65 protein-coding genes, 1 tRNA gene and 2 pseudogenes are annotated in these 83187 nt (G+C 55.6%); 29 read left to right on the top strand and 39 right to left on the bottom strand.

The features are described from left to right. Positions 1–126: 126 nt before the first annotated feature. Positions 127–203, top strand: a tRNA-Met gene (locus ACCC84_RS21230). A gap of 103 nt (positions 204–306) precedes the next feature. Here the strand turns inward: ACCC84_RS21230 and amiC are convergent. Then, positions 307–1563, bottom strand: coding sequence for an N-acetylmuramoyl-L-alanine amidase AmiC (gene amiC, locus ACCC84_RS21225; RefSeq protein WP_004959176.1), 1257 nt, complete (start codon positions 1561–1563; stop codon positions 307–309). A 230-nt stretch (positions 1564–1793) separates the two neighbouring features. On the opposite strand from amiC, the gene argA reads away from it, so the two are divergent. Then, positions 1794–3119 carry an amino-acid N-acetyltransferase gene (argA, locus tag ACCC84_RS21220; RefSeq protein WP_039992588.1) on the top strand — a complete coding sequence of 442 codons (1326 nt, stop codon included), beginning with the start codon at positions 1794–1796 and terminating at the stop codon, positions 3117–3119. Between the two features lie 13 nt (positions 3120–3132). Here argA and recD read toward each other — a convergent pair whose 3' ends face one another. From recD to rppH, 12 genes are all read right to left on the bottom strand, one after another. Beyond that, positions 3133–5007 (bottom strand): exodeoxyribonuclease V subunit alpha, encoded by a 1875-nt coding sequence (gene recD / locus ACCC84_RS21215; protein ID WP_273870865.1) that lies wholly within the window; start codon positions 5005–5007, stop codon positions 3133–3135. Continuing rightward, the gene (gene recB, locus ACCC84_RS21210) at positions 5004–8564 is read right to left on the bottom strand and encodes an exodeoxyribonuclease V subunit beta (protein ID WP_004959173.1); all 3561 of its coding nucleotides are present in this window, start codon (positions 8562–8564) and stop codon (positions 5004–5006) included. The genes recD and recB overlap by 4 nt, the downstream gene beginning before the upstream one ends. Further along, positions 8561–11449: a pitrilysin gene (gene ptrA, locus ACCC84_RS21205; RefSeq protein ID WP_004959172.1), complete on the bottom strand. Its 2889-nt coding sequence runs from the start codon at positions 11447–11449 to the stop codon at positions 8561–8563. The genes recB and ptrA overlap by 4 nt, the downstream gene beginning before the upstream one ends. A 180-nt stretch (positions 11450–11629) precedes the next feature. After that, the gene (gene recC / locus ACCC84_RS21200; protein WP_371902249.1) at positions 11630–15001 is read right to left on the bottom strand and encodes an exodeoxyribonuclease V subunit gamma; all 3372 of its coding nucleotides are present in this window, start codon (positions 14999–15001) and stop codon (positions 11630–11632) included. A 65-nt stretch (positions 15002–15066) separates the two neighbouring features. Next, positions 15067–15498, bottom strand: a complete 432-nt coding sequence (locus ACCC84_RS21195) for a prepilin-type N-terminal cleavage/methylation domain-containing protein (protein WP_004959169.1) — start codon at positions 15496–15498, stop codon at positions 15067–15069. After that, positions 15488–15928 carry a YgdB family protein gene (locus ACCC84_RS21190; protein WP_004959168.1) on the bottom strand — a complete coding sequence of 147 codons (441 nt, stop codon included), beginning with the start codon at positions 15926–15928 and terminating at the stop codon, positions 15488–15490. Before ACCC84_RS21190 ends, ACCC84_RS21195 begins: the two co-directional genes overlap by 11 nt. Next, the gene (locus ACCC84_RS21185; protein WP_039991802.1) at positions 15925–16500 is read right to left on the bottom strand and encodes a prepilin peptidase-dependent protein; all 576 of its coding nucleotides are present in this window, start codon (positions 16498–16500) and stop codon (positions 15925–15927) included. The genes ACCC84_RS21190 and ACCC84_RS21185 overlap by 4 nt, the downstream gene beginning before the upstream one ends. Beyond that, positions 16494–16994 carry a prepilin peptidase-dependent protein gene (locus ACCC84_RS21180; RefSeq protein ID WP_198773911.1) on the bottom strand — a complete coding sequence of 167 codons (501 nt, stop codon included), beginning with the start codon at positions 16992–16994 and terminating at the stop codon, positions 16494–16496. The genes ACCC84_RS21185 and ACCC84_RS21180 overlap by 7 nt, the downstream gene beginning before the upstream one ends. A 198-nt stretch (positions 16995–17192) precedes the next feature. After that, positions 17193–17987, bottom strand: a complete 795-nt coding sequence (gene thyA, locus ACCC84_RS21175) for a thymidylate synthase (protein WP_004959165.1) — start codon at positions 17985–17987, stop codon at positions 17193–17195. 6 nt (positions 17988–17993) lie between these two features. Beyond that, positions 17994–18866 (bottom strand): prolipoprotein diacylglyceryl transferase, encoded by an 873-nt coding sequence (gene lgt, locus ACCC84_RS21170; RefSeq protein WP_004959164.1) that lies wholly within the window; start codon positions 18864–18866, stop codon positions 17994–17996. 185 nt (positions 18867–19051) lie between these two features. Beyond that, complete coding sequence (gene ptsP, locus ACCC84_RS21165) at positions 19052–21298, bottom strand: phosphoenolpyruvate--protein phosphotransferase (protein WP_004959163.1); 2247 nt, start codon at positions 21296–21298, stop codon at positions 19052–19054. Between the two features lie 12 nt (positions 21299–21310). Beyond that, on the bottom strand, positions 21311–21838 hold the full coding sequence (gene rppH / locus ACCC84_RS21160) for an RNA pyrophosphohydrolase (protein ID WP_004959157.1): 528 nt from the start codon (positions 21836–21838) through the stop codon (positions 21311–21313). A gap of 695 nt (positions 21839–22533) precedes the next feature. On the opposite strand from rppH, the gene mutH reads away from it, so the two are divergent. From mutH to ACCC84_RS21140, 4 genes are all read left to right on the top strand, one after another. Then, positions 22534–23220, top strand: coding sequence for a DNA mismatch repair endonuclease MutH (gene mutH / locus ACCC84_RS21155; protein WP_088499773.1), 687 nt, complete (start codon positions 22534–22536; stop codon positions 23218–23220). Between the two features lie 91 nt (positions 23221–23311). Continuing rightward, the gene (locus ACCC84_RS21150; RefSeq protein WP_004959150.1) at positions 23312–24028 is read left to right on the top strand and encodes a TerC family protein; all 717 of its coding nucleotides are present in this window, start codon (positions 23312–23314) and stop codon (positions 24026–24028) included. 143 nt (positions 24029–24171) lie between these two features. Further along, the gene (locus ACCC84_RS21145; protein ID WP_004959143.1) at positions 24172–24390 is read left to right on the top strand and encodes a YgdI/YgdR family lipoprotein; all 219 of its coding nucleotides are present in this window, start codon (positions 24172–24174) and stop codon (positions 24388–24390) included. A 202-nt stretch (positions 24391–24592) separates the two neighbouring features. Further along, positions 24593–25633, top strand: a complete 1041-nt coding sequence (locus ACCC84_RS21140; RefSeq protein WP_039991800.1) for an NADP(H)-dependent aldo-keto reductase — start codon at positions 24593–24595, stop codon at positions 25631–25633. Between the two features lie 30 nt (positions 25634–25663). Here ACCC84_RS21140 and lplT read toward each other — a convergent pair whose 3' ends face one another. From lplT to ACCC84_RS21125, 3 genes are all read right to left on the bottom strand, one after another. Further along, positions 25664–26869, bottom strand: a complete 1206-nt coding sequence (gene lplT, locus ACCC84_RS21135) for a lysophospholipid transporter LplT (protein ID WP_004959138.1) — start codon at positions 26867–26869, stop codon at positions 25664–25666. Then, positions 26869–29022, bottom strand: coding sequence for a bifunctional acyl-ACP--phospholipid O-acyltransferase/long-chain-fatty-acid--ACP ligase (gene aas / locus ACCC84_RS21130; protein ID WP_198773906.1), 2154 nt, complete (start codon positions 29020–29022; stop codon positions 26869–26871). Before aas ends, lplT begins: the two co-directional genes overlap by 1 nt. Positions 29023–29440: 418 nt before the next feature. Then, complete coding sequence (locus ACCC84_RS21125; protein WP_004959136.1) at positions 29441–31717, bottom strand: molybdopterin guanine dinucleotide-containing S/N-oxide reductase; 2277 nt, start codon at positions 31715–31717, stop codon at positions 29441–29443. A gap of 245 nt (positions 31718–31962) precedes the next feature. Here ACCC84_RS21125 and galR point away from each other — a divergent pair, with 245 nt between their 5' ends. Beyond that, positions 31963–32982, top strand: a complete 1020-nt coding sequence (gene galR / locus ACCC84_RS21120; RefSeq protein WP_004959134.1) for an HTH-type transcriptional regulator GalR — start codon at positions 31963–31965, stop codon at positions 32980–32982. 6 nt (positions 32983–32988) lie between these two features. Here galR and ACCC84_RS21115 read toward each other — a convergent pair whose 3' ends face one another. The 4 genes from ACCC84_RS21115 to ACCC84_RS21100 all read right to left on the bottom strand — a co-directional run bounded on the left by ACCC84_RS21115 (position 32989) and on the right by ACCC84_RS21100 (position 36983). Further along, on the bottom strand, positions 32989–33762 hold the full coding sequence (locus ACCC84_RS21115; RefSeq protein WP_371902248.1) for an FCD domain-containing protein: 774 nt from the start codon (positions 33760–33762) through the stop codon (positions 32989–32991). 134 nt (positions 33763–33896) lie between these two features. Further along, positions 33897–34214, bottom strand: a complete 318-nt coding sequence (locus ACCC84_RS21110) for a PTS sugar transporter subunit IIB (RefSeq protein ID WP_039991799.1) — start codon at positions 34212–34214, stop codon at positions 33897–33899. Positions 34215–34224: 10 nt separating this feature from the next. After that, entirely contained in the window at positions 34225–35652 is a 1428-nt protein-coding gene (locus ACCC84_RS21105; RefSeq protein ID WP_198773905.1) for a glycoside hydrolase family 1 protein, read from the bottom strand. Between the two features lie 8 nt (positions 35653–35660). Further along, positions 35661–36983, bottom strand: coding sequence for a PTS sugar transporter subunit IIC (locus tag ACCC84_RS21100; protein WP_004959127.1), 1323 nt, complete (start codon positions 36981–36983; stop codon positions 35661–35663). A gap of 182 nt (positions 36984–37165) precedes the next feature. Between ACCC84_RS21100 and ACCC84_RS21095 the strand changes: the two genes are divergently transcribed. Beyond that, positions 37166–37480, top strand: a complete 315-nt coding sequence (locus ACCC84_RS21095; protein ID WP_039991797.1) for a PTS lactose/cellobiose transporter subunit IIA — start codon at positions 37166–37168, stop codon at positions 37478–37480. Positions 37481–37566: 86 nt separating this feature from the next. Then, positions 37567–38577 (top strand): LacI family DNA-binding transcriptional regulator, encoded by a 1011-nt coding sequence (locus ACCC84_RS21090; protein ID WP_198773903.1) that lies wholly within the window; start codon positions 37567–37569, stop codon positions 38575–38577. A gap of 99 nt (positions 38578–38676) precedes the next feature. Here the strand turns inward: ACCC84_RS21090 and lysA are convergent, their stop codons facing one another. Then, the gene (gene lysA, locus ACCC84_RS21085; RefSeq protein WP_039992585.1) at positions 38677–39933 is read right to left on the bottom strand and encodes a diaminopimelate decarboxylase; all 1257 of its coding nucleotides are present in this window, start codon (positions 39931–39933) and stop codon (positions 38677–38679) included. 132 nt (positions 39934–40065) lie between these two features. Here lysA and ACCC84_RS21080 point away from each other — a divergent pair, with 132 nt between their 5' ends. Continuing rightward, positions 40066–40989 (top strand): LysR family transcriptional regulator, encoded by a 924-nt coding sequence (locus tag ACCC84_RS21080; protein ID WP_039991796.1) that lies wholly within the window; start codon positions 40066–40068, stop codon positions 40987–40989. On the opposite strand, the gene ACCC84_RS21075 is transcribed toward ACCC84_RS21080, so the two are convergent. Both ACCC84_RS21075 and ACCC84_RS21070 read right to left on the bottom strand, forming a co-directional pair. Beyond that, on the bottom strand, positions 40976–42133 hold the full coding sequence (locus tag ACCC84_RS21075; protein ID WP_004959118.1) for an MFS transporter: 1158 nt from the start codon (positions 42131–42133) through the stop codon (positions 40976–40978). The genes ACCC84_RS21080 and ACCC84_RS21075 overlap by 14 nt on opposite strands. A gap of 304 nt (positions 42134–42437) precedes the next feature. Further along, positions 42438–43349, bottom strand: a complete 912-nt coding sequence (locus ACCC84_RS21070; protein WP_004959116.1) for a LysR family transcriptional regulator — start codon at positions 43347–43349, stop codon at positions 42438–42440. A 109-nt stretch (positions 43350–43458) separates the two neighbouring features. On the opposite strand from ACCC84_RS21070, the gene ACCC84_RS21065 reads away from it, so the two are divergent. Further along, positions 43459–44343 (top strand): MBL fold metallo-hydrolase, encoded by an 885-nt coding sequence (locus ACCC84_RS21065; RefSeq protein ID WP_004959114.1) that lies wholly within the window; start codon positions 43459–43461, stop codon positions 44341–44343. A 23-nt stretch (positions 44344–44366) separates the two neighbouring features. Then, positions 44367–45017: a DsbA family protein gene (locus tag ACCC84_RS21060; RefSeq protein ID WP_039992584.1), complete on the top strand. Its 651-nt coding sequence runs from the start codon at positions 44367–44369 to the stop codon at positions 45015–45017. A 38-nt stretch (positions 45018–45055) separates the two neighbouring features. Here ACCC84_RS21060 and ACCC84_RS21055 read toward each other — a convergent pair whose 3' ends face one another. Then, positions 45056–45763, bottom strand: coding sequence for a hypothetical protein (locus ACCC84_RS21055; RefSeq protein ID WP_004959110.1), 708 nt, complete (start codon positions 45761–45763; stop codon positions 45056–45058). Between the two features lie 199 nt (positions 45764–45962). Between ACCC84_RS21055 and ACCC84_RS21050 the strand changes: the two genes are divergently transcribed. Both ACCC84_RS21050 and ACCC84_RS21045 read left to right on the top strand, forming a co-directional pair. After that, positions 45963–47696, top strand: coding sequence for an ABC transporter ATP-binding protein/permease (locus tag ACCC84_RS21050; protein ID WP_004959108.1), 1734 nt, complete (start codon positions 45963–45965; stop codon positions 47694–47696). Positions 47697–47893: 197 nt separating this feature from the next. Further along, on the top strand, positions 47894–49123 hold the full coding sequence (locus ACCC84_RS21045) for a CynX/NimT family MFS transporter (RefSeq protein ID WP_371902247.1): 1230 nt from the start codon (positions 47894–47896) through the stop codon (positions 49121–49123). Here ACCC84_RS21045 and ACCC84_RS21040 read toward each other — a convergent pair. From ACCC84_RS21040 to ACCC84_RS21030, 3 genes and pseudogenes are all read right to left on the bottom strand, one after another. Continuing rightward, entirely contained in the window at positions 49120–49290 is a 171-nt protein-coding gene (locus ACCC84_RS21040; RefSeq protein ID WP_004959106.1) for a YciX family protein, read from the bottom strand. The genes ACCC84_RS21045 and ACCC84_RS21040 overlap by 4 nt on opposite strands. 12 nt (positions 49291–49302) lie before the next feature. Then, positions 49303–49425, bottom strand: a pseudogene (locus ACCC84_RS21035) (YmiA family putative membrane protein); the annotation flags it as partial. A 365-nt stretch (positions 49426–49790) separates the two neighbouring features. Continuing rightward, positions 49791–51443: a multidrug ABC transporter permease/ATP-binding protein gene (locus tag ACCC84_RS21030; RefSeq protein WP_371902246.1), complete on the bottom strand. Its 1653-nt coding sequence runs from the start codon at positions 51441–51443 to the stop codon at positions 49791–49793. Positions 51444–51643: 200 nt separating this feature from the next. Here ACCC84_RS21030 and ACCC84_RS21025 point away from each other — a divergent pair, with 200 nt between their 5' ends. The 3 genes from ACCC84_RS21025 (at position 51644) to lldD (ending at position 55656) form a co-directional block, all read left to right on the top strand. Beyond that, on the top strand, positions 51644–52564 hold the full coding sequence (locus ACCC84_RS21025) for a LysR family transcriptional regulator (protein ID WP_004959103.1): 921 nt from the start codon (positions 51644–51646) through the stop codon (positions 52562–52564). A gap of 333 nt (positions 52565–52897) precedes the next feature. Next, positions 52898–54478, top strand: coding sequence for an L-lactate permease (locus tag ACCC84_RS21020; protein WP_039991792.1), 1581 nt, complete (start codon positions 52898–52900; stop codon positions 54476–54478). Between the two features lie 38 nt (positions 54479–54516). Further along, entirely contained in the window at positions 54517–55656 is a 1140-nt protein-coding gene (gene lldD, locus ACCC84_RS21015) for an FMN-dependent L-lactate dehydrogenase LldD (protein WP_004959099.1), read from the top strand. A gap of 32 nt (positions 55657–55688) precedes the next feature. Here lldD and actS read toward each other — a convergent pair whose 3' ends face one another. The 3 genes from actS to ACCC84_RS21000 form a co-directional block, all read right to left on the bottom strand. After that, on the bottom strand, positions 55689–56468 hold the full coding sequence (actS, locus tag ACCC84_RS21010) for an amidase activator ActS (RefSeq protein WP_004959097.1): 780 nt from the start codon (positions 56466–56468) through the stop codon (positions 55689–55691). A gap of 71 nt (positions 56469–56539) precedes the next feature. Next, positions 56540–56884, bottom strand: coding sequence for a helix-turn-helix domain-containing protein (locus tag ACCC84_RS21005; RefSeq protein ID WP_039991788.1), 345 nt, complete (start codon positions 56882–56884; stop codon positions 56540–56542). 196 nt (positions 56885–57080) lie between these two features. Continuing rightward, complete coding sequence (locus tag ACCC84_RS21000) at positions 57081–58571, bottom strand: YadA-like family protein (protein ID WP_371902244.1); 1491 nt, start codon at positions 58569–58571, stop codon at positions 57081–57083. 600 nt (positions 58572–59171) lie between these two features. Here ACCC84_RS21000 and fimA point away from each other — a divergent pair. The 11 genes from fimA (at position 59172) to ACCC84_RS20945 (ending at position 70947) form a co-directional block, all read left to right on the top strand. Beyond that, complete coding sequence (gene fimA, locus ACCC84_RS20995; RefSeq protein ID WP_004959089.1) at positions 59172–59729, top strand: type 1 fimbrial major subunit FimA; 558 nt, start codon at positions 59172–59174, stop codon at positions 59727–59729. A 55-nt stretch (positions 59730–59784) separates the two neighbouring features. Continuing rightward, positions 59785–60327, top strand: a complete 543-nt coding sequence (locus tag ACCC84_RS20990) for a fimbrial protein (protein WP_227745701.1) — start codon at positions 59785–59787, stop codon at positions 60325–60327. Positions 60328–60353: 26 nt separating this feature from the next. After that, on the top strand, positions 60354–61058 hold the full coding sequence (locus ACCC84_RS20985) for a fimbria/pilus periplasmic chaperone (RefSeq protein ID WP_273870793.1): 705 nt from the start codon (positions 60354–60356) through the stop codon (positions 61056–61058). A gap of 81 nt (positions 61059–61139) precedes the next feature. After that, a complete protein-coding gene (locus tag ACCC84_RS20980; RefSeq protein ID WP_371902243.1) occupies positions 61140–63785 on the top strand; it encodes a fimbrial biogenesis usher protein in 2646 nt (881 codons plus the stop codon). Further along, a complete protein-coding gene (locus ACCC84_RS20975; RefSeq protein ID WP_198773896.1) occupies positions 63785–64786 on the top strand; it encodes a fimbrial protein in 1002 nt (333 codons plus the stop codon). Before ACCC84_RS20980 ends, ACCC84_RS20975 begins: the two co-directional genes overlap by 1 nt. 10 nt (positions 64787–64796) lie before the next feature. Next, positions 64797–65312 (top strand): fimbrial protein, encoded by a 516-nt coding sequence (locus ACCC84_RS20970; RefSeq protein WP_088499775.1) that lies wholly within the window; start codon positions 64797–64799, stop codon positions 65310–65312. Positions 65313–65542: 230 nt separating this feature from the next. After that, a complete protein-coding gene (locus ACCC84_RS20965) occupies positions 65543–66547 on the top strand; it encodes a fimbrial protein (RefSeq protein WP_371902242.1) in 1005 nt (334 codons plus the stop codon). A gap of 879 nt (positions 66548–67426) precedes the next feature. Next, on the top strand, positions 67427–68143 hold the full coding sequence (locus tag ACCC84_RS20960) for a winged helix-turn-helix domain-containing protein (RefSeq protein ID WP_371902241.1): 717 nt from the start codon (positions 67427–67429) through the stop codon (positions 68141–68143). After that, positions 68140–68613, top strand: coding sequence for a hypothetical protein (locus ACCC84_RS20955; RefSeq protein WP_371902240.1), 474 nt, complete (start codon positions 68140–68142; stop codon positions 68611–68613). The genes ACCC84_RS20960 and ACCC84_RS20955 overlap by 4 nt, the downstream gene beginning before the upstream one ends. A gap of 990 nt (positions 68614–69603) precedes the next feature. Beyond that, positions 69604–70002: a winged helix-turn-helix domain-containing protein gene (locus ACCC84_RS20950; protein ID WP_371902239.1), complete on the top strand. Its 399-nt coding sequence runs from the start codon at positions 69604–69606 to the stop codon at positions 70000–70002. 375 nt (positions 70003–70377) lie between these two features. Further along, positions 70378–70947, top strand: a complete 570-nt coding sequence (locus tag ACCC84_RS20945; protein ID WP_371902238.1) for a helix-turn-helix transcriptional regulator — start codon at positions 70378–70380, stop codon at positions 70945–70947. A 749-nt stretch (positions 70948–71696) separates the two neighbouring features. Here the strand turns inward: ACCC84_RS20945 and ACCC84_RS20940 are convergent. The 7 genes from ACCC84_RS20940 to ACCC84_RS20910 form a co-directional block, all read right to left on the bottom strand. After that, positions 71697–72569: a DMT family transporter gene (locus ACCC84_RS20940; protein ID WP_371902237.1), complete on the bottom strand. Its 873-nt coding sequence runs from the start codon at positions 72567–72569 to the stop codon at positions 71697–71699. A 64-nt stretch (positions 72570–72633) separates the two neighbouring features. Further along, positions 72634–73182 carry a hypothetical protein gene (locus ACCC84_RS20935; protein WP_371902236.1) on the bottom strand — a complete coding sequence of 183 codons (549 nt, stop codon included), beginning with the start codon at positions 73180–73182 and terminating at the stop codon, positions 72634–72636. Positions 73183–74397: 1215 nt separating this feature from the next. Beyond that, positions 74398–74754: an RNA-dependent RNA polymerase family protein gene (locus tag ACCC84_RS20930; protein ID WP_371902235.1), complete on the bottom strand. Its 357-nt coding sequence runs from the start codon at positions 74752–74754 to the stop codon at positions 74398–74400. A 148-nt stretch (positions 74755–74902) separates the two neighbouring features. After that, on the bottom strand, positions 74903–75463 hold the full coding sequence (locus ACCC84_RS20925) for a fimbrial protein (RefSeq protein WP_371902234.1): 561 nt from the start codon (positions 75461–75463) through the stop codon (positions 74903–74905). Positions 75464–75533: 70 nt separating this feature from the next. Beyond that, positions 75534–78221: a fimbria/pilus outer membrane usher protein gene (locus ACCC84_RS20920; RefSeq protein ID WP_371902233.1), complete on the bottom strand. Its 2688-nt coding sequence runs from the start codon at positions 78219–78221 to the stop codon at positions 75534–75536. Positions 78222–78280: 59 nt separating this feature from the next. After that, entirely contained in the window at positions 78281–78991 is a 711-nt protein-coding gene (locus ACCC84_RS20915) for a fimbria/pilus periplasmic chaperone (protein WP_371902232.1), read from the bottom strand. A gap of 208 nt (positions 78992–79199) precedes the next feature. Further along, complete coding sequence (locus ACCC84_RS20910) at positions 79200–79673, bottom strand: winged helix-turn-helix domain-containing protein (protein WP_371902231.1); 474 nt, start codon at positions 79671–79673, stop codon at positions 79200–79202. A 763-nt stretch (positions 79674–80436) separates the two neighbouring features. On the opposite strand from ACCC84_RS20910, the pseudogene ACCC84_RS20905 reads away from it, so the two are divergent. Then, a pseudogene (locus ACCC84_RS20905) lies at positions 80437–80741 on the top strand (IS3 family transposase); the annotation flags it as partial. 270 nt (positions 80742–81011) lie between these two features. Here ACCC84_RS20905 and ACCC84_RS20900 read toward each other — a convergent pair. Both ACCC84_RS20900 and ACCC84_RS20895 read right to left on the bottom strand, forming a co-directional pair. Continuing rightward, positions 81012–81563, bottom strand: coding sequence for a hypothetical protein (locus ACCC84_RS20900; RefSeq protein ID WP_371902230.1), 552 nt, complete (start codon positions 81561–81563; stop codon positions 81012–81014). Between the two features lie 256 nt (positions 81564–81819). Further along, complete coding sequence (locus tag ACCC84_RS20895) at positions 81820–82362, bottom strand: P-loop NTPase family protein (RefSeq protein ID WP_371902229.1); 543 nt, start codon at positions 82360–82362, stop codon at positions 81820–81822. Between the last annotated feature and the right edge of the window lie 825 nt (positions 82363–83187).

Here is an 83187-nt window from a genome sequence, read left to right as displayed (position 1 = left end):
CGGGGTGGAGCAGCCTGGTAGCTCGTCGGGCTCATAACCCGAAGGTCGTCGGTTCAAATCCGGCCCCCGCAACCAACTGATATCATACCGTGATATCCATGCCAGACAGTAATGCATCAAGACGGACGCGGGGTGGAGCAGCCTGGTAGCTCGTCGGGCTCATAACCCGAAGGTCGTCGGTTCAAATCCGGCCCCCGCAACCAATTTGATGACCATAATCAAGCACCTTAACGGGTGTTTTTTTATGTCTGGAATTCCCCTCCCCAGGCGTTAATCACGCCGGACCACGCAGCCCGGCGCGCGCACTCAACGCCTGGCCAGCGCACCACCGTTGGCAAAGTAAGCCTTGATACCCGCCAGAATCGACTCGGCCACCTGCTGTTGAAAACGGCTGGTTCGCAACTTGCGTTCTTCTTCAACGTTGCTGATAAAAGCCGTCTCGACCAGAATCGACGGGATGTCCGGCGCCTTTAATACCGCAAAACCGGCCTGATCGACTCGGTTCTTGTGCAGCCGGTTGATTTTCCCCATGCGGTTCAGCACTTCTTTGCCAAACTTCAGGCTGTCGTTAATGGTCGCGGTTTGCAGCAAATCGAACATGGTGTGGTCGAGATAGCGGTCGCCGCTTTTGCTGACGCCGCCAATTTGATCTGATTCGTTCTGCGTCTGCGCCAGAAACTTCGCTGCGGCGCTGGTCGCCCCTTTGGTCGACAACGCAAACACCGAGGAGCCGCGGGCGGCCCGGCTGGTAAACGCATCGGCATGAATGGAAACGAACAGATCGGCGCGTTGCTTGCGTGCTTTGGCCACCCTCACCTTCAGCGGGATAAACACGTCTTCATTACGCGTCATAAACACTTTCATGTTGGGTTCACGCTTGATCATGGTGCTTAAACGGCGGGCAATTTGCAGCACGATGTCTTTCTCGCGCGTTTTGTATTTGCCGATAGCGCCGGGATCCTCACCGCCGTGGCCCGGATCGAGCATAATGACAATTGGCCGATCGCGCCCGGCCTTGCCGGCCTGCGGCGCCTGAGTTGGTGCCGGCAACGTCCGTTCCAAATCCCCTTTATTGTAATCTTCCAGCAATGCCAATAGCGGATCATACTCTTCGCCGGACGACGATTTGGACGGATACAAGTCCAGCACCAGTCGGTTACGGTATTCCGCCACCGGCGACAGGGTAAACATGTGCGGGCTGACGCTTCGCTTTAATTCCAGCACCAGGCGCACGGTATTCTTGTCAAACTGGCCGACGCGTGCCTGTTTCAGATAAGGATCGGCAGTCTGTACCTGGCCGGCGATGCCCTTGAGGATACTATTGAGATGCACGCCTTCGATATCCACCACGATACGATCGGGGTTGGTCAAGGCAAACTGCTTGTACTTCAGTTCCTCGTTGGATTCGAGCGTCACGCGGGTATAGGTAGAGGAAGGCCAGACGCGCACCGCAATCACGTGCGACGAGGCGGCAAAACCGACGCGGCTCACGCTCAGCAACCAGGTTGCGGCAACCCCCTGCAACAGACGACGGCGACCCAGATTGTGATTAGCGTTTGACATGCGGCTCCAGCAAAAAAATCAGCTTAAAAAAGCACCATAAAGTGAGAATGGCAAAAACTTTAACGAATCCATCCAGCGCTGTCACCAGAAAATCCTTTTATGTTTTGTCAATTTATTAACGATTTAGCGGTGTTAGCGCCAAAAAACCAATAAATTCCCACTTGCCATCAGCGCAAAAAAAGAATAAAAATACAAAAATACCGTATAAATATGCAAAAAGAGGTTTGACCGTGAAGGAACGTAGTACAGAGCTGGTTCAAGGATTCCGTCACTCAGTCCCTTATATCAATGCTCACCGCGGCAAGACTTTTGTGGTCATGCTGGGGGGAGAAGCCATTGAGCATGAGAATTTCTCCAACATCGTCAACGATATCGGCCTATTGCATAGTCTGGGCATCCGGCTGGTGGTGGTCTACGGCGCGCGGCCGCAGATTGACGGCAACCTGGCGTTGCATAACCTGGAGCCAATTTATCATAAGCATACTCGCGTCACCGATGCGCCGACGCTGGAGCTGGTCAAACAGGCCGCCGGTTTGTTGCAACTGGACATCACTGCCCGGCTGTCGATGAGTCTGAACAACACGCCGCTGCAAGGCGCACATATCAACGTGGTCAGCGGTAACTTTATCATTGCCCAACCGCTTGGCATCGATGACGGCGTGGATTATTGCCACAGCGGCCGCATTCGCCGCATTGACGAAGAGGCGATCCATCGCCAGCTCGACAGCAACGCCATCGTGCTGATCGGCCCGGTTGCCGTTTCCGTTACCGGTGAAAGCTTTAATCTAACGTCGGAAGAGGTTGCCACCCAGTTGGCGATCAAGCTCAAGGCGGAAAAAATGATTGGCTTCTGCTCGTCCCAAGGGGTTAACGACGAGGAAGGCAATATCATTTCCGAACTGTTCCCCAATGACGCACAAAAGCGTATTGAGGAGCTGGAACAGAGCGGTGATTACCATTCGGGCACCGTACGTTTCCTGCGCGGCGCGGTGAAAGCCTGCCGCAGCGGCGTACGGCGCAGCCACCTGATCAGCTATCAGGAAGACGGCGCGTTAGTGCAAGAGCTGTTCTCACGTGATGGTATCGGTACACAGATCGTGATGGAAAGCGCCGAACAGGTGCGGCGCGCCACCATCAACGATATTGGCGGTATTCTCGAGCTGATTCGCCCGCTGGAACAGCAAGGCATTCTGGTGCGCCGCTCGCGTGAGCAACTGGAAATGGAAATCGACAAGTTCACCATCATCGAACGCGATAACCTGACCATCGCCTGTGCCGCGCTATACCCATTCCCGGATGAGAAAATCGGTGAAATGGCCTGCGTGGCTGTGCATCCGGACTACCGCAGTTCATCGCGCGGCGAAATGCTGCTGCAAAGAGTGGAAACGCAGGCGCGCCAGATGGGGCTGAAAAAACTGTTCGTACTGACCACGCGCAGCATTCACTGGTTCCAGGAGCGGGGTTTCACTCCGGCGGACGTCGAGGTGCTGCCAATGCAGAAACAGGCGCTGTATAACTACCAGCGCCGTTCGAAGATCCTACTGGCCGACCTATAGCCCACCACCGACCTTAGCCCAGCGGTGTCTCACTGGGCTGAGCTACCATCACCAACCGCTCCGCCAGCCCGCTGCGCCGCTGGGTTGGCGTGCGGATGGCGCTGTTGAGCACCTTTTCACTTGCATACAGCGACAGCTGCCGACGCGCGCGGGTAATGGCGGTATACACCAGTTCACGCGTCAACACCGGCAGAAAGTGGTTGGGCAGTACCAGCACCGTATGGTCAAACTCTGAACCCTGAGACTTGTGCACCGTCATGGCAAAGGCGGTTTCATGAGCCGGCAAACGACTGGGTTGTACCGATTTGATATTGCCGTCCGGCAATTGGAAATGCACACGCAGTTCGCCGTTTTCCCCCGGCAGCGCAATGCCGATATCACCGTTAAACAGCCCCAACGCACTGTCGTTACGGCCAATCATCACCGGTCGACCACGATACCAGCGCCCGGCGGAAGCCAGGTTGCGACGAATCAGCCCCGCACGTTGCAACCCGCTTTCAATCCGCTCGTTCAGTCCGGCAACGCCAAAGGGTCCTTCCCGCAGCGCGCACAGCACCTGGAAGCGGCCAAATGCCGCCAGGATCTCGACCGCCGGCGCTCCGGCGGCGACCCGCTGGAGATAGTCGCGATAACCGGCCACACAGGCATCCAGCAACGCCTGATAATCCTCGGTTTCCACCAGCGGATAACCGGCAACGTCGCTAAAACTGCCGTTGAGCGCGGCCCAGGCTCGTTTGTTGTCGCCGGCATTCACCGCCATCGCCAGTTGACCAATGCCGGAATCGGCATCAAAACGGTAACTCTTGCGCAGCAAACACAGGCTATCGCGTACCGCTGCGTCACCCTGCGCGCTCTGACCACTCAATGCACAGCCCGTCAATTGTGCCAATTGTGCAGCGCGAGCGTCGCTATAGCCTTGCTCGGCAAAACGGCAGATATCTCCCAGCACCGCGCCTGCTTCCACCGAGGCCAGTTGATCGCGATCGCCAAGAAAAATCACCCTGGCGTGCGGCGGCAAGGCGGCGATCAGACGCGCCATCATCGGCAGATCGACCATCGACGCCTCATCCACCACCAACACGTCGAGATGCAGCGGATTGCCACGATGATAGCGCATGCGTTGGCTGTTCGGCTGTGCGCCCAGCAGGCGGTGCAGCGTTGCTGCTTCGGTGGGGAATAACGCCCGCTGTTCAGGGCTGAGCGGCAATTGTCGGCTGGCGCTGCCCAGTGACTCGGTCAGTCGCGCTGCCGCCTTGCCGGTTGGTGCTGCCAGTTGAATGCGCAAACGCGCGCCTTCGGCCAACTGCACCAATGCGGCCAGCAGTTTGGCCACGGTGGTGGTTTTACCGGTGCCCGGCCCGCCGGATATCACCGCGATGCGCCGGGTCGCGGCCACCGCCGCGGCAATTTTCTGCCAGTCCGGCGTGTCCGTTGCTGTACCGAACAGCTGGTCGAGGATCGCGCGCAGACGCTGAGTTTCGATAACCTGCGGTATGCTATCGCTGCTGATAAATGCCGCTACCTGGCCTTCACTTTGCCACATGCGCTGTAAATACAACCGCTGTTTTTGCAGCACCAGCGGCGTTGGCAGACTGCCGTCACTGACCGCCGGCGAGCTCAACAACCGTTGCCGCCAGTCATCCAGATCGGGCTGTCCTGCTGCCTGCCACACCGCCTGTGCCAATGCTGGTTGCCGCCCGTCGAACAGGTTCTCCGGCATCAGCTGTTGCAACAGCAGACAGACGTGCCCCGCACCGGCTTCCGCGCTGAGGCAAGCGGCGGCCAGCAGCATATCCGGTCGATCCGGCGGCGCTACCACCCGTGCGAACTGCACGTCCAGCGGGCGCAGTACGCCAAGCGTTGCCGCTTGCTGCAATAAATCGATCATTGCTCGGCCTCCGTTGCACGGGATACGCCGCTGAACAGCCGATCCATTCCCATGACCAGTTCACCGTCCGGACGGCAGGAAAAGATGCCGTTGCCAGGGTGTTCGGCAGCGACGCCGCGCAAAAACAGATAAATCACGCCACCAAAATGGCGCTGATAATCGTAATCCGCCAGACGGTGCCGCAGGTAACGGTGCAATGCCAGCGTGTAGAGCTGATATTGCAGGTCGTAGCGATGTTCGGCCATCGCCTGCGCCATTGCCGGCTGGGTATAGGCGCTGCTGTCCTCTCCCAACCAGTTGGACTTATAGTCCAGCAGGTAATACTTCCCCTGCCAGCAGAATACCAAATCGATAAAGCCCTTCAGCATGCCCTGCACCTGCTGAAAGTCCAGTGCAGGACAGCGGGCAGACAGCGGATCGTAACGTTTGGTCAGCGCATCCAGCGCATCGGCGCGCAGCAGGTCACCTATCGGCAGGTAGAACTGCAGCTCAGCCTGTTTGGCCTGCGGCGCCAGCATCGCCAGCGATACCCCGCTGTCGTTGAGCCGGGTGTGCAGCAAGACCTGCATCCAGTCCTGCAACACCGGCAGCCAATGGTCGTCATAGCCGTGCAAACGCAACTGCTCCAGCAGCCAGTCGGCGTCCAGCGGTTGGCTGAAATCCAGCGTTTCGAACAGGCTGTGCAAGAAGGTTCCGGGTGCCGCGCCGCGAGGAAAAGTATGCGGAGTAAGCGCCGGCTCACCGTCTGCGGCTTGCTCGCCGGCGGCATCCACATCCAGCCGCGGCAGCAGATCCTGGGTGATTCCCGCCGCCCCATGCTGTTGCAGACCGGTATAACTGGTGACCCGCCAGTAATCCTGTACCTGGCGGGTAAAGCGGCGGGCGGTCAGTTCGGCCGCTGCCTCGGCTTGCGCTTGCCACGGTTGCGGATCAGGCTCGTCCACCGGCGACAGCGCGACGCCGTCGCCGGTCAACTGTTGCAAACGTTGCTGCAGATAGCTGGCATCGCCGGCTTGCCCGGCCTGCACCAGATAGCCCAGTGCACTGCGGTGCAAATCGGTGTCGCCCTGCTTCTTGCGCGTCCCCTGAATCAGCGGGGCAATGCCAATGCTGCAGTGATAGACCGAACGGGTCAGTGCGACGTACAGCAGGCGCAGATCTTCCGCCAACCGCTCTTCTTCGGCCCAGGCGAGGCTTTCTTCATTGGCATTAAGATCGAGCAATGCCTTGAAATTATTGCGATCGTGATACAGCACCTGTTGCTGCTGGCGGAAATTGCCGACAAACGGCAGCCAGACCAGCGGATATTCCAGCCCCTTGGACTTATGGATAGTGATCACCTGCACCAGGTGGCGATCGCTTTCCAGACGCAACTGTTGATTGTCCGACTGGCGGTTAGGCTGGGCAATCTGCTGCGCCAGCCAGCGCACCAGCGCATGTTCGCTGTCGAGCTGCGCGGAGGTTTCCTGCAACAGTTCACCCAGATGCATCACATCGGTCAGACGACGCTCGCCGCCGGGACTGGCCAGCAGGTTCTCCGCCAGATGACGGCGCGTCATGACTTCACGCAGCATCGGCAGTACGCCGCGCCGCTGCCAGTGGCTGCGATAGCCGTCAAATTCATTGACCAATAGATCCCAGGCACGTTCGTCATGGTTCAGCGCGTCCAGCGTCGGCGCGTCCAGCCCCAATAACCCGGTCGCCATCGCGCTACGCAGCGTACGTTCCTGTTCAGGCGCCAATACCGCCTGCAAAAGCCACAGCAAATCCTTGGCCTCCGGCGTGTCAAAGACGCTGTCGCGGTTGGAAAGATACACCGACGGGATGGCCAATTGGCTCAGGGCATCGCGCACCAGCGCGGCTTCGGCGCGGCTGCGTACCAGAATGGTGATATCCGACGCCTGCACTGCACGGCGCTGTGCACCGTTAAGCAACCAGGCTTCACCGCGCTGGCCGGCGCTCAGCCAGTCACGGATCTGCGCCGCACACCAGCGCGCCATCATCTGTTGGTAATCACTTACTCCCACACCTTCGCCCTGCTGTAACCAAAAATGCAGCGCCGGCTGTACGGTCGCCTGGAGTTCGAACCCCAACCCCTGATTTTTAGCGGCAGCGGCCACGGCAACAAACGGGATCTGGCCAAACAGGAACGGCTGTCCAACCTGCGAAAACAGCTTATTGACGCTGTCTACCATGGCCGGAGACGAACGCCAGTTAGTCTCTAGCGTATAGTGGGCGCTTACCTCTGAGCGAGCACGCATATAGGTGAAAATATCCGCCCCGCGGAAGGCATAAATGGCCTGTTTGGGATCGCCGATCAGCAACAGACCACACTGTTCGCGTCCGACGTACAGCTTTTGGAAAATGCGATACTGCTGCGGATCGGTATCCTGAAACTCATCGATCATCGCCACCGGAAAGCGCTGACGAATCGCCTGCGCCAGCTGTTCCCCACCGGCGCTTTGTAACGCCGCATCCAGGCGACCAAGCAGGTCGTCAAAACCCAGTTCAGCGCGTTGACGCTTTTCCTGTTGGATTGAGGTGCGGATTTCGCTCAGCGCGCGCGCCATGATCAGATCACGCAGCGTCAGCGGTTGGTCAAACAGGCTATCGATGGCCACAAACAGCGGGTGTCGCGGTGGCTCGCCTTTTTTGGTTTTTTCCAGTAGCGTCGATTGGCGGAACTTTTCCAGCTCTTTCGGCAGTTGATAATCCTGGGTGGCCAATGCGCTCCATTCGCCAACCTTGCCCAGCCAGTTAGGTAAATGCTTACTGCTGTAGCTGCGTTTATCAACGCCGGAAGCGCTAATCAGCGCTTCCAAATCCGGCGCGGCCGCTTGCCATTGCGCTTTTATCTGCTCAATACGCGCCACGATTTGCTCGTGACGCATCAACACCGTTTCATCGTCTTTAGGCGGTTGTCGCAGGGTGGGCGCTTCGCCGTGCAGATAGCCGGCCAGATCGGCCAGTAACGCCTCCGGTCCACTCCATTCCTGACTGACCGCGCGGGCTACCGCCAGCGGCAACGGATAGCATTGCCGCCGCCAAAAGTCGGCGCAGGCCTGACGGCGCAGCGGCAGCTCATCCTGAATCAGCGTTTGTTCAAACAGAATCCCGGACTCGAAGGCATTGTGTGCCAGCATCCGCTGGCAGAAACCGTGAATGGTAAAGATCGCCGCCTCGTCCATCTGCCGCTCCGCCGCCAGCAACTGCGCCGCGGCGTCGGCCAGATCGTCGATTTCCGCCATCAGAGCGGAAAACAGCGGATCGGTGCACTGTTCCCGGCCGCGTACGCAGGCAATGCGCAGACCGTGGATATTGCTGCGTATCCGGCTGCGCAGCTCTTCGGTCGCCGCTTCGGTAAAGGTCACCACCAGGATTTCCTCTACCGTCAGCGGCCGCGGGAAAGCCGCCTGCTTGCCCAACCCCAGCAACAGGCGCAGATATAACGCGCCGATGGTGAAGGTTTTCCCGGTCCCTGCCGACGCTTCAATCAGTCGTTCGCCAAACAGCGGCAACGTCAGCGGATCGAGCCTCTGCGGGGTGCTGGTTGTCATGGCGTCGCGACCTTACGCGGCAGCGTTTGCTGGAGCGCCGACGCATTCGGCATCGACTGCCAGCCCTGCGGCGCCGCATAATCGGCTTTATCCTGACTGCTGCCGCTGACCTGCGACAACACCGCCAGGCCGTTCGGCTCAATCACCGCCTGGTGGAAAAAGTCCGCCAGTTTGGCCGGCGTCAGCTGCTGTACCTGGGCGATCAATTTCTCGCGGGTGTCAAAGGCAAAGTTACCGCGATCAAAATCATTGCTAAAGCGGCTGGCCTCTTCGCTCAAGGTCTGCGGACGCTGCTTCAGTTCGTTAATCAGCGCCTGCTGATACTGGGCGAAGTCGGCCTCACTCATGTCGCGCAGGCGCTGCTCGGCCTTCGGATAGAAGTCCTGATAACGCTGATACAGGTAAGCCGGCTGTTTGCTGTTGCTTTGCAGCAGGAAGCCCAGCCCCCACTGCCGCCCCACCGACATTGGGAAGGCGAATACCGCATACCCCAACTGTTCCTGGGTACGCAACTGGCTATAGAACCATGGCTGGATAATCTGTCCGAGCAATGAGCTGTAAGCCATGCCGGTGACCTCTTGATAGCCGGTCGGTACATACACCGCCGCCAGCGCCGAATCGGTGCTGCTGCCCGGACGTTGCAGGCTGGCCAACTGCCGCTTGGCAATTTGCACGTCTTCGCCGTGCCACCAGGTCTCGCCGCTACAGCCCAAACGCTGTTTCAGCGAGGAAGCCAGCGTATCCACCTGCTGCTTGCTCATGTTGCCGACCACCAGCAGTTCAGGTGTCGCTTCAGCCAGCAACGCGTTGCGGTAGGTCAGCACGTCTTGCAGCGTCAGGGTCTGCAACAGGTTGCGGCGTTCGCTGCGCTCGCTGTACGGCACGCGAGAAAGCATCTGCACCGGTTGCATCGCCAGCTCAAACGCCTTGCCCTTTTCCGCGGCGTCCAGCTGTTCCAGATACCAGGACTTGGCCTGTTGCAGCTGGTCTTCGGTCGGTGTAAAGCTCGAATAACCTTCAATCAGGGTAGTCAGCAGCTGTGGCAACCGCTGGGTAAAGCCGTTGGCATTAAACAACAGGCCATTGTCCGGCGAGGTAGAGAAGCTCAAGCCCCCCACCGACGCCTGATAGCTCAGTTGGTCGAGGGCAATGCCCGCCAGGTAGTCAGTCAGCGAGAACAACACCTGATTGCGAGCGGAATCCATGGTTTTGGCGTTGCGGAACGCCACGGTGACATCGGCTTTCGGCTCATCGGCAAAATAACGGCTCGGCATATACAGCACACGCAGCCCCGGCTGATTGACCACCAGTTCGGGCTTGGTGAACGCATGCGAGGGTTGGTTGAGCGTGAAATCATCCGGGATATACGGATTCAGCGCGGGCAATGACAGGCTGATCCCCTGCCCCAACTGCTGCCATTGCTCAAACCGCGCGGCGTCGATTTTATTGACCTGATAAGGCGCGTTAACGAAATACGCCATTTTATCGTGAGGTTCATTCGGGCTGATAAACCAGATGCGCGCGTTTTGCGGCGTCATTTCCTCCAGTCGCTGCGCTATGGCTTGCGGATCGTATCGATCTGCCAGATAAGGCGCATCCAGCGTATGCTCAACCGGCACGCGCAACATGGTATCCACCAGCCATTCGATATAGTCCATATCGCGAGTAATCGACGGGTAGCGGAAATCCAGATTCAGCACGTGCGAGATTTCGTCGAAGTAGCTTTTTTTGACGCCTTCACTGCGCAGCATTTTCAAATAATTGAAGATAGCCGCCACCACCTCGTCACGCTGGGCCAACCCTTTGTCGGTGAGTGACACGCTGATGGAAAACACGCCGCCATTGCGATCGACCATCGGATCGGCGCCGGCATTGATGGCGTCTGCCAACCCCTGTTTCTGCAACCAGTCTGACAGCGTGTTTTGGCTGCGGTTGCCGATCAGATAACTGATGTAGGTATCGGTCTTGCTGCGGAACGCCGCACTGTTGTTATCAATGCGGAACTCGACCTTCAGCTGTTTGCGCGGTTGGGCAGGCACGTAATGAATAATGATACCCTGCTGCTGTTTGGTGACCGCCGGAACGGTAATCGGCGCAACGCTGGCATTATGGTTAGGTACGCGGCCAAAGGTTTTTGCCGCCAGCGTGGCCAACTGTGGCAACGGCTGATTGCTGTACAGCACGCCCATCATCAGATTGGCGGAATAGTAGCGCTGGTAGAACGCCGTCAGTTCATCGTGCAGTTTGCTGCCGGGTTTATCCTTGAGCGTATCCAGATTGCCGCCGGAAAAGCGTGCGCTCGGGTGCGCCGGATTTAGCGTTTCCGCGCCGACCTGTGCCATGCGCATACCGTCGCGTGAACGCGCCATGGTTAATTCGGCATTCACCGCATTGCGCTCTTTGTCGGCATTGCCGGGATCGAGCAACGGCTCGGCAATGGCATCCGCCATGCGGTCAACCGCCGGTTCGAGCGCATCGTTTTCCACTTCCAGGTAAAAAGCGGTACGGTACGACGCGGTACTGGCGTTGTGGCTGCCGCCATGCTTCTTGAGAAATTCGGACAGGTTTTCCGGTTCCGGGTAACGCTTGGAGCCCATCAGAACCATATGTTCCAGATAATGTGCCAGACCAAGCTGGCTGTCGGGATCTTCCAGCGACCCTACCGGCAACGCCAACGCAGCCAACGACTTCGGCGCCTGCGGATCGGAAACCAGCAGCACCGTCATGCCGTTATCCAGTTTGATCGCCTGGTAATGGCGCGGATCGTGATCGCTCTTGTGGATTTTCTCCGCCAGCGGTTGCCATCCCTGTGCGGCCCAGCTTAACGGTGCCCAAAATAGTACTACCAACATCAACCCGCTGAGGCGGGCCAATCGTCTGCGCATATCCAAAATAAACCCCTATTCAGGCGCGGTTTCGCCACATCCCTGACGACCCCGCCGCTCATCAAAAAACAGCAAAGCTATATGCCGATATCTTATGTAAGACCGGAAACAACCCTGAAGGTTGAATATAAACCAGTTTATTTTTACCATCTCCCGACAACCAGTACCACCCGGTGACGATCACCCTATATTATGGCGAGCCACCGGCAGCAGGTAACGCTCTGTTTCCGCCACAATTTGTGCCAGCGTGGCGTTGTCCAACTGACGGAATACCCGCTGAATATACGGATCCTCCCCCTCGCCGGGAATGCGCTGATCGCCCTGCCATGCCAGCAGCAGTTTGGCCCGCGCCTTGGCCTGCGCCTCCTCGCCCCAATCAATCTGCTGTGAGTCCTGCTGATAGCACTGGCTTAACCACGCCCAGCCGCTTTTGTTCAGCAGCATCAGCGGTTCACACAGCCCGCGCTGATAACCGGCGATCAGCTCGGCAAGCTGGGCTCGCGCAGCCTCTGGCGGCAATGCGGCAAAACGCCAGACGGCGTTCTTGCGCCCGAACATCCGGCTTTCACCCTCGCCGCCGGCACAGCAATAGGCCAGATGTTCCAGCCACAGCAAGATACCGTCGACCGCAGACAGCGTCGCTGGCCGCCAACGCAGCAGACCGTCGTGCTGCACCTGATGCAGCCAGCCGCCAAGGCGCACGCCGGCGATGTCGAGATCCAGCTCCAGGCTACTGCTTTCCCGCCTTTCTTCGCGTACCTGCGCTGCCAGTTCGCTCATTTCCTCTTGCTGTTTTTGCCAGTAGATCTCGCCAAACGGGCCGTACGGCAAACCGCCGGAAGCGCGTATCCGCTGATACAGCCGCGTCGCATCCTGGTCTTCAATCAGCGCGTTCAGCAGCTGATTGTTGAATTGATAGCGGCTGAGGTTGTCCAGCGTAAACGGTTCCTCATCCGCCAGTTCGGTTTCTTCCAGAATGAAGTTGACCCCCAGGCGCAGTTGGAAGAAGGCGCGGATCGGATGGCGATAGAAACGCAGCAGATCGTCAAGTGATAGCTGCGTCTGCGGTTCTAGCGGCAGCGGCTGATTGAACACCGGGTGCGCTTCACCGCGCCGGTCGGCAGCCGGTAGCCATTCGGCAGCGTAGCTCTGCGCTTCGGCCTCCGGCAGAAAGTTCTCTACGGCGAACGGCATGCGGGCATGCCAGCGCAGCAAATGCTCACCGACCCGCTGCGCGCTGCCGTCGGCGTCCAGGTGCTCATCGCCCGGTAAACAATAGCTTTGTTGCAGATACTCCAGCAACTCGGTCACCAGCACCGAGGGATAACGCTCGCTATTATCCTGAATCGACCGGCCGATAAAGCTGATATACAACTGCTGCTGCGCCGACAGGATGGCCTCAAGGAACAGGTAGCGGTCATCGTCGCGCCGGCTGCGATCGCCACGCTTGACCTGTTGAGCCATCAGGTCAAAGCCCAGCGGTGGCAGGGTGCGCGGGTAAACGCCGTCGTTCATGCCCAGCAGGCATACTACCTTGAACGGAATGGAGCGCATCGGCATCAAGGTGCAGAAATTGATTTGCCCAGCCAGAAAACGCTGGCTGATACGCTCCTGGTCGAGCCGTGCTGCCAGCTCGTCTCGCAACAGCGTCAGGGGTACCGCGTCGGGGTAACGCGCCCCCTGGCCGAACTCGATCACCTGCTGCCACTGCTGTTCGATCAGCGCCAGTATCACTTCCGTGTCGGCATCGGCGGCAAAAAAACTGTCCAACAATCGGCGGCATAGCGGCAGCCACTCCGCCAGCGTACGTGCTTCGCCCAACCGTTGCCGCCAGTCGGCAAGCTGCGCCAACAGCTCCGCCAGTTGTCCGGCCAGCTCCGCCGCCAACCCGCTCGACTCGTCATACGGCAAGACGCCTTGCCAGTCGCCGATATTGCTGTCCATCGCATAACCGAGCAGCATGCGCGTGATGCCGAACTGCCAGGTGTGCTGGCCGGTGGCCGGCAGCGCCAGTTGACGCACGTTGTCATCGTCCAGCCCCCAGCGTACACCGGATTCGCTGACCCAGCGACGCAACAGACGCAGCCCCTCTTCATCGATGGCGAAGCGCGCCGCCAGCGCCGGAACCTCCAGCAACGCCAGCACCTGTTCAGCAGAAAAACGACTCTGCGGCAGATCCAGCAGTGAAATAAACGCCTGCAAGGCAGGGTGAGCCTGTCGTGCTTTCCGGTCGGAAATGGCGAACGGCAAATAGCGCTCCGGCGGCGCATTACCGAATACCGCCTGAATGTACGGCGTATAGCTGTCGATGTCGGCCACCATCACGATGATGTCACGCGGCGTCATCTGCGGATCCTCCGCCAGCATCGCCAGCAGTCTGTCGTGCAGCACCTCCACCTCGCGTTGTGGACTATGGCAGGCGTGCAGGCTGATGGAGCGATCGGCGGGATCGAGCGTACGCTTGTTGTCGCTGCGCTCCAGCGTTTGCGCCGTGGTGCCGATAATTGCGTGATCCTCCAGCTCCAGCATGTCATGCTGAATGGCATGCAGCAGGTTGTCCGGCGCAATATCCACAAAGGCGTCAACCTCCTGCAACGACGCCATCTGCGCCAGCAGGTACAAATGGTCGCGCCCCAGCTTGCCCCAGGAGGCCAGCAGCGGGTTGCTCAAGCGCTGTTCACCGTCGGCGTCAAACAGCTGTGCGGCCTGCTCCGGCTGGCGGAATAGCCCCTGTTCGCGCGCCTGCTGGTGATGGCGGCGTTTACGGCTTTGCAGCCGCGCCAGGAACGCATAATCCTGAATATCGCCCCAGTAGTAACGGCACGGGTTGGTGAACATAAGATGAATATCGATATGTTTGCCCAACGCCTGCAACGCCTCAAGGTAGATCGGCGGCAGCGCCGAAATGCCGCAGATAAACACCCGTGGTGGCAAGCCCGGCGGGCAGGTTTGTGCCTGTTCCAGGGTGCTGATGAAACGCCGGTACAGATTGGCTCGGTGCCACTCCGGCTGCCCAAGCTGCCGGGTGTACTCCACCAGGCGTGCCCATAACGGCGCCTGCCATTGCTGCGCCTCTGACAGGGCGTCGATACGCTCGCCGCGTTGCCAGCTTTCCAGCCACTGCGGCCGATACACCAGATATTGGTCAAACAGATCGGCCACTCGCCCGGCCAACTGATGGATTTTGCGCTTGTCGTCGTCGTCGGACAGATAATGCTGTAACGACACAAACTCCGGCTCGGTCAGCATATCCGGCAGCAGCCACATCAGTTTCCAGGTCATGGCGTCTTTACTGAAGGCGCTCTCCTGCGGGATACCGGGCAATACGCGGGTGAACATTTCCCAGATAAACGATGCCGGCAACGGGAAGGCGATATTGGCGGCAATACCGAACTGTTCGGCCAGTTGCATCTGCAACCACTGCGCCATGCCGGGGCTCTGAACCAGTATGACTTCCGCTTGAAAAGGATCGGCCAACGGTTCTCTGTCGATCAACGCACTGGTCAGCGTCTTCAGCAAATCCAGCTGATTGGAATGGTAAACCGTGAACATGAGACTCCTTTAAACCCGTCATACTGTAAAAAATAGCGCGGCTCTGACGCCACGCTGGCGCCGCGTCACTGTTTCACGCCCGCGTGGCGCAACGGTACCGTCGCTGGCTGCCCCGATCGGTGACCACCGCTGCCGCCAGGCAAATCGCCGTCGCAATACCAGCGGCCAAGCTGGATCCGCTGTCGTTGCGGGGTTTGTATCGTGACCGTCAGCCGATGGCAAGCGCCATCTTCGCCACTGTGCTGTAGTTCACGTCGCCAGCCGGGGGCAAGCGTCTCCACCCCCTCAAGGCCGGCGGCATCACGCTCCAACTGTTGATGCGCCAATGCCCAGGCCTGGCGAGATTGCCATTGGCGCTGAAATCCCTGTAACAATACCTGATGGTACTGCAACAGGCCGAGTAACGACACCGAGAACAACAGCGCGGCAATTAACACCTCAGGCAGGCTGAAGCCGCGTTGAGGCGCCGCATCGGCCGCTATCGACTCAGTCCGCACAGTCGGCCTCGTTTCTTTCCGGGCAGAAATCCAGGCGCCCGCCGACTACCGCGGCCAGTTTGCCCTGGTCGTCTGGCGTCGCCAACTGGTAGAGCCAAAGCGGCCGATCGCCAGCCAGCGTTCCCCGGCCGCGCAGCAGCACGATCCCGGCCCGAGCCGACATTCTGCCGCAGACCTGCAACTCAGCCATATGACGCAGACAATGCCAGCGTTGCACGTTCAGCCGAGCGACCGGCCATGGCTGCACCAGGCCCCAATTCAGCGCCGACGACGCCTGATTATACGCCACCAGATAACGCTGCTGATCGGCCGCCAGCAACAGAGCGTTGTCCAGTTGCCGCTGCTGGGCAGTTAACAGCATCAGCCCCATCGCCAGCAGCAGCATCACCGCAGCCAACGCACTGCCGCCCCGCTGCCGCTGCGAGTTCATCGTAACACCAGGCTGACGGTAACGGTCAGCGTACGCTGGATATGCGGCCGCGCCGTTGCATGCCCTGTCAGCGACAGGTGTACCGCCTGGCGGCGATGCCGGCCGGGCAGCATGTCGATCCTGAAGCTGTCGATATGAATTTGCTGATGATCGAGCAACCGTTCCCAACCGCCGCCATGGCAGTGACTCACGCCGCGTTGGCGCTCCAACGCCCCCTGGCGCAGCCGATAGGCAAATTGTTCGGCTTCGCTGCCGCCCCTTTCCCAACGGCCATTGCGGTTCAGATCGTAACGGACGATCACACAGCTGGCGTTTGCTTCCCCCCGGTGCTGGCCAATGAGTAGCGGTTGGCCGTGACAATCACCGGCACAGAACCCGGTGCGACGAAGATCTTTTTCAATGCCGAATGCCAGCTGGCGCAGCGCCAGTTCCAGGCGATAATAGTGGCCAAGAGTCACGCTCTGCTGACGCAAAAGCGGATACGTTTTGGCAGCCGCCAACGCAACCAGACTGCCGAAAACCATCGCCAGCAGCGCTTCGGGCAAGCTAAAACCTTGCGAGGACGCTAACATCGGCCGATCCCGCCAAGCGCCGCCTCGACGCTGCATAACCGCAGCCGTCCTTGCGCCGATAGCACCACCCGCAGGCTGCCAACAGCGTTGCTCAATTGGATATGCCCGGCCTGGGCGCTGTTGCGCAGGCCGTAAAAACCGATCTCCTTGCGGGTATAATCGCTCAACAGCACGTCTGCAGACGGTGTCAGAAATACCCAACCTTCGGCCGTGTCACAGGTCAGCGGTTCGCTACCACTGCCGACGCACCAATGCTCCCCCGGTTTGAACCACAGCAGCGCGGCACGATTGCGCCAGTTGGCGTCAGCCTGCAGGCGAGTGAGAAACGCCAGCAGTTGCAGCGCGGAATGTTCCAACCGTAACGCCTGCCGGTGCTGCTGCCAGTGGCCGACACCCCAACCGCTCAGCAATGCGGCCAGGGCGATCACCACCAGCAGCTCTATCAGCGTCATGCCGCGCTGGCGGTGGGCGTGACGAATGCATCTGTTTTTCATGGCGGCGAGTGTAACGCGCAGAAAAAAAGTGAACAGCGGACGGTGTGAAGGCTGGAAAACGTTACGCAATTTATTGATGCACAGGCTGAAACTGCCCATCAAAATACGAGGCGCTGCGCAAAATAATCTATTGCGACGCCGCGACGGGCGAAAAAAAGGCGCAAACAAGTTGCGCCTGGAGAGTTGCTTGATTGACGGTCAGATGGCGACCGGTGCCTTGATGGCAGGATGCGGATCGTAACCTTCGATTTCGAAGTCATCGAAACGGTAATCAAACAGCGACGCCGGTTTGCGCTTGATTACCAGCTTCGGCAATGGCCGTGGCTCACGGGTCAACTGCAACGCCGTCTGTTCCATATGGTTGCTATAGAGATGGGTGTCGCCGCCGGTCCAGACGAAGTCACCGACCTGCAGGTCACACTGCTGCGCCATCATATGCACCAGCAGCGCGTAGCTGGCGATATTAAACGGCAGACCGAGGAACACGTCGCACGACCGCTGGTACAGTTGGCAAGACAGCTTGCCGTCGGCCACGTAGAACTGGAAGAACGCATGGCACGGCGCCAGCGCCATCTGCTCCAGTTCGCCGACGTTCCAAGCGGAAACGATGATGCGACGGGAATCCGGGTCTTGTTTCAACTGTTGCAGTACGTTACTCAACTGGTCGATTTGACGCCCATCCGCCGCGCCCCATGCGCGCCACTGCTTGCCATACACCGGGCCAAGATCGCCGTTTTCATCCGCCCATTCGTCCCAGATGGTGACCTTATTGTCACGCAAATAGGCAGTATTGGTATCACCGTTCAGGAACCACAGCAGTTCATGAATGATTGAGCGCAGGTGACATTTTTTGGTGGTCACCAACGGGAAGCCGTCCTGCAAATTGAAACGCATCTGGTGGCCGAAAATGGACAACGTGCCAGTGCCGGTACGATCGGCTTTAGGGGTGCCCTCGGCGAGCACTTTCTTCATCAAATCCAGATACTGTTTCATTTTTCCTCACGAAGTTTGTTGCTGTGGACGACGACGATACGCCCAAATCATCATAATGATACCGGCCAATACCATCGGAATCGACAGGATCTGCCCCATACTGATCACGCCGTCGAACAGGCCGAGCTGCGCGTCCGGCTGGCGGAAGGCTTCGACGATGATGCGAAACGCCCCATAGCCAATCAGGAACAGGCCGGAAACCGCACCCATTGGGCGTGATTTGCGAATAAACAGATTCAGAATGATAAACAGCACTACGCCTTCAAGCAGCAGTTCATACAGCTGCGAAGGGTGACGCGGCAGCACACCGTACTGGTTCAGCAACGGCAGCCATTGCGGATCGGCGGCGGCAATGGCGATGTCTTCATTGCGCGAGCCGGGGAACAGCATCGCCCAAGGCACGTCGGAGGTGACGCGGCCCCACAGTTCGCCGTTGATGAAATTGCCGAGACGCCCGGCCCCCAGACCAAACGGGATCAGCGGCGCGATAAAATCCGATACCTGGAAGAACGTGCGCTTGGTGCGACGTGCAAACCAGAACATCACCAGAATCACGCCCAGCAGGCCGCCGTGGAATGACATGCCGCCATCCCAGACTTTGAACAGGTACAACGGATTATCAAGGAACAACGGCAGATTGTAGAACAGCACATAGCCAACGCGGCCACCGACAAACACCCCGAGGAAACCGGCATACAGCAGGTTTTCCACTTCGTCTTTGGTCCAGCCGCTGCCCGGTTTATTGGCACGGCGGATCGCCAGCCACATGGCAAAGACAAAGCCGACCAGGTACATCAAACCGTACCAGTGCAACGATACCGGGCCGATTGAAAAAATCACCGGATCAAATTTAGGAAACGCCAGATAGCTATTGCTCATCTATCACCACAACATGTCAATTATGTCGATTATTCTTCCCCAGTGGGGGCGGCAGGTGCCAAACGCGGTGCCGGCCAGCTTTCTGGCGGCAGCGCAATGGAGGAAACGCATCATAACATAGGCTTAGCGCTGTCCGGCCTGGCCCGCAGGGAAAAGTTCTGTAAAAAAATCAGTCAGCGCGCGGCTCAGCGCCCGCCACGAATCAGCCCGCCCATGCTGCGCCGCTCCATAAATGCCGCCACCAGATGGCGCACTTCGGTGGTCATCTGGGCATTGAGCACCCGCTGTGACAGGGCTTGCGCCTCTGCCAGTTCGATATGCCGCAGCAGGTATTTGATCCGCGCCACGCTGCGTCCGTTCATGCTGAGATGGCGATACCCCATGCCAACCAACAGCAGCGCGCCCATCGGATCGCCGGCCAGTTCGCCGCACAGCCCCACCTGCAAACCGGCGGCCTCCCCCTGCTCGACGATCATCTTCAGCACCCGCAGCATCGACGGATGCAGGCTGTCATACAGCGACGCCACGCGGGTATTGTTGCGATCGACCGCCAACAGATACTGCGTGAGATCGTTGGTACCAACCGAAATAAAATCAACCCGCCGAGCCAGGAAGGGGATCAGGAAGATCATGGACGGCACTTCAAGCATCACGCCGATCTTCGGCTTGGGAATGGCATATCCCAACACTTCTTCTACCTCGTTGCCGGCACGTTCGATCAACCGTTTCGCCTCGTCGATCTCATCCAGGCTGGTGATCATCGGCAACAGAATGCCCAGGTTGCCGGTACCGGCATTGGCGCGCAGCATCGCGCGCACCTGGATCAGGAATATTTCCGGCTGATCGAGGGTAACGCGGATACCGCGCCAGCCCAGACACGGGTTTTCTTCGCTGATCGGCATGTACGGCAGCTGTTTGTCGGCACCGATATCCAGCGTGCGCAGCGTGACCGGTTTGCTGGGATAAAGCTGCAACATGCCCTGATACTGCGCCACCTGTTCTTCTTCCGACGGAAAGCCGCTTTGCAGCATGAACGGGATTTCGGTGCGATACAGGCCGACACCGTCGACCCGGCCTCCCAGCAGTTGCTCATGTTCCGGGCTTAAACCGGCATTGAGCATCACCTGAATCCGCTCACCGCCTTTCATCTGGGCCGGTTGTTCAACGTCGTCTTCCGCCAGCTTGCTGAGTTCCAGCTCTTCGTTAATCAGCCGCTGATATTCCTGCACCAGCACCGGCTCCGGATCGACCAGCAGTTCACCGCGATAGCCGTCAACAATCAGCAGCCGCTGGTTCAGCAACGACGGCTGAATATCGGCCCCCATCACCGTCGGCACGCCCATTGCGCGTACCAGGATCGCGGCGTGCGAGTTGGCGGCACCGTCGCGCACCACCACGCCGGCCAGACGATCCGGCGGCACTTCCGCCAACAGCGTCGCCGTCAGTTCGTCCGCCACCAGCACAAAGCGAGCCGGCCACTGGGTGGCGCCCTCGGTGGTGTCATCAAGGTGGAACAGCAGCCGCTGGCCGAGCGCGCGCAGATCGCTGGCGCGTTCGCGCATGTAGGTATCCTGCAGGCTGGCAAACTGGGCGGCAAACGCCTCAATCACCTGCTTGACCGCCCACTCCGCCACCGAACCGGCGTCGATTTCGGCAAACAGTTCGCGTTTCAGGCGCGCGTCGTTCAACAGGTGGGAATAAAGATCGAAGATCGCCGCGCTCTCTTTTTGCGAGCTGGCGGCAAAGCGTTTGCTGAATCGGCGGAACTCCGCGCCGGCTTCTTCCAGCGCCTGGGTCAGCCGATCGCGTTCGCTGACGGTATCCAGCGTCGAGGCTCTGAAGACCTGGTCGAGCGACGGCTGGCTGCTGTCCTGCCAGCCTTCGGCCACCGCTACGCCCGGCGACGCCGCCAGGGCGCGGATACGCGTCTGGCGATATTGACCGAAGATGGCGTTGAGTTGCGATTGGGAGAGAATGCCGGCCATCTGCGTGGCCAGCGTAACCATGAAAGACTCTTCGCTTTCATCGAACTGGCGCAGCTCGCGCTGCTGCACCACCAACACGCCCAACAGCTGGCGGCGGTGGATAATCGGCACGCCGAGGAACGAACGGAAACGATCTTCCTTCACCTGCGGCACATATTTGAAACTGGGGTGGCTTTGCGCATCCGCCAGGTTGATCGGTTCTGCCCGCCGACCGACCAGGCCAACCACGCCTTCGTCAAACGCCAGGGCAATGGTACGCCCGCGCGGCTTTTTCAACCCGCGCGTCGCCATCAGGTAATAGCAACGACGATCGTTATCTGCCAGATAGATGGAACACACTTCGGTGTCCATCGCCTGACAGGTTTCATTGACCAAAAGATCCAGCGCATCTGTCAAACTGGCTGCCGCGGCTACCTTCTCAACAATTTCTCGCAAGCGCGTGAGCATAGTCTGCTTAACTTAACCTCTTTTTCGGCGGTAAGCGGGAGCCTGCCGTGGCGCTGTCTGCTCCTGCATCGGCATCACGGTTGCGGCGAATTCTTTCATCACCCGGCGGTACACGTCACGTTTGAACGATACCACCTGACGTACGGGATACCAGAAGCTCACCCAACGCCAGCCGTCAAATTCCGGCGTGCTGCTGCGCTGCATATTAATATCCGCGTCATTGCACATTAGCTGCAACAGAAACCATTTCTGCTTTTGGCCGATACAAACCGGCTTTGTGTCCCAACGCACCAAACGTTTTGGCAATTTATAGCGCAACCAGTTACGGGTTGAAGCCAGGATACGCACATCCTTTTTATTCAACCCCACTTCTTCGAACAGCTCACGATACATGGCCTGTTCCGCGGTTTCGCCAGGGTTAATCCCACCTTGGGGAAACTGCCAGGAGTGCTGACCGTAGCGGCGGGCCCACAGGACCTGCCCCTGACGATTACAGATTACGATACCAACATTCGGGCGGTAGCCATCATCATCGATCACCGGACTACCTCGATAAGCAAAATTCGTAAAGATGCTCTGATTGTTTCACACAAGCTACAGGCGGTAAACCACTGCTTTGCAGCGCTGCGTCTCGGATAACGTTGGGATAACTCACAGATAATGGCAAAGTTATAAACAACGAGCGGGATTTTCGCGGCGATTTATTCACTTTTTCTGTGGATAGGTGTGTGAAGAACTCAAGGGATAAGCCGGTAAAACTTCTTTCAACGCCAAATACGCCCCTGGGTGAATTATTTATTTATTGTTTTAAAACAACCAGGTAAATCGTTATCGTCAGTTATGTACAGGGTGAAAATGTGATCTATGCACGCTTGGGATCTTGCGCTGGTGAAAGATCCACCAAAGATGTTTTTATCCACAGATTATTCGCCTGCGTTACGCACAAATCGGACAAATTCGCAAAAAAACCGCTGAGTCAAGGCTGTAAATCGAACCAGTGATCGGTAAAAATGTGGGTTATCCCATAAATCTGTGGATAAATAGGTGTAAGATCCTGTTCATTGTCGGTGGCTACAGGTGCACAAGCGAAAACAGAAATCGCTTTCTGGCCGCCGGCATCAGAAAAACCCATGTAAAATCATGCTACTATTAACCTTTTCCCCAGGCGGCAGCCCAGGCTGACTACCGAGGGTAAATGCAGTGCATTTTTTAACCACCAAACACAGGCTTGATTTATGGCGCTTTTATCCCCGCTGCTCCCGCCGCCGAAAGATGAACAACAGCTGCTGGCGCGCGCGCAACAGCTTGCCGGCTGTAGCTTTGGCGAACTCGCCTCCCAGGCAAACATCGCCATCCCCAGGGACTTGAAGCGGGACAAGGGTTGGGTTGGCATGCTGTTGGAGCTGTATCTGGGCGCCATGGCCGGCAGCAAGCCGGAACAGGATTTCCCCGAGCTGGGCATTGAATTGAAAACCATCCCGATAGACGCCGCCGGCAAGCCGCTGGAAACCACCTTCGTGTGCGTCGCCCCACTCACCGGCAACAGCGGCGTGACCTGGCACAGCAGCCACGTGCGGCACAAACTGGCGCGGGTATTATGGATCCCGGTAGAAGGTGAACGGCAGATTCCGTTAGCGCATCGGCGCATCGGCTCGCCGCTGCTGTGGAGTCCGAACGCGCAGGAAGAAGAGATGCTGCGCCGCGACTGGGAAGAATTAATGGATCTGATCGTGCTTGGCCACGTTGAGCGCATTACCGCTCGCCACGGCGAGGTGCTGCAACTGCGGCCCAAGGCCGCCAACAGTAAAGCGCTGACCGAAGCCATCGGCGAACAGGGGCAGCCGATCATGACGCTGCCGCGCGGTTTTTATTTGAAAAAAAGCTTTACCGGCGCGCTACTGGCAAGACATTTCTTAATTTAAAGCGCCTTTGTTTAGTTCGCGTTTAACTAATGTCGTAATCTCGATAAGTGCGTATAATTCCCTCTTTGAAATTTTTAAGGTGTGCTGGGCAATGTTTGAGTGGATTGTAGATCCCAATGCGTGGTTGGCGTTAGGTACGCTGACCATCCTGGAGATCATTCTGGGTATCGATAACATCATCTTCCTTTCTCTGGTGGTGGCAAAGCTGCCTAAAGCGCAGCAGAACAAGGCACGTCGGATCGGCTTGGCGGGGGCAATGCTGATGCGGCTGGGGCTGCTGGCCTCCATCGCCTGGGTGATTCGCCTGACCCACCCGCTGTTTACCGTCATGGAACACAGCATTTCAGCCAGGGATCTGATCCTGCTGTTTGGCGGTCTGTTCCTGATCTGGAAGGCCAGCAAGGAGATCCACGAAACCATCGAAGGCTCCGAAGAGCATCACAGCAGCAAGGTGCATGGCTTTTTTGGTGCCATCGTGCAGATCATGCTGCTGGATATCATCTTTAGCCTGGATTCGGTGATTACCGCCGTTGGCCTGTCCGATCATCTGTTTATCATGATGGCGGCGGTGGTGATTGCAGTCGGCGTAATGATGTTCGCCGCGCGGCCGATTGGCGAATTCGTCAATCGTCATCCGTCGGTGAAGATGCTGGCGCTGGCGTTCCTGATCCTGGTCGGCTTCACCCTGATGCTGGAAAGCTTCCAGGTTCATGTGCCAAAGGGTTACATCTACTTCGCCATGTTCTTCTCGATGTCGGTAGAAGCGCTCAACCTGATGCGCGGCAAGAAAGACAAGCCAACCGCCTAACCTTAACGGAGGCGCATCCCTGTGCGCCTCCGGTCAACGAATCCTTTAACTTGCCAAGATAAAGAGTTATCTGAGATAACCTTTACGCATCATTTGCTAATCTTATAACAACGTTCTTTTATGCTTAATTGAGGATCCGCAGGATGAAAAAGTGGGTAATGGCAGTTTGCGCCGTGGTGATGGCCGCCGGATTGGCAGGCTGCTCCAGTGATTACGTGATGGCAACCAAAGACGGCAAGATGATCCTGACCCAGGGGAAACCCGAGATCGATGAAGATACCGGTCTGATCAGCTACCACGATGAAGCCGGCAACAGCCGCCAAATCAATGGCGATCAGGTATCGCAGGTTATCGAGCGTTAATCGTCTCAACGGCTATCGCTGACGTCAGCGCGCGGTAGCCATTCTGTTCCCTCCGCCGCATTTAATCCGCTTTCCCCTTCCGCGCAGCTTGGTTATAGTCGAGCAGAGCGTCCTGACGCTCTCTAGGCGACGAACCTGACGGCAGACTCCTGTTTCACCGGGCATCGCTGCCCGCAGCGCTATCAAGTAAGGAAGATCGTTAATGCAATATCATCGTATTCCCCACAGTTCTTTAGAAGTGAGCGTGCTGGGACTGGGCACCATGACCTTTGGCGAACAGAACAGCGAAGCCGATGCCCACGCGCAACTGGATTATGCGTTAGCCGCAGGCATCAATCTGATCGATACCGCCGAAATGTATCCTGTCCCACCTCGCCCGGAAACCCAGGGGCTGACCGAACGTTACATCGGCAGTTGGATCAAGGCGCGCGGCAACCGCGAAAAAATCGTACTGGCCAGCAAAGTCTCCGGACCGGTGCGCGGCAATGACAGCGGCATCCGACCGCAGCAGGCGCTCGATCGCAAAAACATTCGCGCCGCGCTGGACGCCAGTCTGCAACGTCTGAACACCGATTATCTCGATCTGTACCAGCTTCACTGGCCGCAGCGCAGCACCAACTGTTTCGGCAAGCTGAACTATCAATATACTGACGAGATGGCCAGCGTCACCCTGCTGGAAACGCTGGAAGCGCTGTCCGAACAGGTACGCGCCGGCAAGATCCGCTATATCGGCGTATCCAATGAAACCCCGTACGGCGTGATGCGTTACCTGAGCCTGGCGGAAAAGCACCAGCTACCGCGCATTGTCACCATTCAGAATCCGTACAGCCTGCTGAACCGCAGTTTTGAAGTGGGGCTGGCGGAAATCAGCCAGTTTGAAGGGGTAGAATTACTGGCCTATTCCAGCCTGGCCTTTGGCACACTGACCGGCAAATACCTGAACGGCGCCAAGCCGGCCGGGGCGCGCAATACCCTGTTTAGCCGCTTCACCCGCTATTCGGCGCCGCACACCCAACGGGCGATTGCCGAATACGTGGCGCTGGCGCAGCGACATAATCTGGATCCGGCGCAAATGGCGCTGGCATTTGTGCGCCAACAGCCGTTTGTCGCCAGCACGCTGCTGGGCGCAACCACCCTGGCACAGTTGCAGACCAATATCGACAGCTTCAACCTGACGCTGGACCAAGAGGTGTTACACGGGTTGGAGGAAATTCATACCCGCTTCACCATTCCTGCGCCATAACCACCACGGGCCGGCAATCCCGGCCCGCTATTACCCTGCCCGACCGGCGCGGCGCTGTGACAGCCACAGTGCGGCAATCGCCAGCGCAAATACCACGCCAAACCCGACGCCCACGCCAACCACCGGTACGCCAAGCTTCACCACCAGCGAATACAGGCCCAGCATCAACAGCATGGCGGTATTTTCGCCCAGATTCTGCACCGCAATCGCGTTGCCGGCCCCTACCGAGCGCTTGCCGCGCTCCTGCAGCAGGGCGTTCAGCGGAACCACGAAGAACCCGCCCAGTACGCCAATCAGCATCAGCAAGGCATAGGCGTTAATCATCGCGGTTTGCAGCGCAAACAGCGCCACCACCACGCCAATCAGAATACCGGCCGGCATGCAGCGCCGCACCGTTTCCAGCGTCACAAACCGTGCGGCGACACCGGCGCCGATCACAATCCCTACCGCCACCATGGCGTTGAGCAGCGTCGGCGTCGCGTTGTCGGCGATGCCGAGCGCCACCGGCACCCATAACACCAACAGAAAACGTAACGTCACGCCCGCCCCCCAGAACAGGCTGGTGCCAATCAGCGAAAAGCGCGTTTGTCCGTCGCGCCACAGCGTGACACTGGCGGCAAAGAAACTGCGCGTCATGGCGCGTGGTCGCCAGGAGGCTCCCGGCCGTGCCGCCGCCAGCCGTGGAATATACAGGTTGGCAACCACCGCCGCCGCGTAGACCAGCGCACACACCGCCAGCGCGGCAATAATGTGCCAATCCGCCAGCACGCCGCCGGCCACCGAACCGATGAGGATCGCGGCAATGGTCGACGCTTCCATCAGGCCATTGGCCTTGACCAGCTTCTCACCGCTGGTGATTTCGCCCAGAATGCCGTACTTCGCCGGTGAATACGCCGCAGCTCCCACGCCCACCAGGCTGTAGCCCAGAAACGGATTCAGACCAAAGCAGATCACCAGCGCCCCGGCCAGCTTTAGGCCGTTGGCGAACATCATGACGCGCCCTTTGGCAAAACTGTCGGCAATCTGGCCAACGAACGGCGCCAGAATGATGTAGGTGGCGACGAAGGCCATTTGCAGTATCGGCTGGCTCCAGTCCGGGTAAAGCTGCTGTTTGATCAACGCCAGCGTGGCGAACAGCAAGGCATTGTCGCCGAAGGCCGAGAGGAACTGCGCGCAAATCACGGCGATCATGCCGCGCGACAGCAGGGGGGCATTATCAGTCAACGGCTGATTCATCAGACACTCTCCGGCTGTTCAGCCATTTTACGCAGGGTGACATAGTCAGGTTTGCCGCTGCCCAGCACCGGCAAGGTTTTTATCAGGCGAATGTCACGCGGGACCACCAGCTCCGGGCTGCCCTGTTCACGCGCCACGCGCAGCAAGGCGTCGCGGGTAATGCTGTCATCGGTGGTATACAGCACCAGCGCTTCGCCTTTGCTGCTGTCGCTTTTCACCGTGGCGGCGTGATGCCCCTCCGGGGCGACGCGCAGCGCCAGCTGTTCCACGCTCTCCAGTGAGATCATCTCCCCTGCCAGTTTGGCAAAACGCTTCACCCGACCGCGAATGGTGCAATATCCCTGTTCGTCCAGCGTCACGATGTCACCGGTGTCGTACCAGCCCGGTTGCAGGTTGCCCTGTTGATCCTCGGCGACGGGCGGCTCCAGTTCGCCGGGCCGTTCAACCCGCAGATACCCTTTCATGATGTTCGGCCCACGCAGTTGCAGACGTCCTCCCCGATCGATGCCCGGCACCGGCATCAGCCGCGCCTGCATTTGCGGCATGATGCGGCCCACGGTGCCGACCTTGGTCGCCAGCGGTACGTTAATCGAAACCACCGGCGCACACTCGGTCACGCCATAGCCTTCCAGGATGCGAATGCCGTATTTGTCCTGGTAGATCTGTTTGGTGCTGTCCGCCAGTTTTTCCGCCCCGGCCACCACGTAACGCAGGCGGGCGAAATCATACGGATGGGCGAATCTGGCGTAATTGTTGAGGAAGGTGGCGGTGCCGAACAGTACGGTGCAGTTACGGTCATACACCAGTTCCGGCACCACGCGGTAATGCAGCGGACTGGGATAGAGGAAGATGCGGCTGCCGGTCATCAGCGGAGTAATCAGCCCGACCGTCAGGCCGAATGAATGGAACAGCGGCAACGATGACATAAAGCGATCGCGCGGCGTAAAGTCGGCGATGGTACGGATCTGCTCGACGTTGGCCAGCAGGCTGGCATGAGAATGCACTACCCCTTTCGGGTTGCCTTCCGAACCGGAGGTAAACAGAATCAGCGCCGCATCGTCCGGCCGTTGCGGCAGCATGGCACGTCTCGGCTGCAGTAAATGACGCAGGATCCACAGTTTGTCGGCCAGGGTGACGGTATCTTTCAGGTCTTCCAGATATACCCAGTTGGCGTCCGGCACCTGCTCCGGCAAATGGGTCAGCTTGCCCTTCTCCAGAAACTGGCGCGAAGTGACGATAGTGCGGATGGTGGCCGCCGTCATCGCACTCCTCAAGCCATTGGCGCCGGCGGTATAGTTGAGCAGCGCCGGGATACGATCCCCTAGCGACGCACCGAAAATGGCGGCGGCGGTAATGGTGGCGTTAGGCAGCAGCATGCCGACATGTTCGCCCTGGGCGGTGAAACGTTGCAGGATCCGACTGACACCCAACGATTTTTTAAGCAACGTGCGATAGCTGTCTTCCTTGAAATTGATGTCTTCAATACAGGGTTTGGCCATACCGTAACGCTCGGTTGCCGACAGCAGCGCCTCAAACAGGGTCTGCGGTTTGCGGCTATCCATGCGCGCCTTCATCATGATTTGATGCAGGCGGTCACCGGCCAGCATGCGCCGCTCGCGGGCACGCGGCGCCTCCGGCATCGGCAGAGTGGTCGGCGGCAGAATGCTGATGGTCACCTGCGGAAAGGCGCGGATCCGAAATACCCCTTTCATGCGGCCAAACGGGCTGAATTCCGGGCCGTCGATGCGCACCGGCACCACCGTGGCGCCGGACTTGGCGGCAATAAACCCGGCGCCTTCGTAAATCTTCATCAGCGAGCCGGTCACGGTTATACGCCCTTCCGGGAACACCACGATCGGTCGCCCTTTTTGCACTTCGCGCACCAGATGCTTGATCGCCATCGGCTTGGTGGGATCAAGAAAAACGAAGTCGATGTACGGCTTCAGCCAACGCATAAACCAGCGTTCCGAGACGCTGGAATACACCGCGAATACCGGTTTGATCGGTAAAAACAGCGCCAGCAGCACGCCATCGATAAAAGAGACGTGGTTGGGGGTGATCAGCAGTTTCTGCTGATCAAAATGGCGGGCATCGCCCTCGACGCGCACGCGATAAAGCAGGCGAAACACCGTGCGCAATACAGACATGATCATACCGCTCTCCCATGGGCTTGCCGGCGATGCAATCAGCGCGGTGGCGGATAACCGCCCCAAAAAACCGGGCGCTAACTGCTTGTAGGGAAAGGATACTATATGGCAGGCAAAAAAAAACCTACGCATCCGCGTAGGTTGGTGCAATTGAAAATGGCTTCAACATACAGAGTATGTCGATTTCTCACCAATCAATACCTCTGGGACTGCCTACTTTAGAGATGCCCGCTGTAAGAAACTACCGTTGAATCGAAAGAGTTTTGCTCTAAATGCAACCAGCTGTAAATTTCCGCGTTCGTCAGTAATAACTCAATGAAACGTCAACGATCTCGCGGAAAAACGTAGCAAAAAATGCGTATTCGGCCGCGCGGAAAACGCGCCCGTTGAGCAGCAAAAATCGGCGTAAGGCCGTTTTTTGCCGTCAAGCTGCGCCGTTCGGCAATACCGCACTGACCTCCACCAGGCAACTCATGGCATTCGGCCCCTGGGTCAACGGCGAGGTGCCGATATCCAGCGTCAGCACGTTGGGATTGCCGGCCTGTTCGACGGCATGCCGCTGCGCGCCAAAGCCCGGATCGAACCAGGCGCCGGTGGCCATCAGCACCACGCCGGGCGTCACGCCATCGGTGATGCTGACGCCGGCCAGGCAGCCGCCGCGCGCATTGCTGACCAGCACCTGCGCGCCGTCGTCAATGTCGCGCGTCTCGGCATCGGTCGGGTGCATATACAGCGTCTCACGGCCGGCGGTTTTATTGGCCTGTACCTGCGGCGCCGGATCCATCTGGCTGTGCAGCCGATCGGCCGGCTGGATCGAGATCAAATGCAGTGGCCACTGCTGCGCCTGCGGCGCCCCCAGCCATTCAACCGGCGGCTGCCACTGCGGATGCGGGGCAAAATCCTGGTAGCCATAGCCGGCGATTTTTTCGCTGAACAGTTCGATCTTCCCGCTTGGCGTTTGCAGCGGGTGGCCGTGCGGATCGTCGCGGAACTGGTCAAAGAAGACGAAGTCCCGTTCCGGTGCCGGCAATTCGACATAACCTTGCTGCCAGAACGTTTCGAACGCCGGCCATGCCACACCGGTGCCCGCCTGCGCCAAACCACACTGACGGTAAATATGCTCAATCCACTGGCGTTCGCTGCGGTTTTCGGTGAACGACTGGCGATACCCCAGCCGTTCGGCCAGATCGGCGAAAATGTCAAAATCGTTGCGCGCCTGGTGCTGTGGCGCGATCGCCTGATGCATCGCCAATACGTAACGATCGCGCGACGAACCACCAATGTCGTTACGCTCCAGCGAACTGGTGACCGGTAGCACGATATCGGCCATTTTCGCCGCCGGTGTCCACCAGATGTCCTGCACGATCACCGTGTCCGGCTTTTGCCAGCCCTCCATCAGTCGGTTCAGCTGCTGATGGTGATGGAACGGATTGCCGCCGGCCCAATGCACCAGATGAATATCCGGATAGTGCCGCGTTTCGCCCTGGAACTGGTACGCTTCGCCGGGTTGCAGCAGCATGTCGCAAATGCGCGCCACCGGGATCGCCAGATTGGCCGGGTTACTGCCTACCGGCATGGTTGGCCCGGGGGTATCAACCCGCGGGTTGCCAACGCCGTTCATTGAACCGTGGCCGAACGAAAAACCACCGCCCGGCAGCCCGACCTGCCCCAGCATCGCCGACAGGGCAATCATCATCCAGTACGGCTGTTCGCCACGGTGTGCGCGTTGCACCGAATAGGAACAGGTGATGAAACTGCGCACGCCAATCAGTTGCTGTGCCAAACCGGCAATGCGCTCCGCCGGAATGCCGGTGATGGCGCTGGCCCACTGCGGGGTTTTCGCTACGCCATCGGTTACGCCGCGCAAATAGTCCGCCAATTGGGGGTAACCCACGCAATGACTGGCAAGGAAGGCTTCATCCTGCGCGCCATGTCGCTGGATCTCATAGCCCAGCGCCAGCATCAGCGCGACGTCGGTATTGGGGCGGATCGGGATCCATTCGGCATTGACGAAGGCCGGGCAATCGTCGCGCATTGGGCTGATGTTGATCACCGGCGTGCCCTTGCGCACCAGTTTTTCCAGCCACGGTTTCAACGCATGCTCCGCCGCCCCACCGGAGGACACCTGAGCGTTTTTCAGCGCCAGTCCGCCAAACGCCAGGAAGATATCGCAATGTTCCACCACGCTCGGCCAGCTGGTCACCCGCCCGGTCAGTGGCGTAAAGGTGCCGATGACGTACGGCAGGAAGAACTGCGCCGCGCCCCAGCTGTAGTTACCCAACTGATCGACACCGCCGCCGCCGGAAAAGTAGAAGCGGCGCACCAGTGAACGCGCGTGATGCAGGCGCCCGGCGGAAGACCAGCCGTAAGACCCGGTGAACAGGCCAGAGGGGCCGTAGCGGTCGCGCACACGACGATTTTCTTCCGCCACCAGATCCAGCGCCAGCTCCCAGTCTACCTCGACGAAATCCTCGCGGCCGCGCAGGGTGCGGTCGCTGCCCTCGCGTTTTTGCAACCAGGAGCGGCGCACCGCCGGTTTGCGAATGCGTTTGTCCGAATAGGTCATCGGCACAATGGAATCGAGCATCGGCGACGGATCGGGATCGCCGGCAAACGGTTCGCAGCGGATCAGCCGGCCGTCTTCAACCACGGCGGTATACGCCCCCCAGTGTGCGAGTTGCGGATAACGTTTAATAGACATGACGTTCTCAAACAAAAAATGGAATGGGCAAAAATACCATTGCCGGCGGGGACAGCCAAAGTACAAATCGCTCTATTACCTTCGCATCACGGCCTAAGCGCAGCGCTGCGCCACCGCCAAATGAGGATAACGTGCCAATATCTGCCAACGCCGCCACAGTTACGCAGTCGGCGACTTGCAGCCGAACGGTTTTTCCGCAAAACTGGGGAATGTAAGCGATTACCCCAGGATAAGTTGAAGCATATATGGCTACCATAAAGGATGTTGCCAGGCTGGCGGGCGTTTCCGTTGCCACGGTATCTCGCGTGATCAATAACTCGCCGAAGGCCAGCGATGGTTCGCGCAGCGCAGTGCTGGCGGCGATGGAGCAATTACAGTATCACCCCAACGCCAACGCCCGCGCGCTGGCGCAACAATCCACCGAAACCGTCGGACTGATCGTCTCCGACGTCTCCGATCCGTTCTTCGGCGCCATGGTGAAAGCCGTTGAGCAAGTGGCCTACACCACCCATAACTTTCTGCTGATTGGCAACGGTTACCACGACGCCGAAAAAGAGCGTCAGGCGATAGAGCAGCTGGTGCGCCACCGCTGTGCAGCACTGGTGGTACACGCCAAAAAACTGACCGATATGGAGCTGAGCGTCTGGATGCAGCAAATCCCCGGTATGGTGCTGATCAACCGCACGCTGCCCGGTTATGAAACCCGCTGCGTGGCGTTGGACGATCGTTACGGCGCCTGGCTGGCGACCCGCCATCTGATCCAGCAGGGGCACCAGCGCATTGCCATCATCTGTTCCACCCACCAGATTTCCGACGCCACCGATCGCCTGCAGGGCTATCTGGACGCGTTGCAGGAACACGGTATTGCGGTGGATGAAAAGCTGATTGCCTACGGCGAACCGGACGAAATTGGCGGCGAGCAGGCGATGACCGAACTGCTGGGGCGTGGCAAGAGCTTCAGCGCGGTGACCTGCTATAACGATCCGGTGGCCGCCGGGGCGCTGTCGGTGCTGAGCGATAACAGCATCGACGTGCCGGGGCAGATATCGTTGATTGGCTTTGATGATGTACTGATTTCGCGCTATCTGCGACCGCGCCTGACCACCGTGCGCTACCCGGTGGTGGCAATGGCAACCCAGGCGGCAGAACTGGCGCTGGCGCTGGCCAACGGCCAGCCGCTGCCGGAAATCACCAATATGTTCAGCCCGACGCTGGTGCGGCGCCATTCGGTCGCCAGCATCAACAATGCGCTCGACCAGGGGTAGTTCGCCCTACACCAGCTTGCCCTGGAAGATCGGCACCGACTCAAACAGATAGCCGTCGAATTCCGGGGCATCGACGTCAGACAGCTCCATCAGCGTGCCTTTGATGTTTTCCATGTGCTGCCACATCGCCTGATACGATCCCATCACGTCGCGACGGCGCAGCGCCGCCAGAATGTTCTGGTGATCCGCCAGCCACTTCAGCCGATAGCCCTTGGTAGCAATGCGGCTGTGCAACTGCTGCCACAGCGGGCTGGCATCCCGCCGCTGCCAGAGGCTTTTTACCGTATCCAGCAGCATCTGATTCTGGGTTGCACCGGCGATCAGCAGATGGAACATCTTGTCATTGTCGCCGCTTTCGTCATTGGCAATGATGGCGCGTTGTTCCTGTTCCAGCGTACGCCGCAAATTTTCGATGTCGGCCTTGGTGGCCATTTTGGCGGCAAACGCCGCGATATTGCTTTCCAGCAGTTGGCGCGCCTGGAGCATTTCAAACGGCCCGACCTCGCTGTGCAACAGCGAATCGTCATCTTCCGCCGCGTCGTTCGGCATGCGGATCACGTAGACGCCCGAGCTCTGGCGAATATCCACCGTACCTTCCAGTTCTAGCATCAGCAGCGCTTCGCGCACAATAGTTCGGCTGACACCGTAGGTTTCGGCGATGTTGCGCTCGGGCGGGAGACGCGTGCCGATAGCGAAATGGCCCTGCTGAATTTTTTGCCGAAGGTCCCGTCCAATCTCCTGATACTGCTTTTTTTCCTGCGGAATCACGACTTTGTTCACCGTTTCACCCTGAAAGACGCCTGGCCCATGCCATACCTTGCATACAAGAGGTATCTAGCCCGAAAAGTCCGCTCCCGACGGCATGCACTGGCGGATGATGGGCTCACCCGCCAGCCGTTGGGACGACAACCGGGCTAGTCTACCAAACCCAGCGCCTGATCGAGTACTTTTGCGCCGTTTAACGTGCCGTATGCCACAGAATCGATCACCGCGATCGGGATCTGGTAGTGGTCAGTCAGCTTTTTGTTTTCCGTCAGCTTGAAGCGCACCTGCGGCCCCAGCAGCACCGCAAGGATATCGTTGCCGTAACTTTGCAGCTCATCTCGCAGATTCTGTTCGGGGATGGCGTAGATCTGTAATTCCAGCCCGCGCGCCGCCGCCTCTTTTTCCATTTTGGTCACCACCAGCGAGGTGGACATGCCCGCCGAGCAGGCCAGAACGATTCGTTTCATCAGCAATTCCTTATTTGTTTTCATCGTCAAGCGTCAGGGTCAGTCGCCGGCTGTCGCTCAGTGCGCGGAACCAGTGCGCCGACTTTTTTGGCCGCCGGTTACGCTGGTTGTCCAGATCGATCTCAATCAGGCCGTAGCGGTTCTTGAAGGCGTTCATCGGCGACACGTTGTCGGTAAACGCCCACAGCATATAGCCCCGGCAGTTCACCCCGGCCTCTACCGCTTTCAGCGTCCAATAGAGATGTTCGCCAATGAATTCGATGCGGTAGTCGTCCTGGATTTCGCCGTCGGCATTTTTAAACTGCGCTTCGTTCTCAATGCCCATACCGTTCTCCGCGACAAACCAGGCAATGTTGCCGTACTCGTCGCGCATGCGCAGGCCCATGTCGTAAACGATTTTCGGCAGGATTTCCCAACCGCGCGATTTGTTCATCCGCCGCCCCGGCAGTTCAAAATGCTCGTAGTACATCGCCGGGTGGAACGGCGTTGCGCTGTGCCATTGGCGGCTCGGCGCCTTGACGCGGTGCGGGTAATACAGGTTGATACCCACTTCGTCGACGGTGTTGTCGCGGATCAGCGCCATGTCCTCCGGCGTCCAGGCAAAATGCACCCCATGCTGGTTCAGCAGCGTCAGCAGTTCCGCCGGGTATTCTCCCTTGATCGCCGGATCGAGAAACACCCGGTTATAGAACAGATCGTAAAGCTCGGCGGCACGCCGGTCGTGCGGCGCACTGGAGCGCGGATAGGTCACTTCCGGGTTGAGGATCACCCCGATGCTGCCGGCACAGCCCATCTGGCGGAACAACTGCACCACCGAAGCGGTCGCCAGATTTTTATGGTGGTTCCACTGCATCCATTTGCCGGTGTTCTGCTCGTACGGCCAGCGGATGGCGTCAAGGTATACCCGCGTCTGCACCACCACCGGCTCGTTGAAGGTGAACCAGCGCGTCACCTTGTCGCCGAAGCGCTCAAATACCCGACGCGCATACAGTACGAACAGTTCCACCACCCGCCTGGAGTTCCAGCCTTGGTATTTTTCCAGCAGGTAACCCGGCAGCTCGTAGTGCTCCAGACACAGCATCGGCTCGACGCCCTGGCGTTTCATTTCGTCCAGCAAGGCGTCGATATAGGCAGCGTACTCCTCATCCACCACCCCTTGCTCATAATCGGTAAGGAAACGCGACCAGTTGATCGACGTACGGTAATGGCTGACGCCGCTTTGCTTCATCAACGCCACGTCTTCACGGTAGCGATTGATAAAGTCGGTGGCGACCGACGGGCCGTAGCCGTTATGCCAAACGTGGCGATCGTGCCGATACCACAAATCCAGGTAAGAATCCTGCCCCGGTTTTTTGCCGCTCCAGCCCTCGGTCTGCCAGGCGGAAGCCGCCGCGCCGAGGATAAAATCGCTGGGTATTTCGAGTGAAACCTGACTCATTGCGCACCTCATGCATTCTGTATAACGGGTTGTTCAGCCTGCTCGGCGCGGCGCGCCGCCACTTTGACAAACGGCAGGTAAATCAGCGTGGCGACCACGATGCAGATCAACTGGGTGACCACCGCCCCCATCGATCCGGCGGTCGACAGCCAGGCATTGATGATCGGCGGCGTGGTCCACGGCACCATCACCACCGCCTTGCCGGCGAAACCGATGCTGGTGGCGAAATAGCCGATGGTGCCGGTGACCAGCGGCGTGATGATGAACGGGATCGCCAGGATCGGGTTGAGCATGATCGGCATCCCGAAGATCACCGGTTCATTGATGTTGAAGAAGCTCGGCCCAAGCGACAGCTTGCTGATTTCCCGCATCTCCTTGCGCTTGGTGGCGATCATCACCGCAAACAGCAACCCCAGCGTGATGCCGGATCCGCCGATGCTCATATACACATCCCAGAACGGCATGGTGATGATGTTGGGGATCTCCTTGCCCTGCTCGAAGGCGGTCATGTTGACCATGATCGCCCCCAGCAACAGCGGCTCGCGGATCGGTTTCACCATCTGGTTACCATGAATGCCAATCACCCAGAACAGCTGCGCCACGAACATCAGGATCAGAATGCCAGGCAGGCTTTGCACCACCGTTTCCAGCGGCTGCTGCACCACCTGATACACCGCGTCATACAGGTAAATGCCGGTGACGCGGTGGAAGACAAAGCCAAAGGTGGCGATCGCCACTACGGTGATGATCGCCGGGATCAGCGCCGAAAACGACGCAGAGACGTTCGGCGGCACGCTTTCCGGCATTTTGATTTTCAGCCGGTCGAGGGTTTCCAGTCTGGAATAGACCTCTACCGACAAAATGGCGATAAACATGCCGAGGAACAGGCTGCGGGTATCCGAAAACTGCTTCGCCAGTACGTCTTTCACCACCTGCATCTGGTTGTTGACCATCAGTTCAACGGTGGTCGGCGTGACCGCGATAAAACAGATCACCGCCAGCAGGCCGGGGAACAGCGATCGCGATCCGTTAATCTTGCCCAGCTCGATACCGATCAGAAATACCGCGCCAATGTTGAGAAAGCTCAGCGTGGCGTAGTTGATGCTGCTCATGATCGGCTTGAAATCCGCCAGGAACGAGAACATGGCGAAGCTGGCCAGGCCGTTCTTGGGATCCATCACCATATTGGAGATCAGCACCGAAAACGCGCCGACGATAATCACCGGCATCAGCGTGATGAACGACGCCTTGATGGCCATGATGTATCTGTAACTGTTGAACTTGTTGGCGAAGGCTCCCAGAGAGTCTATTAGCCGGTCCCGAAATGACATGACACCACCCCTTGTTGTGTTGTGCTGGCTCAGATGACCGATTCGCGTACCGCTGTTTCGCGATTTGGCATACCAAAAATAAGCCAAGTGGATTATTTTTCTGTGATCACACTCTCACAAGGGGATATTGGGATTCCAATATGATGAAAAAAGCCAATTTTGGCATACCAATAGGAACTATCATGACGATCGATCTGGAACAAACGGTAATGGAACTGTTGATCAACGCTGGCGAAGCGCGATCCCACGCGATGTCGGCCATTCAGGCGGCTCGGCAGCGTCAGTGGGCACAGGCGCAGGAGGCGTTGACCGCCTCGCAGGCCGCCGCGCGCGAAGCGCACAAGGTACAAACCCAATTGATTGGTCTGGATGAAGGCGTGGGCAAGATCCCGGTAAACCTGATCATGGTTCATGCACAGGATCATCTGATGACCGCCATGCTGTGTCACGATCTGGCGCAGGAGATCGTATTGCTGCGTCAGGAGGTGTTCGCCTAGCGATCGCCCGCTGTCCTTGGCCAGCCCCTATGCTAGACTGCCACTACTTTCCACAGCGGACGTTTGCATTACGAGGTTAGCCACAGATGATCACCATGTTGGATGTTTCCATTCGCGCAGGGGTGTCGAAAGCAACGGTATCCCGCGTTTTAAATGGCACCGGCCAGGTGAAAAAGAGCACCCGCGACGCGGTGTTCAAGGCGATGGACGAACTGGGCTACCGACCCAACTTTCTTGCCCAGTCGCTGGCGAACAAAAGCTCCAATAGCATTGGCCTGGTGGTGTCCAATTTCGATGGCCCCTACTTTGGCCGCCTGCTGCGCCAGGCCGCCAAACTGATTGAGGCCAGCGGCAAGCATCTGATCGTTACCGACGGCCACGACACGCCGGAGGACGAGCTGCAGGCGGTACAACTGCTGGCGGATCGCCGCTGTGACGCCATTATCCTCTACACCCGCTTTATGGATGAAGCCGCCTTGATGGCGCTGCTCGACAGCCTGCCGGTGCCGATGATGGTGATTAACCGGGATTTGCCGCAGGCGCGGGAACGTTGCGTGTTCTTCGAACAGCAGCAGGCGGCGTTCAAGGCAGTGGATTATCTGATTGGCCAGGGGCATCGTGAAATAGCCTGTATTACCGGCCCGATCGCCACGCCAACCGCCCAGTCACGGCTGGCGGGCTATCGCCAGGCGCTGCAACAGCATCAGATAGCCTTTGACGACGCCCGCGTGGCCTACGGCGACAGCAGCGTGGCTGGGGGGTATCGCGGCTGTCGCGACCTGCTGGCAGGCGCTGCCGCCTTTAGCGCGCTGTTCGCCAGCAATGACGATATGGCCATCGGCGCCATGAAGGCGCTCAGCCAGGCCGGTAAACGTCTGCCGCACGATGTATCACTGTTCGGTTTTGACGACGAACCAAGCGCAGCCTATCTGCAACCGGCGCTGTCTACCGTCTATCTGCCGATCGATGCGATGATAGAAGCCGCCATCGGCCAGGCGCTACGCCTGATTAACGGCGATCCCCTGTTGGCATTGCAGCCATTCACCGGTGAACTGAAGCTGCGTGAATCGGTGATAGCCGGTCCGTACGCCAAATAATCCCCCTCTGCCGGCGCGCTGCCGTTGGCAATAAAAAAACCCCGGCGGCTGCGGCTGCAACCCCGGGGTTTATTCGTCGCAATGCGCTATGACGTTGCGTTACACCCGTTCCAGCGCGATCAGCTCGTCGATGGTCTGACGGCGGCGGATAAGCCGCGCCTCGCCGTTTTCAAACAGCACTTCCGGCAGCAGCGGGCGGCTGTTGTAGTTGGAAGACATCGAGGAGCCGTAAGCGCCGGTGTCATGGAACACCAGATAATCCCCCACCTGCACCGCCGGCAGCGCACGGGTTTCCACCCCACCGCCGGCCTGCTGGGTAAAGACGTCGCCGGATTCGCACAGCGGACCGGCAATCACCGTATCGCGCAGCGGCTGTCCTGCGGTATCGCGGCCGTCGGCCGGCAGTAATGAAATATGGTGATAACTGCCGTACATCGCCGGACGCATCAAATCGTTGAAGCCAGCGTCAACCAGCACAAAGTGACGGCTACCCATATCCTTCACCGCACGCACTTCTGCCACCAGTACGCCAGCCTCCGCCATCAGGAAGCGGCCCGGTTCGATCTCCAGCGCCACCGGGTGACCCAGGTGCGCGGCAATACGTTGCCGAGCGCGGTCCCACAGGCCAAAATAGTGTTCAGTATCAATGGCCTCTTCGCCGTGTTGATACGGGATAGACAGACCGCCACCGGCCGAAATGGCAGCAATATCCTGCCCCAGATCGATCACCTGCTGTACCATGGCGTCACACACCCGCTCCAGGTGCTGATAATCCACGCCGGAACCGATATGCATGTGTACGCCCAACAGCGTCAGGCCGTAGCGCTGAATTTTTTCCACCGCCTTTGGCAAATCGGCATACCAAATGCCGTGTTTGCTGTTTTCGCCGCCGGTATTGGTCTTCTGGCTATGGCCATGGCCGAAGCCCGGATTAATGCGTAACCACACCGGGTGCCCGGCCGAGCATTGACCCAACTGTTCCAGCATATCGATCGAACCGGCGTTGACCGGGATCTTCAGTTCGCTGACGCGCGCCAGCGTGGCGTGGTCCAGCACATCGGCGGTAAACACTATCTCGTCGCCGCCCGGCTGATAACCGGCCTGCAACGCGCGTTCGACTTCACCCAGCGACACCGAATCAACCTTGACGCCCTGCTGGCGCATCAGGCGCAGGATATGAATGTTAGAACAGGCCTTCTGGGCAAAGCGAATCACGTCAAAATGGCGCAACTGGCTGATGCGCGCACTGATAATTGCGGCATCATAAGCCCAGACCGGGCAGCCGAAACGCGCTGGCAGCGCCAACAGATTGGTGGCATTCAACGCAGTGGAAGTGTCATTCAAGGCGCGTGGCATGGCAGAATTCTCAAAATAAACGTTTTCACTATCATGCCGCAGCGACAATCGGCGGGAAAATATCCGTTTCTCCATAGTCTATTCATTTATGATATACCTGATAACCGACTTTACGCGCTGCCGGAGACTCCCATGCACGCCATAACGCTGCGCCAGATTGAAATCTTCCATGCGGTGATGACCACCGGCAATCTCACCGAAGCCGCGATTTTGCTGAAAACCTCGCAGCCCACCGTCAGTCGTGAACTGGCGCGTTTTGAGAAACTGATACAGCTGCAGCTGTTTGATCGGGTGCGCGGGCGTTTGTCGCCAACGGTGCAGGGGCTGCGGCTGTTCGAAGAAGTTCAGCATTCATACTATGGTCTGGAGCGCATCAAGACCGCGGCCGCCGGCATTCGTCAGTTTCAGCAGGCGCAACTGTCCATCGCCTGTCTGCCGGTGTTTTCCCAGTCGCTGCTGCCCGCGGTGTGCAAACCGTTTATCGACCAGTACCCGGAAGTGAGTTTCAGCGTAATACCGCAGGAATCGCCGCTGCTGGAAGAGTGGCTGTCGGCGCAGCGCCACGACCTGGGATTGACGGAAAATAACCAGACCCCGGCCGGCACCGAGCGCATGACGTTAATGACATTGAACGAGGTTTGCGTGCTGCCCGGAGGGCACCGGCTGCTGGCGAACAGCGTGCTGACGCCGCAGGACTTCGCCGGGGAGAACTTTATCAGTCTGTCGAACACCGACAGCTATCGCCAACTGCTCGACGCGCTGTTCAACGAACAGCGGGTCGAGCGGCGTATGGTGATGGAAACGCACAGCGCGGCTTCGGTGTGCGCCATGGTCAGGGCCGGCGTCGGCATTTCGATCGTCAACCCGCTGACCGCGCTGGATTACGCCGACAGTGGGGTGCACCTGCGGCCGTTCAGCATCGACGTGCCGTTCACCGTCAGCCTGATACGGCCATTGCATCGCCCGTCGTCGGCGCTGGTCAGCGCCTTCGTTACGCATCTGCAACAGCGGGCGGCGTATTTCCCCGCCCGTCTGGCTGCGGTTATCGCGCGCTAGCCTGGCGGCGGGCGCGGCCAAAGGTCACCAGGCACAGCACCAGGCCAACCAGCGCCAGCAGTGCGGCTGCCAGCGGCACCGCCGTCAACCCCAGCCCCTGCGCGATGGTCACGCCGCCAACCCAGGCCCCTAGCGCATTGCCAAGGTTAAACGCGGCAATGTTCAGGGTCGAAATCAGATTCGGCGCTTTCTTGCCGTAGGTCACCACGTTGATCTGCAACGCCGGTACCGCAGCAAATGACACCGCCGCCCACAGGAACAGGGTGATTTCCGCCGGGATCAGCGCACTGCTGGTCCAGCTGAACAACGCGGAAAATAGCGCGATCGCCAGAAATACCCCGGCCAGGGTCACGCCCAGCCGCCAGTCGGCCAGACGACCGCCGAGAATATTACCCAGCGTCAGGCCAACCCCCATCAGCAGCAGCGTCCAGCTAACCCCATGCGGTGAAACGCCGGTCACGTCGGTCAACAGCGGCGCGATGTAGGTGAACAGGGTGAACATCGACGCGGCAAATGCCACCGTCATCATCAGCGACAGCCAGACGCCGGCGCCACGCAACGCCACCAGCTCCTTTTTCAGATCGGTTGGCGCCTCGTCCTTTACCACCGGCAGGTTACGGTACAGCGCCAGCAACGCGGCAACGCCAATCAGTGCCACCGCCCAGAAGGTTGAACGCCAGCCCAGTGCCTGCCCCAGCGCGGTACCCAACGGCACGCCCAGTACGTTGGCCAGCGTCAGACCGGTGAACATCAGCGCCACCGCCGACGCCCGGCGGTTCGGCGCCACCAGGTTGGCCGCCACTACCGCGCCGATGCCAAAGAACGCGCCATGGCACAACGCGGTAATAATGCGCGCCAGCATCAGAAAACCGTAGCTGTAGCCCAGCGCGCACATCAGGTTGCCGACGATAAAGATCGCCATTAACAGCAACAAGGTATTTTTACGTGGCAGACGCGCGGTCAACAGCGCCATGATTGGCGCACCTATCGCCACGCCCAGCGCATAGCCACTGATCAGCCAGCCGGCCGACGGAATGGAGACCTGCAGATCCTGTGCGACCTCAGGCAGCAACCCCATGATAACGAACTCGGTGGTGCCGATGGCGAATGCACTTAATGCCAGTGCGAGCAGAGAAACAGGCATGACTAACGCTCCCAATTAACCACGACCCCGCGCACGCGCGGCCGATAAAAAACGCAAAAAACAGGCGAACCACAGGGTCGCCCGTCATCAGATGAATAGGTGTAGGGAACAGGTAGGGCTAAACGATATAACCTTATAATTATTAAGTATAATTTTCTTATTCCACGCCATAGGAATAGCACGCGTCGCCGGCATAAAACCAGCGTAGCGCCACGCGCGGCGCATAAAAAAACCGCGTTATCCGGCTAAGCGCTTGAATGAGCTAATGATGAAAAATGTGAGGAAATATTACCTTGGGGTGACGTTAGCGGCGCAAGGTCGCCAACCACTGCGCATCGTGGCTGAACCACTCCACCAGAAAGTCCAGCATGGTACGCAGCGTGGCAGGCATTTGCCGACGCGACGTATAAATGCCGTAAATACCCATAGATTGCGGCTGGTAGTCCGGCATCAATTCCACCAGCTCCCCTTTCGCCAGCAGCGGGGCGGCCGAATAGTACGGCTGCAACGAGATCCCGGCGCCTTGCAGCGTGCCGGCCATTAACACCACCGATTCATTGGCGCTCAGGTTGCCGCTCACCGCCACCGCCGACTTCACGCCCTGATGCTCAAAATGCCACAGGCTCTTGCCGAAATAGGAATAGGTCAGGCAGTTGTGTAACGCCAGATCCTGCGGTTGGCGCGGCGTACCGTGCGCGACCAGGTAAGCGGGAGCGGCACAGACCACCGACGCACAGGTGGACAGCGGCCGGGCTATCAGGTTCGGATCCAGCTCGTTGGTGATACGCAGCGCCAGATCGATGCGCTCTTCCACCAGATTGACCGCCCGGTTATTCATTTGCAGATCGACCGCGACCTGCGGATGGCGCTTGAGATACTGGCTAACCGCCCCTACCAGCGCGGTCTGCCCCAGCGATTGCGAACAGGTGATGCGCAGCAACCCGCGCAGCTCATCAGACGACTCCTCCTGCGCCAGATCGATGTCTTGCGCCACCTGCAGCATTTGCCGACAACGTTGCAGCGTGCGCTCACCGGCATCGGTCAGGCTGAGTTTGCGCGTAGTGCGATGCAGCAAGCGCGCACCGGCCCACTGTTCCATCTGCGCCAGATAACGCGTCACCATGGCGCGCGACATACCCAACGCCTCAGCGGCGGCGATCATGCTGCCCCGTTCGACGATGGAGACAAACACTTCGGCGGCGGTAATGCGATCCATAATTCGTCCGATTTATGCAATCAATAATTGCTCATTATCCGGTTTTTCTATCGATTCATGCAACCTACTATCTTTCCATCAGCAAACAACATCGATAGGACACCTGCACATGTTTAAAAAATCATTTATCGCTCTGGCATTCACCGGCGTCGCCGCCGTCAGCACCTACGCCAACGCAGCCGGTTCACTGACCATGGAAGTCTACAACCCGGGCGCAGACAGCGTGTTCCCGGTGTCTTCCGAAATCATCAGCGGCCCGCACCAGGTCGCGCTGATCGACGCCCAGTTCCAGCGCAACGACGCTGAACAGCTGGTCAAGAAGATCAAGGCTACCGGCAAGCAACTGACCACCGTTTACATCAGCCACTCCGATCCGGATTTCTATTTCGGCCTGGAGGTGATTAAAGCTGCGTTCCCGCAGGCCAACATCATCGCCACGCCGGCAACCATCAAAGAAATCAACGCGACAAAAGACGGAAAACTGGCCTATTGGGGGCCGATCCTGAAGCAAAATGCGCCGAAAAGCGTCGTCGTACCGCAGCCGTTGCAGGGCAACAGCTTCACTATTGACGGACAAAAGGTGGAAGTGAAAGGCCTGAATGGCCCAACGCCGGAACGCACCTACGCGTGGATCCCGTCGCTACAGGCAGTGGTCGGCGGCGTGGCGGTGGCCGGTGACAACATTCACCCATGGATTGCCGATAACCAGACGGCAACCTCACGCGCCCATTGGCAGCAAACGCTGGCCAGCATTGAAGCGCTAAAACCACAGGTTGTGGTGCCAGGGCATTTCCTGCCAGGCGCGCCGCAAACGCTGGCTTCCGTCAGCTTTACCCAGCGTTACCTGACCACGCTGGAAACCGAGTTGCCGCAAGCCAAGGATGCAGCCGCACTGATAGCGGCGATGAAAAAGCACTACCCGAACCTGAAGGATGAATCGAGCCTGGAATTGAGCGCCAAGGTGCTGAAAGGCGAAATGAAATGGCCGCAATAAACGCTAACGCATCGAGGTATATGATGAACTCTGCCACCCTGCATTATATTTACGATCCGCTGTGCGGCTGGTGTTATGGCGCCGCACCGCTGCTTAAGGCAGCTCAGAGCCTGCCGGAGCTGAATATCGAGTTGCACGCCGGTGGCATGATGACCGGCGACAACCGCCGGCCGATCGGTGATGAATGGCGCGAGTATGTGATGCCGCACGATCGCCGGATTGCCGAGTTGACCGGCCAGAGCTTTGGCGAAGCCTATTTCAACGGGCTGCTACGTGACAGCACGGCGATGCTGGATTCAACGCCGCCGATCACCGCCATCCTGGCTGCGCAACGGCTGGCCGGACGTGGGCTGGACATGCTGCACCGCATTCAACAGGCGCATTACCAGGAAGGTCGACGCATTGCCGACACGCCGGTATTGGAGTCGCTGGCACGCGAGCTGGGGTTGCCTTCCGCCGCGTTCATCGCCGAAATGCGCTTCAACAGCGGTGCGCCAACCGCCCAGCACATCGCCGACAGCCGGGCGTTACTGGCCAAAGTTCGCGGCCATGGCTTCCCGACGTTTGTGTTGCAAGATAGCGAAGGACACATGCGCCAGTTGCCGGCCAGCAATTACCTGAACAACGTTGCCGGCTGGACGGCAGCGCTGAGCGGCGCAGTCACCTGGGCCTGATGCCGCCGGGGAGACGCTGGCGTCTCCCCGCTGCAGGCTTATTCTACCCGGACAAAGCGCCCCTGCGCCTGCACGTTATGGCCAAACCCGCAGTCGCCCTGGGTATGCAGATCGACGGCATCGGCGCTGAATTTCAGGGTCACATCGCACGCCATACCCACCTCTTCGACCGACTGATGGTAGACCGCCCGGTGGTCGGTAATGCTCAGCAGATCGCTGAACTCGCCCATATTCGGCCCATAGTACAATCCCATGCCCGGCATATAGTAGCCGGCATAGCTGATATGCCAGCGCTTGCCCTGCGGCGCTACGCTGACCTCGCTCCACACGCCACGGCCGGCATACTGCCAATACACGCCAGCCGGGCCGTCAGGCGCCGGTTGCTGCGCCAATCGCGCCTGCAGCAATGCCAGATTATGCTGAGATTTACCGTCGTTCGGTGCCAACGCCAGGTAAGCCCGCGCCTTGAGTAACTGCCCGGCATGGATCCACGCCAATGCCACATTGTTGTAGGCGGTTGCCGTTGCACGCTCGCTTTTGCCGCAAAACTCGCTCCATGCGGCCTGATCGCGGAAGATCTCGGCGGCTTTGACATAATCGCCACGTTGATAGGCGGCAGTGCCCAGTTCGGCATAACCGGACACTTTCCGGCAGTCTGCCTGAATATCCGGCTCATCAATTTGTGCCAGCGCCTGCTCGCTGACCAACGCCCCATAAGCCAGCAACAGGGGATACAACGCCTTCATGCCTTTTCCTTTCCGTCACGCAAACAGCAAACATGCTGATTTGGCGCCAGTATAACCGGATGATCGGCCAGCTTCACCCTTGCCGATTCAGTGATGATATTTCAAAGGGTTAGGCTGGTTAAACCTGCTTACAAGCGCTGTTTGTTTGTTACCGGCCAAGCGCACATGCTGATCGCTGGCTTTTTTGACCAGGAGCAGTATGAACAGTCCCCTCACGCAAAAGCATGCCATCTGGCAACTGATAAAACCGTTTTGGATATCTGAAGAAAAGTGGCGCGCCTGGGCGATGCTGCTGGCCATCGTAGCGCTTTCGCTGGGGCTGGTTTACATCAGCGTGCAGATTAACCAGTGGAATCAGGTGTTTTATGACGCGTTGCAGAACAAGAACTATCCGGTTTTCAAGCAGCAGCTGTGGCGCTTTAGCTATCTGGCGCTGATCTTCATTGTGCTGGCGGTGTACAAGGTCTATCTGACCCAGGGCCTGCAAATGCGCTGGCGGCGCTGGATGACGGAAAAATACATGACCCGCTGGCTGACGCATCAGGCCTATTATCATACCGAGCAACAGCAGTTGATTGACAACCCGGATCAGCGTATTGCCGAAGATCTCAACGTACTGACCCAATACACGCTGTCGCTGTCGCTCGGCCTGCTGTCCAGCCTGGTGACGCTGTGTTCCTTCGTCACCATTCTGTGGCATGTCAGCGGGCCGCTGACCTTCGCCCTGCTCGGCCATAGCGTTACCCTGCCGGGCTACATGCTCTGGTTTGCCTTGTTATACGCGGTGCTCGGCTCGCTGCTGATTGGCTGGGTCGGCAAGCCGCTGGTAATGCTGGGCGTCAATCAGGAGCACTATGAAGCCAACTTTCGTTTCGGGCTGATCCGCATCCGCGAGAATAACGATGCCATCGCCCTCTACCACGGCGAAGCGCACGAAACCCGACAGTTGAGCGGCCGCTTCGAGGCGATTCGCAGTAACTGGTGGTCGATCATGCGCGTCACCCGTCGGCTCAACATCGCCAGTAATTTTTATGCTCAGTTCGCGATCATCTTTCCGCTGTTGGTGGCGGCACCGCGCTATTTTTCCGGCGCCATACAGATGGGCGGCATGATGCAGATTGCTTCGGCCTTCGGCCAGGTGCAGGGGGCACTGTCGTGGTTTATCGACGCCTTTAACGATCTCGCCACCTGGAAAGCCTGCGTCAACCGTCTGGCCGGCTTCAACGCCGCAGTCGATCAGGCACATCACCAGCCGCGCGGCATCGCGTTGCAGCCGCAGGGCACCGAACCGCTGACGCTCACCAACCTCAGCCTGCACCTGCCGAGCGGCCAGCCGCTGATGACCGACGCCAACCTGACGCTGCAACGCGGTGAACGCGTGCTGATCGTCGGCCCTTCCGGCTGCGGAAAATCAACGCTGCTGCGCGCCATTGCCGGTATCTGGCCGTATGGCAACGGTGCCATTTATCGCGATATCAGCCTCAGCACGCTGTTTCTGCCGCAGCGCAGTTACATTCCCATCGGTACGCTACGCGCAGCATTAAGCTATCCGCAGGTGGAAAATGAATACGACGATGCCGCATTGCTGCAAACGCTGCAAAAATGCCGGCTGAGCCATCTGCAGCGCTGGCTGGATACCTCCGCCAACTGGAGTCACCGCCTGTCACCGGGCGAACAACAGCGGCTGGCATTTGCCCGCGCCATTCTCACCCGGCCGGATACGCTATTCCTTGACGAAGCCACCAGCGCGCTGGATGACGAAACCGAACAGTTGATGTATGGCTTATTGCGGGATGAATTGCCCAACGTAACGCTGATAAGCGTGGCCCACCGCAACAGCGTGGCAAAATACCATCAGCACTGCTGGCGATTCAGCCGCCAGGGCGATCGGCCAGCGCGAATGACGCCAAGCCCGCTGCCGAGTTCGGCATAACCCCCTCTGCTACCGGCGTCCGACGGGGCGCGTATCCCGCCGGCGTCATTATCTGCCTGCGCCGCTTGTCAGGCATGGCGTTGTTGCCTACACTGGCGCACAGATATCGGCCACTGGCCGCTACGTAAGCGTTAACGTCAATCAACGCATCACGCCATGCAGAATTGATTGGCTGCATGCCCTGGTGCGAGGATTGTATGCCCCAACCCGTTTCATCTGCCATTTCCACTGCCGCTGCCACGCGCCGTCGGTTACACCGCCCTTTGCTGTTGATCGTTGGCATTATGCTGGTAGCAGCGAACCTGCGTGCGGCACTGACCAGCGTCGGCCCATTGCTGGAACAAATCCAGCAGCAACTGACGCTGTCGGCCACCGCCGCCGGGCTGTTGAACTCATTGCCACTGATACTGTTTGCGCTGCTGTCGCCCGTGACCCCGGCGCTGGCACAGCGTATCGGCATCGAACGCACGCTGGGGCTGGCCTTGCTGATGCTGGTGCTTGGCATTGCACTGCGTTCGCAGCCACCAACCAGTCTGCTGTGGCTTGGCAGCGGGCTGATCGGCGCCGCGATAGCCTTTGCCAACGTGCTGCTGCCAACCCTGGTCAAACGGGATTTCCCGCAGCGCGCAGCAGCCATGATCAGCGCCTATGCCGCGGTGATGTCGCTGGTGGCGGCGATTGCCTCCGGCATGGCGGTACCGCTGGCAGCGCTGAACGATAACGGCTGGCGATTTTCTCTGTTGTGTTGGGGGTTGCCGGCGCTGTTGGCGCTGCTGGTATGGCTACCGCAGTTGCGCAATCGCGCCTTGCCCCAACCGATGCCCCAACAGGCGCCATCCAGGGCGCTATCGCCGTTTCGTTCGCCGTGGGGCAGCGCGCTCGGTTGGCAGGTCGCGCTGTTTATGGGACTGCAGTCGGTCACGTTTTACACCATCATCGGCTGGTTCAGCGCCTTTGCCGCCAGCCATGGCACCTCGGCACAACAGGCCGGTTTCGAACTGTTCATCTACCAGGTGGTGGCCATCGTGGCGAACTTCGTGATGGTGATCATTCTGCCGCGCGCGCGCGACCAGCGGGCTATTGCCCTGGTCAGTTCTTTGCTGATTTTTATCGGCGTCGGAGGGTTATTACTGTTGCCGGCCAGTTCGCTGGTATGGCTGGTATTCGCTGGGCTGGGAGCCGGTAGCTCGCTGGTACTGGCGCTGTCGTTCTTTGGCTTGCGCAGCCAGCATCATCAGCAGGCGGCGTTATTGTCCGGCATGGCCCAGTCCGTCGGCTATTTGCTGGCGGCGGTTGGCCCGACCCTGTTCGGCCTGCTGCACGATCTGACGCAAAGCTGGAACGTGCCGCTCGGCATTCTATTGGGATTAACCCTGCTGCAGATGCTGTTTGGCATCCTGGCTGGCCGCAGTCGGGTTATCGGTTAATCGGGCGCGCGGGCAGGATCCGGCGTCGGGGTTTTGGCGTCGTCATCCTGCCACAGGTCTTCAATAAATGAACGTTGCGCTTCGTTGAGTTGCCACGACGGCGGGATTTTCGCCTTGCCGTTATCCGGCCGCCGTGACTGCTTTTTTGTTTCTGGGTTCTTTTTCATCGTCTTGCTTCCCTAAGTGGTCAAAAACCAGTAGACCGTCAGGCCCACCACGATCCAAAAAACACCGCATCCGATGAAAACGGCCAGCCAGGCTTTCCGCCGCAGCTGGGGATCTTCCTTATAGTCCATACGTTCCCCGCCAACTAATAGATAATAGTAATTATAAACTCATTATTGATCGTTTTAAACGATCGATAATGAGTTTTTTCCTATGGCGAAAGAAAGGAAATTGTACTAAGAAAAATCTTATTAGGCAGTACATAAGTGGGGATATTCGATAACCAGTTAAAAAGAAAGGATAAAATTGTCTTACCTGCTATCACACGCCAAAGAGTTTGCCATTTTTCGGCGACGCAAAAATCAACCGGGCGTTAACAGACAGACAGGTTTATCAATGGCAGAATCAGAATTTTCAGTTGGGGAGTCGACAGGAGCAGCGCGTTCCCTGCGCTGCCGGCATGCCTCGGTGGGTCAGGCGCCGAACCGATGCATTAACGCGTTCAGCCGATTTGCGTGACCGAATCCCGGCTGGCGCGTTCGCGCTCGCTGCCGGTCAATTCGCTCAGTTGCCCGGCGCGCATTTCCAGCAGTCGGTCGGCATGTTCGAAATAGTGATCGTCATGGCTGATGGCAAACACCGTTTTGCCCAACGCCCGCAACTCAGGCAACAGCTCCCGGTAGAAGATACGGCGGAACTGCGGATCCTGATCGGCGGCCCATTCGTCCAGCAACAGGATTTCACGCTGTTCGGCAACCGCCAGCAGCAACGCCAACCGCTTGCGCTGCCCTTGCGATAGCTGCGGATTGGTCACGCGATTACCGTCAAACTCCAGCTTGCTCTTCATGTTCAAGCGTTCCAGCCAGCGCTCGACCAGCGCGGCATCTGGCGCTGCGCCGTTTGGCCCTTGCAAATGCTGGAATTGATGGAAATCGGTGAAAATAGCCGAAAACAGCCGGCGATAGTCGTCACGCTCCTGCGCTTGCTGTAGCTTGCCATCCAGCAGGATTTGCCCGCTGACCGGCTGGTATAGCCCGGTCAGCAGCATCGCCAGCGTCGATTTGCCGCTGCCGTTGCCACCAATCAGAAACACCAGTTCCCCGCGCTGCAACGTCAGGTTAAGCGGGCCGACGGCGAACCCCTGGCGCTGCTCGTTCGAACCGTAGTGGAATACCACATCGCGCAGCTCCAGAGTGTGCCATGGCTTGGCTACCGCGGCGGAAAACGCTTCCTGATAGGCGGCCAGTTTTAGCGACTTGACCTTGTTAAACGCCACTTCCGCGCTGAGCAGGGTGGGGAAAGCGCCAACCGCCTGTAACAGCGGCGTGCGCAGAAACAGCAGGGTCAATGAATAGGTAGCGGCCACGGTGGTATTGGCCCAACCCAGACTGTTGGCCATAAAGAACACCAGACCGATGGCGCCCAGCATCATGATATTCGACCAGTTTACCGCGCTGAGGTGGAAGGTATCCGCCCGGATAATATGGTGACGGTAGTCCACGGCATCCGGCTGATAGGCTTGCTGAAACAGCGCCTTGGCGCGGTCGCGGTTTAATGCCAGCTCTTTGCGCCCGTCAATCGCCGATTGATAATCCTGATATAACCGCTCTTCGGCTTCACGCACCAGAGTCAGATGGCGATACACCCGCGACACCAGCACCCAACTGACGAAAATAGTGACGGCAACCCAAATGGCGGTGACCACCAGCATCTGCGGCGACAGCCAGCCGAGATAGGCCGCGCAGCCGAGCGTCAGGATAATGCCCTGTACCAGTTCCGGCAGGCGGACAAACGCCAGGGTGATATTGCGGATGTCGCTCGACAGGCTGGCCAGCAGCGAGGCGCTGCCCAACTGTTCGATGCGTTCGATATCGGTATCCAGAATACGTTTGATCAGTTGACCACGCAGGCGATAGACAAAATAGTGGCCCAGGGCGGTCAACGCCAGCTGCGATGCCAGCGTCACCACCATCAGCAGCGCCAGCAGGCCGAGGAACTGCGGCAGTATGGTCAGCGGATTGCCCGCCGCCGCCATCAAATTCAGATTAATAAAAGCAATGATGCCAATACCTAACGCGGCACTGGCCATGGTTAATGCCATCACCGCCACAAAAGGCCAGCGATACTGGTGATACACCACCCGCAGCAATTCCATGAATAACCCCTGAACAAAAAAAAGCAATGGCAGGCATTGTAGTCGGCACGAGGGTGATATCAATCAAATATCACCATTCGCCACGGCACCGGGCGACGCCGCGCAGTGGGCCGCAGGCTGCCTGGCAGCGTTAACAGTTTGCTTCCGGCCCGGCAGGCTCTACACTGACGCTTCGTCATGGCCACGGAAAACAGGGCGCTATGTTACCTACCCACGAATATGCCAACGATTTGATTCTGTTTGCGTTAATTGTTGAATGCGGCTCATTTAGCAAGGCGGCGGAAAGCGCCGGTATCACCAGTTCGGTGATCAGCAAACGCATCGGCCGGCTGGAAAAGTCGCTCGGCGCACGCTTGCTGTACCGCACCACCCGCAGCCTGACGCTGACAGAAAACGGCCAGGAGCTTTATCGCCATGCCAGGACCATCAGCAGCCAGATGCAGGAAGCGCTGTACGCGGTCAGCGAAAGGAGCGAGGCGCTGACCGGCACTATCCGCATGTCGGTGCCGACCATTTCCGGCGAATTATTGCTCAGCGAAAGCGTGGCCGAATTCTGCACCCAGCATCCGGATCTGAAGGTGGAAATGCGGCTGGAAAACCGCTTCGTCGATCTGGTCAACGAAGGCATCGATCTGGCGATCCGCACCGGCACCATGCCGGACTCCAGCCTGATTGCCCGGCATATCCTCGACTCCCGTTGGGTGATCGTCTGTTCGCCAAGCTATCTGGAACACCATCCACAACCCACCACCACCGCCGAGCTGCTCAATCACAACTGTCTGACCTATACCTATCAGGAAAGCGGCAGCGCCAACTGGCTGGTCAAACAGCCGACCGGCGACCAGATTGCCGAACTGCAGGTCAACGGCAACCTTTCCGCCAATAATGCGCGGGCGATCCGCAAAGCGGTCATCGGCGGCTACGGCATTGCCATGGTGCCGCGTTGCATGGTGTACGAGGATCTGCAGCAGGGCAAACTGCTGGAAATATTGGCCGGACACTGCGGCAAAGTGCTCGGCGTGTATGCGGTGTACCCGTACACGCGTAATTTGCCGCTGAAAACCCGGTTGCTGATCGAGCACATCATCTGCAGTTATAAAAATATCAGTCATTATTTTTGAGCGACGACAGCGTATTGCGTTCATTCCATGCCGCAGCGCCGGCATGGATTAGGCGATATTTGGATATAATCTATTGAGAATAAACGCCTAATAAATGTGATCACGCGCTTTTATCACACAATATCTTTTTTTACCCCACTGATTTTTAACGTGTTTACCGTTCCCTCTGGTGCCGACCGCTGACGCCGATACGTCTGTTTCCCGTTACTCTACGATTGTTATAAAAATGCGTCATAGAACATCACATTATGTTGTGATTAGAATAACGCGCCGTGGAAATTAACGACTCTGTAACACCTCTCCCCTACAAGAATAATGACCTCTGAGGATGATATGTCCCTGTTTTTCAGTATCGCTCCCATCGTCTTATTGATATGGATGATGACGAAACGTCAAGGCGTGCCCTCTTATCTGGCCCTGCCGCTGACCGCAGCGGTGGTATACGCGGTGCAACTGCTGTGGTTCGGCAGCGCACCGCTCCTGCTGCACGCCAACATCATCAGCGCACTGGTGGCGGTGTTCACGCCAATTACCATTATTGCCGGTGCGATCCTGCTGAATAAACTGATGCAGATCAGCGGTGCTGAAAATGTGATACGCAACTGGCTGGAAAACATCAGCCCCAACCCGGTCGCCCAGTTGATGATCATCGGCTGGGCCTTCGCCTTTATGATTGAAGGCGCCAGCGGATTTGGCACGCCGGCCGCCATTGCCGCCCCGATCCTGGTTGGCCTGGGCTTTAACCCGCTGCGCGTTGCGCTGCTGACGCTGGTAATGAACTCCGTACCGGTCTCGTTCGGTGCGGTAGGCACGCCAACCTGGTTTGGCTTCGCCAATCTGGGCCTGAGTGACGGCAACCTGCTGGACATTGGCCGGCTGAGTGCGTTAATTCATTTTGTCGCCGGATTTATCATTCCGATCCTCGCTCTGCGCTTTATCGTTTCCTGGCAACAGATCCGCCATAACCTGGTGTTTATCCTGCTCAGCATCGTTAGCTGTACCGTGCCCTACCTACTGCTGGCGCAGGTAAATTACGAGTTCCCTGCCTTGCTCGGCGGCGCGATTGGCCTGACGCTGTCGGTGCTGCTGGCGCGTAGCCGTATTGGCCTGAGCAACGAGCCGGCCAACACGCCCGGCGCCGCCATTCCCTTTGGCCAGGTGCTGAAGGCAATGACCCCCACGCTGCTGCTGATCGCCATTTTAATCGTGACCCGCATTCACCAATTGGGGCTGAAGGCGCTGCTCAACAGCACCGCCCCCCTGTGGCAAGGCAGCCTGGGCTGGCTGGGTGAGCTGAGCCTCAGCAAGGCGTTGATCATCAACCTGCAGCAGGTGCTGGGCACCAGCGTCAGCGCCAGTTATAAAACGCTGTACGTGCCGGCGCTGATCCCGTTCCTGCTGGTGGTGCTGATTTCCATTCCACTGTTTCGGCTGAACGCCAGCCAGGTGCGTAATATGTTCGGCGACACCGCCGCACGCATCAGTAAACCGTTTATCGCCCTGCTCGGCGCGCTGATCATGGTCAACATGATGATGCAAGGCGGCGACCGTGCGCCGGTGATTATCATCGGCCAGGCGCTGGCCGACACCACCGGTAGCGGATGGCTGCTGTTTTCGGCATTTCTCGGCGCGCTCGGTTCATTCTTCTCCGGTTCCAATACCGTCTCCAACCTGACGTTCGGCGGCATTCAGCACTCCATCGCCGTCAGCAGCGGTTTGAACGTCAACCTGACGCTGGCGCTGCAATCGGTCGGCGGTGCCATGGGCAATATGGTGTGCCTCAATAACATCATCGCCGTCTGTTCGATTCTCGGCATTAGCAACGCCGAAGGGAAAATCATCAGAAAGACCGTCCTGCCGATGCTGGTTTACGGCGTGATTGCCGCGGCCGTCGGATCGGTGCTGGCTTTCTGAAGGGAACCTAAGTTAACGACAAAAGTAAGGTAGATATCATGATCATCTCCGCTTCAACCGATTACCGGGCCGCAGCACAGGCTAAGCTTCCGCCTTTTCTGTTCCATTACATTGACGGCGGAGCTTACGCGGAACATACCCTGCGGCGTAACACCGCCGATTTGGCCGATATCGCGCTGCGTCAGCGCATATTGAAAAACATGTCCGAGCTAAGCCTGGAAACCACCCTGTTCGGCGAAAAATTGGCGATGCCGGTGATCCTGGCGCCGGTCGGGCTGACCGGCATGTACGCCCGCCGTGGTGAAGTGCAGGCCGCACGCGCCGCCGCCGCCAAAGGCATTCCGTTCACCCTGTCGACCGTTTCAGTGTGCCCTATCGAAGAGGTGGCGCCGGCCATCGATCGGCCCATGTGGTTCCAGCTGTATGTGCTGAAAGACCGTGGCTTTATGCGCAACGCGCTGGAGCGAGCGCAGGCCGCCGGGGTAAAAACCCTGGTATTTACCGTTGATATGCCGGTACCTGGTGCACGCTACCGCGATGCGCACTCCGGCATGAGCGGCCCGAACGCCGCCATGCGCCGCGTATGGCAGGCGATGACCCATCCGCAATGGGCCTGGGATGTCGGCATCCACGGCAAGCCCCACGATCTTGGCAATGTGTCGGCCTATCGCGGTACGCCAACCAATCTGGAAGATTATATCGGCTGGCTGGGCGCCAACTTCGATCCGTCGATTTCCTGGCAGGATTTGGAGTGGATCCGCGAATTCTGGCAGGGGCCAATGATTATCAAAGGTATTCTTGACCCGGAAGATGCCAGAGACGCGGTGCGCTTTGGCGCCGACGGCATTGTAGTGTCCAACCATGGCGGCCGCCAATTGGACGGCGTGTTGTCCACTGCCCGCGCCCTGCCGGCCATTGCCGATGCGGTCAAGGGAGATATCGCCATTTTGACCGACTCCGGCATCCGCAACGGGCTGGACGTGGTGCGCATGATAGCGCTAGGCGCCGATAGCGTGATGCTGGGGCGGGCGTTTGTCTATGCGCTGGCCGCTGCCGGTGAGGCCGGCGTGGCCAACTTGCTGAGCTTGATCGACAAGGAGATGCGTGTGGCGATGACGCTGACCGGGGCCAAAAGCATCGGCGACATTACGCCGGAACTGTTGGTTAAATCAGCGTAAATGCAACAGGCCGGTATTAACCGGCCTGTTGTTTAACATGATGGCGAACTGCCCTGCGGCGGCAGATAGCGCAATGGATCAAGCGCCGTCGCGCGATAGCGGATCTGGAAGTGCAGGCGCACCGAATCGGTACCGCTGCTGCCCATGGTGGCGATTTTCTGCCCGGCCTTTACCTGCTGGCCATTGCGCACCAGGGTGCTGTCGTTATGGGCATAGGCGGTAATAAAGTCCTCGCCGTGCTTGATCATGATCAGGTTGCCATAACCGCGCAACTGGTTACCCACATAGACCACTTTGCCCGTGGCCGACGCGTACACCGCTTGGCCACGGCTGCCGGCGATATCGATGCCCTTGTTACCGCCGTCGGAATTAGAGAACTTGACCAGGATTTTACCCCTGGTCGGCCAGCGCCAGCAGCGCGCGGCACCCGGCGGCGGGGTACTTTTCGCCAATACCGTGCCAGAGGAACGGCCAGCCGATTTGCGGCCAGTGGAGGACGCCGTCGCGCTCGGGGTTACCCTGAGTTTTTGCCCGACCGCCAGGCTATAGGGCGGGCGGATTTTGTTGATGCGCGCCAGATCGCTGACTTCGTTATCCGTGATCCAGGCAATGTAATACAGCGTGTCGCCGCGTTTGACGGTGTAGGTTTTACCGCTATAGCTGCCTTTGGGCAGCTTGTCATAATCGCGATTATAGCTGTTTTTGCCGGAACACCCCGCCAGCAGCAGGCCCAGTGCCAGACACACCGCGATGCGACGCCACCCTACCGTTATGCTTCCTCTGCCCAAAGCCATCCCCAATCTGTTCGACATGCTGATACACCGGTGGCGTATAAAGACCGCCTATCTTAACACCTGTGGCAAGGCAGTCAAAAAGCCGGGGATCAGGGATTATGCCTTTTGGCTTTTCTTACCCAACCCAGCAGCCCACGCTGTTTTTCTGCCGGTGCCGGCGTGCCAAGCCTGGCCTTGATCTCATTGACGGACTGGGTAAGCAGCGCGATATCCTGCTGCATCAGCAGCAGTTTTTCCAGCAGGATGGCCGCACCGTTTGGCGTAAGCGCCTGTGCCGGCAGTTGATAGACGCGCAACAGTTCGCCAGTGTCTATTTTGATGTTGTCGCCCTGACCTTCCGCAATCTGCAGCTTGTTGCTGGCAATATGGCGATAGATGGTACGCCGGGTCACGCCGACCAGCTTTGCCGCTTCCGTGACGCTATGTAGAGCCACGCTCGTCTCCTTATCATGCCATCTGCATAATCGACCAACGGCGGCAGACATCGCCCTGGCCCGGTAAACCGTCAACCGGGCGATACTGCCGCCAGGCGTGACCCCATATCGCGGATCAACGCCCTGGCGGTTAACCGACGGTTGGCCGAGGCGGGTGCCGCGGCCAATCAACGGCCATCAGCGCGGTCGCTGTGCGTCAAAACTGCCAGCCAACGCCGGCGCCCAGGCCATAGTCACCCTGCGTATTGGCGGTACCGCTGAACTTGACCACCATCCCACCCTGGGTGGCGGTAGACAGCCCCATGGCGACGGCGCTTGAATCGTGGAAGGTGCCACCACCGATGCCAAACATCGACGCGCCAGGCGTCATCACCTGCGGGATCTGCGACATGGCGAACGCAGAGGCCACGCCGGCATTCAGGCGTTTGTTCAGGTGATTGATTTTGGCGTCTTGCTGCCCCAAACGAGTATCAAACTGATCCATGCGGCTGCTGAGCTGGCCAATCGAACGGGTGTTGCTTTGCGTTTGCGTATCGACGCGATTCAATTGACCGGCCTGCTGCGTCAATTTACCGTCAAGTTCGCTGGTGGTATTAGTCGTAGCCTCGGCAAATTGATTGAATTTATTGGTGGTATCGGCAATCTGCTGCGTATTGCTGCCGATGTCGCTGCTGTTTTTAGCAATTTTCTGCGCGTTATCATCGACGCCGGCCTGCGCCTTGTCTGCCGTCAGCTGCGCGCCTGCCGCCGCCGTGGTCGCCGTATTCGCCGTGGCTTGCGCCAGATCCGCCGATTTTTGCGCGCCTTCGGTCAGCGTTTTATTGGCCGCGATATCGCTGGCGTTCTGCTGCCCCTGCTGCTGCGCCTTGTCAATTGCCTGCTGATGGATAGCGATATCTGCGCCATTTTTATCGACGCCCGCCTGTGCGTTAGCCGCGGCCGTCGCGGCAGCGTCTGCGCCGGCCTGGGCGTTGACCGCCGCCGTGCCCGCCTGGTCGGCGGCCAATTGCGCCTTGTCCAGCGCCAGTCGCTGGTCGGCAATGGCGCCGGCGTTGACGCCAATAGCGGTTTTGTTGGCATCTATGCCATCTTGCAAGGTTTTGGCAGCGGTATTAAGCTGGCCGACGGTGGCGCCGTCGGTGGCCGCCACGCCATCGGTCATGTTGGTCATTTTGCGGGTAGCGTCCGGTGCACCGATCGATACCGCGTTATCTTCCGTTGCCACCGAACCGACGCCGAGCGCCACGGAATTGACGCCGGAGGCTTTGGATTTGCTGCCAAACGCGCTGGCATTGTCCGCGCTGGCGCTGGCCTCTTCGCCAATCGCCGTCGCCTGCACGCCGCTGGCCGACGCGTAATAACCGGCCGCGGTGGAAAAGTCGCCGCTGGCCTTGGCTTCGTTACCCAAGGCTGCGGATTCGGTGCCGGTTGCCCCGGCGTTCATGCCTACCGCCGTCGATCCCCGCCCCTGCGTGGTGGCGTTAACGCCAAGAGCGGTCTGCCGATCGGTCAACGCGTCCGTCGCCGCACCGGCGCCCACCGCCACCGAATCCGCACCCGGGGCCAGGCCACCGCCGGCCTCATAAGAGCCGGCTCCGGGGGCGGCTAACGCCACCTCGCCAAATAGCGAGCCGGAAATAGCCAGCGCCACCAGCGCCAGTTTGAACTTCGTCGTTTGCTTCGTCATTAATCTATTCCTTGTTATGGTCGACAATCGGGGAAACAGCAGAATCCATCGACAAGGAATATAGGTTTGCCTTAACGCTCAAAGAATAAATTTAATTTAATTTAACTTCTTCCTCCCGCCTCCGTTATATAAAAACCAACAGGCACCGACTTAGTGATAATAAATTAGCATCAAGTTAAAATAAAACCGCAGCGTGATTATCGTCGTTATTATTAATGGAATAAATAACACGAAAATTAGCAACCAGACGGTTTGATTCAGAAAATACAATGGCTACAATTTGCGTAATTCAGCCCCACACCCCGCATTACCTGCGGGTGCGCGTTTCCTGGCAAGGTGACACAATGTCACTAGGATGTCGCAAGATAGGCGATATTTATCGCAACAACTATAGGTAATAAATAAAAATAACGCATAAATCACTAGAGGTTTTTTATATCAGGTTGATTGGTGTTTTATAACGTTACTTAAATCAGAACACACCGTTTAATCACCGTTTAACCTCCCGTCATCATTATTCTTTTGCCGGCCAAACGGCTACTGCCCGTATTTGGATATTTGGCTGCGCAATTCCCATTAAATAATTTAAAAGGAAATTTCATGTACAAGAATTTATCTCGCATATTGATCGGGACTGCACTGCTGACTACCGGCGCCTCGGCACTGGCTGCCACGGCAACCACCTATGGCGGCAATATTCACTTTGTCGGTCGTATCGTCAATGCCGCCTGCGCGGTGAGCGCAGACTCTACCGATCAGACCGTGAACCTTGGCCAGTATCGCACCGCCAAGTTTGCCGCTGCGGGCGACTATTCCGGCAAGGTGCCTTTTACCATCAAGCTGGAGGATTGCGATACCGCAGTGTCGACCAAAGCCTCGGTTGCCTTTAACGGCGCGGCCGACAAAACCGATAACACCGTGCTCGGCGTCAGCAACGCCGGTGGCGGCGCCGCCGGCGTTGCCTCGGGCGTAGGCATCGAAATCCGCGATCATCTGGATAACGTGCTGATCCCGAACGGTGCCAGCTACTCTGCCCCCTTCACCCTGGCCGACGGCAAAAACATTCTGCACTTTACCGCACGCTACAAGGCCACCGCCAAAGCGGTTACCCCAGGTGAAGCCGACGCTGACGCCACCTTTACCATGCAATATCAATAAACATTCCGCTTTGGGATGAACTGCGCACGGAGCCATGACGGTTAAGGAGCCTACATTGCGATATTCAACGATTATCTCTGCCGCGCTGATGCTGTCTTCCGCGGTTGCCCTGGCGGGGAATCGCCATCACGTCATCATTGATGGCGGGCAGGTGAAACTTCGCGGTGCAATTACGGCAGCAGCCTGTTCAGTCAGCACCGGCAGCGAAGCTCAGATTGTCGAAATGGGCGACGTGCGCAGTAACCAGTTCAGCGGGCTGGGCAGCTATTCCCCTCCGGTTGCATTCAGTATCGATCTGACTGGCTGCAACCGGGCTATCTACCACGCGGTGGGCGTCAGTTTCTGGGGCGTGACCGACGGCAAGGATCCTCTGGTGCTGAAAGCCGGCAACGGCGCGCAGGGTGGCCCCGGTATCGGGCTGGCGCTGTTTGACGACCATGGCGATCTGATGGTGCCCAACGCCCCGCCGAGCCGCCTGGCCATGATTAATGACCGGGAGACCAGGCTGCATTTTTCCGCTCGCTATCGCGCAACCTCGCGTCAGGTTACCGGCGGTGAGGCCAATAGCTGGGCGTGGTTCGCTCTTACCTATCAATAAGGCAATCAATCATCAACGAGGTCAGCGTGTTCAACAAAAAATCACTGCGCCAACTGGGGTTAACGTTGTTTTTTTCCACCCTTGCCATCAGCAGCTTTGCCGCGCAGGCCGGTGGCATCGCGCTGGGGGCAACGCGGGTGGTCTATCCGGCAGATGCCAAACAGGCCTCATTGGCCGTGACCAACAGCGACAAGAATCTGCGCTTTTTGATTCAGTCCTGGGTCGAGACAACCAACGGCGAAAAAACCACTGATTTCATCATGACGCCGCCGCTGTTCGTCAGCAAACCGCAGGGGGAAAACACCTTGCGTATCATGTACGTGGGCCAGACGCCGCCGACGGATCGTGAAAGCGTCTACTGGATCAACGTCAAGGCGATCCCGGCGGTCGAACGCGAGGCGGTACAGGGCAAAAACGTGCTGCAACTGGCCGTGTTGTCGCGCATCAAACTGTTTGTGCGCCCTGCGGGGTTGGCGATGTCGCCAGCAGATGCGCCGGCCAAGCTGACGTTCCATAAGCAGGGCAACAAGATAAGCATTAATAATCCAACGCCTTATTATATTACTTTGGTGAATTTTAATATTGGCAATCACAATTTGCCAAATACCATGGCGGCCCCCAAAAGCAATACCGACATTGCCATTCCGGCCGGCGTTAACGGCTCGATAAAATACCAAACAATTAATGACTATGGCGCCAATACGCCCAGTATCAATGGCGTAATGAAATAATAAAAACATTTTCGAGGGACAGGTGTTACAGAGGCTTGTTTGGCTCTCAGGGAACCTGCTGCCTAAAATAAAGGAGTATTTATGCGGTCATTTGCTGTTAGCAAGTGCGCACAGCGATTAAGACAGTGCTGCCTGCCCCATTGCACCTGGTCTTATTTCAGCCCGGCGCTATTTATGGTTGCAATGCTGCCATCAGCCTCTGTCAGCGCGGAGATATTCTTTAACCCGTCGTTCCTGTCAGGCGATCCTACGGCTATCGCCGATTTGTCGCGTTTCGAAAAAGACGAGGGGCAGGCCGCCGGGCAATATCACGTTGAGCTTTATCTTAACGACGATTACGTTGCCACCCGTAATATCAACTTTGTCCCCGTAGACAAAGACGCGCCGGCACATGATGACAGCGGCCTGCTGCCCTGCCTGTCATATAATCAGCTCAGCGCGCTGAACGTTAATATGACCATGCAAAGCAAATTGACCGTATTAAAGCCCGAACAATGCCTGCCGCTGCCAGAGGTCATTGAGGGTGCGCAGTCCGAGTTCGATTTTGAAAAGCAACGGCTGAAGATCAGCATTCCACAGGTGATGCTGGTGAATAACGTGCGTGGTTACATCCCGCCCGACCAGTGGGATAACGGCATCACCGCCGCGCTGCTGACCTATAATTTCAGCGGTGGTAACAGCTGGGGAGCCAGCACCAACAATAGCTATTTTCTTAACCTCAATAGCGGCTTCAACTGGGGCGCGTGGCGGCTGCGCGATAATTCCAGCTGGTCATACAGCAGCGGCGCCGGCCAGCATGCCAACCAGTGGCAGCACATCAACACCTACCTGCAACGGGCCATCATTCCGCTCAAGGGCGAGCTGACGCTGGGCGATCACATCAGCCCCAACGACGTGTTTGACAGCGTCAATTTTCGCGGCGTGCAGCTTGCCTCCGACGATAATATGCTGCCGGACAGCCTGCGCGGATTTGCCCCGACGGTGCACGGCGTGGCCAAGAGCCATGCCAAGGTGACCATCAACCAGAACGGCTATGTCATTTACCAGACCTACGTTTCCCCCGGGGCCTTTGCCATTAGCGATCTCTACCCCACGTCGTCCAGCGGCGACCTGAAGGTCGAGGTGCAGGAGAGCGACGGCAGCATCAGCCGCTTTACCGTGCCCTATTCCGCCGTGCCGGTTTTGCAACGCGAGGGGCGGATAAAGTATGCCGCCACCGCCGGGCAGTACCGCAGCGGCGACGGCAATAAAGGCAAACCGGGGTTTGCCCAGGGTACGCTGATCTGGGGGCTGCCGGCTGGCGTCACGCTGTACGGCGGCAGCCAGCTGTCGAACGACTATGCCGCCTTTGCCTTTGGCGCCGGCAAGAATCTGGGCAGTTGGGGCGCAATGTCGGCGGACGTTACCCAGGCCAACAGCCGCCTGGCGGACGACAGCCGTCACCAGGGGCAGTCGCTGCGCTTCCTTTATGCCAAGTCGCTGAACGAGGCGGGAACCAACTTCCAGTTGCTGGGGTACCGCTATTCGACCGAAGGCTTCTACACGCTGGATGACACCAGTTATCGCCGTATGAGTGGCTATTCGCTCAACACCCAGGATGGCCCGGTCGACGTCAAGCCGACGGCCAATCAGTATTACAACCTCAAATACTCCAAAAAGGGGCGGGTGCAGGTCAATATCACCCAGCAGGTCTGGGACTATGGCTCACTGTTCCTGACCGGCAGCCGACAAACCTATTGGCACACCGACGAGAAAAACGATCTGCTGCAAGCCGGCTACAGCGCCTATTGGAACGACATCAGCTATAGCCTTTCCTACAGCCATAACAAAAGTCCGGGGCTGGCAGAGGCCGATAAGCGCGTGGCGCTCAACCTTTCGCTGCCGCTTGGCAAGTGGCTGTCGGGCGGCGGCGCGGCCAGCGATATCACCCGCTCCTCCAGCACCGCTTATGCCACCTATGCGGCCAACACCGACACCCACGGGCAACTGGCCCAGCAGGCCGGCGTTAGCGGTAGCCTGCTGGCGGGCAAAAACCTGACCTACGGCGTCATGCAGGGGTACAGCAACCGCGGGGGCGGCGGCAACGGCAGCGCCAACCTGAACTACCAGGGAACTTACGGCAACAGCAACCTCAGCTACAGCTACAGCAGCGGCTACCGGCAGGTGAACTATGGCCTGAGCGGCGGGATTACCGCTCACGCCAACGGCGTCACCCTTAGCCAGCCGCTCAGCGATACCAACGTGCTGGTGGCCGCCGCCGGCGCCAAAGCGGTAGCGGTTGAAAATGCCACCGGCGTCAGCACCGACTGGCGCGGCTATGCGGTGATGCCCTACGCCACCACCTATCGCCTGAACCGGGTGGCGCTTGACCCGACCACCCTGCAAGACAATGCCGATCTGGACGATGCGGTGGTGAACGTTATACCGACCAAAGGCGCAGTGGTACGCGCCGAGTTTGCGGCACGCATTGGCGCCAGAGCCTTGATGATGCTGCAGCAGCGCAATGGTAAGGCGGTGCCGTTTGGCGCCACCGTGGCGCAGGAAAACGGCAGCGGTGCCAGCATCGTCGGCGAAAACGGCCAGGTGTATCTGTCTGGCCTGCCGCTAAGCGGCAAGTTGCAGGTGGCGTGGGGCCACGGTGCGGCGGAGCGTTGTGAAGTGTCTTACCAGTTGCCACAGGGCAGCGAACACCAGGCAATAAACTATGCCAAGGCGGGGTGCCAGTGATGTCTGTTTTTTTCAAAGCGATGTGGTTGTTTACGCTGCTTGTCGCAGCTTGCCTGCTGAACCCGGCGCAGGCCGCCTGTTCCGGCTGCAACCAAACCATTAATCTGTCGATCAATAAAACCCTGGGGTTAACCGATAATGCGGTGGGCCATACTGAGCCCAGTACGTCTTTTACCATTTCCGGCGTAAATACCGGATTTTATGGCTTTTTCGGCGGCTATCTGTCGTTTTCTTTCAGCAGAATAGACGGCACCCTGCCCCCTTTTGGCACCAAGCCAAGCGACTGGGTGTATCAACAGGTAGATGATTATTTCGCCGTTGCTATCCGTGCGCGAAGTGCATGTGGAGCTCATTATGTGCCATCTAGTAGCCCTGCAGTTGGCGCCCCGTCATGTAAACCCATGATTCTTGCCAACTTAATTACGCCAACAACCTGGGATTCATCGCTAAAGATTATCCGACCGTTGATCAACGGTACCTACGCCAATAATGTCTTCCTCGGCCGCTGGGGCGCCTGCCCTGGCATCAGTTGCGGCCATCAGGCGATAGTTATCGCCAACCTCTATCTTAACTACAGCATCACGGTGCCGCAGACCTGTGTGATCAACGCCGGGCAGATCGTCACCGTCGACTTCGGCAACGTTTCTACCGGGGCATTTAAAACCGCCGGCGCCAAGGCCAGCGGGGTTAACCCGATAGCGCGCAACCTGGGCATCAAGTGCAATAACATCGACGCCTACGCCAACCTGACCCTGCGCGTGCAGGCCGATAATACCGCCGGCAACGCGCTGGTTTCCAATAACAAGGACGTCGGCTTTGTCATCACCGACGCTAACGACCGGCCGCTGACGCCGAACGACTTTTCCAGCGTGCTGCCGTTCAAGCTGCAAGAGGCCGGCGCCAACGTCACCATCAAGGTGTATCCGGTCAGCATCACCGGAGCAAAACCGGCAGAAGGCCCGGTGACCTCTCGGGGTTATCTGCGCATTGACTTCGCCTGAGGAAACAAACATGAAAAAACAGCTAATCGCCGCGCTGGCGCTGCTCGCCACGCTCCACTGCCGGGCCGATCTGGGGGTGATCAATATTTCGATCACCGCCAATCTGGTTGCCAACACCTGTAGCGTCAGCCTGGCTTCGCAAAACCAGACGGTACAGATGGGCGACTGGGCGGACAAGCAGTTTGCCGTCAACCCGGAGACGCTGGCCAAACCCTTTATCCTGACGCTGGAAGACTGCGACGCCGGGGCCAGAGGCGTCAAGATGACCTTTAACGGCACCGCCAACGGCGCCGACAGTAGCCTGCTGGCGCTAACCGGCGCCGGCTCGGCACAGAACGTCGGGCTGGCCATTCTTGATAAAGACAAAAACCGTATCCCGCTGGGCAAGCCCAGCGGCATTTATCCGCTCAAGGCCGGGCCGGGTAAGCAGAATCTGCAATTTTACGGCCAGTACGTCGCCACCGCGCAGCCGGTCAAGGCCGGTCTGGCCAATGCCGACGCCACATTTTCGCTGGAATATCAGTAATGTAATCGGCTGCAGCAGCGAGAAGCGGCGGCGAACCGCCACGCAGCCAAACGGCAGCGATGCCAGCAGCGTCGGCGAAAACCGCCAGCGCTAGCTGTCTGGCCTGCCGCTAAGCGGCAAGCTGCAGGTGGCGTGCGGCCACGGTGCGGTGGAGCGTTGTGAAGTGTCTTACCGGCTGCCGCAGGGCAGCGAAAGCCAGCAATAAACCATGCCAAGGCAGGAGGCCTGTGATGACCGTTTCTTTCATAGCGATGTGGATGTTTGTGCTGCTTGGCGCAGCTTGCCTGCTGAGCCCGGCGCAGGCCGCCTGTTCCGGCTGCAACCAGACCATTAATCTGTCGATCAATAAAACCCTGGGGTTAACCGATAATGCGGTGGGCCATACTGAGCCCAGTACCACTTTTTCCGTTGGCTATATAGACACCGGCTTTTTTGGCATTTTCTCTCCCGGCTATACATCTATTTCTTTCAGTAAGATAGACGGCACCCTGCCCCCTTTCGGCACCTCGCCAACTGACTGGGTATATCAACCGGTTGATGACTATTTCGCCGTGGCCGTCCGCTTACGGAATTCCTGTGGAGCTGGGTATATACCCTTTAACCGGCAGGCTATACGAATTGATACATGCCAGCCCGGGCTTAACAGCGGTGTGGCTGCGCCAACAACCTGGGATTCCTCGCTAAAGATTATCCGGCCGTTGATCAACGGCACCTACGCCAATAATGTCTTCCTCGGCCGCTGGGGCGCCTGCCCAGGCGCCAGCTGTAGCCATCAAGCCGTGGTAATGGCCAACGTCTACCTTAACTACAGTATCACGGTGCCGCAGACCTGTGTGATCAACGCCGGGCAGATCGTTACCGTCGACTTTGGCAACGTTTCTACCGGGGCATTTAAAACCGCCGGCGCCAAGGCCAGCGGGGTGAATCCGATAGCGCGCAATCTGGGCATCAAGTGTAACAACATCGACGCCTACGCCAATCTGACCCTGCGCGTGCAGGCCGATAATACCGCCGGCAACGCGCTGGTTTCCAATAACAAGGACGTCGGCTTTGTCATCACCGACGCTAACGACCGGCCGCTGACGCCGAATGACTTTTCCAGCGTGCTGCCGTTCAAGCTGCAAGAGGCCGGCGCCAACGTCACCATCAAGGTGTATCCGGTCAGCATCACCGGGGCTAAACCGGCAGAAGGCCCGGTGACCTCTCGGGGTTATCTGCGCATTGACTTCGCCTGAGGAAACAAACATGAAAAAACAGCTAATCGCCGCGCTGGCGCTGCTTACCACACGTCACTGCCGGGCAGGTGCCAGCGCCTGGCCAAGTCAATAGACTCTGCCATTTTGCCGCCGCTAGGCCAGCATTATTATCCAGCCGATTAAGGCTGGGCTGGCCAATACCGACGCCACATTTTTTGGCGTATCCGCAGATAGCACTGCAGGAACAGCATCAAAAGCGCCGCCACAGGGGCTGTAATGCATCAGTAACTGCTGATCATAAATAGATCATGTTCGGGCTCGCAGTCTCATCAATTGTCAGCAAATTGATAACCGTAGTAAAAATTCAGGTTGAGATCCCAATTAGCTGGATTACCAGCTCGCTATAACAATGACTGATAGGTCATTTAGAACAAGACAGATGCATGCTGGATCTATTTAAACATTGTGGCTAATCGATTGTCCCGAAAACTGGGTGACTAAACCATTTCATTTGCCTCGGAATCATGAGGAAAGTCAGCGAATTTACTGTATTACTCGAATCAAGCATCCGCTATACTCGAAGAGATTTCAGCCAGTTACCGTGAAATGATTAGATAAAGCAAAGCCTGAGCCACCACGGAATTGTTGAAGTAACCGTCTCGCCTGCCCATGATAAATGCTTGACAAGAAAACAGAATGGATTGATTGTAATAATCATCTCTTCCTAGCGTCGAGATAAGATAACAATACCCCTTTTGTTAGTGATTAAACAAAAATATGTAACGAGAACGTTTATAAAAATAAGTGATTTTATTATTAATTACAAAAGAATACATAACCATTCAAACATGTAAAAAAGCTTAAGATTATATAAAATAACAATGCTATATTGACCGCCTTTTAGTCGTGGGGTGGGATATGAACTATATCTTTGAAGATATTATCGAATTTAACACCAGAGAGCATTGCCTTATCCATGCTAAAACCAATGATATCATACCGTTAAATATACCAGGAAGTAATCTCCTGGAGTATTTAATTAAAAACAAGGGCTCTGCAATCCCCCGTGATCGTTTACTCGATGATATCTTTAAAAAAAATGAACTGGTAGATAGCAGTAGTAATCTGAGTCAGAACCTATCTATGCTGAGGAAAGGATTCCGTGATTTGGGCATTGAGAAGGACATACTGGTCACCAAGCCAAGAGTAGGCGTCCTACTATCAGATGAAGTGAGACTGGATGTTATCAACGATAACAAGGCCAACGCCAATACAAAAAAAATCAATATAAAAAATAACAAAAAAACCATGCTAGTAGCCTGCTTTATATTTTCGATCATATTACTTTTTTGTTTTTTTGACATTCGCCTTATACGGTTGTTAAGCACGGAAAATGCAAACGAGGTAGTGAATATCGATGGTTGTGAGGTTCATATAATAAACAAAGATAATGACGCAAAAAGTAACGTTGAGAAATTATTAAAAAAGACAGCATTGCTATGTGACAAAAAAGATACTGTTTATTATCTTGACAATGACTCAATTAAAACAAAGTTTGAATCCCTTATACACTGCCGTAGTTCCGAGTCAAATACAAGAGAGTGTCATAGTTACCTTTACAGGAATATAATATGATAAGCAAAAGATGGATTACGATGAGTGTAATCATAACATTATTGATGGTATCTATTTCCCTGCTTGGGCGCACTTTCTATTCTAACTCGCAGACTTTCTCCTGTTCTGGCCAATCAAACATCCAAATCAACGATGGGGAATATATAAAAGCCAATATAAAAATTAACGTTCAAAATAAAAATTTAAGCATGACAATGAAAGGGTTTTACCATCAGAAAGATGGCTCTATGAGTAAAATTTACCGACAAGGCACATATCAGTTTAATCGATTAAATAATGAGCTGTATCAAGCAACGCTCGTCATGATTCAGCCGATCTTTACTGATGAGTCTCCTGAACACCTGAATAACCATATTTTTGGTATCAAGACGAGAGAATCACGTAACTTCAGAATGAAGAAAATCCACGATGGTCTACTGGTATTCGGTTCAGAGTATGCATGGATTTATTCATGCAAAACAGAGGTGTAGCCAGTTCCTGAACGGCCAGCCCTAAAGATTAGGCAATGCTACATAAAGGAGTGTGACATTCCCCCCGGTGTTTCCACTGCGCAGCATGGGACTGCTGGCGATACATGCATGTTATTCAGTATTTTCATTCAGTTTATCCTCGTACATATTGCTCCGCCCGGAGCCATTATCATGCCACCATTCAGATAAATACATTCCGTCACGTTGCCAATCTTGGAGCATATTCGCTTGTACAACCGGTCCGCCTGATTTTAAACAGCGTCACTATGCCGAGTTTGCGTTAACAGTTGCTGGATATCCCCCCCCTTCCTATTATCCTTCCACTAAAATTTTATCCCGGCTCAAAGATGCCAAGATCTTTTGGTCGGTTCGACAAGTTCTCTCCCTCTCCCTCTCCCTCTCCCTCTCCATCAGATTAGGATTATCTGCATGCGATACATTTTCGTAGATATTCCCGAGCCTTTCTCACAATAACTTGAGAAGACTTTACTTTTTTCACCATATCATTTATGTAAAAAAGCTGAAAAATAGCTCAACAAACCTTAAATAAACTAAAAAACAGACAAACAAACTAAATAAACGAAAGGTTGCAGTTTTAGATATAAAAATAACAGCCAAAGAGATAAATTTTAACTCAAGTAAAGATGATAGGAGAACATCTTATATAAGTTATTCACGCGAATCTTTTAAACATTTATTTAACAAAAAGATTAATATTTGGTTTTGGATGTATAAAAGACACTTTCATCTTCATAGGATTATTTTTTTTGAGATGTGAGTTTCCGTGATGATTTTTATCATCACCGTTACATCCATTTAAATAAAACAAAAAAACAAGATTAGATCTTGCTTCACTGGGTTTAGGCATCACTTTAAACTTCATAAATTATTTTTTTAAAGTATGGGTTTAAATAGTATGATTTAGATATATGATAAACAAATAAACGGAACCTCTGGACATCTGAACATGGAGTGATTACGGACATGCATATGAGTAAATTATATGGATATCTTATTGATTCCTCAGTTCTCTATTTACCTTTACAACACCAGGTTATTAGCAATCGTGGCGAGGTATGCCACTTAAGAAAGACCATGGGCGAACTACTTGATTATCTTATGCAGAATGCTGACAAAGGGATTGTTACGGATGACGATATTATCTTTAGTGTATGGGAAAGGAACAATCTGTCCGGCTCCTACAGTCGCCTTTGGCAGGTAATGCGGGGTTTAAAAAGCAAACTGGAAAAGGTTGGTATTCAAAGAGAATTATTTATACGTGCCAGAGGACAAGGGTATTACCTTGTTCCTGCCAGGGTAATTCCACTTTATACCAAAAATAAAACTAACATTAAGGTCCAAAAGAAAAACAGCATAGACATGAGTTAATCCAGCCTTAATTAAATAAAAAATAGGCGATCTGAAATTACCTTTCTATCAAAAAATATTTTTATAGTATATTCAAGAGCAATGTAGCTTACAATACCACAATGGAAATCAACGTACCAGTTATTGTATCAATAAAGTTCATTATATCTCTCTAAATACGGGAAGATTAGAACTGACATCCATGACGAGTGGATAACGTTAGTTATAACGATATTAACATCGCTATATTTATAAATAAGTCATACCATAATAATTGGATGTAGCCCTAAACATTAATAATGCTGCTAACAGGAGATGCCTCATAGATAGCCCGTATATATTTAAATGAGGACTTTAAGTTTGTGAATGCGTTAAACTCGATGGAGGTATAAAGATATGTATATTTTTTCTTCTGATGAATTTCTTACCCTTGGACTGGTTGAATTACAACGCTATTTACCGCTAGCTAAAAAAGATAACATTTGGATCATTGACTCAGGGAAAGATAATCTCTATGTTTTTATGAGCACATCAATAGTTAACATTACATGCCATGATCCATTTACTGCTCTGAATAACAGTCGATATAAGGCGTTCCCACGCAATGCCACTTTGGATCAACTTTATTATTTTCTCTCAAGCGTAGCCAAGGAAAGCGTTTACTGGCCTAAAAAGCATGCCTTAACAGAAATGGAAGAACGGATAATACGGGGTATTCATCACGGAATCAGCTTAATCGATATAGGAAATCAACAAGGCATAAGTAACAAAAGGATTAGCTTTCACAGAAAAAACATACTACGTAAACTAGATATTGATAATATGTCAGTGCTAGTCACTCTGTTGCATGTATGGGCTGAGTTCTGGCGAGTTTTTCAGACACTGGAAAGCAATAAAAGCGGTAAAATAAACACCAAGAAAACTGACGGACTCACGCGCATCCCTTTGATGAAACAGTTCCATTAACATAATGAAACGATGGACTCGAGATGATAATAAGACACATGAGCGTTAAAAATATATAAATAGCACCCTTGGGTTCCGGATAATTTTCCACATATGCTGTTGTAGCAAACAGAAACGGAGAGATACTTCTTACTTAAAATGATGAAATAACGCCACGAAACTGGCTGTTACATATCATATTTTCACCACTTTCACAAATAAAAATACTTATTACGGATATATATCCCTTCTACCTTCTTTGCTAGCACAAGAATAGATATCCCAAGAGCAACGCCCAAAAAAAATATGTCAGCCTACTCAAGATTGCGACCGGCACGGCAGGTAAACCAAAAAAATAATGGTAGTTCAAACCGCAGGCCTGAGATTATAGGTGGCCATAAGTAACCTTTAATCTAGAGCAGCATAGCTTTATCCTCTGATAGTCATTGCTCACGGTAGATGATAACCGGTATGGGTCCTATAAAACCTAATGCACCGATAAATATTAAAATAAGCCGTGACGAAAATAAAGGTAAGAGCAGCAGATATAATTCTATGCGATCTCCTGTCGTTTTTTCTCAGTGGCGACACAAACGCCTGCCTCAGTTCGTGGGAAACGGAAAACAATAACAGACCGTACATCAGCACAACCGGAAGGTGATAAAACCACTTATATATCATTATACTAAATCACCTCCGAGCTCCGTATCAGAGTGCAGAACAACCAGATAAAAGCGCTGCATACTGGTTTTTTCTTTCGCATTTATCGTTCATGATTTTTTATCTGTTTTCAGGAAAATTAGCAGACTCAGCAGGATAATGCCCCCGCCGATAATCGTCGCTACATCGGGATAATGTCCAGTAACGACATATTCCAGCAACAGCGCCAGGCATGGTGTCATAAACATCCAGTTCGTCACCTGCCCAGTATTTTCTGCCAGTGATAGCGCCTTTCCCCAGGTAACGTATGCTAATGCACCGGGGAAAATGCCCAAAAGAAACACCAACACCATCGGCCCCGGCCGTGCGCGGTGCAGCTCGTTCAGCGCTTCCGAGGCATATCCCATTAGCCACAATGTGCCAAACAAAAAGCTGTAAGCCGTCATCTGTAGGGCTGAAATCCTCCGAGTCATCAGGCGCTGCATCATATTATAGACAGCCAACAGAACGGCGGCCCCCAGCATCCAGATAACTCCCTGCGATACCTGCAACGAGCCCTGCTGCAGCACAATAAATGCCACGCTGGAAAACGCAGCCAGCGTGGCCAGCCACTGTCGTAAGCGCAGCTTTTCTTTAAATATCACCCGTGCAAGAAGTGCGCTTATTATAGGACACAGAGCGATAATTATGCTGGCAGTCGTCGGATTAAGGAACAGGCTGCCGGTATTAAAAGCTAAAAAATAGAGAGCAAAACCGCACGTGCCAGAAAGAATAAAAGCAGGGATATCGCGCCAGGCCACTGCCAGCTGCCGATGACAGGCCAGCAAAGTCATCAGGCACAGCGTTGCCACCCCGCAACGCAGCAGCCCGAGAGTACCGGCTGAAAAGGTCAGTAAGGCGGCTTTGGTATACACATAAGCACCGGACCACATTACCACTGTCAGCAAGGCGTAAACCTGACTGCGCAAGATATCCTTGTTCATCTGTCCTCCGTGTGGTGCCCGGGTTATTCTCCTGTCCGGGGCGACGTCGTTACCCCGGATGTGCTCAGTATTTCAGCGAGGAGAGTGCTTCCACACCCGCAGCGCTATATTTGTCTTTCAGGTCCGTGGTGCTGTTAAACGTGGTAATTAACAGTTTGCCGTCAAGGGAGGACAACTGCATCACGTTATAAATCCCGCCGTCGGGATTACCCGCATCCGGCGTGGTCATCTGCAGACGCTGCATTTTTTTACCGTTTACGGTAACTTCAGAGGCTTCCGGTGAAAATGCGCTCAGCTGCTTTTTCATCACCCCGGCAAATTCCGGAAGCTGGGACTCTTTCATCGGGCTGGCGGTCATGCTGAAGGCCAGGGTCACCTTTCCGCCTTCGCTTTCTACATACCAGGCTTCTTTTGGTCGCTGCGCTGTATCATATTTTTTCACCAGCATCTCATCTGGCATTCTCTTGTATCCCTCGGGCAGCACAATGGACGCTTTACCGTCAAGAATTTTGGTGCTGTTGACATCCACTGCACTATCGCTGCTGCTGTCGCAGGCAGAGAGAACCAGTGTGGAACAAACGAGTACAGAACTAAATAACAGTCGGTATTTCATGATTACACTCCTTGTGTTTATAAATAAAAAAGAATAGTTGTTCCTGTATTTGAAACGCTATTTACTCCACGATTTTTCCCTTCTTTATTCCTCACCCTTTAAACCTTAAATATCACCAGACACAAAATATGTATCTTTCCTTTCTTACAATTGATGGGAGTGGCATTTCACTTTGGATGGTTAAAAATCTTGCAATGAAAATTATCATTAATCGTTAAAATTTCCGGTACTTATAAAATTTCACCTTACAAATAATCATACCCCTGTCCGTAATAATTAATTTTGAATACCCACCAACATGAAAAATCAGAAACGCACCTTTGAAAATCACTAATTCGGTGTAAGGGTCAAGGTGCCCACACACTGAAATTCACCAATACGGTCCGGTGTGACAGACACTTTTAGTTCATTAATAAGGTTGTCTGCTACCAGGGCCGAGTCTACATTATTCGGTGTCAGAACCACAGTTCCCCCGCCTCCACCGTCGGCAACATGTAGTTGTGGCGCCCATCGGTCACATGGTTCATTGATTGACCAATCCAGCCCATAGCTCCCTACATAGCGACTATGCACCCTCATAGTAAACGGAAATTCCAAGGTATCACCCAGTTGTCCCCTCACATGCCCGGGACGGCTAATTTCAACACCGTAGTAGAACTTAAACCCCAGACTCACTTGAAATGTATACGAAGGCTCAGTCAATTTAACACCATTCCGCGTCCTGATCTCATTAACACCAGACAAATCCATATTGCAGACTGCGGAGAAATTGGATCTGCCCGCATATATCCCAGGAACAAAATCGATCTTCCACAACAGCGACGCCATTCCACTAGTATTGGCATATTCAGAATAACCTCTTTCTCCCACGGTTGCGCCAGGAACGCCTCCGGCAGCCCAGTAAAGCGACAAACGAGTCCCACCTTCGTCCATAGGATTTCCCTCCCCTTCAATAGAGCACCGGACATTCAGAGTTTCAGTTCCAAAGCCGGCACAAGGAGCCTGGGTTCCACCACTAGCATAATTACCCCGAAAGCACTGGTAGACAAATCCTCCACTATAAACCCGAGAGGTACCGGGAGAACTTTCGTCGACATACACACTTTGTACGTGATCCCCATCAGGGCTCACCACTATGTAATCGGCCAGGCTGGCGGGCGAGACGACAAGTAGCACGAGCGCTAAGGAGGTCCAATATTTTGTCAGAGGCACTTGCTATACTCCTGTTGATAGTTTTCTTCCATAATTCCCTGTATCTCTGCACCCGTAATTTTGCTTCTTGGTCGGAAAAACCTTGCTACGGGCCTGCTCAAAAAGCTGCAGACATCGGTCATGGTGGCTTTGTAAACCCCGGTTCGATGGCGTCGTGCCATCCGGCCCGAACCACAGTCCCAGCCAGTCAAAGCCGTATTCCAGCCTGCCGGTCTGAGTTTTATCCGTGTAGCACTCAAAGCCGCTGAGTTCCAGATACTCAGCCAGCCGCGCAATTCCCCGGCTCAGTTGCCAGCGCGTTCGCGTCAGCAGTAAAAAGTCGTCCATATAGCGGAAATAAAACGTTTCTTCCGGGTTCATCTCCCGAAAGCTCCAGGCCATTCCTCCACCAGCGCCACCACAGATGCCAGACTCTAGCATTCGGTGGCGCTGTCCTTCTTTAACGGCACAGCCAGCTAAATACGGCAAACCATGCGTTATTCATACAGGATGCCCGTCGGAGATTGCGTTATGGATAATGCACGACCAAAATACCTTGTGTATCCAGTGTCCCCGCCGTAACTGCTCCCTCTGTAGTTCTAACCAGCTTGGCCTTAAGAGGTACCAAGTGCGGACCGGTTCCTGAACTCAAACTCGTGTATTCCCCCATTGCCGCAGTGTTAATGGTCAGCTCAGTGTCTGTTGCCGGACCACCATAGACTTTAACACCAACACCGGCAGCGGTTCCGGATACGTTATCCAGCGAGATGTTATCGGCAGCCGCTGTTCCCCTGAATGTAATATTCACATCTTCGGCACTAGCACCACAGTTAGTAAATGAAAGAGAGAATTCCTCTTCCGCCGCTTCTGTACCAATTGCGGTACCAAAATTAGACAGTGATACACGCCCAAAATCGACGGTGTTGTTGGCACTATCCGTTACCGTCGGAGTATCACAAGTGTTGTCGAGAATGGTACCGGTGAAAGTAACTGACACATCAACAGGGTTAGCCAGCACATTGCCCGAAACCACCGCCAAAGAAGCCACCATCAGGCCGGACAGCAGAGTTTTTTTGAAATTAACTACCATAGTAAGTTTTCCTTTTTACTGTGTTATATAGTGACCGTTCGTGGTCGCCGATGAATGAAGCCCCTGTGCGTTATCGCTGCACACAGACTTCAGATAGTTGTATTGGGGAACTCTGCATTTGCTGCTCTGTTATTCGGTAGCGCACCGTACATTTGTGGTTCGCTCCCTTGCCCCACTGCACCTGCAATTCGCCTTCGCTCTCCATGCCCGACAGGAACACCACCCCATCGTCGCCGGTAATACCGCTGCTATTACTCCCTGATACGGTAGTGCCGAAAGGCAGCGGCTTGCCTTGATAAGTCAGGCGCATCAGTACACGTACTCCGCTATGCGCCTTAAAGTCAGCCCGAACCAGTGCGCCCCGAGTCGGTACCACCCGCACGGAGGTCTCCTCCAACTCGGTCTGCTCATCAAGGCTTGATGCGTCCAGCTCGACCCGCGTTTCGCGGTACTCGCTGCTGTAAGGCAGCAGTGCGTAGCCGCGCCAGTCGGTTTTCACCCCGGTGCCGTTGCTGACCGGAACGCCTGCCGCGCCCGGTGCCGCCACCAGAATACTGGTGGTTCCCGGCTGCTGGCCCAGGGTCAGACCATTGCGGTGCACTACCGCGCCACCGCTGATGCCGTAGTTCACCTGACGGTAATCCTGGCTGTAGCTGTAGCCCAGCGAGGCGCTGCCATAGGTGCCGCGATAGTCGACGTTTGCGTTGCCGCTGCCGCCGTCCTCGCCACCATTGTCTCCCTGACGGGTGTAGCCCTGCTGAAGGTTCCAACTGAGGTTATGGTCTTCCAGCAGCGTGCCGCTGAGGCCTGCGGTGTAGCTGGTGCGCCCATTGCTGTTGCGGCTGGCATTACCGGTCAGCCGGGTCTGCGGCCCGCGAATATCCTGCTTGCCCGGCAACAACGCGCTGAGAGGCAGCGAGAATGATAAGTTGGCCGTGCGGTCCGAGTGTGCCTGATTACTGCCCTTGCTGTAGCTCCACGACAGGTTGTAGTTCACCGGCCCCAGGCTGGCGTTATACCCGGCCATCAACGAGTCGGTGGTACTATCGCTATTCCAGTAACTCTGCCGGGTTCCCGTCAGATACAAAGAGCCGTAGCGACCGAAACGCTGCGTAATATTGGCCTGCATCCGCGACTTTTTGGTGTTGTACAGGTTGTAATAATCGGTATAGGGGCGCTGTACTGGGCGGCCCTCCGCATCCAACGAGTCGTAGTCGTACAGCCAACCGGACATTCCTTTCAGGGCGGTCTCGTCCAGGGTGTGGAATCCCCTTGTCGAATAGCGATACCCTGCCAGCCGGAAGGTGGTCCCCAGTGAATTCATCGAGCGGGCATACAAAAACCGCACCGACTGACCTTTATGGCTGCTGCCATCCGCCAGCTCACTGCTGGCGTGAGTAAAGTCAGCGGACAATGCGCCCCAGCCCGCCATGTTGACCCCGGCGCCTACCATGCCAGCGTGGTATTTCTCAGCCATTTGCATACCACCGTAAACGGTTGTGTTGTAAGGCAGGCCCCATTGCAGGGTACCTTGGGCGAATTCCGGGTCGTCATAACGATCGCTGTTGCTACGAAAACGCCCTGCTGCGACGCTATAGCGCATCCGCCCCTCGCGTTGTAACAGCGGTACCGATGAGTACGGCACGACAAAAGTACGGGCGGTGCCATCGGCTTCGGTGACGGTCACATCCAGGTCACCGCCAGTGGAGACCGGATACAGGTCATCAATCACAAAGGCGCCCGGCGGAACAAACGTCTGATACATTAGGTTGCCGTTCTGGCGAATACTGACCCGGGCGTTGCTGAATGCTGCCCCCTTCACCAATGGCGCAAAGCCGCGCTGGGTATCAGGGTACATACTGTCATCAGTGGCCAGTCGCGCCCCTTTGAAGGAAAACGCATCGAACAAATCGCCGTCAGTGGTCGTCTCTCCCAGCAGCAGGCGGCTGCGCAGAGGGATAATCGCTCGCTCGACATAGGTGTTCAGTCGACTCCACTTGCTGCTGCTGCGACCGCCGGTGGTGGTGTAACGGCTCCAGGTTCGGTTGTCACGCAGGCGCCAGGGGCCAACGTTCAGGCCGTTGTCCAGGTTAAGATAAAGGTTACTGCTGTCCATGCCGGTACTGCGGCTGTGGCTGTTGCTGCCGTTCAGGCGGTAACCGAGCAGCAGCGCGTTGATGCCCTCATCCCAACGTTCCGGCGGGATCCATCCTCTGGGCTGGTTTTTCACCATCGCCTGTGGAATGCTGATATCGAGACGCATTTTCTCGAAGTCGAACGTGGTATATGCCTGCGAAATATAACGACCCGGTGAAATACACTGGTCCTCCGCCAGCCCGGTCATCGAAGGTACGGCTTCCATTTTCAGACCAATATCACGCCAGTCGTCCGGGGTCAGACAGGCCATCAGGCCGGTAGCATCGCGGATATCCTTACCTTTCTCCGCCGTAACTTCGCGGGGGGTATCCGGCACGCTGTCGACGGTCACAAAGCGCACACTACGGGCAGCCAGCCAGTTTCCGTTGAGATACATTTCTACCTCATAGCTGCCGGGCATCTGGGTTCCAGCCGGAGTCAGGTAGGAAAGATCGGCGATCGCATCGGGGTCAACAGAGACTAACGCCGGCGGAAAATACATCTCCGCGTAGCTCAGCGCAGGCAAGGCCAGCAGTATCAGAGCAGCCAGTGGACGCAGAGAGGGCTGTCGACGTGACATTACCCAGAGCCGGTTGTTACGGGCCTGATGATTCTTTTTCATTATTGTTCTCTCCCTGCTGTCCTGTTTCTGTTCCGTCGCAAATCGGGTTCTGGTTAATATCAGTTGACGCTTTTGGTGATTACCGGGGTCAACGCGCCGTGATCGCCAATCGTGCGATAGGCCACGCTGCGGCTACCGGCGGGCAACGCCACGCTGACTTTCCCCTTCGGCGGAACCATCACGGAATTCATCTTCTGGCTGCCGACTTTCAAATCCGTCAACGTCAGGTAGTAGGGAGAGGGATTGCCGATCTCCAGTTGTCCACCACTCCTACGGAAGGTCAGCATCTCCGGTGCTTCCGCAACCGCAGGCTTGAGACCAGCAGGGCGAACAAACAGCTTGATGCGGTTGGCCGATGCCAGAATCAGCGAGTTTTTCCCTGCCGTGGCTTCGCGGCTGACAGAAGGAATGGCCTTGGCGACAAAGTAGTACAGGGACTCGCGATCCTGCGGCAGTTGACCGCCGGTATAAACCAGGCGCAGGGTATTGCCGTTCTGCGGCTTACTGACGTAAAGCGGAGGAGTAGCAACAAAGTCCTTGCTCTTTTTGCCGTCGGCATTTTCCACCCACGACTGCACCAGGAAGGTGTCCGTGCGGGAGGTGTTAGTCAGGTTGACCGTGGTTTGTTTAGCCCCATACGGGTAAATAATGCGTGTCCCCTGAATGGAGATACCCCCTTCAGCGACCGCGGTCAGTGGCAGCAGCCCCAAGGCTACCGTCATCAGGCCGGTAGCCGCTTTTTTACTTAAATAACTAGCTATCGCTAACATTACCTTCACCTATTTATTTCTGAGCACTGCCGAATATATAAATGGCACAGTCAGCCCTGCTATTAAAATTCAGCACTATTACCCAGACACTTCATTATATTTCTAACCTATTCAAATGTGACCATTCATACCGCAGCATTTAGGCTACAGATAATACCCACACATGAACGTATTTATCGAAAAGTTAATTAATCAGAATCAACCCCGGTTAAATGACATCACGATAGCGAAGAGTTTTATTTTTTTCGCTCGCATTAACAGCACTGTTTCTTTTCACGGTTCGTGTATACAACGGTGTTATTTTATCATTTACCAGGTAGTATCCCTTCCCTCTGACGCGAACAAATAAATTGCTCTTGATGCCAAGCTTGCTGAGGTTCCTATTTAAATTCTGCATAACCTGCCATAAGCGGTTGTACGTACCAGAAAGATCGTTCCTTTCCCATACGTTAATAATGATTTCATCATCGGTTACAACACCTTTTTCAGAGTGCTGTATAAGATAAAAAAGCAACTCGCTCATCGTATTTCTTAGTTGGCATGAATAACCTCTGTGGCTAATCAGTTGCTGTTGTGATGGTAAATAAAGAACAGAGGAATCGATGAGATATCCATACAGTTTGTTTATATGCATGTCCGTCACTGCTCCATATTCAGATTTTCCATATTGTTCATTTATCATATCGTTTTAGCACCACAATTAAACCCAAACTATAAAATAAATATACATGAAGTTAAAAAAACCAAGAAAGCAACAAAAACAAAAACAAAACACCAAATAAAAAACAAACACCAAGCAAAAGGTTCAAATTATTTTAAAAAACAAAAACAAACCATGAATAAATAATAAAAAATACAATGAAGATGTAAACTCCTTATATATTCAGAAAAAAATATATTAATCCGATCGTTAATGAAATGTTTTTCAAGCATTGCATTGATGTTTCATAATAATATTTCCTACTCCTGTTTTTGCTGTAAACAGTTTCCCAACCTTCAATCCTGATTAATATCTAAATCTGCTAAATGAATATTATTTAGTTAAATTAACTACATTTTAATAAAAAACCGACATATTAAACCAGAAAACACACTTTATTATTGATAAACACATGGGAGGAATGGAAAAAAAAGAAGAATTACAATGCTAAAAAATCTCGCGATTTCTTAAGACACTCTTTGACGCCAAGTCATTTGGTTTATAGATTGATTAACGAGAGGCAAAACCGTGTTTACCCCCAGACATATGATAAACATCCGTCAGACTTTCGACACTGCTAATTGAATGGCAGACAAAAATGAGGTTCAGAGCTACCTGGTATCAAGCTTAGATCTTTGAGATAACGGCAGGCAGTTCTATCAGTTTGTTATCCTTGATAGACCTATGGCCAAATATTCTTTTCAACGCTGCTTATCGTCTGTTCGCGATAAAAAGCTGACGCATGGTCATCGTGCATTTTAACCAGGGGAGCCAGTACGACAGGCAACGCTTCTGCCGAGCAATAACCAGAGACCATGCATGAGCGAGCGAAATAACTGCTGAGATAATCCAGTTGATAAATTGTTCTTCAGTTGACTAAAAAACGAACGCATCAGAAAGCGTATATAAAACCAGGGATCTGGCCCAGGCGGATAATAACTTCGATTACATGAAGTCTTCTACAACCGGGCCCGGTGCCACAACCATCTAGGCGGCGTCAGCCCTGAGACCTTCGAACAGACCTCGTCATGTAGTAAGCTCAGTGACTAGGCATACGGATTTTAAAATCAATAACCAAGACATCCCTAATGAGCCATAAAGAGACATAAAGAGACATAAAGAGACATTATCTTTGAGCCCTACACAATAAGCGCACGAACCATGACCGTACAAAGACCAAGTTACTTTTCCACCAGAAGACAGCAGGAATGCCTTCTGTGGACAATTTTATACATAGGCCAATCTCATCATGCTCTAACATCTACCTGCGGGATGGTCGATTAGTCCGTCAGAAAAATAACCTATTTCGCCATGATGCCATTACCTAAATATTTTTCTGACCCCCCATAATGCTGGGAAAATCAGCGCGGGGATTATCAAACCTAAGCCTAGAATAAGTAATACGCCTTCCACTGACATATCCCGGAAAAAATCCGGCCCCTCATGCTTACGAACTAAGGCTATGAGCATCACTAGACCGATGGTATACACCTTTAAAAAACGGACCAAAGGATGTCCATTACTGGCCACTTTTGCCAGTAATGGCTCTCTATATGTAGGAAAGAGATCCTCCTCTCTCATCACCAAATCCTTGTCACCTGTGACGAACTCGTCATCAATACGTAGCTGAAGACCCTGAGTTAAGCCCTGCTTCTTCGGTGCTGAAATCGCGGTAATTTGGTGCATCCTTCCACTGAGAACACTGTCTGCGACAAGAATATTCTGAATTCGTTTTCTTGAGTAATTGGAGCGCGCCACCACCTGGTTATCAATCTTAAGCACCTCACGGTTGGCAAGTTTTAGAGGATTAAACTCAATATAAAATTCAATACAATGCTCACCGGATATAAACCGGATTGATTTTGACTTCATTACTATATCCTTCTGATAATACTCGTTTCATTCAATCTATAATTTTAATAACCTATAAGCACTCTGAACTCAAAGTGTCAGACTATCCGCTCATGTTTATCAATCAGCAGTTCAACTTATTATAACCAGTGGAACATGTATTAAAAAATGCAACCACTCCACTTAACCTAAGAAGCATCACAACAAAACCATCCTCTACCAAATAACTTTGCAATTAGTTTATTTAATTATTAAATATAAACCAAAACTTACTTAATTAGTCAGACTTCTGATGAAGAATCAATCCAGATATTTCTTCACAATAAATGGAAATCAATGGGTGGTAGCGGAGAAAACCAAATCTTGTCACCAGACCATACCGTAAATGATAAGCTGACTTATATGAGATATTGAAATGAGAAGATATTTTAAACATATCCCACCCGGAATTAAAAAACTGCAAAAATTTTAAATCAACAGAACTTATTCTTGGTGCAACATAATCCATGCAGTGCTTTGTTTTTTGTATAAACTCACCTACAGTGCTTCTTTTAGATATAAGAGTGTAATTATAGTCTATATAGGTAGACTGGATATCCACAACAAAAATGATGTTATTTAATACACCATCCGATAGATGTAGGATCTGAGCTTCCCTCACCGACGGAATATCAATGATAACCAAATCATAGTCTGCCATCATATTATCTAATACATGTTGATTTGACTTTTTATCTTCACATTCCAACCCTTCACTTTGGAGAAGGTTCAGCATTCCGTAAGAAAAGTATCGATCGTTAGAAATTAATAGTATTTTCATAACCAAACCATTTTAATGCATAACCTTGCACACAGATATTGGTAAAATAATTTTACATCCACTATTTCTCTTGGATTAAGGAGCAGTTGAAACAACTATATGCCAGAAAAAAAATAGCTCACCCCACTTTTGTAAGCCAAAAAGATATGTATACCAAACCCTAGGTCACTAAAATTCCTACAGCCACTTTACCGCTAGGTAGTCAACAAAAATACATTCCATGCTCGACGCATATCACAACATGCGAACTGTTCCAAATCGCTACTTACATAAAAGGTCATCTTACTTATACTCTCCGATGCTCCGATTAATAAAATAACGTCATATGATGGTTTAAAATAAATAAAATTGCAGCATTATTAAATCAATCCCTCATAAAATGGAATTAAAGAACATATTTTACCCCCCCTCTCTAAGGAAAATAGATAGCAATATTATTTAGTAAACGCAAACAAAATTAAGAGAAATAAGTAAAAAAAACATTTTCCACTTTATATATAAATGATGTGAAATTATTTTATCAAATCAAACCATGTTATATTATCCATATAGAAACCCCCTCAACGACAGTTATATAGGTCTTTGTTTTTTAAAAAATCCACTTGATAGTAGTTTTATCTTTATGAAGGCAAAAGATATACATTGGCATTATCTTTGTCATGAACCATCAATATATAAATGAAAATGTGATCTCTTCCCTTTGTTCAGTACCGGCGTAAAGTAGAGTTTTCGGCCTTTCTTCTCCTGCAAAAAGAGGTCATCTGACATGAAAAAGACACGTTATACCGAAGAACAGATCGCATTTGCCCTGAAACAGGCGGAAAC

This window comes from Serratia odorifera, assembly GCF_041448735.1.
In the GTDB taxonomy this organism is placed as follows: Bacteria; Pseudomonadota; Gammaproteobacteria; order Enterobacterales; family Enterobacteriaceae; genus Serratia_F; species Serratia_F odorifera.
The sequence above is the reverse complement of the archived record's forward strand: the minus strand, read 5'-3'. Positions and strand labels throughout refer to the sequence as shown.

What these genes read in the sequence shown, in the direction of transcription:
- amiC (WP_004959176.1), bottom strand. Translation starts at nt 1,563, where the DNA reads ATGTCAAACGCTAATCACAATCTGGGTCGCCGTCGTCTGTTGCAGGGG.
- recD (WP_273870865.1), bottom strand. Translation starts at nt 5,007, where the DNA reads ATGATCGATTTATTGCAGCAAGCGGCAACGCTTGGCGTACTGCGCCCG.
- recB (WP_004959173.1), bottom strand. Translation starts at nt 8,564, where the DNA reads ATGACAACCAGCACCCCGCAGAGGCTCGATCCGCTGACGTTGCCGCTG.
- ptrA (WP_004959172.1), bottom strand. Translation starts at nt 11,449, where the DNA reads ATGCGCAGACGATTGGCCCGCCTCAGCGGGTTGATGTTGGTAGTACTA.
- recC (WP_371902249.1), bottom strand. Translation starts at nt 15,001, where the DNA reads ATGTTCACGGTTTACCATTCCAATCAGCTGGATTTGCTGAAGACGCTG.
- ACCC84_RS21190 (WP_004959168.1), bottom strand. Translation starts at nt 15,928, where the DNA reads ATGAACTCGCAGCGGCAGCGGGGCGGCAGTGCGTTGGCTGCGGTGATG.
- ACCC84_RS21185 (WP_039991802.1), bottom strand. Translation starts at nt 16,500, where the DNA reads ATGTTAGCGTCCTCGCAAGGTTTTAGCTTGCCCGAAGCGCTGCTGGCG.
- ACCC84_RS21180 (WP_198773911.1), bottom strand. Translation starts at nt 16,994, where the DNA reads ATGAAAAACAGATGCATTCGTCACGCCCACCGCCAGCGCGGCATGACG.
- thyA (WP_004959165.1), bottom strand. Translation starts at nt 17,987, where the DNA reads ATGAAACAGTATCTGGATTTGATGAAGAAAGTGCTCGCCGAGGGCACC.
- lgt (WP_004959164.1), bottom strand. Translation starts at nt 18,866, where the DNA reads ATGAGCAATAGCTATCTGGCGTTTCCTAAATTTGATCCGGTGATTTTT.
- ptsP (WP_004959163.1), bottom strand. Translation starts at nt 21,298, where the DNA reads ATGCTCACGCGCTTGCGAGAAATTGTTGAGAAGGTAGCCGCGGCAGCC.
- mutH (WP_088499773.1), top strand. Translation starts at nt 22,534, where the DNA reads ATGGCGCTTTTATCCCCGCTGCTCCCGCCGCCGAAAGATGAACAACAG.
- ACCC84_RS21150 (WP_004959150.1), top strand. Translation starts at nt 23,312, where the DNA reads ATGTTTGAGTGGATTGTAGATCCCAATGCGTGGTTGGCGTTAGGTACG.
- ACCC84_RS21145 (WP_004959143.1), top strand. Translation starts at nt 24,172, where the DNA reads ATGAAAAAGTGGGTAATGGCAGTTTGCGCCGTGGTGATGGCCGCCGGA.
- ACCC84_RS21140 (WP_039991800.1), top strand. Translation starts at nt 24,593, where the DNA reads ATGCAATATCATCGTATTCCCCACAGTTCTTTAGAAGTGAGCGTGCTG.
- lplT (WP_004959138.1), bottom strand. Translation starts at nt 26,869, where the DNA reads ATGAATCAGCCGTTGACTGATAATGCCCCCCTGCTGTCGCGCGGCATG.
- aas (WP_198773906.1), bottom strand. Translation starts at nt 29,022, where the DNA reads ATGATCATGTCTGTATTGCGCACGGTGTTTCGCCTGCTTTATCGCGTG.
- ACCC84_RS21125 (WP_004959136.1), bottom strand. Translation starts at nt 31,717, where the DNA reads ATGTCTATTAAACGTTATCCGCAACTCGCACACTGGGGGGCGTATACC.
- galR (WP_004959134.1), top strand. Translation starts at nt 31,963, where the DNA reads ATGGCTACCATAAAGGATGTTGCCAGGCTGGCGGGCGTTTCCGTTGCC.
- ACCC84_RS21110 (WP_039991799.1), bottom strand. Translation starts at nt 34,214, where the DNA reads ATGAAACGAATCGTTCTGGCCTGCTCGGCGGGCATGTCCACCTCGCTG.
- ACCC84_RS21105 (WP_198773905.1), bottom strand. Translation starts at nt 35,652, where the DNA reads ATGAGTCAGGTTTCACTCGAAATACCCAGCGATTTTATCCTCGGCGCG.
- ACCC84_RS21100 (WP_004959127.1), bottom strand. Translation starts at nt 36,983, where the DNA reads ATGTCATTTCGGGACCGGCTAATAGACTCTCTGGGAGCCTTCGCCAAC.
- ACCC84_RS21095 (WP_039991797.1), top strand. Translation starts at nt 37,166, where the DNA reads ATGACGATCGATCTGGAACAAACGGTAATGGAACTGTTGATCAACGCT.
- ACCC84_RS21090 (WP_198773903.1), top strand. Translation starts at nt 37,567, where the DNA reads ATGATCACCATGTTGGATGTTTCCATTCGCGCAGGGGTGTCGAAAGCA.
- lysA (WP_039992585.1), bottom strand. Translation starts at nt 39,933, where the DNA reads ATGCCACGCGCCTTGAATGACACTTCCACTGCGTTGAATGCCACCAAT.
- ACCC84_RS21080 (WP_039991796.1), top strand. Translation starts at nt 40,066, where the DNA reads ATGCACGCCATAACGCTGCGCCAGATTGAAATCTTCCATGCGGTGATG.
- ACCC84_RS21075 (WP_004959118.1), bottom strand. Translation starts at nt 42,133, where the DNA reads ATGCCTGTTTCTCTGCTCGCACTGGCATTAAGTGCATTCGCCATCGGC.
- ACCC84_RS21070 (WP_004959116.1), bottom strand. Translation starts at nt 43,349, where the DNA reads ATGGATCGCATTACCGCCGCCGAAGTGTTTGTCTCCATCGTCGAACGG.
- ACCC84_RS21065 (WP_004959114.1), top strand. Translation starts at nt 43,459, where the DNA reads ATGTTTAAAAAATCATTTATCGCTCTGGCATTCACCGGCGTCGCCGCC.
- ACCC84_RS21060 (WP_039992584.1), top strand. Translation starts at nt 44,367, where the DNA reads ATGAACTCTGCCACCCTGCATTATATTTACGATCCGCTGTGCGGCTGG.
- ACCC84_RS21055 (WP_004959110.1), bottom strand. Translation starts at nt 45,763, where the DNA reads ATGAAGGCGTTGTATCCCCTGTTGCTGGCTTATGGGGCGTTGGTCAGC.
- ACCC84_RS21050 (WP_004959108.1), top strand. Translation starts at nt 45,963, where the DNA reads ATGAACAGTCCCCTCACGCAAAAGCATGCCATCTGGCAACTGATAAAA.
- ACCC84_RS21045 (WP_371902247.1), top strand. Translation starts at nt 47,894, where the DNA reads ATGCCCCAACCCGTTTCATCTGCCATTTCCACTGCCGCTGCCACGCGC.
- ACCC84_RS21040 (WP_004959106.1), bottom strand. Translation starts at nt 49,290, where the DNA reads ATGAAAAAGAACCCAGAAACAAAAAAGCAGTCACGGCGGCCGGATAAC.
- ACCC84_RS21030 (WP_371902246.1), bottom strand. Translation starts at nt 51,443, where the DNA reads ATGGAATTGCTGCGGGTGGTGTATCACCAGTATCGCTGGCCTTTTGTG.
- ACCC84_RS21025 (WP_004959103.1), top strand. Translation starts at nt 51,644, where the DNA reads ATGTTACCTACCCACGAATATGCCAACGATTTGATTCTGTTTGCGTTA.
- ACCC84_RS21020 (WP_039991792.1), top strand. Translation starts at nt 52,898, where the DNA reads ATGTCCCTGTTTTTCAGTATCGCTCCCATCGTCTTATTGATATGGATG.
- lldD (WP_004959099.1), top strand. Translation starts at nt 54,517, where the DNA reads ATGATCATCTCCGCTTCAACCGATTACCGGGCCGCAGCACAGGCTAAG.
- actS (WP_004959097.1), bottom strand. Translation starts at nt 56,468, where the DNA reads ATGTCGAACAGATTGGGGATGGCTTTGGGCAGAGGAAGCATAACGGTA.
- ACCC84_RS21000 (WP_371902244.1), bottom strand. Translation starts at nt 58,571, where the DNA reads ATGACGAAGCAAACGACGAAGTTCAAACTGGCGCTGGTGGCGCTGGCT.
- fimA (WP_004959089.1), top strand. Translation starts at nt 59,172, where the DNA reads ATGTACAAGAATTTATCTCGCATATTGATCGGGACTGCACTGCTGACT.
- ACCC84_RS20980 (WP_371902243.1), top strand. Translation starts at nt 61,140, where the DNA reads ATGCGGTCATTTGCTGTTAGCAAGTGCGCACAGCGATTAAGACAGTGC.
- ACCC84_RS20975 (WP_198773896.1), top strand. Translation starts at nt 63,785, where the DNA reads ATGTCTGTTTTTTTCAAAGCGATGTGGTTGTTTACGCTGCTTGTCGCA.
- ACCC84_RS20970 (WP_088499775.1), top strand. Translation starts at nt 64,797, where the DNA reads ATGAAAAAACAGCTAATCGCCGCGCTGGCGCTGCTCGCCACGCTCCAC.
- ACCC84_RS20965 (WP_371902242.1), top strand. Translation starts at nt 65,543, where the DNA reads ATGACCGTTTCTTTCATAGCGATGTGGATGTTTGTGCTGCTTGGCGCA.
- ACCC84_RS20960 (WP_371902241.1), top strand. Translation starts at nt 67,427, where the DNA reads ATGAACTATATCTTTGAAGATATTATCGAATTTAACACCAGAGAGCAT.
- ACCC84_RS20955 (WP_371902240.1), top strand. Translation starts at nt 68,140, where the DNA reads ATGATAAGCAAAAGATGGATTACGATGAGTGTAATCATAACATTATTG.
- ACCC84_RS20950 (WP_371902239.1), top strand. Translation starts at nt 69,604, where the DNA reads ATGAGTAAATTATATGGATATCTTATTGATTCCTCAGTTCTCTATTTA.
- ACCC84_RS20945 (WP_371902238.1), top strand. Translation starts at nt 70,378, where the DNA reads ATGTATATTTTTTCTTCTGATGAATTTCTTACCCTTGGACTGGTTGAA.
- ACCC84_RS20940 (WP_371902237.1), bottom strand. Translation starts at nt 72,569, where the DNA reads ATGAACAAGGATATCTTGCGCAGTCAGGTTTACGCCTTGCTGACAGTG.
- ACCC84_RS20935 (WP_371902236.1), bottom strand. Translation starts at nt 73,182, where the DNA reads ATGAAATACCGACTGTTATTTAGTTCTGTACTCGTTTGTTCCACACTG.
- ACCC84_RS20930 (WP_371902235.1), bottom strand. Translation starts at nt 74,754, where the DNA reads ATGAACCCGGAAGAAACGTTTTATTTCCGCTATATGGACGACTTTTTA.
- ACCC84_RS20925 (WP_371902234.1), bottom strand. Translation starts at nt 75,463, where the DNA reads ATGGTAGTTAATTTCAAAAAAACTCTGCTGTCCGGCCTGATGGTGGCT.
- ACCC84_RS20920 (WP_371902233.1), bottom strand. Translation starts at nt 78,221, where the DNA reads ATGAAAAAGAATCATCAGGCCCGTAACAACCGGCTCTGGGTAATGTCA.
- ACCC84_RS20915 (WP_371902232.1), bottom strand. Translation starts at nt 78,991, where the DNA reads ATGTTAGCGATAGCTAGTTATTTAAGTAAAAAAGCGGCTACCGGCCTG.
- ACCC84_RS20910 (WP_371902231.1), bottom strand. Translation starts at nt 79,673, where the DNA reads ATGATAAATGAACAATATGGAAAATCTGAATATGGAGCAGTGACGGAC.
- ACCC84_RS20900 (WP_371902230.1), bottom strand. Translation starts at nt 81,563, where the DNA reads ATGAAGTCAAAATCAATCCGGTTTATATCCGGTGAGCATTGTATTGAA.
- ACCC84_RS20895 (WP_371902229.1), bottom strand. Translation starts at nt 82,362, where the DNA reads ATGAAAATACTATTAATTTCTAACGATCGATACTTTTCTTACGGAATG.